Origin of the sequence: Sphingobacterium sp. UBA5670, from assembly GCF_002420705.1 — a bacterium.
Classification (GTDB): Bacteria; Bacteroidota; Bacteroidia; order Sphingobacteriales; family Sphingobacteriaceae; genus Sphingobacterium.
Map to the genome: position 1 here is coordinate 1 of NZ_DIIM01000001.1, position 115,343 is coordinate 115,343.

Annotated in this window: 87 protein-coding genes and 1 tRNA gene (1 of these 88 running past the window's edge); 40 read left to right on the plus strand and 48 right to left on the minus strand. The window is 39.2% G+C overall.

What is annotated here, in order from left to right:
• Positions 1-26 precede the first annotated feature (26 nt).
• From B3C94_RS00005 to arsB, 4 genes are all read left to right on the plus strand, one after another.
• On the plus strand, positions 27-356 hold the full coding sequence (locus B3C94_RS00005; RefSeq protein WP_293897620.1) for an ArsR/SmtB family transcription factor: 330 nt from the start codon (positions 27-29) through the stop codon (positions 354-356).
• Between the two features lie 75 nt (positions 357-431).
• A complete protein-coding gene (locus tag B3C94_RS00010; RefSeq protein WP_293897205.1) occupies positions 432-896 on the plus strand; it encodes a DUF6428 family protein in 465 nt (154 codons plus the stop codon).
• 11 nt (positions 897-907) lie between these two features.
• The gene (locus B3C94_RS00015; RefSeq protein WP_293897206.1) at positions 908-1,522 is read left to right on the plus strand and encodes a protein-tyrosine-phosphatase; all 615 of its coding nucleotides are present in this window, start codon (positions 908-910) and stop codon (positions 1,520-1,522) included.
• 3 nt (positions 1,523-1,525) lie between these two features.
• Positions 1,526-2,563 (plus strand): ACR3 family arsenite efflux transporter, encoded by a 1,038-nt coding sequence (arsB, locus tag B3C94_RS00020; protein ID WP_293897207.1) that lies wholly within the window; start codon positions 1,526-1,528, stop codon positions 2,561-2,563.
• Between the two features lie 58 nt (positions 2,564-2,621).
• Here the strand turns inward: arsB and B3C94_RS00025 are convergent, their stop codons facing one another.
• From B3C94_RS00025 to B3C94_RS00070, 10 genes are all read right to left on the minus strand, one after another.
• Complete coding sequence (locus tag B3C94_RS00025; RefSeq protein ID WP_293897209.1) at positions 2,622-3,002, minus strand: YidH family protein; 381 nt, start codon at positions 3,000-3,002, stop codon at positions 2,622-2,624.
• A 200-nt stretch (positions 3,003-3,202) separates the two neighbouring features.
• The gene (locus tag B3C94_RS00030) at positions 3,203-4,414 is read right to left on the minus strand and encodes an enolase C-terminal domain-like protein (protein WP_293897210.1); all 1,212 of its coding nucleotides are present in this window, start codon (positions 4,412-4,414) and stop codon (positions 3,203-3,205) included.
• A 471-nt stretch (positions 4,415-4,885) separates the two neighbouring features.
• Positions 4,886-6,040 carry a cytochrome-c peroxidase gene (locus tag B3C94_RS00035; protein WP_293897212.1) on the minus strand — a complete coding sequence of 385 codons (1,155 nt, stop codon included), beginning with the start codon at positions 6,038-6,040 and terminating at the stop codon, positions 4,886-4,888.
• 4 nt (positions 6,041-6,044) lie between these two features.
• The gene (locus tag B3C94_RS00040) at positions 6,045-7,658 is read right to left on the minus strand and encodes a DUF6850 family outer membrane beta-barrel protein (protein WP_293897214.1); all 1,614 of its coding nucleotides are present in this window, start codon (positions 7,656-7,658) and stop codon (positions 6,045-6,047) included.
• Between the two features lie 22 nt (positions 7,659-7,680).
• Positions 7,681-9,030, minus strand: a complete 1,350-nt coding sequence (locus tag B3C94_RS00045; protein ID WP_293897216.1) for a DUF4876 domain-containing protein — start codon at positions 9,028-9,030, stop codon at positions 7,681-7,683.
• Positions 9,031-9,034: 4 nt separating this feature from the next.
• Positions 9,035-12,058: a TonB-dependent receptor domain-containing protein gene (locus B3C94_RS00050; RefSeq protein ID WP_293897218.1), complete on the minus strand. Its 3,024-nt coding sequence runs from the start codon at positions 12,056-12,058 to the stop codon at positions 9,035-9,037.
• Between the two features lie 13 nt (positions 12,059-12,071).
• Entirely contained in the window at positions 12,072-13,064 is a 993-nt protein-coding gene (locus B3C94_RS00055) for a FecR family protein (protein WP_293897220.1), read from the minus strand.
• Positions 13,065-13,120: 56 nt separating this feature from the next.
• Positions 13,121-13,681, minus strand: a complete 561-nt coding sequence (locus B3C94_RS00060; protein ID WP_293897222.1) for an RNA polymerase sigma factor — start codon at positions 13,679-13,681, stop codon at positions 13,121-13,123.
• 180 nt (positions 13,682-13,861) lie between these two features.
• Positions 13,862-14,686: a tyrosine-protein phosphatase gene (locus B3C94_RS00065; RefSeq protein WP_293897223.1), complete on the minus strand. Its 825-nt coding sequence runs from the start codon at positions 14,684-14,686 to the stop codon at positions 13,862-13,864.
• Positions 14,687-14,704: 18 nt separating this feature from the next.
• Positions 14,705-17,590: a TonB-dependent receptor gene (locus tag B3C94_RS00070; RefSeq protein WP_293897225.1), complete on the minus strand. Its 2,886-nt coding sequence runs from the start codon at positions 17,588-17,590 to the stop codon at positions 14,705-14,707.
• 213 nt (positions 17,591-17,803) lie between these two features.
• Between B3C94_RS00070 and B3C94_RS00075 the strand changes: the two genes are divergently transcribed.
• From B3C94_RS00075 to B3C94_RS00110, 8 genes are all read left to right on the plus strand, one after another.
• Positions 17,804-18,955 carry a helix-turn-helix domain-containing protein gene (locus tag B3C94_RS00075; protein WP_293897227.1) on the plus strand — a complete coding sequence of 384 codons (1,152 nt, stop codon included), beginning with the start codon at positions 17,804-17,806 and terminating at the stop codon, positions 18,953-18,955.
• Positions 18,956-19,295: 340 nt separating this feature from the next.
• Entirely contained in the window at positions 19,296-19,859 is a 564-nt protein-coding gene (locus tag B3C94_RS00080; RefSeq protein WP_293897623.1) for an RNA polymerase sigma-70 factor, read from the plus strand.
• A gap of 21 nt (positions 19,860-19,880) precedes the next feature.
• Entirely contained in the window at positions 19,881-20,483 is a 603-nt protein-coding gene (locus B3C94_RS00085) for a hypothetical protein (RefSeq protein WP_293897229.1), read from the plus strand.
• A gap of 9 nt (positions 20,484-20,492) precedes the next feature.
• The gene (locus tag B3C94_RS00090; protein WP_293897231.1) at positions 20,493-21,692 is read left to right on the plus strand and encodes a hypothetical protein; all 1,200 of its coding nucleotides are present in this window, start codon (positions 20,493-20,495) and stop codon (positions 21,690-21,692) included.
• Between the two features lie 131 nt (positions 21,693-21,823).
• Positions 21,824-24,244: a TonB-dependent receptor gene (locus B3C94_RS00095; protein ID WP_293897233.1), complete on the plus strand. Its 2,421-nt coding sequence runs from the start codon at positions 21,824-21,826 to the stop codon at positions 24,242-24,244.
• 24 nt (positions 24,245-24,268) lie between these two features.
• Positions 24,269-25,492 carry a hypothetical protein gene (locus tag B3C94_RS00100; RefSeq protein ID WP_293897235.1) on the plus strand — a complete coding sequence of 408 codons (1,224 nt, stop codon included), beginning with the start codon at positions 24,269-24,271 and terminating at the stop codon, positions 25,490-25,492.
• Between the two features lie 230 nt (positions 25,493-25,722).
• Positions 25,723-27,063, plus strand: coding sequence for a PepSY-associated TM helix domain-containing protein (locus B3C94_RS00105; protein ID WP_293897237.1), 1,341 nt, complete (start codon positions 25,723-25,725; stop codon positions 27,061-27,063).
• Between the two features lie 70 nt (positions 27,064-27,133).
• Positions 27,134-29,491, plus strand: coding sequence for a TonB-dependent receptor domain-containing protein (locus B3C94_RS00110; protein WP_293897239.1), 2,358 nt, complete (start codon positions 27,134-27,136; stop codon positions 29,489-29,491).
• Positions 29,492-29,567: 76 nt separating this feature from the next.
• On the opposite strand, the gene B3C94_RS00115 is transcribed toward B3C94_RS00110, so the two are convergent.
• From B3C94_RS00115 to B3C94_RS00145, 7 genes are all read right to left on the minus strand, one after another.
• Positions 29,568-30,284 (minus strand): lycopene cyclase domain-containing protein, encoded by a 717-nt coding sequence (locus B3C94_RS00115; RefSeq protein WP_293897241.1) that lies wholly within the window; start codon positions 30,282-30,284, stop codon positions 29,568-29,570.
• Positions 30,284-30,742, minus strand: a complete 459-nt coding sequence (locus B3C94_RS00120) for a sterol desaturase family protein (protein WP_293897243.1) — start codon at positions 30,740-30,742, stop codon at positions 30,284-30,286. The genes B3C94_RS00115 and B3C94_RS00120 overlap by 1 nt, the downstream gene beginning before the upstream one ends.
• A gap of 18 nt (positions 30,743-30,760) precedes the next feature.
• Positions 30,761-31,597 carry a phytoene/squalene synthase family protein gene (locus B3C94_RS00125; RefSeq protein WP_293897245.1) on the minus strand — a complete coding sequence of 279 codons (837 nt, stop codon included), beginning with the start codon at positions 31,595-31,597 and terminating at the stop codon, positions 30,761-30,763.
• 4 nt (positions 31,598-31,601) lie between these two features.
• Positions 31,602-33,080, minus strand: a complete 1,479-nt coding sequence (locus B3C94_RS00130) for a phytoene desaturase family protein (RefSeq protein WP_293897247.1) — start codon at positions 33,078-33,080, stop codon at positions 31,602-31,604.
• Positions 33,081-33,140: 60 nt separating this feature from the next.
• Positions 33,141-33,788 (minus strand): MarR family winged helix-turn-helix transcriptional regulator, encoded by a 648-nt coding sequence (locus B3C94_RS00135; protein ID WP_293897249.1) that lies wholly within the window; start codon positions 33,786-33,788, stop codon positions 33,141-33,143.
• Between the two features lie 184 nt (positions 33,789-33,972).
• Entirely contained in the window at positions 33,973-34,707 is a 735-nt protein-coding gene (locus tag B3C94_RS00140) for an SDR family NAD(P)-dependent oxidoreductase (protein WP_293897250.1), read from the minus strand.
• Positions 34,708-34,829: 122 nt separating this feature from the next.
• Positions 34,830-37,673, minus strand: coding sequence for a PAS domain S-box protein (locus tag B3C94_RS00145; RefSeq protein WP_293897251.1), 2,844 nt, complete (start codon positions 37,671-37,673; stop codon positions 34,830-34,832).
• A 618-nt stretch (positions 37,674-38,291) separates the two neighbouring features.
• Between B3C94_RS00145 and B3C94_RS00150 the strand changes: the two genes are divergently transcribed.
• Together B3C94_RS00150 and B3C94_RS00155 are read left to right on the plus strand one after the other, a co-directional pair.
• Complete coding sequence (locus B3C94_RS00150) at positions 38,292-39,017, plus strand: ferritin-like domain-containing protein (RefSeq protein WP_293897252.1); 726 nt, start codon at positions 38,292-38,294, stop codon at positions 39,015-39,017.
• 20 nt (positions 39,018-39,037) lie between these two features.
• Complete coding sequence (locus B3C94_RS00155; RefSeq protein WP_293897253.1) at positions 39,038-39,871, plus strand: ferritin-like domain-containing protein; 834 nt, start codon at positions 39,038-39,040, stop codon at positions 39,869-39,871.
• A 61-nt stretch (positions 39,872-39,932) separates the two neighbouring features.
• On the opposite strand, the gene B3C94_RS00160 is transcribed toward B3C94_RS00155, so the two are convergent.
• The 3 genes from B3C94_RS00160 to B3C94_RS00170 all read right to left on the minus strand — a co-directional run bounded on the left by B3C94_RS00160 (position 39,933) and on the right by B3C94_RS00170 (position 41,703).
• On the minus strand, positions 39,933-40,769 hold the full coding sequence (locus B3C94_RS00160; RefSeq protein WP_293897255.1) for an anti-sigma factor: 837 nt from the start codon (positions 40,767-40,769) through the stop codon (positions 39,933-39,935).
• Between the two features lie 2 nt (positions 40,770-40,771).
• Complete coding sequence (locus B3C94_RS00165) at positions 40,772-41,338, minus strand: RNA polymerase sigma factor (RefSeq protein ID WP_293897257.1); 567 nt, start codon at positions 41,336-41,338, stop codon at positions 40,772-40,774.
• Positions 41,339-41,454: 116 nt separating this feature from the next.
• Positions 41,455-41,703 carry a hypothetical protein gene (locus tag B3C94_RS00170; protein ID WP_293897259.1) on the minus strand — a complete coding sequence of 83 codons (249 nt, stop codon included), beginning with the start codon at positions 41,701-41,703 and terminating at the stop codon, positions 41,455-41,457.
• Positions 41,704-42,046: 343 nt separating this feature from the next.
• Here B3C94_RS00170 and B3C94_RS00175 point away from each other — a divergent pair, with 343 nt between their 5' ends.
• The 3 genes from B3C94_RS00175 to B3C94_RS00185 all read left to right on the plus strand — a co-directional run bounded on the left by B3C94_RS00175 (position 42,047) and on the right by B3C94_RS00185 (position 43,934).
• Positions 42,047-42,493 (plus strand): hypothetical protein, encoded by a 447-nt coding sequence (locus B3C94_RS00175; protein WP_293897261.1) that lies wholly within the window; start codon positions 42,047-42,049, stop codon positions 42,491-42,493.
• Between the two features lie 107 nt (positions 42,494-42,600).
• On the plus strand, positions 42,601-43,659 hold the full coding sequence (locus B3C94_RS00180; RefSeq protein ID WP_293897263.1) for a hypothetical protein: 1,059 nt from the start codon (positions 42,601-42,603) through the stop codon (positions 43,657-43,659).
• A gap of 193 nt (positions 43,660-43,852) precedes the next feature.
• Positions 43,853-43,934, plus strand: a tRNA-Leu gene (locus B3C94_RS00185).
• A gap of 57 nt (positions 43,935-43,991) precedes the next feature.
• Here the strand turns inward: B3C94_RS00185 and B3C94_RS00190 are convergent.
• Both B3C94_RS00190 and B3C94_RS00195 read right to left on the minus strand, forming a co-directional pair.
• On the minus strand, positions 43,992-44,375 hold the full coding sequence (locus B3C94_RS00190) for a hypothetical protein (protein ID WP_293897265.1): 384 nt from the start codon (positions 44,373-44,375) through the stop codon (positions 43,992-43,994).
• Between the two features lie 249 nt (positions 44,376-44,624).
• Entirely contained in the window at positions 44,625-45,593 is a 969-nt protein-coding gene (locus B3C94_RS00195) for an ROK family protein (RefSeq protein WP_293897267.1), read from the minus strand.
• A gap of 505 nt (positions 45,594-46,098) precedes the next feature.
• Between B3C94_RS00195 and B3C94_RS00200 the strand changes: the two genes are divergently transcribed.
• The 3 genes from B3C94_RS00200 to B3C94_RS00210 all read left to right on the plus strand — a co-directional run bounded on the left by B3C94_RS00200 (position 46,099) and on the right by B3C94_RS00210 (position 50,506).
• The gene (locus B3C94_RS00200) at positions 46,099-48,138 is read left to right on the plus strand and encodes a M13 family metallopeptidase (RefSeq protein ID WP_293897268.1); all 2,040 of its coding nucleotides are present in this window, start codon (positions 46,099-46,101) and stop codon (positions 48,136-48,138) included.
• 269 nt (positions 48,139-48,407) lie between these two features.
• Positions 48,408-50,246, plus strand: coding sequence for a glycoside hydrolase family 2 protein (locus tag B3C94_RS00205; RefSeq protein WP_293897270.1), 1,839 nt, complete (start codon positions 48,408-48,410; stop codon positions 50,244-50,246).
• Positions 50,247-50,329: 83 nt separating this feature from the next.
• A complete protein-coding gene (locus B3C94_RS00210) occupies positions 50,330-50,506 on the plus strand; it encodes a DUF6496 domain-containing protein (RefSeq protein ID WP_200815687.1) in 177 nt (58 codons plus the stop codon).
• 60 nt (positions 50,507-50,566) lie between these two features.
• Here the strand turns inward: B3C94_RS00210 and B3C94_RS00215 are convergent, their stop codons facing one another.
• The 6 genes from B3C94_RS00215 to B3C94_RS00240 all read right to left on the minus strand — a co-directional run bounded on the left by B3C94_RS00215 (position 50,567) and on the right by B3C94_RS00240 (position 55,757).
• Positions 50,567-50,971: a hypothetical protein gene (locus tag B3C94_RS00215; protein ID WP_293897275.1), complete on the minus strand. Its 405-nt coding sequence runs from the start codon at positions 50,969-50,971 to the stop codon at positions 50,567-50,569.
• A 218-nt stretch (positions 50,972-51,189) separates the two neighbouring features.
• Positions 51,190-51,804: a DUF417 family protein gene (locus B3C94_RS00220; RefSeq protein ID WP_293897277.1), complete on the minus strand. Its 615-nt coding sequence runs from the start codon at positions 51,802-51,804 to the stop codon at positions 51,190-51,192.
• Between the two features lie 70 nt (positions 51,805-51,874).
• A complete protein-coding gene (locus B3C94_RS00225) occupies positions 51,875-52,714 on the minus strand; it encodes a helix-turn-helix domain-containing protein (protein WP_293897279.1) in 840 nt (279 codons plus the stop codon).
• A gap of 23 nt (positions 52,715-52,737) precedes the next feature.
• Entirely contained in the window at positions 52,738-53,472 is a 735-nt protein-coding gene (locus B3C94_RS00230; protein ID WP_293897281.1) for a YoaK family protein, read from the minus strand.
• Positions 53,473-53,570: 98 nt separating this feature from the next.
• Positions 53,571-54,416, minus strand: a complete 846-nt coding sequence (locus B3C94_RS00235) for a universal stress protein (protein ID WP_293897283.1) — start codon at positions 54,414-54,416, stop codon at positions 53,571-53,573.
• A gap of 315 nt (positions 54,417-54,731) precedes the next feature.
• Positions 54,732-55,757 carry an NAD(P)-dependent alcohol dehydrogenase gene (locus B3C94_RS00240; RefSeq protein ID WP_293897285.1) on the minus strand — a complete coding sequence of 342 codons (1,026 nt, stop codon included), beginning with the start codon at positions 55,755-55,757 and terminating at the stop codon, positions 54,732-54,734.
• Positions 55,758-56,028: 271 nt separating this feature from the next.
• On the opposite strand from B3C94_RS00240, the gene B3C94_RS00245 reads away from it, so the two are divergent.
• The 4 genes from B3C94_RS00245 (at position 56,029) to B3C94_RS00260 (ending at position 62,256) form a co-directional block, all read left to right on the plus strand.
• Positions 56,029-56,454, plus strand: a complete 426-nt coding sequence (locus tag B3C94_RS00245; protein ID WP_293897287.1) for a hypothetical protein — start codon at positions 56,029-56,031, stop codon at positions 56,452-56,454.
• A 107-nt stretch (positions 56,455-56,561) separates the two neighbouring features.
• On the plus strand, positions 56,562-57,647 hold the full coding sequence (locus tag B3C94_RS00250; RefSeq protein WP_293897289.1) for an efflux RND transporter periplasmic adaptor subunit: 1,086 nt from the start codon (positions 56,562-56,564) through the stop codon (positions 57,645-57,647).
• 15 nt (positions 57,648-57,662) lie between these two features.
• Complete coding sequence (locus B3C94_RS00255; protein ID WP_293897291.1) at positions 57,663-60,824, plus strand: efflux RND transporter permease subunit; 3,162 nt, start codon at positions 57,663-57,665, stop codon at positions 60,822-60,824.
• Positions 60,817-62,256, plus strand: coding sequence for a TolC family protein (locus B3C94_RS00260; RefSeq protein WP_293897293.1), 1,440 nt, complete (start codon positions 60,817-60,819; stop codon positions 62,254-62,256). The genes B3C94_RS00255 and B3C94_RS00260 overlap by 8 nt, the downstream gene beginning before the upstream one ends.
• 74 nt (positions 62,257-62,330) lie before the next feature.
• On the opposite strand, the gene B3C94_RS00265 is transcribed toward B3C94_RS00260, so the two are convergent.
• Complete coding sequence (locus B3C94_RS00265; RefSeq protein ID WP_293897295.1) at positions 62,331-68,351, minus strand: alpha-2-macroglobulin family protein; 6,021 nt, start codon at positions 68,349-68,351, stop codon at positions 62,331-62,333.
• A gap of 117 nt (positions 68,352-68,468) precedes the next feature.
• Positions 68,469-69,041 (minus strand): hypothetical protein, encoded by a 573-nt coding sequence (locus tag B3C94_RS00270; RefSeq protein ID WP_293897297.1) that lies wholly within the window; start codon positions 69,039-69,041, stop codon positions 68,469-68,471.
• Between the two features lie 346 nt (positions 69,042-69,387).
• Here B3C94_RS00270 and B3C94_RS00275 point away from each other — a divergent pair, with 346 nt between their 5' ends.
• A complete protein-coding gene (locus B3C94_RS00275) occupies positions 69,388-69,885 on the plus strand; it encodes a DinB family protein (RefSeq protein ID WP_293897299.1) in 498 nt (165 codons plus the stop codon).
• Between the two features lie 104 nt (positions 69,886-69,989).
• Here the strand turns inward: B3C94_RS00275 and B3C94_RS00280 are convergent, their stop codons facing one another.
• The 8 genes from B3C94_RS00280 to B3C94_RS00315 all read right to left on the minus strand — a co-directional run bounded on the left by B3C94_RS00280 (position 69,990) and on the right by B3C94_RS00315 (position 84,269).
• Positions 69,990-72,041, minus strand: coding sequence for a M48 family metallopeptidase (locus B3C94_RS00280; RefSeq protein ID WP_293897301.1), 2,052 nt, complete (start codon positions 72,039-72,041; stop codon positions 69,990-69,992).
• Positions 72,042-72,192: 151 nt separating this feature from the next.
• Entirely contained in the window at positions 72,193-73,119 is a 927-nt protein-coding gene (locus tag B3C94_RS00285; protein ID WP_293897303.1) for a 2-hydroxyacid dehydrogenase, read from the minus strand.
• A 127-nt stretch (positions 73,120-73,246) separates the two neighbouring features.
• Positions 73,247-74,959: a RagB/SusD family nutrient uptake outer membrane protein gene (locus B3C94_RS00290; protein ID WP_293897305.1), complete on the minus strand. Its 1,713-nt coding sequence runs from the start codon at positions 74,957-74,959 to the stop codon at positions 73,247-73,249.
• Between the two features lie 37 nt (positions 74,960-74,996).
• The gene (locus B3C94_RS00295; RefSeq protein WP_293897306.1) at positions 74,997-78,005 is read right to left on the minus strand and encodes a SusC/RagA family TonB-linked outer membrane protein; all 3,009 of its coding nucleotides are present in this window, start codon (positions 78,003-78,005) and stop codon (positions 74,997-74,999) included.
• A 485-nt stretch (positions 78,006-78,490) separates the two neighbouring features.
• Positions 78,491-80,500, minus strand: coding sequence for a DUF2264 domain-containing protein (locus B3C94_RS00300; protein ID WP_293897307.1), 2,010 nt, complete (start codon positions 80,498-80,500; stop codon positions 78,491-78,493).
• Positions 80,501-80,504: 4 nt separating this feature from the next.
• Positions 80,505-81,851 carry a BNR repeat-containing protein gene (locus B3C94_RS00305; protein WP_293897308.1) on the minus strand — a complete coding sequence of 449 codons (1,347 nt, stop codon included), beginning with the start codon at positions 81,849-81,851 and terminating at the stop codon, positions 80,505-80,507.
• Positions 81,852-81,897: 46 nt separating this feature from the next.
• Positions 81,898-83,145, minus strand: a complete 1,248-nt coding sequence (locus B3C94_RS00310) for a DUF2264 domain-containing protein (RefSeq protein WP_293897310.1) — start codon at positions 83,143-83,145, stop codon at positions 81,898-81,900.
• Between the two features lie 8 nt (positions 83,146-83,153).
• Complete coding sequence (locus tag B3C94_RS00315; RefSeq protein WP_293897312.1) at positions 83,154-84,269, minus strand: glycoside hydrolase family 88 protein; 1,116 nt, start codon at positions 84,267-84,269, stop codon at positions 83,154-83,156.
• Positions 84,270-84,650: 381 nt separating this feature from the next.
• On the opposite strand from B3C94_RS00315, the gene B3C94_RS00320 reads away from it, so the two are divergent.
• The 5 genes from B3C94_RS00320 (at position 84,651) to B3C94_RS00340 (ending at position 92,539) form a co-directional block, all read left to right on the plus strand.
• On the plus strand, positions 84,651-88,715 hold the full coding sequence (locus B3C94_RS00320; RefSeq protein WP_293897314.1) for a hybrid sensor histidine kinase/response regulator transcription factor: 4,065 nt from the start codon (positions 84,651-84,653) through the stop codon (positions 88,713-88,715).
• A 90-nt stretch (positions 88,716-88,805) separates the two neighbouring features.
• The gene (locus B3C94_RS00325; RefSeq protein WP_293897316.1) at positions 88,806-90,344 is read left to right on the plus strand and encodes a glycosyltransferase family 39 protein; all 1,539 of its coding nucleotides are present in this window, start codon (positions 88,806-88,808) and stop codon (positions 90,342-90,344) included.
• Between the two features lie 169 nt (positions 90,345-90,513).
• Positions 90,514-91,071 (plus strand): hypothetical protein, encoded by a 558-nt coding sequence (locus B3C94_RS00330; RefSeq protein WP_293897317.1) that lies wholly within the window; start codon positions 90,514-90,516, stop codon positions 91,069-91,071.
• An 80-nt stretch (positions 91,072-91,151) separates the two neighbouring features.
• A complete protein-coding gene (locus B3C94_RS00335; RefSeq protein ID WP_293897319.1) occupies positions 91,152-91,946 on the plus strand; it encodes an AraC family transcriptional regulator in 795 nt (264 codons plus the stop codon).
• A 191-nt stretch (positions 91,947-92,137) separates the two neighbouring features.
• Positions 92,138-92,539: a hypothetical protein gene (locus B3C94_RS00340; protein ID WP_293897321.1), complete on the plus strand. Its 402-nt coding sequence runs from the start codon at positions 92,138-92,140 to the stop codon at positions 92,537-92,539.
• Positions 92,540-92,553: 14 nt separating this feature from the next.
• Here B3C94_RS00340 and B3C94_RS00345 read toward each other — a convergent pair whose 3' ends face one another.
• The gene (locus B3C94_RS00345; protein ID WP_293897323.1) at positions 92,554-93,345 is read right to left on the minus strand and encodes an NIPSNAP family protein; all 792 of its coding nucleotides are present in this window, start codon (positions 93,343-93,345) and stop codon (positions 92,554-92,556) included.
• A gap of 208 nt (positions 93,346-93,553) precedes the next feature.
• Here B3C94_RS00345 and B3C94_RS00350 point away from each other — a divergent pair, with 208 nt between their 5' ends.
• Positions 93,554-93,913: a response regulator gene (locus tag B3C94_RS00350; protein ID WP_293897325.1), complete on the plus strand. Its 360-nt coding sequence runs from the start codon at positions 93,554-93,556 to the stop codon at positions 93,911-93,913.
• 104 nt (positions 93,914-94,017) lie between these two features.
• Here B3C94_RS00350 and B3C94_RS00355 read toward each other — a convergent pair whose 3' ends face one another.
• From B3C94_RS00355 to B3C94_RS00365, 3 genes are all read right to left on the minus strand, one after another.
• Positions 94,018-95,850, minus strand: a complete 1,833-nt coding sequence (locus B3C94_RS00355) for a cytochrome-c peroxidase (protein WP_293897326.1) — start codon at positions 95,848-95,850, stop codon at positions 94,018-94,020.
• A gap of 30 nt (positions 95,851-95,880) precedes the next feature.
• Positions 95,881-97,227: an alkaline phosphatase family protein gene (locus B3C94_RS00360; RefSeq protein WP_293897327.1), complete on the minus strand. Its 1,347-nt coding sequence runs from the start codon at positions 97,225-97,227 to the stop codon at positions 95,881-95,883.
• Positions 97,228-97,382: 155 nt separating this feature from the next.
• A complete protein-coding gene (locus B3C94_RS00365) occupies positions 97,383-97,766 on the minus strand; it encodes a winged helix-turn-helix transcriptional regulator (RefSeq protein ID WP_293897329.1) in 384 nt (127 codons plus the stop codon).
• A 287-nt stretch (positions 97,767-98,053) separates the two neighbouring features.
• On the opposite strand from B3C94_RS00365, the gene B3C94_RS00370 reads away from it, so the two are divergent.
• Positions 98,054-98,737, plus strand: a complete 684-nt coding sequence (locus B3C94_RS00370; RefSeq protein WP_293897331.1) for a YceI family protein — start codon at positions 98,054-98,056, stop codon at positions 98,735-98,737.
• Positions 98,738-98,888: 151 nt separating this feature from the next.
• Here B3C94_RS00370 and B3C94_RS00375 read toward each other — a convergent pair whose 3' ends face one another.
• Entirely contained in the window at positions 98,889-100,619 is a 1,731-nt protein-coding gene (locus B3C94_RS00375) for a helix-turn-helix transcriptional regulator (RefSeq protein ID WP_293897333.1), read from the minus strand.
• A gap of 271 nt (positions 100,620-100,890) precedes the next feature.
• Here B3C94_RS00375 and B3C94_RS00380 point away from each other — a divergent pair, with 271 nt between their 5' ends.
• A complete protein-coding gene (locus B3C94_RS00380) occupies positions 100,891-101,385 on the plus strand; it encodes a GNAT family N-acetyltransferase (protein WP_293897335.1) in 495 nt (164 codons plus the stop codon).
• Between the two features lie 17 nt (positions 101,386-101,402).
• On the opposite strand, the gene B3C94_RS00385 is transcribed toward B3C94_RS00380, so the two are convergent.
• Complete coding sequence (locus B3C94_RS00385; RefSeq protein ID WP_293897337.1) at positions 101,403-102,932, minus strand: DUF2931 family protein; 1,530 nt, start codon at positions 102,930-102,932, stop codon at positions 101,403-101,405.
• Positions 102,933-103,189: 257 nt separating this feature from the next.
• Here B3C94_RS00385 and B3C94_RS00390 point away from each other — a divergent pair, with 257 nt between their 5' ends.
• The 4 genes from B3C94_RS00390 to B3C94_RS00405 all read left to right on the plus strand — a co-directional run bounded on the left by B3C94_RS00390 (position 103,190) and on the right by B3C94_RS00405 (position 106,081).
• Complete coding sequence (locus B3C94_RS00390; RefSeq protein WP_293897339.1) at positions 103,190-103,765, plus strand: GNAT family N-acetyltransferase; 576 nt, start codon at positions 103,190-103,192, stop codon at positions 103,763-103,765.
• Positions 103,766-104,068: 303 nt separating this feature from the next.
• The gene (locus B3C94_RS00395; RefSeq protein WP_293897341.1) at positions 104,069-104,689 is read left to right on the plus strand and encodes an HPP family protein; all 621 of its coding nucleotides are present in this window, start codon (positions 104,069-104,071) and stop codon (positions 104,687-104,689) included.
• A 352-nt stretch (positions 104,690-105,041) separates the two neighbouring features.
• On the plus strand, positions 105,042-105,809 hold the full coding sequence (locus tag B3C94_RS00400; RefSeq protein WP_293897343.1) for a hypothetical protein: 768 nt from the start codon (positions 105,042-105,044) through the stop codon (positions 105,807-105,809).
• Positions 105,803-106,081 carry a hypothetical protein gene (locus B3C94_RS00405; protein ID WP_293897345.1) on the plus strand — a complete coding sequence of 93 codons (279 nt, stop codon included), beginning with the start codon at positions 105,803-105,805 and terminating at the stop codon, positions 106,079-106,081. Before B3C94_RS00400 ends, B3C94_RS00405 begins: the two co-directional genes overlap by 7 nt.
• Before the next feature lie 1,018 nt (positions 106,082-107,099).
• Here B3C94_RS00405 and B3C94_RS00410 read toward each other — a convergent pair.
• From B3C94_RS00410 to B3C94_RS00420, 3 genes are all read right to left on the minus strand, one after another.
• Complete coding sequence (locus B3C94_RS00410) at positions 107,100-107,504, minus strand: VOC family protein (protein ID WP_293897347.1); 405 nt, start codon at positions 107,502-107,504, stop codon at positions 107,100-107,102.
• 236 nt (positions 107,505-107,740) lie between these two features.
• Entirely contained in the window at positions 107,741-108,262 is a 522-nt protein-coding gene (locus B3C94_RS00415; protein WP_293897349.1) for a hypothetical protein, read from the minus strand.
• A gap of 72 nt (positions 108,263-108,334) precedes the next feature.
• Complete coding sequence (locus tag B3C94_RS00420; RefSeq protein ID WP_293897351.1) at positions 108,335-108,988, minus strand: Pr6Pr family membrane protein; 654 nt, start codon at positions 108,986-108,988, stop codon at positions 108,335-108,337.
• Between the two features lie 187 nt (positions 108,989-109,175).
• Here B3C94_RS00420 and B3C94_RS00425 point away from each other — a divergent pair, with 187 nt between their 5' ends.
• Together B3C94_RS00425 and B3C94_RS00430 are read left to right on the plus strand one after the other, a co-directional pair.
• Positions 109,176-109,919, plus strand: a complete 744-nt coding sequence (locus B3C94_RS00425; protein ID WP_293897353.1) for a LytR/AlgR family response regulator transcription factor — start codon at positions 109,176-109,178, stop codon at positions 109,917-109,919.
• Positions 109,916-111,835, plus strand: coding sequence for a sensor histidine kinase (locus B3C94_RS00430; RefSeq protein WP_293897355.1), 1,920 nt, complete (start codon positions 109,916-109,918; stop codon positions 111,833-111,835). The genes B3C94_RS00425 and B3C94_RS00430 overlap by 4 nt, the downstream gene beginning before the upstream one ends.
• A 138-nt stretch (positions 111,836-111,973) precedes the next feature.
• Here the strand turns inward: B3C94_RS00430 and B3C94_RS00435 are convergent, their stop codons facing one another.
• A complete protein-coding gene (locus B3C94_RS00435) occupies positions 111,974-114,442 on the minus strand; it encodes a glutaminase domain-containing protein (protein ID WP_414712628.1) in 2,469 nt (822 codons plus the stop codon).
• Between the two features lie 271 nt (positions 114,443-114,713).
• Here B3C94_RS00435 and B3C94_RS00440 point away from each other — a divergent pair, with 271 nt between their 5' ends.
• On the plus strand, positions 114,714-115,343 hold the start of the coding sequence (locus B3C94_RS00440) for a mechanosensitive ion channel family protein (protein WP_293897359.1). The gene runs 1,173 nt beyond the window's last position; only the first 630 of its 1,803 coding nucleotides appear in the window; the start codon lies at positions 114,714-114,716; the stop codon falls past the right edge of the window.

A 115,343-nucleotide genomic window follows, 5' to 3' on the forward strand; every position in this document is an offset into this window, starting at 1 on the left:
AATATTACGATATTAAAATCATAAACATGGGACTTACTAAAACAGAAATATTTACAGAAGAGCAAAATCGGCTTGCCATTTTGTTTAAAGTTTTGGGACACCCGGCCCGTGTAGCGATTCTCCAGTATATCATCAATCAAAAAGCCTGTATTTGCAATGATCTGGTTGAAGAGCTAGGCCTCGCTCAGGCAACCATCTCCCAGCATTTGAAGGAACTGAAAAATATCGGCATCATACAGGGAACTATCGAAGGAAAATCTGTCTGCTATTGTATCGACGATAGGATATGGGATAGTATAAAAACTGAGCTGGAGAAGTTTTTCAATCAAGAAACGAAAGTCAAAAAATGTTGCTAGCACATTTTTTTGTATTATATAATCGTAATATAGCGATATAACAATATTAAAAACAGAATATAAAAACAACATCTTATGAAATTATCAGCAATCAAAGAACTTCTAACATCCTTAGAAAACGTTGAATTTCAAATGGAAGACGGAACCTTCGTTCCCGAACACTTTCATGTAACTGAGATTGGACAGGTATCCAAGAATTTTATCGACTGTGGCGGTACAATCAGAAAAGAAACAGTAGTGAATTTCCAGCTCTGGAATGCCGATGATTACGAACATAGACTGAAACCTCAAAAATTATTAGATATCATCAAGCTATCAGAGAGCAAATTGGGGATATCGGATTCGGAAATCGAAGTTGAATATCAATCTGAAACGATTGGTAAGTATGATCTCGATTTTAACGGAAAAAATTTTGTACTGAAGAATAAAAAAACGGCTTGTTTGGCTACTGATGCTTGCGGTATTCCCGCTGAGAAACCAAAGATTAAATTAAGCACAATCCAATCCTCTTGTTGCACTCCGAATTCGGGATGCTGCTAAATTATCAGATTATGTACGCAAAACTAGAAAATACAATCTCGGAGATTTTATCTACTGCTAAAATCTCTGAAAGTAGAGTCGAGGTATTAAAACCACTTATAGACTATATTCAAGCACAAGTAGCGAGGAGTACCCCTATAGCGCTCAATTTTATATGTACACACAATTCGCGCAGGAGTCATTTATCCCAAATATGGGCACAGGTAGCCGCGGCATATTATAATGTTCCAAAGGTCTGCTGCTATTCGGGGGGAACCGAAGAAACAGCGTTATTTCCAAAAGTTGTGGAGACATTAACGGCGCAGGGGTTTTCTATTATTAACATAGCTGATTCGCAAAATCCGATATACGCAATCAAATATGATCAGAATTCACCGCCTATCATAGGATTTTCAAAGCATTTTGATTCAACTTTTAATCCAGCATCAAATTTCGTAGCAATAATGACCTGCAGCAATGCCGCTCAGGGCTGCCCGTTCGTGTCCGGTGCTGCAATCAGAATACCAATTACTTACGAGGACCCAAAGTTATCAGACGATACAGCGCGGCAAGATGAAACATACAGGCAGCGCAGTGAAGAGATTGCCCTAGAGATGCTTTACATCTTTTCAATGATTAAAAAATAGCGAATGAAACCAAGACTAAAATTTTTAGACAGCTATCTTACGCTCTGGATCTTTTTGGCTATGGCGACAGGAATCGCCTTAGGAGCAGTGTTTCCGCATATATCCTCACTGACAGACAGCTTGAGCGTCGGAACAACCAACATCCCCCTGGCGATAGGCTTAATCTTAATGATGTATCCTCCTTTAGCAAAGGTAGACTATTCACTACTGCCAGTTGCTTTTAAAGATAAAAAGATCATCACGATTTCTCTGCTTTTAAACTGGATCGTCGGGCCTATCCTGATGTTTATTTTAGCTATCGTCTTTTTAAGACATGAGCCAAATTATATGGCGGGCCTAATTCTGATCGGACTAGCTCGGTGCATAGCAATGGTGATTGTTTGGAATGATCTCGCCAAGGGCAATCGCGAATATGCAGCGTTATTGATTGCATTAAATTCAATTTTTCAAGTATTCACCTATAGTTTCTTAGTCTGGCTGTCTATTAACATCCTTCCAAGCAAATTAGGCTTAGCAAATTTCAATGTACAGGTGTCTATTGGAGACGTTACGGAAAGTGTCCTAATATATCTAGGTATTCCTTTTCTAGCAGGATATTTAAGCAGAAAATTGCTTGTACACACCAAGGGGCTGGAGTGGTATAACAGAAAGTTTGTACCTGCAATCTCACCGCTTACTTTATATGCCCTGCTGTTTACGATTATTTTGATGTTCAGCTTAAAAGGAGACAAAATAATGGAATTACCATTGGATGTACTAAAAATCGCTATTCCATTGGTTGTCTACTTTGTGATCATGTTCTTTGTTAGCTTCCTCATGAACAAGTCGTTAAAAGTTCCCTATGATAAAAATGTAGCGATAGCTTTCACGGCCACAGGGAACAATTTTGAACTCGCAATAGCGGTTTCAATTGCCCTGTTCGGCATACATTCTCCACAAGCTTTTGTTGGCGTCATCGGGCCACTGGTTGAGGTGCCGGTATTGATACTTTTGGTCAGGGCAAGTTTATGGTTAAAAGGCAAGTATAACTTGTATAGATAAGATAAAAGATTCCGTTTAATTAGTCCCGGTTTCTTTGATAGATTAGCTATTTTATTCCTTAAAGACCATCAATAAGATACCAACTCAGAATAATACCTATCACAAAAATCAATACAGCGACAATTGTTATGCTATTTGAAGTTTGGGTAAAGTTCTCTTCTTCGATTTGTTTGTTCGTTTTGCGATACTTAAAGAAAGCGACAATAACCGTTAATGCACCAATGACTACAATAGAAACACCAACAGCACCAGAATGTTCATGCTGAGTACCTGCAACTACATCTTTTTTTAAAATGAGCTCAATCTGACGAATAAATAGTGAAAACTTAACAACCACAAAGCCGAATCCCATAATCCCTAAACTTGTGCGGATCCAAGCAAGAAAAGTTCGTTCATTAGCAAGATGGTCATTTACCTTTTGTGGAGCATGATTAGACATTCGATATAAATTTTGATCAACGTTAAAAGAGTTATAAAATGCATCTCTAGTCTAAAACAAGTTTGCACAGCTGTGACTATGTTTTAGCACATTTCATTCACAGGTAAGCATATTTTTTAAGACTAAGATTTTTTTGTTTGTTCTTCAATAAACGTTGCAGAGCATTGAAAAGTTTGAATAATATTCGATGTTTCTAACTTTTAGATCTTTTTTATTAACGGCATACCAAAACCTGCGGACGAGGGGGGAATAAGTTTCCCTCCTTTGACATTATATCCTGACAAATCTACATCTTCTGAGGTACTTGTAACTCCTTCAATTGTTACTGTATTTCCGAGTCCCCCCGCTAAATGGGCCGTATAGTAACTCTTGAGAAGCGAGCCCCAGGCATGGGGAGATGCTTGAGCTCCAAGTTTTATTAATTTTGGCATCAATTTTCTCCAATTCGTAAATCCAAGACCTTCGATATCTGTGAGGTGGACGTCCAGAAGTTTCTTTTCAAATAACGTAGTCAGCAAGTTCTGATCGGGATCGGCTTCACCATCCGCCAGCAATGTAGTTATGCCTTCCGCTTTTAAAAAGCCTCGTAGTTTTTGATAATCCACTACTGTTTCATGAAAAGGTTCTTCTATCCAAAAGAGATTTACCGCTGGAATACCTTTTAAATACTGAATAAATTGGTCTGATGTAAAACCGTTATTTCCATCAACTAAGATTCTGCAGTCGGGAAATGCATCTGCCACTGCCTTTGTAACCTCAATATCCCGTTGAAGTCCTTTGGAAAAAGGCATCCATTTATGCCCTCTTCCAATCTTTAACTTGAATTGCCTATACCCCACGCCGTAATCATATTGGCATTCTTCGAGTATACGGTCGATTCCTGCAGGCCGATCTGCAGGTTCTAGGTCATCGAAATAAATCATGCCACTATAATAATCTGTGATGAAAGGATCTTTACGTCCAAGTATTTCATAAACAGGTTTATTTAAGATAACTCCGGCAAGGTCATGAAGAGCTATATCGAAGGGAATATGTGCCTCCTTCAGTGTACCCAGTTGCGAGGAAAACAAATCTGATATTTTCTGACCGATCAATTCTCTCGAAATTTGTTCGGCGTCACGCCTAGAGCCGCGAAGTGAGGCCCAGCCCATAGCTCCCTGATCTGTCCTTATAGAACATATTTCCACATCAGGCCCATAACCATGCAGGTCGAGACGCGCATTTTTCCCCACAAGCCGCGGATAATTCATCTTTACGGTAGAAAATTTGATATCTTTTATCCTATGATAGGACAATTCCTTGTCATGTGATTTAACATTAGCGGAAAATACGATTTCATTTGCGTACCCTTTGTAAAACGCCGCTGAGGCAATACTAAGATTCAATGCCTGAATAAATGTCCTTCTTTTCATGTTTGATTTATTTCGGTTATCCGATGTTGCCAGGAGAAACTTACTTCTACCTTTTTTGCTAGCATAGTCCTAAGTAATAACATCACTGGAGCATTATAATTAGTTTAAAATATCTATACGAAAGATACAACATACCCCTATTTATTTATTGGCAAGCTGTATCAATTACTTTACAATTTGTATCAATATAATATTTCAAATCATCCCGCTGAGCACATGTACCTTTGACTGTTTTAATCTACAACTCGAATGAGAAAAAGATTCTACCTATTTCGAAACGTTTATGGTTCTATTAGAGTAAATTTTACTTTATCAATATGCGCATATTGGTAACAGGATCTTAAGCCATTATCCATACTGCAGCGCTGCACGGTAGACATACGGATTTGAATTATAGCAGGCAAAGTTTTAGCTCCATATATGAAAATGCCCTTGTCAATGCCGAAAAAGCAGTATGGGTTACCGAAGAACTTATTGCGGAAGTTCAGGCATTGCAATACGGCGTTGCGTAGGTGAACTTATTGCCTGTAAAAACGCAATTACCGACTCAACTTCCCCTGGTGTTAAATTTAGTTTTTTTAATAAAGGCGAGTGGATAGGTCGTGTCTTCTCATCCACCTCTACATGTCGTTGAATCGGTGCAGGATTGCCAAGATTGTACAATTCGACGACATCACGCAATGTTGGAAAATTGCCGTGATGCATCCAGGGTCCCGTCAACGAGACATTACGAAGCGATGGGGTACGAAATGCACCAATATCTTTTTGATCTCCCGTCAATTTATAATGCCCAAAATCTTCTTGTCTAGTGCCATATAAAGTTTGTCCATCATTGTGAAAAAGATTGTCCGAAAACAAAGGTGTATTGTGGCAATTGATACAGCGTGCTTTCGTACGAAACAGATGTAAGCCCGTCAGTTCGGTATCATTTAGAGCATCGGATTGTCCACTTACAAAACGGTCAAACTTCGTTGGATAGCTGACTATACCACGTTCGAATGTAGCTAATGCCTGTTGTATACGCATTAACGTGATTTTTTTGTCCCCAAAAGTCTTTTCAAAATAGGCTGTATAACCTGCGACTTCCCTGACGTGCGCTACGAGTGTATCCAATGGTGTGTTCATTTCAACGAGATCTTGTGTAGGCAGCAGCACCTGATCTTCTAAGCTCTTCGCACGCCCATCCCACATAAAGGATTTATAGAAAGCAACATTATATAAGGTCATTGCATTTCGCTTGCCTTCGCGTCTTCCGTGACCATGCGCCAAACTTTTACCATCCCCAAATCCCAGCTGAGGATCGTGACAGTTGGCGCAGGAAATCTGCTTTGAAGCCGATAGCCGAGGATCAAAAAACAACAGCTTGCCAAGAAGTGATTTCTCCTTACTGTATGGATTTTCGGCAGGATAGTCCACCTGAGGCAATAGCCCAATATCCACAAACCCTTTGCTGACAGAAGGGTCTATATTTGGTCTTGGCCATAGTGCCGTATTTCCGCTGCTATAGCGTTTGCGCAAGTCGGACAAGTCTTCCACCTCGCTCGGTCTATTGGCAAATGCAGAAATCAAGAAAGGAACAAGAAGTATGGCTGCTCCCCATATTACGTTCTTCTTTAGCAGCTTCATCCTATTAAAAACCATAAGAAAGCATTAAATTAAATTGTTTACGATCAGTCCCCAAAGGAGCAAGATTTGTTCGCTCCAGTTCGCCAAAACCATCGGCTTTACGATAACCATAATCGGCCACGACATGAATAAAATTGCCTTTTTGCAAGCGCTGTTTGAATCCCAATTTCACATTACCGCCATACAGATTTGCACGATTGTAAAGGAGATCATGATAGAATACATATTGGTGAAACACATTTTCATTGATCGCCGGTAAAGACCAAGAGAGCCCAATAGTATTCCGAACGAAACCACCAAGACCGAATTCTATTTCTTGATTAGTCGAGGTACAGTAGGTCCATGTCGTACTGAAGCCATAGTTTAACTGATCATAGTCCAAAGTCGTTCCAGTACCCCCATCTCTTCTGACTTCGTTCAGCACCCCAATGGAAGCACTGTAATATTGTTTCCATTTTTTCTGAGCGACCAAATACGACAGCTCCAGTTTTCCATTGTCATTTTGATAGACATAATTTTGCGCATTGGCACTTTCCGTCACATGATCTTTCCCGCGCTGATCTGACCATACAAATGAAGCCATATATCGCCGGTTGCCCCGTGCCTGACTCCATAGCAATGTATAATCTAATTTGTTCAAGTTATATAAACTAAGCTCATTGATACGCGCCTCATTACGCAATACCTGCCTATATTTCTGCTGTTCATGTTGATAAGCTACTTTGCCGTAAAAGTCACCAAAGGTCGAATTCCATGAAAAGTTTAACTTACCGCCCAAACGCTGCATGTCATTCTGGTAGAACATGCTTTTCTCTGTCAGCCAATCACCCACTTTCCAGCCATATCCTCGTATGATATAATTCATGTATGGAGATTCAACAGCACTTGACGCTGAATTCGAATTCTTATAAGCAATTTCGACGTTCTCTTGTCCATAACCATATTTTCCTTCTAGACCAATACGCCATGTCGGGGCAATACGCAAGCTTCCACCCAACGAACTATTGAACTGTATGACATCGATACTGCCCCTTGGGTCATTATTACTAAAGTGGCTACCGACCTGATAGTCAAAACCTCCGAACAGGTCATATTTACCTGCGGCAAAAGAACGTTGACCACGTGCCTGAATCCGATAAGTCGTACGCTCATAATGATTATACCCATAAGAACCAAAATACCAAGGTGTAGAAGTATTATCCCGTGTTTGATGGGCAAATCGTGTACTATCTTCTACGGATCTGTTATAATTGAACCGTCCCCACAGGCGCACATCTTTGATCGTAACTGCTCCTTCTGAACTAAAATTTAAACCTTTTACAGCCTGTGCCTCCTGAGCACGACGATATTCGCCTGAAACGGAATTATAGCCCATGCGAATTAAACTATAACGTACAGGCACCAATTTCTCCAACCACATGGGATTGTCAACAGCGAATTGCCGCAACCGCAGTTGCAAGCTATCCTGATCGATATATTGGATATATTTTAATGTATCTTGGCCTGATATTACTTTGGCCTGAAGTTGAGATATCCCAACAATTAATAGACACATGACGAATTGAATACTATTTTTCATCTGAATAACTATGGGTGCAATAGCACTATTTTTATGCATTGTTCTGTCCTCTTAACGTGCCTTACTCTACAAATCCCTTTGGATTTGCTTTCATAGACACGAAATCATCACTTGAGTTGTTAGAATCCTGTAAGATCCGTCGGCCATTGACAACCTCTTTGGTTTTCCTAATCACCGAATTGGAAGAGCGTGCTCCACCAGCTACGGCAATCGCACCAGCGTCTAACTTTGCCGTAAAACGCTTTGGATATTGTGTAGAAGTGGCCGATTGCAGCTCTACTCCATCTAAAATATTTGCGACAGGAATCTGCTTATAGTCTGTTCCCAAACTCTCTCGCCCATCTGCGTAAGGTGGCATAAAACCCTTCCATTGATCTGAAGATCCCATACCCTCATCGCGAAAAATAATCCAGCTGCGTTGTCCGGCTTGATTCATGATCATATCCACACCATTAGCCCTGTTGACGACCCTTACATTGGGAACATTCGGGTTGTCGATATCCGAGGCCAAAGGCTTGGTAGTTCCCAGATAGGGTGCAAAATATGCTTCAAAATCTGCCGTGCTCAGATCGACAGTCAGACTAGGATCCTTTACTGAAATAGCCACTCCATCTGCACCAACATACGGCGATCGATGGTTTGCAGCAGTGGAAGCAACGACAATACTCTCTCCCGGAAGGATGGGGTAATCCTTACCCGTGCCCGGAAGCTGAATAATGAGAAACGCATATACATAGTCTGTATTGGCGTTTATACCTTGCGGCATTCCATAGGACTTGCTCCAATCATATTGCCCGCTGTTCGCTTGATAAACATAGGTGGCATTAGCAGTGTTAGCGCCATAAGCTTCGGCAAGGTAAAGGCTGTCCGCGTAGCGGATACTATCCGAATTGTTATAAATTTCAATAAACTGATCGCGAAAACTTGCCCCTTGGTTAGCATCAGAACCTGCATAATAGATCTGTTTGATAATTAATCCACTGGGATTACTATTGCCTGTTATAAGTGCAAGATCCCAATGTGTTTCTCCCGATCCTTTGACTACTTCGATCTGTTTGATCGCCGAACTAAATGCTACCTCGTTATCTTCCCGTAGTCCCGTCAATGCATTAAATTCGGCCGCGCTATAGTTTTTCACGACCTGAACTTTATACGTATTGGGTGCCAGATCCAAAAATTCAACGTGACCATTTTCGTCTGATTTCATCGTTGTCACCAATTTACCTTTGAGTGTATAGAGATTTAAAGTAATATCGCTTAAAGGCAACTTACCAACATAAGCTTCACTCTCGTAAGAGATATCTAAGGTGATATCGACAGATCCATTTTCGGGATAGATATCTTTCTGGCAAGCGGTTACAAAACAACCAGAAATAAGGGTTAATAGTATAATAAAATGTATTGCTTTCATAGCATTATAGTTTAAGTCTAAGTTGTGCGCCGTAAGAAGGTTTGTCATTTGGAATAACCATGGTACTATCCGAGCGCTTATATTGCGGACGATAGTTAAACACGTTATAGACATGGAAGGCTAAGCTCAGGCGTTTGCTGATTTCTTTGGATACGTTCAAATGGAAATTTGTATAGACAGCAGGCTGATTTTGATTGTTGATTTCCTCGACAGGAACCAATGTATGCTTATAGTTTATATTATTCTCATCAAAATTGTCTATGGCATGGTAGGTTCCATCTTGGGTATAATAGCCCAACGGAATACCATCACTTGCACTTGTACTGGTCTTGTTCATCAGGTTAAATTCCGTTGTAAAATTGATCAGCAATTTAGCCTTTGGAATATGCGTACTTGAGGTAATGGCGGCATTACTAACCGTTGTTGTTCTTTTGTCCGTCGGATAAACAGCCGTTTCCGCCCGATCCGGATTGTCTGTATCATTTTTAAAGGTCCGCATATTCTGTAGCGGTTTGTAGTGAGACTGGGTCAGCCCCCCCCTAAAATTGAATGAAGTGGCTATTGCGGTCCATTTCGGTGTAGAGAGCATCAATTCTATCCCTTGATTTTTAGTTTCGCTACCATTCAAAAACTCAAAGCGAGAAAGCCGATATTGCTTCTGACCATCTATTATGTAAGGGACTTCGGCGTCGGAGTCTGGATTTGCTGCATAATTATCCAGCATGATCTTTTCAAAACTTGCAGCAGATACAATATCCCGGTAATTTCGTTTATTGTACATATTCATACCCAATCTAAATCCTTTATGTTCGTAATTGGCAGAGAATTCCAGCTGTTCGGACAAAGATGGTCTGAGCCTACTATTATCTGGTGTATATTTATCCACATACATGAGATAAAGACTATTCGCCTCATCCAGACCACCATCTTTGAAAGCAGTCTTTTCAAACAGCGACAGCTCATAAAAAACAGGCCCGGGATACAGCTGTGCCAGTGCTGGAGCCTTACTCGCCCAACCATAGGCAACACCTATCGTTAACTCGGGAGTAATGGCATAATTGATATTGGTACGAGGTGAAAATGTGACGAATTTTTCAAATATATCCCCCCTAGTCCCTACACGAACATTGAGATCTCGATCGGCAATTTTCGCGGTGAATTGATCTTCGGCATAAAATCCAATCTGCTTTTGCCCATGAATACGCGAAACATCATAATAACGCTCTGTTCGGAGATCGGAATTAGCGGCAACGGTATTTGTTCGGGGCCGAGAAGGATCGACAATCTGTCCTTTACCTATATTTTTTGAATAGTTAAAAGAAGAACCAAAATTCACCTGATGGAGAAGCTCTCCGCTCTGAAATGTTCCCGTAAGATCCAAGCGGGTCGTAAAATCGATCGGCTTTCCTTCGATATTAGTTACAGCCTGATAAATACCACTGGCATACTTTCCTTGATGTACACCAGTTTCCGTTGCATCTGAATAGACAATATAGGTACCATTGACATCCTGCTCTTTATAGGTGTTTTGATAAGATTGACTATAGCGGATATTTAAACCGATATTGGAAAGAAAACCATGATCGATCCGATAATTGGCACTGCTTCCGACTGAAAAGCTATAAGACTTGAATCGCATCATCGCCCCTGTTGGATCGTCGGAATCACGGCGGACATTATCCATATGACGACCATAATCTACAGAGAAGGTATTTGTAAATGCCTTTTCTTTACCGGCAAATGTACTCCACATCAAATTCCCGCCAATACGGTCGTAGGATTTCATTTTATCTCTATTATCTTGGTAAGAACGGGTAAAGTTTCCGCCGACCGTAAAAGCTCCATATTTTTTGGTATCAAAGCCTTTACTCAATCCATATACGGTCGTATTATCGCGAAGCTGTACATTGAAATTCAACGGTGTTTTTCCGGCAATTCGATTGATGATAATTGCACCATTGGTCATATCCCCATATTTTACCGAAGGTACTCCGGCTGCAATTTCTACACTTTCTATATTGTCGGTCGCTATCTGTCTCAAATCGGTCCCACCAAAGGTGTAATCACCCGTATAGTTATCGGTACCCGCGTCGCTACCCTTCAGTCCTGAGATCTTTCCATTGACATACGAATTACCCATACCATAGATGCCCGAATTTAAGGTTTGCATATTCGCATTGTTGGAAAGCGCAATACCATCCATAATCAGCGCGACTCCGAAGGAATTATTGAGTGCAAATGGATCTTTTTTTGCAAAAGAATTTGTACTCAATGTAGCACTTCTCAGATTAGCCTGCTGCACTTGCTGTAAAGAAGGGGCAGCAATCTTTTGCCCAGGAATAAGGCTCAGTAAATCATTGAGACTTAGCGCGCCAGATTGTTCAATTACTTCTCTGTTTATATAGAGTGAACTATTACTTTCAAGCTGCCGGTTTGTACGTGGAGTAACTGAAATTTCTTCGAGTCCGACACTTAGTGTCGGTAATTTCACTTCTGGAATACTGGTATTTACTCCATTTAAAGCTGTAGTTAGAGTCGTTCCTTGCCTACCGATCATCGAAAATTTTAGTTCTGCACTTTTGAGGCGATGTGCAGGAAACTGAAATTTGAATGCTCCGTTTTGATCTGTAAAATAATATTGGTTCAATTCTTTCAAGTGTACGGTAACCGAAGGAATTCCCTTTCCATTTTCATCGACAACACGTCCCGAAAGTGTACCAACAGAGGCCTTACTCATCAGGATATTCTTCCCCGAAATTTGCAATTTGAAATAGGTAAGTTGTTCAAGTCTGTTTAGAATCTCTCTTAAAGATCCATCTGCATGCAGATTAACAGTCCGGTCAACATTGATCTTAGACTCGTCATAAAGGAAACTATAGCCCGATTTTTCTTCGATCTGTTTTAGAACAGATCTTAGTGGTTGATTTTTACTCTCAATTTTCAACTGCTGTGCATGTACCGACAACATGTTAAAAGAGAAAAGTACACCAAGGAGCAGGGCACTCCTGTTGATGGAATTAGAAGACATATGATAGATGATATTATTTTTTACGAACGATAAGTTTGTTGGATTTCACACTGAAGCGATAAGACGTTGTCAGCGTGAGTTTTTCTAGTACCTGTTCCAATGGTTCATGCACTATCGTACCTGAGTAAACCAATTGAATATCCGCTCTTTCTTGATACGCTAATCCATATTTTCGGTTCAGTTGTTTAGCGATTTCAACGTAGGAAGCTTGCTCAAAATGTAGGATACCATCCATATTGTCCTTTTCTTTGACCAGGTCAAATTCCTCGACTGTAAATGTCCCTTTGCGCCGATCATAAATAATAGCCTGACCTGGTTTGATCTGCTGGTTCATTGCACCGCTAGCTATCTCCACCTTACCGGTGAATAAAGCCACCTTCGAAACTTCATCTTCGGCAAATGCATGTACATTGAAAGATGTTCCTAACACTTTAATGCTTAAATCACCTGTTTGTATGACAAACGGTTTATTTTCATTATGTGAAACTTTGAAATATGCTTCACCATTGAGCTTAACTTTTCTTTCTTTTCCACTAAATTGCTTTGGGTATTCCAATATGGATTTAGGTCCAAGTTTTACCTGAGTATGGTCAGCCAAAAGCACATTCATATAACGTCCCATTGGCACATTTTGCTGTACAAATTCCGATTGGATAGTTATATCCGAAAACATCTGCTTTCTTTTATAAAGAAAAATACTCAGTGAGAGGATTAAGAGACAGGCTGCCGCATAACCAATCCATCGGTAGCTTAACAGATTTTTGACGGGCAATTTTCCCCCACCAATAATAGACTGAAGTCTATTGCGCTCTGCAGTGACCTCTAGTTTTGTCGGGCTACCCCGCAACAGTTCGACCATCAGTTCGGCCTCCTTTATAAGCTCCCGATGCTGTGGATTTGCGGCTATCCACTGTGGCCAATAGTCATCCTCCTCGCGGTGCGACTTTAAGCAATAATCGAGAAAAGATTCGTCACAGATCAGTTTTTCTAAAGTAGGGTTTTCCATGTGATAGCAATTGCTTTTAATCAGTAGTGCAACTACTCCAGTATTTTTACCTATTTTTATTTGGAAAAACTCAAAATAAAAACAATAAGCACTGTCAATGAGCCTTTTAATTTTTTAATCGCTTCATGTACCACATTATAAACTGTTCTTATCGCAGCATTTTCAATGGCAGCAATTTCCTCATAGGATTTATTGTGGAAGAATTTTAATTCGATATACCGGTACTGTTTTCTTGTAAGCTTGCTCATCGCTCGACCCAGCGCATCATCTCGCTCCAATGTTTCTTCGATAGCTATTTTTTGCGCTTCAATCGAATCTTCTACAGGAACATCAAAAAGATCATCCAGTGATAGATTTTGCGTTGCACGCTGCTTAAAGATGATCCGTTTGAGCCATACAAACAAATAATATCTAGGATCAGTATTTAATGCCGGAAGTTTCTCCCGCCGCTCCCATAAATCACAAAATAAAATATGAATGGATTCTTTCACGACTTCGCGGTCGGAAGTTATCTTCAGCCCATAACGGAAAAGCGCAGTATAAACTGCGTCGTACAAGGCCAGAAAGCTATCGCTATCTCCTAACTTGATTCCATTCCATATTTTATGTGTGTCCAAGTGTGCAAAATAAATAATTATTTAGAACTATTCCAAACAACTAGAAAAATGCTTTTCATATCTAAACCATCAAAACAAAAGTAGAAAGCGAATTTACTTTGCACAACAGTATGCACTTTGTACCAACAGCTCAGTCCTATTAATATTGGACTGAGCTGTTGAGGTTAATTCAAATTTTTGTTAGCGTGTATATTTTGCTTTCAGTATCTTGATCTCTTTCGGTCCGATGGCCATCTCCTCCTGTAGAAACTTCTCCACTGTGCCATACTTAGCTTTAATTCCGTCAAAAAATGCTTTTAACAATTCGGGTTTCAGTTTCATCTGATCTTCAATCTGTTCTTTGGTCATTCCAGTTGCCGCGACCATTGCATCGGTATAAGCGTTCATCTGCTTGTTGCGGCTAAGATATACGTTAGACGCTAAATAATCTGCTTCGATAGTCGGATATGGGACACCAAGCACATGTAGAATCAATGCTGTCTGCATACCAGTACGATCTCTTCCACCTGTACAATGATACAGGATAGCCTCTCCATCGGTAGCTCCCAACAGTTTGATAAATGCAGGTCGGTATCTATCCCCATAATAATTAGCGCCTTCGGCATAGAATTTCACCAAAAAGTCTTTTTGTTTTAATGCCTTAACCATATCTTGTGGATTAGGCAAGTTGTCACTACCGGCTGGACTCAACGTATAATCCGTGTTGGCTGCTAGTCTGTCGGGAGCGGATTTGGCTTCGGCGGTGCCGCGTAGATCAACGACAGTATGAATCTTCTTTTTATCCATCAGTGCGACATCGCTATCAGTAAGTTTATCGATGGCATCACTACGAAAGATTTTGCCCCAAACAACATGTTTTCCATCGTTTGTTTCGTAACCGCCAATATCTCTAAAGTTAACAGCTCCTTGAACCGGAAGCACGCGTTTTGTGCTATCCGACAGCTGCCCGAATGCGAGCGCAGGAATGGTTCCCAAAAGGACCATCATCAAATTTGAAATTTTCATATGATTGTTTTAAACTAATTATTTAATTATATCCCATCTAATCCCGGCCTGCCCCCTACTGCCGTACACCTCGCGGCTACTAATGCGACGGCTATCTCCCATGTACATACTCACGGCCGAATTTGTCAGATTGTTTAGCTCCAAAAATGCTTTTACACGTGCAGACAACGACACCGTAGCGGTGGCATCCAAAGTAAAATTATTGTCTGTCCACTTATAAAATTGTGGCCCTAATTTCTGATCGATTGTCTCAATTGACTTCCCTCTATAATTTCCGGCCAGACGTACCGTTACGCCCTTACCTTCATAAAATAGAATGGCATTGAACAGATGCTTGGATTGATTAGGTAACGCTGTTTTATCGAATGAAGCTTCGACACCGCCGACACGTGGCACTTTCGTTTCAGAGTCCACATAAGAGTAATTAAATTCGATACCGAAATTCTTCCAAAAGCCTTGAAGGAAATCAAATCTTCGATTTACGCCAAACTCCAAGCCGAACAATGTTGCTTTGTTCAAATTTTTCGCTTGGGATATGCGGTAGTCTGTCCCATCGATGTTTTGCATGCTGATATCTGTAAATATCACATCTGAAATATCTTTGTAAAACAATCCCCCAGTCAGGATCCCAACATTCTGAAAGTAGTATTCTCCCATGAGATCAAAATTGTTGCTGAAGGTGGGCTTAAGCTCGGAATTACCTTGGCTGATGGTCGCTGGTGTAGAAGAAACATCAATGGATGTTCCGGGAGTCATATCTCCAAAATTAGGGCGTACAAAAGTCCGGGTGAAAGCTCCCCTCAAATTTGCATCTTTATTCAACTTGTATTTGAGATGAAACATGGGCAGCAAAGCATTGTAATTATTTTCAATTTCAGATGCAACAAGTTGGTTTCCGGATGCCGTAGGCTCCACACGTTGTCCATGAAGTCTAGTCTTTGTATATTCATTGCGCAAACCCGCAACCAACTTTAGTTTTTCGGAGAGATCATAATCAGCCATAACATACCCCGAGGATACGATCTCCTGTCCAGTATAAATCGATGTCGCACTCATCGGATCCGTTTTATCAATAAAGCCATTCACCTTCATAAACTCCGGACTAAAGAGATCCAATAATTGATCTTTGGTCAAGGGATTTAGCTGAAAGGAGTTATAGTTACCGTTCATACTACCAAAGAAGGATGTTCCCTTGGGAAAGTTTTGTGTCTCAAATGAGGATAAACTTCGTAAGGGAGCAGCATTTTCAACACCGAGCGCAGCACCCGGCAGAAATACCAAATTGGAGCCAAAAAAATTGTCCCGGTCTTTATGCCTGTACTTACCGCCAACTTTAAACTTTAATGCCGGCGATGCTTCAAGATGAAAATTAATCTGGGCTACACGGTCTCGTTCACTATTGTCCAACTGAGTGATAACCAACTGCGTCAATTTAAGCTTATCGGGATCCAGGACTTCGCTGGCATCTTTAATTCCAGGATCAAAATCCAATGAAGAGCCACCGACAGCATTAGGTGAATCGAATCCCCAATAGCGCAGTCCATCATTGGACAAATTATTAAATCCACTCGTGATCTGCTGATGGAAAGTCGCTATTGGCAACCCTTTACGATCACTTGCTGGTGGTGTGTTAAGGTAATATTTTGATTTATGATCGCTGACACTCCAGTCCACTTTAGCGATCGCCGAAAGTTGATGTTCTCCACCTATTTCACCTCCATAAATTGCTGTCTGATAGTGCGAGTAACGGTTGTTATATTGATAGCGTTTCTTATTATAATCTACATAGGCTTCGTACACTGGACGGATATCGTCAAATTTATTGAACATAGCGCGAAAGAATACCGTATGTCCGGGTGAAATTTTGTAATCCGACCCCAGATTTATCCCCTTAGTCTGGCGTTCACCGATATAACGCTTGAGCATGACCGATCCAATAGAATTCCTTTGCTGTTCATTGGCCAGCCCCGTATTGTAGGAAACATCAAATGCATCTGATCCCCATTGCCTCGCCCATGTTGCTGCAGACAGAATCAATCCCAACCTGTTATTCAGAAAGCGATCTCCATAAACAAGTGAGCCGTTGTAGGTTCCATTTTTACTAAATGTGTTATAGCCTCCTGCCCCCGAGACACTAAGTGTACGTTTGCTAGGGGATGTTCTAGTGACAAAATTGATCGAACCACCAATTGCATCTGCTTCCATATCTGGCGTTAATGCCTTAGCAACTTGTACATATTGGATGATTTCAGATGGAATTGCATCCAGGGGCATAGACCGATTGCCCATGACATTTGGACTAGGGAGACGACTTCCGTTGAATAAAACGGAGGTCCAGGCAAATGGGGTACCCCTTACCGTTGCAATATCAGCTTCGCCGTGATTCTTCGCAACTGCAACACCTTGCATGCGTTGTACCGCTTCGGCTGCATTTCGATCCGGCAGTTTGCCAATAGCGTCTGCCGCCAATACATCCATTATTGCTACAGCCTGTTTCTTGATGCTGAAAGCTTTAGCCTGTGAAGGAGCCATCGTGCCGGATACGATCACTTCTGCCAAAGCACTACCATCACCCACGGCCAGTTCAATTGGCGAAATCTCATTGATACCTCGCTTTAAGCGAATATCGAAGGTACGTGTCTGATAGCCAATATAAGATACCTGTAACGATACCATCCCAGTATCAGGTGCTGTTAATGTAAAATTACCCTGTAAATCTGAGGATGTATTGCCTTTGAAAGAGGTCGCGACAATAGAAGCTCCGGGCAATTTCCCCGAACCGCTCTGCACAGAGGATTTGATCACTTGACCATAGGTCGGTATAAACCAGGGAAAAGTGAACAACAGTGCACTTACCCCCTTTTTTAAACTGAGCAAATTTTTGTTCCTAAATTTGGTAGACATTGGTGACATATTTTTTTTCTGCAAAGATTATATGCAGACCGATGATTTTCGCCTCCCAAAATTTTAGGGACGTCCGTCTTCTTTTTTTGCTTTAGAAGCACCACCACACCTTGTAAATCAGAAACTTACATTGATTACAATATTGTTATCAAATTATTAATATTAAAATAACACAAGGATCTTAGCTTTGAATACAATTGAACCGTTACTGCCATGCTGAACTATATCATTGTATTGGGGCTGTTTCAAGCAATATTGACAGCTCTATTTCTTTATAGCAACAAGTTGCGAAAAAGTACCGACACCTTTTTATTCGTATTGGTTCTATGCATCGTTGTCCATCTGTCCATCAAGTTTATCATTTACCATTTTGTTGATGAACCAAATGTTCGCAAAGCTATGAATACGTTTATAGGTTTCTTCTACACTCCCATAGTATATCTTTTGGCGCGCAACGAGGCTAAGAGAAAACAAAATATGATTTCCAACTGGTACCTCTTTGTTCCTATTTTAATTGTGACCATTGGTTTTTTCTCCACAGCCACGGTACTATACGCCGCCCCCGCCGAGGGTATACGTGTACTGCAGCTTTATAACTTAGCAACTACCCTTACTTTTATGCCATTTGCAATTATATTATCTGCCAAAACGCTGTACTTCACATACCGAAATCTGTCGCCTTCAGCAACGCGGATATTGATCACACGTATATCTTCAATCCTTCTTACTTTGAATTGCATCGGTTTAGTTTATTATAGTATCGGTAATCATGACCGCTATCATCAAGATCTTTTCATCAGAAGTATCGCTTATGCATCCCTTGCAATCATATGCATCTTGATAGGACAGTATAAATTTAAGAGCATGGCACATGAACATATCATTCCCAAAGTTCAAGTCGATCTGAACCCGGATAATGCGTGTCATGAAGAGAGTGAAACAGAGCATACTGTTGTTCATAAAATGAACCAAAAAGAACGTAAAGAAATCCTCACAAAAGAGCGTATGGCAGAAATCTGGAACAAACTGGAAACAGGAATGAAATCCGATCGGTATTATAAAGATAGTGAACTGACATTAGAGAAACTTTCCCAATTAGTCAAGGAAAACAAATATTATATCAGCGAAACACTGAATAACTATGCCAATAAACCTTTTTATACCTACATCAACGAATATAGAATATTGGATATAAAAGGTAAAATAGAGCGATATGCGACAAATGAACTGGATATCAATATGCTTACCATAGCCTATAGCGCTGGATTTAACTCAAAATCTTCCTTCAATAAATATTTTAAGGAAATGACTGGACTCACTCCAACGCACTATTTCAAAATGCTATCTCCTGATAAAGCAATCTAGCTCATCGGCCGTGCAGATGAGCTAAATGAAGATATCGAATCACTGCTATTAACGGCAGGAACTCTTAACCATAGACTTTCAAATAATAGGGAGTTAACAGGGACCTTATTCGTACCTAATAGGGACCTCATTCGGATGAAAACGTATAAGCTCCGATTTATGTACGTTTCATATTACTGTAAAATGAGTATCAATTAAGACGTTGTTCTCAATTTATTGTTTAAGTCTTATGAGTATTGACCCAACTTTATTTTGAGAAATCGGAATCGTGATGGGCGGATTTTTGTTCTACCTACATTTTATTTGGAACAAGTCTAAATAGAGTGTATATTTGGATGCTTTGAAAACCTCGATACGTAAAATAGAGATTAACAGAAAACAATTCGAAGAGTTCTTTCAATTGTATTGGAAGAGGATGTTTTCATTTGCGCTTAAAAGCGTGGAAGATGAAGATGATGCAAAAGAAATTGTCCAAGATGTATTTAAATCTCTCTGGGAACGAAGATATCACCTTCATTTACAAGATGCTGAACGTTATCTCATACGTTCGGTTAAATTAAAATCGCTGGAGTTCTTAAGGAATAAAGGAAATAAAGAGAGACACCATGAAGTGATCTCAAATAATACTAGCGAATCTTACGAAGATAATTATATCTATTACAAAGAACTAAAAAATCATTTGGATGATGCTGTTGAGTCTTTACCGAGGCAATGTAAAAATGTTTATAAACTGAGCCGTGATGAAGGATTAACCAACAGGGAAATCGCAACAAACCTATTAATTACAGAAAGAGCAGTTGAGTACCATATCAGCAAGGCATTATCAGTCATTAAAATAAGACTTAAAAAGTATTGTAATATCAATATTGCTAGATTCCTATTAATTACTTTTTTGTACTTTTGAATGTACACGTATTATCAAAAGATGGAAATCAACCAAGATATACTTAAAAAATATGCTTCAGGTCAATGTTCTGGGGCCGACAAGCATTTGGTAGAAAAATGGCTGAACAATGATTCTTGGGATAGTATGTTGGAAAATAAGGATATAAACGAGGAAATCGGATCTGACTTATGGAATAACCTTTCTACGACCATTTCTCAAAATAGAAAATTATATTGGGCAAGATTGACAGCTGCTGCAGCAGTAATTTTTGTCCTCGGTTTTTCAGTATTCCATTTCTCACACCCTGCTTTGGATAATCTTACATTTACCAACACATCGGTTGAAAACAGCAAACTCTTTACTGAAGATCATTATGATGTTCAATTAAGTAAAAACAGCACAGCCAATATCGATCTGGTCAATAAAAAACTTACTTTTTCAGGCGATTTTATCATTAAACCCAAAAGGGATTTCGAGCTTTTGGATAGTAACCACAATACCTTGATATTTAAAGCTGGAAGGGAATATTTTGTCTCTGACTCTCCAGATTTTGGTAAAATAGTTGCCTTTCAGAAAAGTGATTTAGCTTTTTTACCATCCACTATGCAGATTAAAATCAGGGAACAATTTCAAAGCATTTAATAGACAAACATGAAGCGATTATTGTTGTGGTCTTTCCTTGCAATTTCTATTTTTTCCTGTAGCCGAAGTCCTGAAAAAAATATAAATCCGAATTTTGTTTTTTGCCTGTTCAATAAAGAAGAGGCCCCAACCAGCTTACTGTTTTCCGAGCATTTGGACGACACGAATAGTCCGACTTTAGAAATCCCACTGTCTACTTCGCGTATACAAGAAAGAGAATATATTTATAAAAACGGTTTTTTTTATAGATTATCAAGTCAAACCAGCCTGTTTAAAAAATACCAATTGCAAGGTTCTTCTCTAGTTCTTATCGATAGCATTCAATTAAAAAACAGTGATTTTGAAACCATAACATGGAAAGACGATAAAAATCTCGTTGCGCTCTGTCGGGAAAATTTTACGGAGAATACCTCTCAAGCTAGACTCTATCAGATTAACGTTGCGGCTATGAAAATCATCAAAGAGGATACGATTGTCCTGCCGTTTGCGACAAAAGAATATAAAGCGCTACATCTTGGTCTTGTGGATATTGAAAATAACAATCTCTGGATCGCCTATTCTTTTTTTAAATCATCTGGAAAATATGGGCATACTACATCTGATACAACTTATTACGCAACTATAAAATACGATAGCTTTAAACTTTTAAATATTCAGAAAGAAACCCGTTCAACTTATCCCGGCGGTTTCAATATTATCCAATCCTACAGTTTTAAAGACGAACAGGGAGATTATTATTTTATGACTAACCCCGGCATCGCACTGGGCAACAACCTTAAATTACCAACGGCTATTTTTAGAAAAAAGAAAGGTCAGCAACTCGTCGATCAAGACTTTATGATTAATATTTCCAAGTCAATCGGAAATCATGCTTATGGGATCTGGTACGCTGGAAATGGGAAGGCCATTATACGCAATGAACAGAAAAAACTGTACACTGATTTTTCCAATTATCATTCCGTCTATCAGTTTGAATACAGGATAGTCGATTTAAAATCTGGTTATATCGAAAAAATTCAGCTTCCGCTAGATAAAGGGACGCAGAAAGAAAATGTCTGGACCGATACAAGATATGTATATATTGCTATTGATGACGTACATGATGAGCATCGCGTATGGAGGTACAATCTACAGACAAAAGAGATTTCGAAAGGTCTCAAACTCCCCAATACAGCAAATTTTACTGTTCGTATGAATTATATGAAATAGTAAACTATTACCGCAAAAAAATAACACTCATAATCAACCATTTGTATATTTTTTCGAAAAATATCTAAAATCAACATTCGGTAATAGATCAGTATAGGCAACTCTCTTGTATATACTTAATCTAAATAAAAATGTTGAAATCAACATCTACTTTTGTACTGTTATTCATTTTTACTGTATTTACACAGGCTCAAACTTCCAAAAAGAATGCTGTTTCAGGCTTTGTCAAAGATAATTTTGGGACACCTATTCCAGGGGCGACAATACGACTAAAAGATCAGAGCACAGGTACATCTTCAGATGTTGACGGCTATTACAAACTGCAGACAGCCCTATCTGGTAACGCTATCATACAGGTTACCGCAGTCGGGTATAGCTCCGAGGAGCGGGCAATAAATGATAAGTTTATTCAGGATTTCCAGCTCAAAGAAGATCGTAATTACATCGATGAAGTTGTTGTCTCTGCGCCTGGAAAAACAGAAAATGAACACAAAGTTGCTGAGATAAAGCGATCGGGCTTTAATGTCAGTGTCATTGACATGAATAAACATGCCAACGAAGCTGCCAATCTAACCCAGGTATTGAAAAGAGCTACCGGAGTGACTATACGTGAAGATGGTGGACTAGGATCCAATTTTGTATTCCGCATCAATGGGCTAAATGCTAAAATTTACATCGACGGAGTGCCCATGGAGAACTTTGGTTCTTCGATGTCATTAAATAATATTCCAGTCAATCTGATTGATCGCGTCGAAGTTTACAAAGGTGTCGTGCCTGCTTTTTTGGGTTCAGATGCGCTCGGAGGTGCTGTCAATATCATTACAAAACGCCGTGCAAGGCCTTATCTGGATCTGAGTTATTCCTATGGTTCATTTAACACCCATCAGGCGGCCATTGTGGGTACCTTTACTAATCCCAAAAACAAACTATCCTTCAGGATGAATGCATTTTACAATCATTCAGACAATGATTATAACATGTACACCAATGAAAAGTACAATGTTCTTATTGAGAAAACTGTCGAAAACAAGTATGTCACGCTTCCTAAAGCTAAGCGATTTAACGATGCCTATACTTCGGCAATGGGGCAACTGGAGGTTGGTTTTCGCGATGTACACTGGGCTGATCAATTTTATGCCGGTCTGACCTATTCGCAAAATCACAAGGAAAACCAGCTCAGAGCTTCCATTAGCAAAGTGTTTGGCGGAATGTGGTCTGAAAGCAATTATCTGATGCCAACCTTAAGCTATAAAAAAAGTAATTTTCTTGTTAATCGCTTATATGCAGATATTTTCACAAGCTATAGCTACGATACCAGATATGCGCGCGATACAGCTATGTACAATTACGACTGGTCTGGAAACTGGATCTCGAATTACAAAGGCACTGCGCCGAATGCGCAAATGGATACAAAATACAATTTGTCAAACTATCTGGCGCGGGTGAATCTAAACTATGATTTTGACGAAGCCCGTAATCAAAGCTTAAACTTCAACTACAATTTCAACAGCAACGATCAGAAACAATATGATCTAATCGGCAATTATGACCGTTCAGGTTTGCCATCCTATCTGGGCAGACATATTTTGGGTTTATCATGGCAAAACCAATGGTTTGACAAGCGCCTATCAAATGTATTAGCCGTAAAATACTACCGCATGAATGCCTCAAAAGATATTGACGAACGCATCTTTGATGCAAATAACAATTTAATCAGCGGCGGAATAATCAGTCAAAAAAAACAAGGGAATTACTATAGCATGAGCCTAGCCTCTCGGTATAGGATAACCAAGGATGGTGGATGGAAACTATCTTATGAAAGAGCATACAATTTACCGTCCATGACAGCGCTTTATGGTGACGGTATCAATACAATATCCAACTGGGATTTGAAGCCGGAACGCAGCGACAATATCAATACCGGATTTTATTACAATACGTACATCAATCAGGACCATTTTCTAAATGTTGACGTAACAGGTTTCTATCGTTTGGCAGATAACTATATAAACAGCCGTGCGGTCATGCAGAATGGAAATTCCTTTTTTCAAAGCTACAATGAGGAAGGTGTGAAGCTCTACGGCTTTGAGGCCGAAGTCAAATACGGCTTTAAAGATCTGTTGTCGGTTACCCTAAATGGCTCTTACGATAAAGCTACTTACAACAAAAAATACACAGACGATTCACGCCAGCAAATCAGTATAAATTATGGCAAGCAACTCATTAACCGACCTTGGGTTTATGGAAATGCAGACATTAGTCTGATCCAGAATAACTGGTTTCAAAAAGGAAGCAGAATACAACTTTCATACTTATATCAATATACACATTGGTTTTACCTCACCGAATCAGATCAAGGATCGCTTGAATCCAAAGATCTCATTCCATCTCAAAATGTCCACTCCGCGGTACTTAGTTACGCCTGGGACCGCAACAAATACAATGTATCCTTTGAGGCGAGAAATCTAACAGATGAAAGAGCATACGACAATTTTCGCCTACAGCGGCCTGGACGTGCATTCTACGTCAAGCTGAGATTATCCATTATGTAAAAAACAAATAAATACATATTTTTTATGAAAATCAACAAATTCGCCATTGCAATATTCGCTGCGGCTGCATTATTTACTTCGTGCAAGAAATCTCCCGACACGACTTCACCTGATGAAACTACACCGACTTCAAATAGCTTATATAGTGTATGGGTGACCACCGCGGCTGGATCTTCTTATCTGCTCACAGCTGATAATTTAATGAAAGATACGTTATTGACTCCCAATAACAATCAAGGAATTGATATTACTTCTCACCTACCAGCATCATTTTATGCCGTTTATGCCTACGCCTATGAAGGTAAATATTACCTCTCAAATGACGGCACCCGATTCAGTCAATTTGAAGTGGTCAATAGTAAGTCTTGGAAAGAAACGAACAACTATGCCTTCCCTGGAAACTTCTACTTGGGTAAAGTCTTAAAAGATATCAGCACAAAAAATGAGATGGTATTTACCAAAACTGCGGGGACAACAAATAAGGAGAAAAATGTGCTGGAACAACCCATCTATTTTATGAACATCAACAACATGACGATCAATAAAACAATGGGTATCGAAATACCAATGATCACGTTTAATCCTAAAACTCCTGAAGGGAAAGACCATAACCCTTATATCGTACCAACAAGCTTTTCGCAAATAGGCGACAAATTATTTGTCGGTCACAAATATAGAAGTAATGAAACCCGTAAGGATATTATCGATACAGCCTACATGTATGTATGTGATTACCCTAGTTTGGCAAATGGTAAAATCGTAAAAGATGCTCGCGGGGGCTTTGCTGCCGGTCACTGGGAAGTTCAGACACTTACTTTTACAGACGACAATAATGACCTATACATTGTAACCAAAAAGACAGATGCAGCGACATATGGCTTGTTACGTATTAAATCGGGACAGACTACTTTCGATCCAGATTATTTCTTCGACTTAAAAGATTACAACGTATTTAGCAACAACATATCACAGGTACAGAAACTAGGCGATGGTAAAGTATATATAAGTCCTTTTGTAATTGATCCCGCAAATAAAAAAATCGTGGCAGATCTACGGATTTTAGTCGGTGGCGGCGAATCAAAAACGACGATGAACTTTATGGAGAACGGAAAACTATACGATATCTTTAAAACAGACGAGTCTAAATGGTATGTATATGAATACGATCCAGCAAAAAATTCGGTAAAACGCGGTGCCGAGATCGATCCGGGAATTACGCAAGTTTATCACCTAAATAAGCTCAAATAAATACCCGCAAAACTCTCAGAAATACCTAGCCGGATATACAGTCAGCGCTATTTTGCCTAATGCTCAGTGTACAAATTCGGAGCTAGGTATTTCTATATTGACAACGCATACATTCAAATCAAATGAAAACACTATTAATAACCTTCCTCCTATACTTTATTATGCTATCTGCTTCAGCACGCGCTGTATTTATTGATACATCACTGAGCTTTGCCGTAAAATAACTGGAAATGGCGATAAGAAAGAAAAGAAATAATTCAACGGTTCGGCTGGTCAATAATTGGCTGCACCTCTGGCTGGGATTGATCTCTGGAATTATTGTCTTTGTCATCTGTCTGATGGCCTGCCTTTGGGTTTTTAACCATGAAATTATGGATCTTGTTATTCCGAAAAAAGAACGGCAATATATCCTTGCAGCTAGCAAATCTCTGGTTTCCCCATCCCAAATTAGCAGAATCGCAGACTCTCTTTACCCGAACAGCAGGGTACGTAGTATTACATATACAAGAGATTATCCAGTTTCATTTACCATGCTAGCAAAAGAAACTGGGCACACTGAAAACACAAAACCGGAAGTCCACCTGCTGCATCCCTATACAGGTAAGTATCTTGGCGTAAAAACTGAAGACAATTCAGAAGAAGCAAGACGAAGAGAAAAATTAAACAGCTTTTTTGCATGGACACTCAATGGACACCGTTTCTTATGGCTTCCACGGGATATTGGGCGTCCCATTGTCAACTATGCCACCTTGATATTCAGTATTACTCTAATGACTGGATTAGTGTGGTGGTACCCAAAAAAATGGACAAAATCAACACGGGAAAAAAGCTTTAAGATCAAGTGGAAAGCAGGCTGGAAACGGGTCAATCTGGACCTTCATAATGTAGTTGGTTTTTATTCTTTTCTTTTAATTCTATTATTGGCCGTGACAGGAATGTACTATGGTATCGACTGGTTTAACAGAGCACTTTATTGGTCTACAAACTGGGGAACCCCACTGGCCGAACGAACTTCCGTGCATTCAGATTCGACGAGGATCGATCAGTTAGCATATTTCCCAAAGGCTTTTGATCAAGAGATCCAAGGCATTCTTACGCAATATAAAGATCCTCATTACCTGACAATCACTTATCCGGATACTGAAAAAAAAGACGCTACCATTTCGGTATATATCCGTAATAATATGGATAGACAGTATAACAACCGCTATTATTCATTTGATCAGTATACAGGAAATTTTCTACCAAATAATATAACACTGTTTAATAAAGACTTCTACGAACTCAGTGCCGGAGAAAAATTCAGAAGACTTAATTACGATATACATGTAGGTTCTATTGGGGGATTTCCAACAAAATTACTCGCTTTTTTTCTCACATTTATCGCAGGATCACTACCTGTTACAGGTTTTATTATTTGGTATAATCGCAAATGGGGAAAGAAAAAAGGCCGTAATAATTCAATGAAAGAATCTGATGCTATTTGTGACAATATGGTTCCAAATACGCAGGGAAATGCACAGGTAAGAAAACCAAAAATCCGCTTTCGCCCAAAATCAACAAATACATAGGTTTACTAACTACTATTTAATTTATGCTAATGACGGTCCTTTCACTAGAAAGGACAAAGAGGATACTTTTATGACTAAATCGACATTATTATCTATTCTGCTTTCTAGTTCTGCCGTAGGGTTAATGGCACAGACAAAAATAGCCGGAAAAATCTTTGACAAAGATGGGCATCCGATTAAAGGCGCTACCGCCAGCCTTCTACATTTGCCGGATTCAGCATTAGTCATGCAGGCAGATGCAGCCAAAGATGGCTCATTTCTATTCCATGTTATAAAAAATGGAGACTATGTGATCCGCTATAGCTCTATTGGACACACAAGCGTGTTCAGTAGATCCTATCGGCTGACAGGAGAACATCAAACGACAGTTCCTATTTTTCTACAGCCGGTCGAACATCGGATGGAAACTGTTCATGTAACCGGAAAGCAGGCCGGCATACGCCAATACGCCGATAAAATGGTTGTTGATGTAGAGGGGAGCGTTCTGGCTGAAGGAAACAATGTCCTCGAGCTACTAGAAAAAACACCTGGTCTTGTTTCCGATGGAAAAGGCAATTTTTCAATTCAGGGTCGTGCCGGAGCCAACGTACGAATTAATGGCCGTGATATGTATGTATCGGGCGAACAACTTGCAAGCATCTTGCGTGGGCTTCAGGCATCTGAAGTGGCAAAACTAGAGCTGATCAGTAATCCCTCTGCCCGTGAAGATGCCTCCGGAACAGCAGGGATTATCAATATCGTAACAAAGAGAAATACAAAAGTAGGTTTTGGAGGCGATGCATTCCTGCGTGCCGGACATGGTCGACAATTCTATGGTGGCTTCGGTGGCGGCTTACATTATAAAGTAAACGGCCTAGATATGTACGTACAGGGTAATAAGAGCTATGACCGTGGCAACAGCCATAATCAGACCGAAAGAAGCTTTTTTAATCAGGGAAATTTGACCTCCTTTCAAAGACAGTATGAAAACAAAAAACTAGACGACGCCTCTTTTCACAGCGTTCGGGCTGGAGCAAAATATGAATTTTCTGATGGTGGAATCCTCGATGGAAGTGTACACTGGATGTATGGCAATTATAAGCCGTATGCATCAATCGAAATGGATACCTGGAACTATCCTGCAAACGTGCAAACTGAACGTGCACTGAGTAACAATCAGTTTGATGAATCTTTCAAAAACTGGACATTTAACATCAATTACGTCAATAAATACGAGGGAGAAGATCATTTTTTAAAATTTAATTTCGACTTTGCTCCCCACGGAAATGACTACAATAATCGTTTCGAAACAAATAAATTCGATTTGCAATCGGAAAAACAATCCACTACCGGAAGGACCAATGTACAAGATCTAAGCAATACGACTTATTCCGGAAGGCTTGATTATAGTAAACCGTTAACTGATTCCAGTAAAATTGAGCTGGGCTGGAAAGGCACCTATTTTTTTATCAATAATGATGTCATCAATACCGTATTGGATAATGGCTCTTGGAAAAAGGATCCAAATACTTCCAATCGTTTTCAATACACACAACATATTGAAGCACTCTATGCGATATTTTCCGGGAAATCAAAAAAAATAGAATATCAGGTCGGTTTGCGCGGTGAATATACCTTCATCAATGCCAATCAGGTTACATTGAACAAAAAAAATAATCAACGTTATTTTGATTTGTTTCCAAGCGGATCTTTTTTGTACCATTTGAACGAAAAAAACACGCTGAGGACATCTTTTAGCAGCCGTATAGAAAGACCCGGCGATCACGACATTAATGTATTTAGGGTCTATGAAGATGCTTATAGTTACAATGAAGGAAATCCAGACTTAAAACCTGAAAAGAGTTACATTTCCGAAATAGGCCATGGCTACAAAAACAAGTTATTTACTACTTTGGGTTTATCTTATGGGCGAGATATGATCAATTGGATTGTCCGTCAAGGAGATAAAGTTGGCGAAAATCTATCTAGACCAGAAAATATTGGACGCTATCTGAATTATAGCGGAAGTGTCATGTACAATCAAACTTTTCGCACCTGGTGGACAGCAAGTCACTATATCAATGCTTTTTACAACAACTATTCTGGCGAAATCGGAAATGTAAATCTAAATTCAAAAGGATCTAGCTGGACGGCTAACAGCCGGCATACACTGCAATTCAAATATGGGTTTCGCACTGAAATAGCACTTTATTATCGGTCAGGCATTACCACAGGTCCTTCAAGAACAGACAAACGGTACGGTATGGATCTGGCAGCAGAAAAGAAGATGTTCGGAGATCGAGGCATGATCAAACTGACCGCTAATGGTTTACTCAGAAATGCAAATCCGCAATTGATCAGCGAGTATGGAGACCTAAAAGTGTTTTACTCAGATTTTCCAGATAATAGAAAAGTCTTGCTGTCCCTAAGCTATCGATTCGGAAGCTAAACAGGATAAAAACTATTAAATGAAAACCAGCTAATCCAACAATTTCATTTGAAAGCTATTGATTGAATAGAAAACCCTAAACAGCTTCAAACTTAGGGGAAGAATTCGACTCGAATCTATTCTGAAATTTCTTAAAAAAATAAAGAACTAATAAAAACTGGGAATATCCGTAAACGGCGTCTTCAACGGGGATGGTGAGTATCCTAAAACCCATAAAATCTTCTGGGTTATAATTGACTATCGGAGATTCTAACCCTGTTCCGGTTAGTATGCCATTCACGGGTAAAAAACCTAGCATCAGCAAAGTAAAGACCAGGGAAGCTTGGGTAATCCATTGTACCCGGAGCACAAAATGAAAGATCAATAGTGTAAATATTGTAACAAGAGCAGTCACTAGCGTGTAGATACGGTCAGCATATCGAAGCGCAATGACTGCACATATAATCGTACTCACAAAAACCAAGATGTTATTAAAAGCACTTAGCGATTCTAATTTGAAAAATTTGTCAATACAGAAATAGGTAAAAATGCAGGAAAATGGAATAAAGATAAAAAATAACCATTCTTCTAAGGGAAGGCCTGCTATAACCAGACCTATCGTATATTTTGTATCAAACCACCAGACTCCACGGCTAGTAAACCAGATATCCCAAGCAATAAAAAACACGGCAACAAGAACTGATGCTTTAAAAAATGGAACAAACTCACGGTCAAATCGCAGTCGCTTATCGAAAGATGCGACAAAGCAGACAATTACCGTAAAAAATAAGATAAGCGCATAAGTATACTGCATCACGTTTTTTCATTATTACTATACATTTTAAAATATTTGATCGGAACATACAAAAAGCCGAAACACTCCCCATCTTCCTTCCCCAAATGCTTATGATGTTGCTTGTGGGCACGCCGGAGCGCCAAAAAGTATCTATTGTTTGTTTTGCTCAACAGTTTAAATCTTTGATGGATAAAAATATCATGTACAAAAAAATAGGCCATGCCATACAGCATAATACCTAAACCAATAAAAAATAGATAATTATAATCTCTCAGAGAACCAAAATACATCAGCGCGATGGTGGGCAGTGCAAAGATGACAAAGAAATAATCATTTTTTTCTAAAAAGCCATCGTTACTGTGATCATGATGGTCTCGATGCAATCCCCATAGAAAACCATGCATAATATACTTGTGAATCAACCAAGTGGCACCTTCCATGGCAATAAAAGTAATCAGTAAAATAATAAGATTCATAGGCTATCTGCTAATAATTTATAAATAGGCCGCTTTATAACGCAAATAGCTCTTAAAAGCTACATAAGCCTTTTCAGTATTGGGAATCCGGATCCGCTTTTCTAAAATTTCCTTTGAAGATTTCTTACGAATCTTGGCGAATAGCGAAAGATAGTATTTATAAGCTAGATAAACCCCAAATTTCGCTGATGCCGGTAATTTTTTAATTCCCAAAAGCGCTTCTTTAAATTCCTGTTGGATTTCTTCCTCGATTTGACTTTTTAGTGTATTGTCAAACACAGCCATATCTAAGTTTGGGAAGTAGGTACGGCCAAGCACCTGATAATCATCCTTGAGATCGCGCAAAAAGTTTATTTTTTGGAACGCGGATCCCAATTTCATCGCATAAGGTTTCAATTCGTCATAGCGCTGTTTATTTCCTTCTGTAAAGACCTGTAAACACATGAGTCCAACTACTTCGGCTGAACCGTAAATATACTCTTTATAAAGTTCCGAACTATAATCCACCTTTTTTAAGTCCATTTCCATGCTATGGAGAAATTGACGGATGAGATCAATGTCGATGCGATATTTCCTTACAGTTTCCTGAAAGGATTGCAAGATTGGATTCAGCGAAATCCCCTCTTCGAGGGCATGATTTGTCTCCAAGTATAATCTGGCTAGTAACCGTTGTTTATCATAACCATGAAAACTATCTACGATCTCGTCTGCGAGTCTGACATACCCATAAATTGCATATATACTAGCGCGAATGCTGGGTTTAAGGGCTAAAATACCGAGCGAAAAACTCGTACTATATTTTTCGGTCGTTTTTTTGCTCACTTCATAAGCGAGTTCATCAAATAGCTGTTTCATGGTCTTACGGATTATAATTTAATTTAATCGCTTCCTGGGCGACTAGTTTTCCAGATATAATAGATGGTGGCACACCTGGCCCGGGTACCGTCAACTGTCCAGTATAAAAAAGATTGTACACTTTTTTATTTCTAATTTTGGGTTTCCAGACAGCAGTCTGTTTTAATGTATTTGCCAAGCCGTAGGCATTCCCGCCATAAGCGTTATAATCGATGGCAAAATCACTGACACAGTAACTTCGTTTAAAAACGATCTGTTCATACAGATCTTTTGTTCCTGTTTGTTTTTCAAGACGTTTTAACATTTGCTTCAGATACTTCTCGCGCGTCTCCTCTCCATCCCCAATATTCGTCGCCAATGGCATCAATAGAAAAAGATTCTCCTGATTTTCTGGGGCAACATCTAAGTCGGTTTTTGAAGGACAGCACGCATAAAATAACGGGTTTTGAGGCCATTTTTTTTCGCCATAGATGCAATCAATATGATCATCTAGATCGTGCTCAAAGAAGAGCGTATGATGTCTCAAGTTAGGAATGGCTGATCTCATACCGAGATAATAAATCAAACTAGAAGGCGCAAAGGTCCTACTCTCCCAATAAGCATCATCATAGTTTCTCAGTTCCTTAGGCAATAGTGTTTCGACGTGATGGTAATCGGCCGAGGCGACAATAAGATCAAATGCAATACTCTTTCCGTTAACCATAATCGAAGTGATAGCGTTTTTTTCGATCAGAAATTCATCAACATTATGGTTAAAATAAAACGTTGCCCCCTGCTTTTTAGCGACTTGCTGCATCGCTAGCACCAGCTGATAAAATCCGCCTTTGGGATAATGAGTCCCTAAGGCATAGCCCCCATAGTTCATCAAGCTGTACAATGCGGGAATATCTTTGGGTGAAGCACCCAAAAAAATGACCGGAAATTCCATCAGTGTGCGGAGTCTTTTATCTTTAAAATAATGTGCCACATAGGATCTAAAATTGGAAAGCAAATCCAATTTAAAGGCACTTAGAGCTATTTTTGGTGATAGAAATTCACGCCAATTGTGACATGGTTTGTATACAAAATCACGCATCCCTACTTCATATTTAAATTTGGCTGCTTCCATAAATTTATCGAGCTGCTTTGCAGCCCCCTTTTCTATGGATTCGAATAATTGTCTCAAATCCTCATAACAGGAGGGAACGCTAATTTTCCCAGTATCAAAGATCATCTCAAATTGTGGGTTCAGCGAGACGAGCTCAAAAAAATGCGCAGCACTGTAGCCAAAATCCGAAAAGTACGATTCTATGATATCCGGCATCCAATACCAACTGGGGCCCATGTCAAACTTGAAACCCTCTGAAGTCGAAAACTGCCTCGCCCGCCCACCGGGTTGTGGATGTTTCTCAAAAACATGCACATCATAGCCCGCTTTTGCCATATAAGACGCTGCCGAAAGGCCTGAAAAACCGGCACCGATGATCGCAACTTTCTTTCTCATTTTGCATTCCATTTTAGCTTCCCGCATGGTTGACCGATACGAGTCCATTATTCACCTGATTCATTCTTTGATTTCAATTTCTTCCAACAACTTTTCAGGGCCAATATTTCTCTCATAAATGACCTGATGAAAATTGCTCATTTTATTTAACAAGCCAATAAGCGCTATCTTCTCCGCATGAGTGAGATCGGCTGAAACAATCTTGGTAGCATAGCGTATCTTTTCCATTTGTCCATCCAAAGCTGCTAGCCCCTTTTCGGTAATATTGATCAGCTTACTGCGTTTGTCAAATTCAGAATCATGCTGTGCAATCCAGTCCTGCTTGATTAGTCTATTAATGATTGCCATACCAACAGGTTTCTCATGAATATTCCGCTTGATCAGTTCCATCTTCGTCATCTCACCAAATGATCTCAATGTGATCAAATAAATAAATTCCTCTTGTGTAGAAAAATCAGATCCATTTATTGCTGCCTTCGAGTAGCTCTTCGCAAACCTATTCATATGCACAAGCAAGGTACTTATTACACTCTCCGGACTACGCCCCTTTTCTTTACCTTCCCAATCCGGCTCTATTGATTCGCCCAATAACTCATCTGCTATCCAAGTTTTAAACCCCTCCGCATCATCCGTGTACCTCTTTTCCGAATTTTCATCTTCAAATTGCTCAACTAAGTCAAGTATCTCTTTCAAAAGTCTATACTTCATAACGCTAAATTAAAACATAAATATACCATTAATAGTTTTAATTATTTTAAAAATGTCTAAAAATAGAATAAAATTATACTTTAAAAATTCAAATATTTGTTTTAACCTAGACTGAATGAAAATATCCGGCTACTATTCCAAGATTTGTATCAAGAAATAGAAGCCGGATTTATTTAATATAGACTTAATTTTCCCCGTGATAGAGATCGGAAAATATCTTTGACAATTTAGCCGGTTCCTCTCTCCATGCAGCATACATCCCTTGCCCCATTTCGTCTGGAATGACATCAAGTTTCCCTAGAGCTATACTTTCTAATATTTTTATTGCGATACTGTCTGGGTCTGGCATATCCCAATCAATCCCCTTATTCATATCGGTGTCAATAGCTCCTGGATTGACAGCATATACAGACACATCTTTTTTTGCCAATTCGATTCGCACAGACTGCGTGGCAGAATATAGGGCTGCTTTAGAAGCCGCATATCCAGCAATAGAAGGTAAAGGGGAATAAGCAGCAATCGAAACAATATTGATCAGGATAGATGGCTTATTCCTGATCAAGATCGGAGCAAACGCGCGCATCATTTTTATTGTCCCAAAATAATTTACTTTCAAGTCGCTTTCCATGTCTATTAGGCTTCCTTCAAGCACATTTCCCTGGTTTAAGGTCCCTGCATTATTAATCAGAATTTCAGTATCTGAGGCCGTGATTGCAGTTACGGCAACTTGCTTATCAACCGTGATATCTAACTGCAGCGGCACTATCCGATCATCATCGAACGCTGGCATCTTTTTTAAATCGCGGCAGGTTACATATATTTTCCTTGCCTCACTGTTGAGGAGCGCCTTTACGAAAGATTTGCCAACGCCTCTATTGGCTCCCGTAATCAAAATGACTTTGTCTTTAAAAATTTGCATAGTGTTTTATTTATCATTCAACACAAAGCTATTTTGAAAGATAGTCCAATAAAATCCGAAATATGCGATAATAAAAATGCAATCGACATGCTGGACTATAATAAGAGTATATTCATAAAAAGTTAGTTGGAATCACTTACGTTTTGATCATCATAATCGGTTGCCCCCCCTATCAAAATTGCGTAAAGGTTTTCTGGTTTAACGGGCTTGACTAGCCATCTATTTATACCCATGGATTGACAATGCTGCTCAATATTCTGTATACCTGAATCAAATATTGGAATAATATTTTGTTCAAAACTGTTGTTAAATTTTTTTTCGCGAATATTCTTTATTGTTTCTATACCGCTCATGATGGGCAATTGATTGTCGATCAGAATAGCACCAAAATGACGTCCTGCCTTCAACATCTGTAAGACTTCAAAGCCATTTTTTGCGTGTACCGTATTAACCTTCTTTAAAGATAACATTTGAGCCAATGCATTCCGCTCTGATTCTTCCTCTGCAACGACCAGTACATTCCCAACTTTTCTCAATCCTTCCCATTCATCCATTTCCCAAACAGAACGCACTTTAATAGTGAAAAAGAAACGGCTCCCTACACCAAAGTTGCTTTCCAATTTCAATTCACTTCCCATCATTTTAAGCAATTTATTTGATATTGTCAGTCCAAGACCGGTGCCGCCATACCGTTTGGTCATCGAGTTATCCGCTTGCGAAAATGCATCAAATATTTCCTCCAATTTGTCTTGTCTAATTCCTATGCCCGTGTCCTTGACGCTGAAACACAAAACTGCTTCATCGGCTTCATGTGACACGACTGTAATACTTAATTCAATCTTTCCCTTTTCGGTAAATTTTGTAGCGTTGCTCAGCAGGTTCATCAGGACCTGCTTAATGCGGAGCGCATCAATCCAGATATAGTGGGGTACATTGGCGGCGATATCCAGATAAAACTCCAAATTTTTGGCTTTGATCTGCATATTCAGAAAGTTGGTGAGCTGAACGACCAATTCATAGAGATCTGCCTGTTCAATATCCAGTTCAAGCTTGCCGGCTTCTATTTTAGAGAAGTCTAGTATGTCATTTACAATCCCAAGCAACAAATTGGCAGATTGATCAACGATAGTGAGATACTCACGTTGTGTATCTTCAAGCGCTGTCCCCAGCAATAAATCTGTAAAGCCAACAATTCCATTTAAAGGTGTACGAAGCTCATGGCTCATATTAGCCAAAAATTGAGATTTTGCCGCACTTGCCTGTTCTGCTATTTGTTTTGCCTTTTCTAGCTCCTCCCGTTGATGAACAATCCTACTAATATCTGTCGCAACGCCCAGATAACCGATGACTTCTTCGTTGATATCCCTTATAATCGTAACCGCCAAAGAAACATGTAATCTAGTTCCATCTTTCCGACAATAGGTCCACTCCCGCTGTTCGGCACCGTGTAACTCGGCAGTCTCAACAAATATCCTAAAACCATCTACCGAATGCCCCAGCTCCATTTCCAGTTCCTTAGCTCTCGATAACAGCTCCTGTTCTACATGAAAATGCTCAGGACCAAATTTGCCGATCACCTCTTCGCTACTGTAGCCCAGAAGATTTTCGGCTCCTGTATTGAACAATGTAATTACGCCAGACGTATCAGTCGCAATAATCGCGACGGCGGAAGTTGCACCAAGCACTTCCGCAAGCATTTTTTTCGAATTCGAAGATTCAGCTTCTATCCGTTTACGTTTGTCAATATCCTGGAAGGTACCATACAGCCGAACACAATGACCATTTTCAAAATCGGCATTCCCCAGTGCACGTATCCACAGTTCATGGCCTGCAAAGGTGATAATCTCAAGTTCCAGATCCCAAGACTCTCCCGTCGCAAGTGCATGCTCAATGGCTGTACGGATTTTATCCCGGCTTGGTCCCGCTTTATAGAAATTGAGTGCAGTCGTAAGGTCTGGCTCATACCCCGCAGGTACTTCATGTATCTCTCTTGTAATTTCAGACCAAACAATCTTTCCATCGAGCAGTGTATATTCCCATCCTCCTATTCGTGCCACTCGTCCAGTTCTTATCAACATAGCCTGCGCATGTTTAAGTTCTTTTTCCAGATGGTGCTGCTCGGTAATATCTACCGCATTGCCTATCACATAGGGGATCTTATTACCATGGGTTTGCAGAATATTATTAAACATCCAAATGCGCATCTCACCTGAACGAGTAAGGGTACGCATTTCACCTTTAATTATTCCGCGCTGTTTGATTGCCTCTAGGTAACCTTGTAAATTCTTGTGTCCTTCCGAAGGAACAATATCGAAAAGAGATAACATTTGGATCTCATCTCTTGTGTAGCCTAATATCTTAGCCCCAGCATCATTGACAGTTATGAAATTTCCATTCAGGTCGTGCGTACACATAAGCCCTTGAGAATTATCGAAAAAAGCTTTCAGTTTTTGCTCGCTTTCTTTATACTTTTCTTTCTCCTTCCGGTTGACAATAAGTGTGACGACTTCATCTCGTAGAAGTTCCAGTATTTCTTTTTGATGCGGATCAAGTTGCCTTGGAACACGATCGATAACACATAACGCACCTAGAGCATATCCATTGGGATCAATTAATGGCAAACCGGCATAATAACGAATATGTGGTTCTGAAGTAACAAGTTCATTGGATCTGAAGCGTTCATCTTTTTCGGCATCTTCCACCTCCATCAGTTGATCTTCTTCGAGTGCATACTGACAAAAAGATACATCACGTGAGGTTTCTTGCGTTGCCAGGCCAACTCGTGATTTAAACCATTGTTTATCTCTATCCACCAATGAAATCAGTGAAATAGGTGTACTGCATACGAGCGATGCAATTTTTGTGATACGGTCGAATTCCTCCTCTGTTGCTGTATTTAAAATTTCGTATTCATGCAACACACGTATCCGATCTGATTCATTTGTAGTCGATAATTTAGCATTCATACAAAAGTCTGTATACGTTATTACTTACTCTTTTTAATTACTTATAGGTCTTCAATTATAACTCGTGGTAAAGTCGCTGTTATATGCCGCGATTCTTTAATGATTGGCCTCAATAATCCTATTTTCTACCGAACAAGACTTATAGAAAGCTCAACAAAATCTATATTAAATGTCTAAAAGCGGAGGAATAACAGCATCTTAAAATATAAACATGAACAACACCACATTAAAAAAGTTTTAAATAAAAAAAACATTTAACTTTAAAAAAAGAATCTATCCCACTGATTACTAATCGTAAATGAAGTATTATATACCTTTATATGATAGAAATTATCCAAATCTAACTTCTTTTATTTCCTTAATATCGACCTGAGATACATGAGCACTTCGCAAATACCGTTTTAGGCAATAACATATACTGACCCCTATAAAATAAAGATTCACAAAAATCATTGTTCGAAATAGTCTATTAAATATATCGTTGCCACGAATGTTCGCATCAATTTTTCAACATCGAGAAATAATTTGTAAAAAAATTTAAATCTGATAAATCCAAGATCTTCAAAACGTCGTAAATAGGGATAAGTACAGAAAATTATAAACTAAAAGACTTTTGTTATGGAAAAGACAACAACATCCCACAATGAGTCACTATTGACCCCGGATAGTGAAATTGACAGCAGAGATCTCCGCAGAAGAGATTTTCTAAAATTTGCAGGAGCCAGCGCCGCTTCGCTCGCTATACTGGGGCTGTCCAGTTGCAAAAAAGATCGTGATGATGGAATGGACAACGGCGGTAAAGGCTTATATTTTGGCAGCGGAGATATTGCCATATTGAACTATGCTTATGCACTCGAACAGCTTGAAGCTGCATTTTACATTCAGCTTGTCAACAATCCATACGCTGGTATGACCGATATGGAAAAAGCATTTTTTACCGATATACGTGATCATGAGATCGCCCATCGTGAATTTTTTAAAGTCGCTTTAGGAGCCAAAGCGATTTCCAGTCTTGATTTAAATCTTTCAGGAATCAATTTCAGTAGCCGTGAAAACGTGCTGGCAACGGCCAAAACATTTGAAGACCTGGGTGTATCGGCCTATAACGGTGCAGGTTGGTTAATAAAGGATCCAAATTATCTGTTATTGGCTGGTAAGATTGTTTCAGTCGAAGCAAGGCATGCTGCCTGGGTTCGAGACATGATAGATAATGGCAGTTTTGCGAATCAAGAAGTTGTCGATTCCAATGGACTAGATGTTGCCAAAAGCCCAAGTGTCGTGCTGAGTGCAGCCGCTCCATTTATCAAATCGAAAATCGATGTATCGGATCTACCCACTTATTAATTCACCTAAATTTAATTATCATGAATCTTTTAAACGTTTTTGAACAAATAAATGCTGTAGATCCTGAGTTCAGCGATCGCATCAGCCCACGTCGTGAGGCTATTAAAGATCTAGCTTCCATGAGCAAAAAAGTCACATTAGCTGCTCTCCCATTTTTTGTAGCGGAGCTCTTTAAAAAAGCCTACGGAGCCACGGCACCAACGGACGTTACTGGCGTTCTTAATTATGCATTGACCCTGGAATATCTTGAAGCGGAATATTATACGATGGGCGTTGCCAAATCTGGACTGATCCCCTCGGGCAAACCACTAGGAGCAATCACAACCATCCGTGACCATGAAGTGGCACATGTCAATTTTTTGAAACAGGTACTGGGAAATAAGGCGGTCTCCAAGCCAACTTTCGATTTTACGGCAGGGGGAACATTTGGAAATGTCTTTAGTGATTACGATACCTTTTTAGCCGTAGCACAGGCATTTGAAGATACTGGTGTAAGAGCATATAAAGGTCAGGCAGGTATCTTACTCGGCAATCGCGTTGTGCTCACAGCGGCATTGCAAATCCACTCGGTCGAAGCAAGACATGCCTCACACATCCGTCAGATGCGTCGCGCACGCGGAGGTGCTGCAGCAAACCAAAAACCTTGGATTACAGGAGCCAATGATACCGGAATCGGTGCGGTAGTCAATCCTATATACACTGGCGAGGATAACGTAAAGCAAGCAAATGTTGATATTACCGCTCTCAGTGGTCCAATGGGGAAAATTTCAGCAAGTGCAGCTACACAATCTTTTGATGAACCACTTTCTGCTGAGGCTGTACTTAATATTGCAGGTTTATTTATAAAATCCTAACAAAAGACGTAGTTTACCTGTTTTAGAATGTCCTGATCAGTTAATCCTGTCAGGGCATTTTTTAAATACTTCCCATCACACAAAGCGCGCTAAGCGTCGGCGCATCTTTTCCACCAGCATCTTCTAAGGTGATTGCAAAAGCTTGGGCTGCAGGAATGTCCAGCATTTTACTTGCAATATCTCCATTCGCATCCAACGGAAAAATACCCGCATTAACGGGTTTGCCATCCACCATTGCCCACAGCTGATATTGCTTTCCTTTAGGTGCAACAGGCATGTGCTCAAGACTAAGATAAACTGACTTTGACACTTGATCCCAAAATACCAGTGCACGGTAATCTGGTTTATTCTCGACTCCTTTGAGCGGAATTGTTTTGATCGCTGGATTCTGAACAAGATTCCATTTATCCTGTAAAACAGCTAATTTCGATTGCTGTTTATGCAGCAGACTAGTCTTCTGATCCAACTGATTCTCATGATCACCATTACGCTGATACAAAAATATATTGGCCCCAATACTAATTGCTAACAACAGGCTGGCAGCGATGGCCCAACGATAAGATTTGAGCGGAACAATTTCCTTATTGCGTTCAATAGAAATCTGCTCATTAACTTCTTCTGACGGCAAATCACTATGTTCGGTAATTTCTATATCTTGGTTAGGAATTAGATTTTCGGCATTCAGTTTATTCCAGATAACTTCTTTTAATTGCATAGGCATCTCCATCGCCTGGCTATCTGCCAACTCTTCAAGCGCAATTTCCGCTTCAGCGATGGCATTTTCCACTTCGACATTATTTTTTCGAATACAATTTAAGATACTCACTTCCTCCTCAGAAGCAAGGCCTAAAACGTACGATTCAATAATCCCCGACGATATGTATGCTTTTATATCCAAAATTAACGATACTCCTTTAATAATTGTTGTAACTGTATAAATGCTGCTCTAGTCCGTGTCTTTACCGTTCCTAGAGGGACTTCAAGTTGCTCGGCAATTTCTTGCTGTGTATATCCCTCATAATAGGCCATTTCAATCAAGATACGCCATTCAGGCTTTAAGTTATCCAAAATATTCTTGAATCCAATAAAATCTGCTTTTGTATGTTGCTCGTTTTGACTTTGATCTTGCTCTTCATCCCTATTTACGATATTTGAAAGCGGCTGGTTTTTCTTTTCGTTGATTATCGCTTTTGATTTCCGATGATCCAGGGCGGTATTGCGGGCAATATTAATCATCCAGGTATATAGACGGCCTTTTTCTGTATCGAAAAGATCGATATGCCGCCAGATTTTGACGAATACATCCTGAATCACTTCTTCAGCATGTTCACTTGAATCCACGATACGGCAAATCACCCCAAAGAGCGCACTGGCATAGTGATCATAGAGATAACTAAATGCTTGTTGATTCTTTTTTTTCAATAAAAGAATTAATGTCTCCTCAGAAAGATTATGTAATGGACTCAAATCTTATGTTTATAATAACCTAAAGATGAATATTAAAAATTAGAAAAAAAAGCTGCTGAAAGTAAAACAAGTTAAAGTACCTACGAAACAAGTTAAAATACTTATTACATAATCTTTTAAATTGACGGATGAATTTCCGAACGAATCGGATTTATCAACAACATATCACATGTCGCTAGATAAAATTCATCAATTAGCTGAATAATTAAATCGTTCTTTTCACTATCGACAGTTAATCCAACCCAATTCCTGGAAGGAAGATATTTACTTCGTGTCCATTGAAGAGGCTGTTCTTGTTGTCTTTCTGAACGCAGCCATTCTAAGCCACTATCATTGAAATAGATCTTTTCATTCGACAAATCCATCACAATAAAAGGTCTTTTCTAAAAATAGAAAATACTCATATTAAGATCAGCAATTACATTCAGTCGGATATGTTTTTTGAGATGCATGTGTGCATTTAGGTGGTTCAGTATTGACATCGATTTAGTATTGGTTATAAAACATGTTTCAATCTGCCAAAACAATCAAGCCGAGCTAAATTGTCCGTCAGAGGTGAAATCAAATCTAATCCAATGGACGAAGTAACCAGGGGTAGATTTTGGTCTAATAGGTGGAAAAAAAATATCCATAGGTCCTTTACTTATTTTATTTAACATGCTGAGTTTTCTTCAATATGGCTTAGTTTTGGTTAATAAGAATATTCATATGATACGATACAAAACTCTTATTTTTAGCTTAGTGATCTTTACACTAGCAAGTTGCCTTTCTAAAAAGGAAGTGAAGTCAGATACTGCAGGCCCTGCCCTCATATACCTAACCGAAGGGCAGGAGAAATCCCTAAAAGAATTTCCGATAGCTGTTAAATTTAACGGTATTTCAGAAGATAGCCGTTGTCCGGAAGGAGTCAACTGTATTTGGGCGGGAGTTGCTGTTGCAGAAATTGAAATCATGGAAAAATCAACCAAACCGGTTCAATTGAATCTTGCCACAATGGACATGAAGGAAAGAGATTATCAGAAATCAGCTAATTTCAACGGATATACGATCACCCTCCAAAATGTCTTACCCTATCCAAACGCAGAACAGGGAACTCAAGGATTAAAAGGCAGCTATAAAATAGCTATTTTAGTCCAAAAACTAGGGCGTAATTGATTGCATAATCCAAATCTTCAAAGCTACAGAAAGCAGCCTATAATTATATACATAGATAATTATTGACTCATTCCTTGAAAAATAATATCTTTGCCAAAACCCTATTTATGAAAAAGCTTTTTAAATTTATCAAGATCACATTTTTTTCTATTCTGGCTATCATTATCCTGTTATTCCTTTATTTTATTATTTCCAATAAGTTATTTATCGGAAGTACCAGCAAGGAAAACACAGATTACCTCAGCCAGCATAGGGCCGATATTAAAGACAGTATTGTGGCTACATTATTCGACAATAACTTTTACAAGTCGGATGTATTTTTACTTGGAGAAATCCATGGTTATGCTGATAATCAAAAAATAGACAAAGAGCTTTTGTTCTTTCTGAATAAAAAACTTCAAGTGAAATACTATATCGCAGAAATGGATAGCAACAATGCAAATAAACTAAATACTTTTCTCTCCAACCCAGCGAAAGATAACGCATTATTAAAAGATGTGGTCAGTTCTATACGAAAGCGAATTCCGCAGCAATCGAGCTTGGAACTATATCAAAAATGGGTTGATATTTATGACTATAACCAAAAATTAGCCGACACCGCAAAAATTACAGTAATTGGTATTGACAAAAGCTTTTCAGACGATAAATCCACAATATCCAGAGACTCAGCTATGCTGTTAAACCTGGAAAATTATATCAAAACGCACCATATCGAGGGTGAAAAACTATATGGACTATTTGGTTTTTTCCATGTTTTACAGAAAGGAAAAGATGCAGCCAAAGAGCCTCTTGCCACACGCTTAAAAAACAAAGGGTATAAAGTATCAAGCTTTATAAGTTATACTATCGATAGTGACATGTACCTTCCAAAAAACCCTCAATTTCCTACTCCTTCAAACGAAAAAGTAAATTGGGTAAATGCAGATGGCCCCCTTATGCTCGTTAAGGGTATAGGAGATCTAAAGGAGTTAAGTCAGCCAAATAGTATTTCTTTGTTTAAACTCGATGCGCCGCATTCCCCTTACCTTAGATCCCAAAATTTAATAACAGTGAAATCTAGGCTATTTGGCGAAAATATTGTACCAGTACAAACAACTTATACGACAGATTATTTTCAATATGTCTTTTTATTAAGAAATTCAAAGGCATTAACAAAACTTAATTAGGATAGCAAATATCCAGTCGTAAAAAATTGGCCAAACAACCCGCTAGTAGATCATATGGTAAAAGACAAGGATCGATAAAAAAATATTCTGTTCATAAACAGGATGATCCATATTTAAAACAGGGAATATAGCCTATTCACTTGCAAGATATCACTTTGGTTCATATATTTGCGACATCATAAGAAATCCTAATGCGGAAGTGGCGTAATTGGTAGCCGCACCAGACTTAGGATCTGGCGCCGCGAGGCGTGGGGGTTCGAGTCCCTTCTTCCGCACTTAAAACTCCCGAGCTTAAAATCTCGGGAGTTTTTTTTAGCCCCATCTATTTCTAGCTAAACCGACCAATCGAACGGTTTTGTACAGGGATCACATTCAAATTTCAATACCTTACCCAAGCTTTTTGCCTTTTTTCCTTTTTTTACAAACACATAAGCTAAGTCCACATATTCTTCTACTTCAGTTCCACTTTCATCTCTACCTTTTACAATAACGGAATAATATTTTCCGTCCGGGTATTTCTTGAAATAAACCTCGTTAACAGTAATCTTTTTAGCTGGTTGATTATCACAGCAGCTACACCACAAAATAACAACGGGCTCTTTCTTAAGATATGCGACAGCAGTTTCTGCCTGCTTTTGCGTTAGCGCCTGAAGCTGGTCTGCCTTTGAAAATAAAGCGGTACATAGCAACAAAAGAAGAAAAATAGTCTTTTTCATATAAATAGTTTTAAGTTTGAAAGAACTTATAAGCAAAGACTATGCCTTTTGGCCGCAAAAATTAATAACTAGTTATCTTAAGAATGAAATGGTCGGTTATTTATTTCATAATGCTGGAGAATCGATTAAATTTGCTGAGCAATGATCTTAGGGATACGGTGATTTCTTAGCAGCACGAACATATTTACGCTCCGGTTACAAGAGCTTCTGCGCTGGAAAGCCCTTATAACCGGAGAACAAACGAATACTTTATTTTTCCCAAACTAATGCACTTGCGCCAAGAATAGCAGCATCAGCCTCTTCCAATTCACTAAAGACAAGTTTCACTTTGTTTCTAAACAAAGGAAAAAGGTTTCTTTCCATATGTAACTTTGCGGGTTTTAAAATAAAATCTCCAGCCTTAATTACTCCGCCAAAAAGCAGTATGGCTTCCGGAGAGGAAAACATCACAAAATTTGCCAATGCTTCACCTAGTTTCTGACCTGTATACCGAAATACTTCAATCGCTATTGCGTCACCTTGAAGTGCGCATTCATGAACTGTCTTCGAATTGATAGCATCTTCAGGATACTGGTTCAACATCGATTCTGGAAATTCAGCCCTCATTTTCTTGGCCGTAATTGTAATCCCTGTCGCAGACGCATAAGCTTCTAGGCTTCCTTCAGAGCCCGTGCTCCAATGTTTTCTTCCGCCAGGTTTAACAATAGTGTGTCCTAATTCTCCGGCGAATCCATCGTGCCCATAGATAAGCTTTCCTCCAGCGACAATTCCGCTTCCCACACCGGTTCCCAAGGTGATCATAATAAAGTCTTTCATTCCTCGCGCCGCCCCAAAGAGCATTTCACCATACGCTGCAGCATTAGCATCGTTGGTAATGGTGCAGGGAATATTAAACTTGGCAGTCATTAACTCACTAAATCGAATCACACCTTTCCAGGGAAGATTCGGCGCATGATCTATTGTTCCGGTATAATAATTCGCGTCAGGGGCACCAACGCCAATTCCATCAAAACTTTTTTCGCCACCAAACGTTTGAATTAACGGATAAGCTTTTTCATACAAAGCATCGATAAACTCTTCTACAGTCTCATAATCATCCGTTCTTATACTTCCTTTTTCAAGCACTTCTCCCCGATGGTTGACCACGCCGAATTTAGTATTGGTTCCACCGATATCTATGCCTAACGCGACGCGTTTTGATAAATCTATTAATGACATCTCTATTCCTTGTTTCTAAGTTCTAAAATTACTAAAAGATAATATTTTATGGGGAATAGACAAAATATTCTTGACGATTAATTACCCGGTTGCGTCTTTTAAGACCGTAGCTATTTTATAGTCCAGACACCACAGATCAGGAAAAGCTATGTAACTTTAAGGGGGTAATACATATTGTTTGCTCTATTAAAAAGGATAAAGGTAAGTTTATGACAGTGCCAAGCCATTAATTTTAGGAAAAAATATTTGTAGGAAATTCTATACATGTTGTGTCTCATAAATTTTATAGATAATCATGAAATTTACTTGTTGCTGAAACAGAATTTTCCGTCATTTGTGTAAATGATTTTTTTTGCGGCAGTAAAAAAATCGTCGCTAATTATTATTAACATGGTTAACACTAATTGAATTATTCAGAACAAATGACGCAGCGTTTCATATTTATAACATGCGCATATTCCATTAGTGTATTATAGAAGAAAATTCACACAACATTAAAACAACGATGAAAAAATTAACACTTGCCCTGGTTTTATTGGCTGGAGTCTGTACACAGCAAGCTACAGCACAAACAGCAGGCCCTGGGTCCGATAACGGGATCGACTTAAGCTTAATGGACAAATCAGTACGTCCACAAGATGACTTTTACAACTATGTCAGTGGAACATGGATGAAAACGGCTAAAATCCCTTCCGATAAACCGACTTGGGGAAGCTTCAATAAATTAGCAGAAGACACGGACAACAATTCCATGAAAATCCTGAACTCCCTGTTAAAGGAAAAATTTGCGGAAGGAAGTGAAGGCAAGAAAATACAGGATTTATATGCCTCTTATATGAACCTGCAAAAAAGAAATGCTGATGGAATCAAACCTATACAGAAAAATATCAGTAAAATCGACGCCATTAAAAACTTAAAAGACCTTCAGAATTATTTAACCTCAGTAACAAAAGAGGGCGAAAATAACTTCTATGGCTGGGGCGTATATGCAGATTTGAAAGACTCCAAAATGAATGCTGTCTATTTAGGCGATGCTTCTTTGGGCTTGGGAAGGGATTATTACCAAAAAGAAAATGAAAAGAATACCGAGGCTATAGCGGAATACCAAAAATATGTAGCTTCTATGTTAAAGGAGCTAGGTTACAAAAATGCTGATGCGGCTGCAAAGGGAATCGTAGACTATGAAAAAAGCATTGCAAAGACTTACCTAACCAATGAACAAAGCCGGGACAATACATTACAATACAACCCGCAGACTATGGCTGAACTATCTGCTCTAGTCAAAAATGTAAATCTACCGGAGTATCTAAACAAAGTTGGTGTCAATGCAGAAAAAGTGATTATTGGGGAGTTAGGCTATTACAAAAACTTTGACAAGTTAGTCAATGCAGCCCATCTTCCTGTTATCAAGGATTACTTAAAATTCCACTTGATCAACGGTAGTGCGTCTTATTTAAGTGAGAAATTAGGCGACATGAGATTTGCATTTTATGGCAAATATTTAAGAGGTCAACAAGAGCAGAGAGCATTAAATAAAAGAGGATTTGAACTTATTAACTCCACTTTAGGGGAAGCTTTTGGAAAATTATATGTTGAAAAGTATTTCCCTGCTGAAGCCAAGGCACAGATGGTAGAGTTGATTGACTATCTAAAGAAAAGTTTTGCCGTACATATTAACGACCTGACTTGGATGTCTGCTGTTACAAAAGGTAAAGCACTTGAAAAATTAAATAAATTTACTGTAAAAGTTGCCTATCCTGACAAATGGAAGGATTATTCTAAATTGAATATTCTATCGGAAAGCAAAGGTGGAAATCTGTATGCTAACCTTCAAAATATTACGACATGGCGATATGATAAGGATCTCGCTAAAATTGGGAAACCGGTTGATAAATCGGAATGGGGAATGACTCCGCAGACTGTTAATGCATATTACAATCCTGTAAACAACGAGATCGTATTCCCAGCAGCTATTCTTCAACCTCCATTTTTTAATCCAAAGGCCGATGCAGCAGTCAACTTCGGCGGCATAGGAGCTGTTATTGGCCATGAAATGAGCCATGGATTTGATGATTCTGGCGCTCAATTTGACGCTGATGGCAACTTGGTAGACTGGTGGACACCAGAAGACAAAGCTAATTTTGAAAAAGCAACGAAAACTCTTGCTGCTCAATATGATAAATATGAACCTGTAAAAGGAACTTTCGTCAACGGAACATTTACCAATGGTGAAAATATCGCCGATCTTGGCGGTGTAAACATTGCATATGATGCTCTTCAACTATATTTGAAAGACAAAGGAAACCCCGGTGAAATAAGTGGATACACACAAGATCAACGCTTTTTCCTTAGCTGGGCGACCGTCTGGAGAACTTTATCCAGTGAAAAATATATGGTCAATCAAGTTAAAACCGACCCGCATTCTCCCGGATATTTCAGAAGTTTCGGTCCATTGATCAACGTCGACGCTTTTTACAAAGCTTTTGATGTAAAACAGGGTGACAAACTGTACAAAACTCCAGAAGAAAGAATCAAAATCTGGTAACAAACTATATTGAAGGAGCTATCTCAATGTGCAGTACCCCTAAAAGTTAGACACTTTCTGGGTACATCCCACAAAAGGTTAGCTCCTTTTTTATTGCCTTGATTTTAATTCCTTCCTATGTGCTGGAGAGACCTCAAAAATAGCCTACTCCCCTATCGGATATGAGTTCCGGCATCCTACTTAAAATTTACTGAGAGCTTTTCATCTATGCTTAACTAAATCAATTTAGTATATTTATATTCATCTAAGAATAAACCAAGAAATATACGATGATAAGAACCAAAACCTTAATTTTTGCACTACTTCTGCTCTCTTTGAGCTGGCTTAGTGCAATTGCACAACATGCACAGCTTCCGACACCCTGGACGGAAATAGCCAAGCAGACAGAAGTACCACTCGCAGAATATCCCCGTCCTCAACTGGAAAGAAAAGAATGGCAATGTCTTAATGGTACATGGGATTATATTGGCGGAAAAGATGCTCCGGATGCCTTAAATCCATCGACATCAATTTCTTTTGATCACGCTAAAGAAAACATTCTCGTCCCCTACTGCCCCGAGTCTTACTTGTCCGGCGTACAACGCAAACAAGAAATTAATATGTGGTACAGTAAGAAATTTGACCTGCCCAAACAATGGAGAAATAAAGAAATTATACTTCATTTTGGCGCTGTCGATCACAACGCCACCGTATTTATAAATGACAAGAAAGTAGGGGTTCATGCAGGTGGTTATCATTCCTTTTGGTTCAACATCACGCCGTTTTTAAAAACAGGCCAGAATACACTTGTTGTTGCCGCACATGACAGCAATGATGGAAAATATCCTTCAGGTAAAAACGGTCCTCGAGGAGATTACACCTTTTCTTCTGGTATCTGGCAGACTGTATGGATCGAGCCCGTAAATAAAAATCATATCCAAAGCATAAAATTACTGCCTCAGCTTGTCGAGAAACAGCTAAAAGTGCAGGTCAACAGCATCAGTAAAGCTAAGGTTACAGCGATCGTTTCTGCTGAAGGAAAACAGCTTGCAAAGATGGTCTCACAATCTGGCACCGACTTTACCATTCCAATAGAAAATCCAAAACTTTGGTCTCCCGATTCCCCTTTTTTATACGATTTACAATTAAGCATTCATGACGGAAATGGCGTAGTCATCGACGAGGTCAAGAGCTATTTTGGAATGCGTGATGTGAGGTTGGGCAATGTAAACGGGATCATGAGACCACTATTGAATGGGCAATTTGTGATGCAGCTGGGTTTGTTAGATCAGGGCTACTGGCCTGACGGCATTTTAACAGCACCTACAGAAGAAGCCCTCAAACATGATATCGAATTCACCAAGAACGCCGGATACAATCTTATTCGTAAACACATGAAGACCGAACCACAACGGTTTTATTATTGGGCAGACAAAATGGGGCTGTTGGTCTGGCAGGATATGCCCTGTCTCTGGTATCCGGATGAAGATACAACAGTTTATCGAAAAGCCTTTCGCGATGAATATAAGGCTATCATAGATGAACATTATAATTCGCCCTCCATTGTTGCCTGGGTCCCTTTTAATGAAAACTGGGGTGCTTTCGATGTGAAAAATATAACCAACTGGACCAAACAGTATGATCCATCAAGGTTAGTAAACGGAAATTCCGGATTCAACAACAACCCGTCCTACCAAAAAGCCTATGGTGATCCGGGAAATGGCGACTTTGTTGATACACATATTTATGTTGGACCAAATGGAGCATCAGTACCAGATCAAAATCGGGCCGCCTCACTCGGTGAGTTTGGTGGTGTCGGCCTATTTGTCCGGGACCATATGTGGCCTGTCGAAAACAATGCTTATGCTTACGAGCCAACAATAGAAGCGCTCACTGATCGTTATATATTTCTAATGGACAATGTCGAGCAACTGGTGCGATACAAAGGACTGAGTGTAGCAATTTACACACAAACAACAGATGTGGAGCATGAAGTCAATGGTCTTTTAACCTACGACCGCAAAATGCAGAAAATGGTACTGAATAAGATTAGAGCAGTCAATCAGGCCGTTATTAAAGCGGGGAGCTCATTAAATGTACAAAACAAGGGAAATGACCCTTTGAAATAAATAATTTTCAAACGATTCTGCTTTTATTGCTGTTCTTCTTTCATTAAGGATCTAATGAAAGCGTATTAAAATCCCAGATTATTATGGCAAAATATTCAGAAAAAGCATCAGAGAAAGTCGAAAAAACGATGCATGAAATGAAAGAGGGAAAGTTAAAATCCGGTAGCGGAAAAAAGGTCACTTCAAAAAAACAGGCTATAGCCATTGGTTTATCCGAGGCCAGAAAAGAAGGCGCTAAAGTTCCTAAAAAGAAATCCTAGCAAGTAAATACTTGCTAGGATTTCTTTTTTTTCTGAAAAAGTTTATAAAGTATCTTCTAATTACAACAAAGACTCTTTCTTGTTCTTTTGATCGTAGGGATCTGACAATACCTTTTGGTCCTCTCCATCAATAAAATTTTGATTGATTTCCAATGGGGTATAAATATTAACGCTGCTGCCATTTCTCTTTTTAAGATAATACTGAATCTTGGTCGTGTCGATATTGCTCACATCCGAAGCAGTCCAAATCATTTGATGCCCCACAGCATCAATAGTTATTACGGTGTCGTTACCATGTGCTATAATTTTTTGCAGCCCTAATTCACTTTTTCGATCACCTTCTCTGGTTAATAAATGTATATTTCCTTCTTTATCAACCATCCGAATCTGTTGATTATTATTACATCCAACTAAGAGGATGAAACTAAACAGTGCAATTGGAAGGGCCGTCAGTATTATTTTCATATCGTTTGTTTTTCTAACATCATTGTATGTGTACTGACGAGACACAAAGATACTGCCAAAATATCTTCCATCATTTTGATAATCTACATTATTTTAGATTAGACTTATACAATACATAGTAGTGTTCCGAATATAAATTCCCTTTTATTTGGTAAATAATGATTTTTTCTGAACAAACCTCCGAATAAGCTGTGTGAAATAAACATTAAATTTATATCTTATTTTATTTTCGATTTTATTGCTAAACGACCAGCACTCTCTGCGGCGATCATCAATGCTGCCGCCAACATAATGATATCTTTCACCACCAACCTACCGGCGGCGGATAAATAAGGAAAACCGTAATTTGGCGAAGGGAAATCACCATCCAATTTGGGCACAAATGCTTCTGGTGTTGTAATTAGAAAAGAAAGTGTGACGAATGACATGATTACCGTCAATAAAGCTCCTAAAATCCCGATTTTAGGAAACCAGATACCAAGCAATGTCATCAAACCGATCACAATAATCACAAGGCCCAGCAGATACGAAAAGAAATATGTTCCGTTTTTTTGGTGCCAGGCAATATTTTTACGAACAACCTTGCCTTCTGGATTTTTGAAGATCTGATATTCTGGCACTAGCTTTCCATTATTATCCAAGGCTTGCTTTCCGGCATTGTGATAAAAGAAATTCATTACTGGACTATTGATCACAAAAGGAACGATGCCATCGGCTTCATATTGAAACGCCTTCAATCCTCCAATCCATGCCATCACAATAAAGATTGAAATTCTCATAAGGTTAGTCAAGGTATACTGTGACTGGGCTAATGTGCTTATTATTTTTTCCATAATATATCGCTTTGTTTAATACAAAACAAAACTAACCAATGAGATAAACGGGCAACATGGACAAATACCTCTATAACATAGACTTTTTGGCTACAATAGATAAACCGACTTGTTTTCGAAATTCCTTAGGAGATACACCGACCATCTTCTTGAAAAACCGGCTGAAATAAAATTCATCTTTATACTGCAACGCAGCAGCTATTTCTTTAATACTTCTGGAGCTCAGATGGAGCAGTCTTTTGCTTTCCAGAACAAGACGTTCCTGAATCAGTTTTGACGGCGATTTACCCCATTTCAATCTTACCTTTTTAGCAAATACCGCTGGACTTAAGCTGTAATTTTCAGCATAAAATGTAACCTCTTTATGTGCTATATAATTTTTTTCCAGAAGCTGCTCAAAATCATCAATAACATCCCTATAAGCCAACGTAGACTGTTGCAGATCATTTACAACCATCTTTTGCTTGCTTGCCAAGGCTAAAATAAGCTGCAGGTAGGTTTTTAAGAGTGACTGATCATAGGATGCTGGAGACATTTTTAGCCGATCTATTTTCTCCATAATAGCCATTATCTCCTCATAGAGTTCTGCTGTAAGCGCTACATTGGGTACCTGATATATATTGTTGAATAAAATACCATTGCAGGCCACTTCGTTTTTATGATATTCTATACAATAAAAATCTCCATGGAATTTTAGTATGTTGATGGTACGAGGTGAAGTCATCTCCAAACTAAACAATTGATAAGGAGACAAAAACAAAATATCTTTCGGATTAGCGCGGTAGGGAATTAGATCTACCGAAAAATGAGCTTCCTCTTCAAACAAAAGAATACAATACAACGGCTCACTGATCTCGAACTTCTCGACAAATAATACTAGTTTTTCAAGTAGGATAAAGGAAGGGTTCATATTATTAATTGAAGATATAAATTTTATTCATCGTGTCTCAAACTTCGTTTCAGATGATAAAACCTGAGTAGAATACTATCATACCATAAAGCGAACAGCAGCATGATCGCCGGTAATAACAATGTTTTCAATTCAAAATATTGAAATACAAAGCCGCCAATAATTCCACCGATAAAAAAACCACTAATAATCATTAACTTAAGAAAAATACTTTTGTGCAATTTCATTTTCTCAGCAATTTCCCGATAAGAAAACAACTGTGAAAACTCTATACCAAGGTCAGTAAACAATCCCGTCAAATGTGTTGTTCTAACAACTGATTGGGAAACCTTCGTGACTAAGGCATTTTGAAGTCCCATAGCAAAAAGAAGGGCGAATGAAATTAATGTTGAAAATGACCGCCCTATTTCGACAAAAGTAGGTAGCAGTCCCACGATAATTAAGATCATGGACTCTATACAAATTGGAACAACATAGGCGTTATGCGATTTCTTCTTTGAAGCCAATTCGACGATAAAACCTGAAAGGAATGCTCCCATTAAAAAGAAAGCTATATACAAGAGATAAATCAACGCCATTTTATAATTTAATAAAATCAATTGCTCTGAAAAAAAAGCGAAATGGCCTGTAACATTAGTCGTTAAGGTATTAACGGCAAGAACGCTTGTGATATTAACCAGCCCCGCAACACAGGATAAAATAGAAGCTAACTTTAAGTTATGCGCATAATTCCTTCCTCTCCCTTGGTGCCTAAACATTTGAATCGATCTTTATAAATTAGAGAAAATATTTATAAAAATATGAAAAATCACCCAACAGGGCTAGCTACTAGCCTAAAAAAAATAGCCAATTCCGGTCAGAAACTTTTAAAAAAAGTGGGGACCGCAAGATTTTGATAAATTGCTTTTGTAAGGTTCCGTGAAAAAAAACTTTTTAAAAAACTTTTCGGGCTATAAGAGACCAACAAAAGATCAATCTCCCCTTTTTCAACCATATAATCTATACAACGTGGTATAGGCATGTTGTAACCTAATCTATTGACTGCATTTTTTTCTAAATAATCGATCTGATCAAACGAAAATTTACTTGACAGTTTTTTTTGCCATTCCTCGATATCCTCCTGTTTTGGTGAAACATATTTTTGGGTGACATGCAACAGACTCAATTTGAAATTAGTCGACAATCGGGTTGTAAAACTACCCAATAAATCATATTCAGATTCCTTAAAATTGGTCAACAGGCCTACATTTAATAACTGAAACTTTGTGAAAGTAATGGGTATTGCCAATACACCAATTGGACTCTTCTTTATCAAGGCGAAGGTATTACTTCCTAAAAACGCTTTTTTTATCATTCCTTTGCCTTTGGCCCCCATCACGATAAAGGTATATTCCTGTTGAGGCAATAAATCCAATACGGTTTTTATCAGGTCTCCAGGTAAACATAGCATTTCACAGCTGAGGTTTGGAAATGCATTGTCTAAACGTGTACGCCATTCCTCAAGCAGACTTTCGGCCCGCTCCTTCTGGGAAATAAACGCTGGATGTTCAAGCTGGATGTTGATATTGTCTTTAATTGTACTTGAATAGATATGCAGAAGCTGGACTCTCCAATTAAATTCTTGTGCCAAATATGAGGCATAGGTAATAGCAGTCCATGAATTTTCAGAAAAATCGGTTAGTACGAGAATTGTCTTGTTCATAAATGTTTTGCAGATAAATCAGCGAGATTGTTTATTTAAAAACAACGATAAGAATCAGAAGTTTTTTAAAAGACAATTTTAGCAGGATGAAAGTATAGTTTCGTTAAGTTGACGGCAAGTAGATTGAAAACAGCACTATAGGCTTAAAACCCCTTGGTAGACGCAGTTTTTCAACAATCATAAAATAAAAAAGGTTTTCAAACGGGGAGAATGAAAACCTTAAATAACCAATTATAAACCTAAATTATGATACTACGAATATAGGCATCAAAAATTAAAAAACAAAATAAACTACTAAAAAAGTAGACTTTTTTTTCAGGGAATGAGGACAGCCCTTCCTTTGATCTTGCTATTTCGCATTCGATCATAAACCTCATTAGCCTGATCAAGTTTAAATTGTTCGATTTCGATGTGAATTTTCTTCTGTCTAGCCAATCCAACGACTTCCATAAGTTCCACACGAGACCCCCAATACGGGTTTGTCATACTCACACCGAATGGAAGTCCAGCCATATTATATTGGTAATGGCCCCCACCTAATCCGACTATTGTTAAATCACCATCCAAACCCACCACCTTTGTTCCCAGTTCAATGGTTGATGTTGCTCCCACAAAATCAAGAACAACTTTTGCCTTTTTTATACCAGTTATCGTGTTAATCTGAGCGGCTGCGTTGTCATCCTTAGAGTTGATCACGTGAGCAGCCCCCAGTTCCTTCGCGAAAGCTAATTTATCATCAGTGACATCACATGCGATAATTGTACTCGCACTTACCTCATTTAATATTTGAAGAGCGACGTGCCCCAATCCGCCCACACCAATCACAACGACATACTCATCTGCGGTTAATTTTCCGATCGACCTTTTAATAGCGGAATAAGGAGTCAGTGCTGCGTCGGTCAATGGAGCGGCAACAACTGGATCAAGATCGTAAATCGGTACCAATAAACGCGAGGATGGAACCAGCATATATTCAGCCATGCCCCCATCTAGGCCCAGCCCTCCTCCATAAGCCATTTCAGACTGATGATCACAATAATTTTCCTTCGATTGCTGACAAGGTTTACAATGACCGCATCCCCAAGGACCATAAACTAACACTGCATCTCCTTTCTTATACCCTTTTACATCCGAGCCCACTTCTTCTATCCAACCTGCATTTTCATGTCCTAGCGTAAATACCGTACCAACAACAGTCCCCTCATCTATAATGTGAAGATCGGAATGGCAAACACCAGCCCCACCAATTTTTAGTAATACTTCATCGCCTTTAGGAATTGGCTTCTCTAGATCATTGACAACACGGACGTCCTTATGTCCGAAAAATCGTACTGCTTTCATAATAAAAAAAATTAGTTGACTAATAGAAATACAAACAACACCGATATATGTTTGAACCACCAAGTATTCAACCAGGTTCAACTTTCCAACCTAGTTAATGGTCAAGAAGGTTCCGAGCAAAAGATATTGATGTATTTTTATATGGAAACATTACTGTAAATGATATAGACAGTCATTTTTCAATAATTGTAACAATATTAGATAAACTTTAAAAATTCCACACCTAAATTGTTTGTATCATTTTTAAAGTTTAATTACATTTGCTTCAAGGATGCAAGGAAAATTCCATCAATATTTGTTCGGCTTACTGTGCGCAATACTTGTCAGTTTTGGCTGGTACTGCGCTTCAACACCAAATAATTATAATCCGTCCTACAGTCTTCATGCTGTTAAGCACTTCGATAGAGAGGTCAAAAGTGGGTATGATGAAATCGAAGTCATTCGTAAAACTAAACCTCATCCACATGAAAAACTAAGGGCTTATTTTTCAGAAAATGATAATGAAAATGATGAGGCTGGAAGCGATTCCAATAGCCCGAATTTATTAGCACTATCTGAAAATGATTTTGGAAATTTAAATTCCTTTATCCATCCCCAATTTCATAATACGCGCACAGCTATTTCGCTTGCGAATTCCAACCAGCTTACTTCACGAAAAAACGCGCTCTATATCCATTACAGTGTCTTCAGGCTGTGATTTTTAACTAGTTTTTTAAAAAAACATCAAAAATAGCTTTCAAAGCTTTTGAAAGCTAGTCACACTATTGTTCAATTTTTCGAAAAAATTATTAAAAAACGATTATCATGGTCATGAAAAGCTTCATGTATATAAGCCTGTGCCTTATTATTCTATCTACGAGCTGCCAGTCAGAGAAAAATGACAAAAAGGAAGCTGCAGTTTTTAACGTTACTTCTCCCTTAGTCAAAGATACATTGGTCAACAAAGACTATGTTGCGCAGATCCGTTCAATCAACCATATTGAATTACGAGCACAAGAAAAAGGGTACATTCAATCTATATTTGTCGATGAAGGGCAATTGGTTCAAAAAGGACAACCTTTATTTAAAATAATGCCAAACCTTTATGAATCTGATGTTAACCGTGCAAAAGCCGAGGTCAAATATGCAGAGATCGAATACCAAAACAGCAAAAATCTTTCAGAAAAGGATATTGTAGCTCCTCAGGAAACTGAAATGGCGAAAGCAAAATATGAAAAAGCCAAAGCAGAACTTGCATCCATGAATACGCACCTCAGATTTACCGATATCGTGGCACCATTTTCAGGTATCGTCGGTAAACTGCATGTCCGCAAAGGTAGTCTTGTTGATGAAGGTGAGTTGATTACTGAACTTTCCGATAATAGCAAAATGTGGGTTTACTTCAATGTACCAGAGGCAGAATATCTCAACCAGATGGAAGCCAAAAAGGACAACAGTCCAATGCATGTTCGATTAAATTTGGCTAATGGGAAGCAATTCAATCAAGACGGTATCGTTGAAACAATTGAATCAGACTTCAATAATGAAACTGGGAATATTGCCTATAGAGCGACATTTCCGAATCCAAAAGGATTGCTTCGCTATGGAGAAACAGGAAATATTGTTATCACATCGCCCTATACTAATGCCCTTATGATACCACAGAAGGCCACATTTGAGGAGCTGGAAAAGAAATATGTATATGTCATCACAAAAGATAATAAAGTAAAAGCAAGAGAAATAAAAGTTGCTGCCGAGCTGCCACACATCTATGTTGTTTCTTCGGGGTTGAATAAAGACGAAAAAATTCTGCTGAATGGACTTCGTATGGTACAAGAAAACCAGACAATCGAATCAAAGTACCAAACTCCCGAAAAAGTAATGTCAAATCTAGATCTGTATGCAGAGTAATTAAAAAGCAACGTTATGTTTAAAAAAGTAATACATCGACCGGTATTTGCTATTGTCATATCGGTTGTCATCCTATTTATCGGCGGCCTAGCGATAAAACAGCTTCCGACCGAACAATTTCCAAAAATTGCACCAACGACTGTTGCAGTTTCCATTGCCTATCCGGGAGCAAGTGCTGACGTGCTCGTCAAATCCTCCCTAATTACGTTAGAAAATGCGATCAATGGCGTCCAGGGCATGCGCTATATAGCGACAGATGCAACCAGTGCCGGTGAGGCAACCGTCAACGTTATCTTTGATCCCGGAACTGACCCCAACGATGCCGTCGTACTGGTGAAGACCAGAGTAGATCAGGTTATGCCCCTCTTACCCGAGCTCGTACAAAAAGAAGGGGTCGTTGTAAATCCCATTCAGCCCAGTATGCTGATGTATGTCAACCTTTACAGCACCAATAAAAGCATGGATGAGAAGTTTCTGTACAATTATGCTACAGTAAACATCATTCCCGAAATCAATCGTATCCATGGAATCGCCAAATCGCAAATCTTAGGTAGCCGGAGATATGCCATGCGCGTCTGGCTGAATCCTGACCGCATGCGTGCATACAGCCTATCTGTTGATGAAGTGATGAAAGCGATAAGCGAGCAGAGCATTATCGGCCGGCCTGGACGTTTGGGACAGAGTTCAGGTATCGCCGCACAATCACTTGAATATGTGCTAACCTATAAAGGGCAATATAACAAACCGGAGGAGTACGAAAACATAATCATCCGCGCAAATGCTGATGGAGAAAACATTAAGCTGAAAGACGTTGCCAAAATCGAACTGGGCAGTGAGTTTTTTGATATATACTCCAACTTGGACGGACACCCTTCGGCATCTATTGTCTTAAAACAAAACTACGGCAGTAATGCAAATGACGTCATCAAAGATGTAAAAGCAAAACTAGCTGAAATGAAAGGCAACTTCCCTCCCGGCATAGACTACAAAATCAGCTATGACGTATCCCAATTCTTGGATGCATCAATCGAACAGGTGATGCACACCTTACGGGATGCCTTTATCCTGGTTGCCATTGTCGTTTTTATTTTCCTTGGCGACTGGCGTTCAACATTAATCCCCATCATTGCCGTTCCCGTATCCCTAATCGGTACATTCTTTGTCATCCAATGGTTCGGTATGTCGATCAACCTGGTCACACTCTTTGCATTGGTCCTCGCTATCGGGATTGTGGTAGACAATGCCATTGTCGTGATTGAAGCCGTACATGCTAAGATGGAAGAAAGTGCAATATCCCCCTATAACGCAGTGAAGGAAGTAATGGCCGAAATTGCAGGTGCTATTATCGCTATTACCGCGGTTATGGTAGCTGTATTTATCCCTATTTCCTTTATGACGGGACCCGTTGGAACATTTTATCGTCAATTTTCGATTACCATGGCGAGTTCCATTGTAATTTCTGCTATAGTAGCGCTTACGCTCACGCCCGTGCTTGCAGCAATGTTACTTAAGAACAACCATGGAAAACCCAAAAAATCAAATATATTCACCAGATCACTCGATCTTTTCAACAATACTTTCGATAAGATAACAGGTAAATATGCCAGCTTCCTTCGAAAAATCGCGAGCCGCAGAGTGATCACATGGAGCATCTTAATAGCTTTCTGTGCGGGGATTTTTGTGATCAATAAAACACTTCCCGGAGGTTTCATTCCAAGTGAAGACCAGGGAACAATATATGCCATCATCCAGACTCCTCCGGGATCCACCTTGGAACAGACCAATAAACTCTCTCGGGAACTTCAGAAGATCTGTCAGGGCGTAGATGGTGTAGAATCTGTCTCTTCGTTGGCTGGCTATGAAATCATGACTGAAGGCCGAGGTTCAAATGCAGGGACATGCCTTATCAACCTAAAGACCTGGGGTGAGCGAGAGCACTCTGTTAAAGAAATCATGGAAGAACTTGAAGAAAAATCAAAAAACCTAGGTGCTACGGTTGAGTTCTTTGAACCACCTGCTGTTCCCGGATTTGGATCCTCTGGTGGTTTCTCCATGCGCTTGTTGGACCTCAATAGAACGACGGACTACCAGGACTTTGATAAGGTCAATAAAGCTTTTATTGCTAATCTCAAGAAACGCAAGGAACTAACCGGAGTCTTCACCTTCTTCGCGGCCAATTACCCGCAATATGAGTTGGTATTTGACAATAATGCTGCCATGCAAAAAGGAGTTTCCATTGGCAAAGCGATGGACAACCTCAACATCCTCATCGGCAGTACTTACGAACAAGGCTTCATCCGCTTTGGGCAGTTCTTTAAGGTATATGTACAATCATCGCCTGAATTTAGAAGATTGCCTTCCGATATCATGAATCTCTATGTCAAAAACGACCACGATCAGATGGTTCCTTATTCAGCCTTTATGAGTTTGAAAAAAACACAGGGACCAAATGAGATTACACGCTACAACATGTATAACTCGGCTGCCATCCGTGGTCTTCCGGCAAATGGCTATACAACAGCAGATGCCATCCAAGCGATCAATGAAACAGCGCTCAAAACCTTACCGCATGGCTATAAAGTCGCATGGGAAGGCCTTTCTTATGATGAGGCTCAACGCGGGAATGAAGCCATTTACGTTTTCTTAGTCGTATTGGTATTCGTATATCTCGTGCTCGCTGCACAATACGAAAGTTTTATCATTCCATTTGCAGTACTCCTCTCGCTACCTGTCGGTGTATTCGGATCATTTTTCTTATTAAAAGCAATGGGCCTTGAAAATGACATCTATGCACAAGTAGGTTTGATTATGATTATTGGCTTACTTGGTAAAAATGCGGTGCTTATTGTAGAATTTGCGGTTAAGCGGCGCCAGGCTGGAGATAGCATATTAGAGGCCGCAATCGAGGGCTCAAGGGCTCGTTTCAGACCGATTTTGATGACTTCCTTTGCCTTTATAGCGGGACTTGTACCCCTCGTTTTTGCTAGCGGTGCAGGTGCGATCGGAAACCATACCATAGGTGCCTCTGCTTTGGGCGGTATGCTGGTCGGAACAATTTTTGGCGTTATCGTCATTCCGGGACTCTATTACATTTTTGCAAAATTGGCCGATGGAAGAAAAATGATCCAGGCCGAAGACGACTCACCTTTAAGCGAAGACATGATACATTATGAATAAGAATAGATTATATCACTATACAGGTTTCGCACTTTTCTTACTTAGTTTGGCATCCTGCAAACCCTTAGAAATAAAACAGCGTACTGAAAATAGAGCCGTACCCGAAAAATATGGCTATGCTGACAGCGACACAGCAAATACAGGAAAAATAAAATGGAACAACTATTTCAATGATCCTAACTTACAGACATTGATAGGCCAGGCCTTGGCCAATAATCAGGAGCTTCATATTATCCTTCAAGAAATTGAAATTGCCAAAAATGAGGTCAATGCCAAGAAAGGTGAATATTTACCTTCCGTAGGTGTAAAGGTTGGTGCTGGTGTCGATAAAGTGAGCCGATACACCAATATTGGAGCAATGGAAAAGAATACCGAGATCGAACCTGGACGGGAAATGCCTGAACCCTTATTTGATTTTGGCGTTGGTCTACAAGCACAATGGGAAACAGATATCTGGGGTAAACTGCACAACGCCACTAAGGCTCAACTGCAGCGATATTTAGCCAGCGTGGAAGGTAAAAATTTCATGGTAACACACCTGATCTCCGAAATAGCGGATTCTTATTATGAACTGCTGGCACTAGACAATGAACTGCTGGTCATCAATGAAAATGTAAAGATTCAAAATGATGCCTTGGTTGTTGTGAATGACCTGAAAAAAAATGCGCGTTCCAATAAGCTAGCAGTCAAAAGATTCGAAGCGCAGATTTTGAAAACACAAGGTATGCAATATGATATTAAGCAGAAAATCACGGAGACAGAAAATAAAATCAATTACCTCGTAGGTAGGTTCCCGCAGCCGGTTCAAAGAGACCAAGCCTCCTTTGACAAGCTTGTTCCTCAAACCGTCTACACAGGTATTCCCTCGGAGCTATTAGAAAACAGACCCGATATTAAACAGGCGGAGTATGAACTCGCAGCTTCCAAGCTGGACATAAAATCGGCTAAGGCCCGCTTTTACCCCTCACTAGATATTGCTGCTGGTGTAGGGTTTCAAGCCTTTGATCCAACTTACCTCATTAAGCCGGAATCATTTCTGTCTTCGCTCGTTGGAGAACTCACTGCACCCCTGATCAATAAACGAGCAATCAAAGCGGCTTATTATAACGCCAACGCACGACAAGTACAAGCTGTCTACCATTATGAGCAAACGATACTGGGGGCATATATAGAAGTGGCAAACCAGCTCTCCAAAATTAAAAATCTGGAAAATGGTCTGGATATTAAGACCAAAGAAGTGGATGCATTAAATGAATCTATTGGTATTTCTAATGATCTATTTAAATATGCACGTGCCGATTATATGGAAGTTCTGTTAACGCAACGTGATGCATTGGAGTCCAAATTTGAGCTTGTTGAAAAGAAAGTCAACCAACTCAAAGCAAGTGTAGCGATATACCGATCGCTAGGCGGTGGATGGGACCATCAGTAGTACGCTTTTAATTTTAGTTTTTATATGTTGGGGACTTATCATGTGATAAGTCCCTTTTTATTTTAACAATATACCTATTCCACAACAATCTCTTTAATTTTCTCATTTCCATAGAATATTGGAAAATACATCAATTCAGCTTTTGCTGGATTGACCGTATAGGTCCCTGTAAATCGAGGTAAGAGTTCTATTTCAAAGGTATGCGTACCTTTTCCTAATTTATTGCAGAAAATGACAACACGATCTTTGAAATGTTCACGGTGTGCCTCCATCCTAAAGTATCCATTTGATTTGCTCTCATAAGAACAGCCTGCCGGGATAGGGACTTCTATCTGTACGTACTCAGCTTCACCAGTCAATGTTACCGCTGCTTCAAGTTTTACTGGTTTTCCTTCTTTCAGTGTTGCTGCTGTAGCTCCATTCTCTTTGAATCGAGTTTCAACGACAAGTCCCTTTTCTTTTTCTACAGCTGGATTGGGATTCCAAAAATTTTGATAAGCCGTCACAAAAGCTGGCCCCGTCCCTTCTTTCCTTACCTTAATTTGTTCATCGGACGTAAAAGTCTGTGTGTATGGAAATTTAGTAATCCGTTTGCCATTGATGACCATCACAGGTTGCTGGAAAGATTCTCCAGCTTTCAACAAATCGGGTAAAATACGCCGTATAATACGGGAAGATTCATAAATGTTGCTCCAACGATTGTTTTGACGCTGCGCAAAGAAGTAATTGCGAATGTTCTCCAGATCCGCTTCATGTCCTCCGATTGATTTTAGAACACTATAAGCCAGTAATGTATTTTCTGTATTCGTTTCTGTAGGACGTGGAAATAACACTTCTTTTTCTGCGATGACACCCGAGGTCCAATACAATCCGCCTAAAATTGTTTTTGAAGCGTATTTCAGCACACTGTCAGCAGCATGTACATCAGCAATTCCAAGTTTAGAAATCAAAAGATACCGCAGCAATTTATCCTTAGTAGATTTGCTCTTCAGCTTGGCATCAATTTCATTGAAATAATGTCTATAATCGGCCTTCGGATCCAAACGGTTTAAGAAAACAAGGGAGCCAAACAGATTCTCTTTAGCCGTTTGAAGTTTATCTTTATCCAACAGAAGATCTAAAGAAGCAAGGCTATTTTTTAGTAGTGCCTGTTCACGTTCGGTATAGTATGCTTTATCGAGCACCACCTGGTAACCTGCCTCCTCGGCATCAAGCAGTACGCTTATAACATAGTTACTAATCCACGACACCGTTTCACTCTTATCCCACCATCCCCAGCCTTGGGCAGTATTTTTGTTCTTTTGAAGTTCTTTTAAAAGACTGATGATCTTTTTATCTTCTTCAAAAGGTTTCCCAACTAATTTGGCCAGCTCTTTCTTTGAAAGGAGGGCACTCAATTTAGAAGCCATCTGTTCATTACAGAGATATTTATAACGATCGATGGATTCTATTTCACGTTGTAAAAATTCGAGTGAACTTGCCTCGGCATGCACCGTAATTTCGCCTAATGCCGGTGAAGTTTTTAACAGGTATTCGGCTGTACTATTGAGTACTTTAAAATCACCTTCATGTTGTTCAAGTCCTTTTTCAAAGATCGGAATACTCCGTTTTTCACCATCAAAATACCCATTGGAAAGACCTATCGAATAGGAAAGCTGAAGGCTGTCCCCCTGATTGGCTAGCACCGCTATCGGGTCCCGATATGATTTAGCGATTCTCAAAGACGCTTCTTGCGACGCCAATCCATTGTTTATGGTTCGTGCGACTTGCAAACTATCGCCTAGGTAGTTGACAATGCGTCCCATAGCCGTAAATTGATCGCCACGGACAGCAAAGCGTGGCGTTGCCAGATGTGCCGAAACAGCCTTAAAAGATTTAATGCTTAATTCCTTGGTGTCTGCAAAATTTTTCGCTCCCTTGGCTATAAAAAACGTCCGCCAATTGGTAATATCATCCGGATAGGTCGCTTCAAAACTAGCTTTCCCCTCAGCATCAGTCGTCAGTTTAGGTTGCCAAAAAGCATCGTCGTGAAAGTTTACACGCATGGTATTTCCAGCTTCTAAATAGGGCATCTCAACTGCACCTTTTGCCCCAACAGAAGTTCCTGATTTGGTCTGTATCATAATCACTCCATTGGCAGCCCGCGATCCGTACAAGGAGAGCATGGATTGATCTTTTATTGTATTTATTGATGCAATGGAAGATGGATCTAAGCTCGTGATATCCCCTTCAAAGGGAACTCCATCCACTAAAATCAGAGGTTTTGCATTCGCGGTTGTGCTAACAGCTCCCCGGATAGTAACTCCTGGAACTGCTCCCTGCAACAGGGATACTGTTCCCATGTCCATATTAGCACTGATAGATTTCGTTGAGAGAGTCAACGATTTCTTTCGCTGTACCCCATAACCTACGACAACAACCTCATCCAATTGGTTTTCGGAAGGCTTTAATTCCACGAAATAATCATTTCCTCTTGAAACCTCGATCGTTGCTGTATTATATCCCAAAGCAGCTATTTCCAACCTTGTGTTTCTATCGCCAGATAGCTCAAATTCTACACTGCCGTCAAAACTAGCGAAATACTGTTTTTTCGAACTCAGATCAACAATTTTAGCTCCGATTAATGGTGTATCACCATCATAAATCAAAAGTCTGGTGTGCCCATCATCCCTTCTTTTCGTCCTAAAATCGACTTTGTCTATTTTTTTGACACGCAGAGCCAGCTCCTGCTCATGCTGAACAGAATCCCGCAATGGATTATCAACCGTACGTACAATAATTTCATCCCGCACTAGTTTGTAAGCTAATCTCGCTGCATTCGATGTTATGTTCCACTGGATGGAGTCCAGTCTAAGGTAATTCATCCCATTTGCTTTTAGCTTCATAGGTAAACTAAAGGCAGTCGAATCATTTTCTACAATATGTAAAATAACATCGTCGACAGGAAGATCGCCGAAATTACGTTGCCCACCATAAAACAAACGGAAATACATTCTATCTTCCGCTTTGGTCGGTTCAATAAAGATCAATGTGGGAAGAATGGCTTGACCAGCGATATCTTTGCCTAAGTTTACGCTTAGTTTAAATACCGGAGCTTTTAACTCTTTTTTGACTGTGGCAAATTGGGCCGTCCCGCTGCTATTTTGCATTGCTTCCCTAAATTTACTCTCCACATTTTCTTTGATATCCGTCAATGACAACACTTTCGCATTAAAATCTAAATTCGGTATAAAATCATACAGATCCTGCCGAATAAAATTAGCGTCCCAACTTTTCTGCTTTTGATAATTTTTATAAAGCGTGTACTGATAACCGCCTTCAATCTCAAATCGTCCAATTTTTGTAGTATCAACCGTTAAAGTCGCTATTTTAGATACTCCATTATACATTTCTGTCCGAGGAAATGGTCCCACCAATACGGGGACAGGAACCTGTGTCCGTAATCGACTATCGTAAGTTGATCTTTTCACCGGATTTAAGTAATAAAGATCTCCGGCTGTCTGTATATAGGCCGGCAATTCAACCAGTGCACCGTTATTTGGCAGCTGCCATGCACCAAAATTATTCGTTACCGAAATTAACTGACGATTCAACTCAGCCACTTCTGTATCGTAGAGCTTTCCAACCTCTTTTTTAGGCAACACACGAGTCAAAATCTGTCCCTTCCTGAGGGTTTTATCTGCATAAATAAAACTTATGGTATCCTGTGATGCATTAAAAGAAACAATTATTTTTTTTCCTTTCTCCACAAAATACCCACGCACATGAATATCTCTGTCCTTTGTCCTAAATCGAAAATCGTGCTGTCCGGGATAAACCTCAAAAATATTATTTTCATTTTGCTGGCCTTGCTTTGCGTAAGTCAACACACCATCTACCCATACTAAATGTACCCCTTGAACCGCACCATTGACAACAATATAGGGTGATATCTGGCTTCTGACATCATTAAGAGGCAAAGACTCCTGATAATAATCTTTCGGAAACAAAAACCGATAAAAAGCCATCGTGTCCAATTGCATTACTTTCGACCATTTCGCCCAATTTTGAAAAGCGCTCTGATGAGATTTACTATCGTCGTCCAGCTCAAAATTGAGATTTTGTACCACCTTTGCACTCCGCATTAGCCCACCAATAGGAATATTGGGTGCATTAGCCGATTTAAACTTGGATGTAAAACCATATGCTGTGATATCGACATCTTTCAATGGTTTACCGTTTTTATCGGTAACGGAAAGCTCCACAGGAGTCTTTTGTCCAGGATATACGGTCGTTGCTGTATTGACGGCTAAGTTTAAATTTTTCTCTATGAAAGGTAGTTCTTCACGAATAACTTTCGAACGCCCTCCAAAAAGATAGCTGAGCTCCAGACTGTATCCTTCTTTTCCTCGCGCTAAAAATTCATGGCTCAATTTGGTATCATACCCCGAAGCGACCATACGATTAGCCCTATAGACCCGATACCAAAATGGAATCGCAGCAGGATTATTGACATGTAATATGACAGAATCTACTGTTCGATAAAATCGATAATTCAATTGTGCTTGCTGCTCCTCTTTTAAATAAGTCACTTTAGTCAAGCCATTCGACTTAACGACGATTTCTGACGCTTGCCAAGAGACTGGCATCACCTGCGGCAAACTCAAATGTTCAGTTTTCAGTACCTCATCATTTTCACCCAATAGCTGAATTTGCGCATCACTGGCTTTCTCGATCCCCCTTTCAAAATACTTCAACTCAGCCTGACCATCCCGAACTGCAATACGAATTTCCTTTTCGCTATTTAAGACATTAAGATTAAGCCGCCGCTCATGTCTTTCATTATCCGAACTTAGATAAGTACCAATCACTTGAAAAGATAATCCAATATCTGCCGGAAAAATTGAATCCGGCAACACAATCTCTTTTTCGGCCACATCGGCAAGGGATACCGTAGTTTGCCACAGTGTATCGGGGATAAAATTTACCCGATTGGCTTTCATGCTAGGGTCAAAAAGCGGACTTGTCACAACACGCAAATCTACTTTACCGTCATAAATCGGCATTTCATTTTCGTTGACAGCTTTTAGCTTTAGCCTTATGCTGTCCCCCTTTGCATAATCCGTATTCCGCGACGTCATGCTAAAAGTAAGACTTTTGAGTTCATAGTCTTCATAACGAAAATACTGTTGATAAAGAATCTCTTTACTTTTTGTGGACGCTAATGAGATACCATAATGTCTATCCAGAATAAGTCCAAGGCCTTTCAGATCAAAAGCAAAATTGTACATCCCGGGACGATAAGGAGCCAGTTTCGCCAATACGGTGTCTTTCGCATAGCCATAACCACCTGTTAAACGTACCGCTACTGAATCCCGATACGGTTTTCCTTGATCTTTCTCAAGGTAAGCTTTAAATTTTACGTTCTCATTTGGTTTATACATAGGCTTGCTAAAAACCATAAAGCTCTCCGTATTCCGACGCTCTTTTTTATGGAAGATTCTTTTGATCCTAAATTTAGTTCGGAGCCAGTGATTTTTTAGTCCTTTCCAGAACGAAGTCTTCTCGCTGTATGGCCATCCTCTCTCCACGCTCAGGTAGTGATATACTCCCCTATGCTCAATGCTGACAATATCTTCATCACGCGCATTCGATGCCTTATAATAACGCAGTTTCTTATCGTATGACATTTTATGACCGTTCACTGTTAGCCGTGCATCATTTATAATCGTTCCCAATGAATCGTATAAACAAATGGCAAACATTTCTGTCGGGATACTTTTGACATAAAGATCGTCACTAACCAATTCCTGGTAGATGAGTTCACTCCCCCTAGCTACGACCCGGACGTAATTACCTCGTGGCAAGGTGGGCTGCGGATCGCCCACTTTATAATTAAGAAAAAGTTCGTTAAGCATGGTTTCATCGAATTTTTCCTCTTCCAGGTGAATTTTTCTTAAAATTTCGGGACTCAACTTATAAATGTAATATTCAGAAGATCCACGCTGGCTATTGAGCAACGTTGATTGTCCAAAAAGAGTTACTGAATAAATAACAGCTAAAACACTAACAATAATTGACTTCCATTTCATAACTAAGATACTGGCTAAATTCATTTAAAAATAGATAAATTAACTTAAAGCCAAGCACTAGATTTCTTTCACCCAGCACCTCAACTTTCATGCAGGGATGCAAAGAATATCAAAATTCCATAATCGAAAAAAGAAAAAAAATCACAATTTCAAACGGCCTTTGATCGAATTGATTACAGCTGTATCAGATGGAAAATCGCCGGCGCCAGAACCAGTTGAACGATTGATCAAAGGTGGTTCTTCCCCATATAACGTATCACGGGCAACAATGACTTTCTTATCAAGATCGACATAGCTAACAATATAGTTTCGTTGATAAGCTTTATCTTTCTGTCCGATCTTGTTGACATATTCCCCTTTTTCCTTCATATCCATAGCGATCATAACAATACCTTTTACACCCTCGCCAGGATAATTATCAGCTGTGCCCAATGCTTCATTCCATTTACTTTTATAAGTTACCCCTAAATTGTCTGTACCGCCATTTTCCAACACTAAACAATTCGTTCCCCAATTTAATGCAGCTAATTGAACTGGATATTTATTGATAGCGGTATGATCGCCAAAATCAGCTAAAATTCTGGAAGATAATTGTTCTGTTTTTGTTTGATCCTCTTCCATATCACCCAATACGCTGTTCGCCCAAATACCGATAGCAATTGCTGCAACCAATACAAGTCCAACGACGATGAATATTGCCTTTTTATGTTTCATATCTCAATATTATTTAGTTAACTATCAACCAAATATACACAGGCTATCGGCTCAGTTCTCTACTATTTACAATTCGCTCGACCTGCTTTATTATTTGCTGCAACTGTCTCAATAAGCGCAATCTGGTCTAGTGCAAGGCAGTTGATGGAAACTGAATCCATCTTGCATCCATTTTTTTGATCATAAACGAATAAACCTTCCATAACTACTGACAAATAGCTGTCACTAACCGGTATTATCTTTGTTAAACCTGAGCAGGAAAAGAAATACCAAACAAAAAACAATTCCAGAGCAAAGGCTATTAGTAGGATAACAAATCGAATTTTAAACCATTACAGTAGAAAACATGGACACGTTACAACAATTAAAATCAGAGTTAGCGAGTGAGTATCAAATCACAAAAAACTTTATCGCACTTTTTCCTGAAGGCAAGAATGAATATGCCCCACATGAAAAAAGCATGAAGATGATGCGTCTAGCAACTCACTTAGTCGAAGTTTTCGAATGGCCAAGTACCATTTTAAAAACTTCCGAACTTGATTTTGCAAAAGGAGGTTATGTACCGACAAGTCTATCAACAAGAGAGGACCTGTTAAAAAAGCTCGATGAAGATTATGAAGCTGGAAAAACAGCTTTGGAAGGAGCTACAGAAGAGGACTTGATCCCAAGCTGGACCATCAAAAATGATGGCCATGATTTGGCGAGCTGGAGCAAATATGAAGCTATTCGCCATTCGTTAAATCAGATTACACACCATAGGGCACAGTTGGGTGTTTATTATAGACTCAATGACATTCCTCTACCTGCAAGTTATGGACCTTCTGCAGATTCACAGAATTTCTAAAAGACGAGCTGCCCGAATGAAAATACGACATCTATATGTCGTGTTTTCATTTTATTCTGGACAATATGTATGCGCGATAACACCGCCCGGAAAAACCTGCGTATTCACTCTTTGTTTTCTTCAAGCGAAAGCATAAATTCTAAATAGCACTTTTTCTTCGTGAAATGATTTTCATCCAATAATTTTTTATAGCTTGAAATAGCATTAAATAAAATCTGAAGATTCTCCTCATCGTAATGGTCTACATGGAAATATACCAGTTCATTGTTGACATACTTCTCTAACGATCGAATTAAATTCTCATCCAATCCTTGATGACTTTCCGGAAGTGCTAGTAGCGATGCAAGCTCTTTTTTAAATTCGTCCTCCCTTCGTTTCAGATCGCTCAGCCTCGCTTCAATAGCAGCAAACGGCACCGTTTGAAAAATAAACTCAGTATTCTCCACCATCTCATTATACCGTGCCTGTCCCTCCCCATAATTTTTATCGAATGTGGCAAAGTCATTATATTTTTGCTCAAACTCTTTACCCTTTCCCTGTAAATCGGCCTGCAGTAAAAAGTAAGCATGGATCTGTTGATTATAATCGGTAATTTTCTGCTCTGTAGCAGCTATAGTATGTTCAATCCGCTGAAGTAACTCAACCGCATCTGCGGGTTGATATTTCGTACCATCATAGTCAAATGTTTTTAATTTCAGCTCACCCTTGCTAATTGATTCAACGACATATTGATCATTTTTCAAACTATTAAGTTCATATAAAGTATCCACTTTACTATCGTCAAATAATTCTTCAAAAGATTGCTTGATTGGTTTTTCAAAAGGTGGAGTGCCTTCTTTCAGAACAGGATGGTTGTAATCGTAGAAATCATTGAACTTTTGATCGAAAGCATATTTATTCATTTTACTTTCAAAATCGGCTCTAAAAGCTGCTATTTCTAACATGGAGGGATTCTGTTCATATTGTACACCTGAGAGTAACTTATCAGAAATTGTGTGCGCTACCGCAGCAGCATTGGAAAGCAATTCAATGGCCGGTTCATTTCGGATTTCCTGCTTCACAATATTAAGTTTTTGCAATGCCTTTACCCGATCTTCATCGGATGGATGCGATGACCATTGATTTTCAAGATTTAGCTTCGATTTATCATATTTTTTTAACGTTGACAGTTCAATCTGTGGAAAGCCATCCCGCATTTGGTATTTATTTCGCTCGGCAAACATCAGCATAACATACCTGTGCTCAGGATAAATATTACTGCTCCGGATATTTTCCGAAAATTTGCCATCATAGAAAGTAAGTACATTATTGAGCGCGTGATTTGCAAAGCTTAGCCGCAGCAGTGAGTCTGCCAAGGCCTGAGAGCCAGCAACGTTTGCAGCAATTTCATCCGCATGAAACTCCATCTCACGAGACAAGGCGAGATAATTGAGATTAACATACGTATAGAGATGCTTTAGAATATTTTGAATCTGTTGAATAATAAAAACCGACAGGCTAATAAAGATCGCCGAATAACCACTGATATTTCCCCATTTCTCAAACATATTGTCAAGCGATTCGTTCTTATACAGCATGTTGTAGATAATTTGATTGACGTGGTAAACATAGCTCCCCACTTTCATGCTCTTCTGCGAGAAATGCCCAAATTCATGGGCAAGAATAGCCTTTAATTCTTGCTGCGTGACCGAATTTACTAAACCAACGCCAATCTGTAAATTCTTTCGAATGGGAAGGAACATACTCCAGAAATTCGAATCATAAAACACAGATGCATTGACATCATGTGACAGAAAAACTTTCTTTGGAAAACTTGTATGAACCTCATTCACCACTTCATGGATCAAGGCAAATAATTGAGGCTCGTCGCGTTCAGATATTTGCGTAAGATGACCCGTCTCCACTTTTGTTGACGCAAAAACAAATTTCAATAAAAAGAATAATATGGTAAGTCCCGAACCGAATAAACCCAAACATAACACGGCTGTTAAAAACATAGGTTTAGATGCAAATATCAATACACCTAATAAGGTAAAACCAACAGTAATACCTATTGCGAGAATAAGTAGAATAATATAAGTGATTGCGAAGACAATAATGGATATTATTGTTTTACGCGCATGTTTCTTAAAGTTTGCAGAGACTTGTACTTTCATAAACCTGTTAATAAAGAAAGGGTTAATAGATAACATAAATCTATTAAATAAAATTCATTTACCTAAAGGTTTATAAAAGATAAAAAACAAAAAAGATCAACTGTTAACCACAAGGATCAACAACAGCGAAGTTCGGCGATGAGTCGGCTATTTAATATCCCTTTTCTAAAGAAACTTCATTAAGTAAAGAACGCCCTTCGCTCATCCTTATATAATTATCCACAACCTGTTCAACCGAGGATCTTATGTTGGTTCTGCTAGCCACATGAGGCGTTATAAAAATAGATGGACAGTCCCAAAATGGATGATCTTGCGGTAACGGCTCTTTATGAAATACATCAAGATAAGCCGCCGCAATTTTTTTCTCGGCAATTGCATCCAGTAAATCATTTTCTATGAGATGTTCACCTCGACCAACGTTAACTAATACAGCTTCTTTTCGACACAAATTGAATAGGCTATGATTTAAAATTCCTTTTGTTGCATCTGTCAAAGGTAGGACATTAACAACAAAATCTGCGTCTTCTACGGCGGCGCTAAGTCCATCCATTCCGGTAAACGAGCTGACACTCTGTAGATTTTTAGGCGAACTAGACCATCCGTTTACGTTAAATCCCAACTGAGCTAACCGTTCTGCCACATAACCGCCAATTTCCCCTAAACCTAAAATAGTAACCTTAGTTTCTCCAATTGATTTGTATAACAAGGGACGCCAATGTTTCTTTTCTTGTCCCTTTATATACGCCGAAAAATTCTTCATCGCATGCATCACACAAGTTAAGACGTGCTCAAACATATCGCTTTTCAACATGGGATCTATGATCCTGCAAATATGGAGATGTGCGGGTATATCGCTGGGGAACAAATGATCGATGCCTGCGCCTCCAGACTGGATAACTTTTAAATTCGGGAAATAGGTATAATAGTTAGCTTCAGGTTTCCAACAAAGCGCAAATTCGACTTCCTCATAATTTTCTATCTCAGGATAGACCTCTATCTTTATTTCAGGTAAATGTTTGGCGATCTCAGCCTTCCACTCTTCGGCTCTACCGCTATTCAGTATCAATGCTATACTCATATTTCGTTCGTTTACACGAAAATAACATTTATCCTAAAAAAGACAATGGACTTATCCTAGAATAAGTCCATTGTCTTTTTGGGTTGATTCAGCTACCGGATAGCATCCTTATTCAAGAAGAAAGATGCTATTTATAGCCTGGATTTTGTTTCAGGTTATCTCCGTCTTTATTATTCAGCTGAATTTCAGTTAGTGGAATAGGCAATAAGACATTATAATCCTGAAAACCAGTCGTTATCTTATTTGCTGGACCGGAATCACCGTTAAGTAAAATACGTTCCTTCAATTTATTCATTCTGACTAAGGTCATTCGCCGATTTTCCTCTGAAATCAGTTCACGAGCTCTTTCGTCTAGAATAAAATCAATCGTTAATTGACTGGCAGCGACTTTTCCCAATTGATTATTACTGGACTCCACACGTGCTGCTTTGAATGAGCGGTCTCTCAGTTTATTGATATCCTCTGCGGCACCTGCGGTATTTCCCTGACGCAAACGAGCTTCAGCCCGCAGCAAGTAGGTTTCTCCAAATCTCATGACAGGCCAATCTTTTACCAGTGCATAGCCAAAATCGTCTAATGGATCATAACCGCCCCATTTCGTTGGAAAAGGATACCACACTTCCAAACTATCGGTTCGGAAAGGGACAACTTTATCCCCTGTTTTGATGACAGCATTTTTAATTCCGGCACCTTTTGCTACCCGAAATCCATCCACGTCAACACCAATTTCTGCACTAAAGTTTGGACGATTGTAATTCGTTGTACGTCGAATATTGAAATTACTATTTCTGATATCTCCCTTTAGACCTTGCCAGACCTTATACTTCATAAAATTGCTAAGTCTTAACCGGCCATTTCCTCTTCCACCCAATGAATCGGCATTAACCATCCCATCCCATTTGTGATAAGCCGGCTGCCATACCCGACGTTGTTGAGGGTTATCAATAGTACCACCATTTACTTCTCGATTCAGCTCTACTTCAAAAGTCCAGATCGCCTCGGTGTTTCCCTGTCCACGACGCATATTACCCTGCCGAAACATATCTCTAAAATAATCACCGCCTTCGGACAGATATTTTCCGTAACGTGCTTCGATCAGTTTATAATTACCGCCATCGATTATAGCCGTTGCCATTGCTTCTGCCTGTGCCAAATAGCTCGCATCCCGCATACCTATTCGTAAAAAAGCTTCTGTAGCAAGCTGTCTTGCCATATCTTTGTTAATGCGGCTAGGCGCACTGGCTTTTCCAAGATCAGGAAGTTCTTTAATAGCATAATCCAAATCCTCGGTTATAACTTTGTCAATTTCTGCGACCGAGGTCCGTGTATAATTAAATGAAGGTACTTTAATCGAACTTGTCAACAGAGGCACATCACCCCAAAGGGTAACAAGCATATTATAGGCATAAGCGCGAAAAAATCTTGCCTCGGCAGAAGCTTTCGCATTACTATCCCCCACGCCATCTATCACAAGGTTTGCATTATTAATAAATGCATAACATTTTTCCCATAAAAAGCTTACGCCTCCATTTTCGGAGTTCAGATCGGCATACTGATAAAAAGGATTTTCGACTCCCTCAGTTGATCCAGCGCTGGTAATATCTGTCCCAATCTGCCAACAGGAAAGAAATCCTTGTCTGCCACTATATCCCCAGAGCTGCGCAAAATTGTAGTGTAAGCCTAACAATCTGTTCTCAACCGTAGTCGGATCAACATTGGTAGCGTCGTAACTTGAATAAGGTTTTTCGTCCAAATAACCTTTACCACAAGAACTTGCTCCTACGGACAACAAAGCCAGCATGGAAAATAAAGTTTTATAATTGTTTATCGTCTTTTTCATGTGTATATAATTGATTTTGAAAAATGATGCGGGATCGTTAAAAACTAAGGTTAATCCCTAAAACATAAGTCCTGACCATCGGATAGTTAATAGCATCGTTCGTGGATCCACGTGTAATATCGCGCGCCTCAGGATCCCAGCCCAACCAGTTGGTCCATGTATACAAATTGCGACCACTAGCATAGACTGTCAGCCCCTGTACACCAATTTTTTCGACAAGCTGTTGCGGCATTGTATAACTTAAGGTCACATCTTTCAAACGGGTGAAGCTCGCATTTGAAGGGAAACCATAACCATGGATATTGGAGTGATTACCCAAAGAACGCCATTCATTACTTTTGTTTTCCGGCGTCCAATAGCCCAGTGCTGCTGGTGTACTACGACGTCCCATCTCATCCGACGCTCCGCCAATCTGCGGATTATTACGTAATGCCCCTTGCACAGTATTGATAAAAACATTGAGCGTAAACGCCTTATAAGTAAGCGTATTTGTCAAACCGGCAGTCCACTTCGGTGCAGTCTGTCCCAAAACAGATCGATCGCCGTCATCAATTTTTCCGTCAGCATTTAGATCGGCCAATTTAAGATCTCCCGCTTGCGCAGCATCATCCCAACCTTTATTCGCACCAGACGCAATCTCATCCTCCTGCCAGATGCCAACTTTCGTATAATCATAAATGACACCTACGGGCTGACCAATAAACCATCTATTGCCCAAATCCTCCTTACCATTGCCATATACTTCGGTAATCTTATTTTTATTACGGGAGAATACCAATGTACTTGACCAGTTAAAATTATCCTTCACAATATTTTTTGTATTCAAGGTCAGGTCTATACCAGTATTCTGCAGTTTACCCATATTGGAATATACATTCACAAAACCAGTTAATTTTGGCAAAAGTTGTTGCAGTAACATATCATAAGTACTGGATTTATAGACATCAATACTACCGGAGATCCGATTATTAAATAGTCCAAAGTCGACACCAGTATTTAAACCTTTCGTTTTTTCCCACTGCAGATTATCATTGCCCATCAACGTACGAATATTTAAGGCAGTCGTCGATAGACCATTCATTGCCATAGGATTCGAATTCATTAAGAATTGGGTCTGATAAATACCAATTGCCTCATTTCCAGAAAGACCATAAGAAATACGCCATTTTAAATTACTGACAATATGTTTGGTGTTTTGCATAAAGGATTCATTGTGAATATTCCATGCCGCGGCTGCGGATGGAAAAGCACCATATTTATTGTTTCTTCCGAAAACAGATGCACCATCCCGCCGAACGGTCAAGGTCAACATATAGCGACTATCATAAGCATAATTTAAGCGACCCATTTGTGAAATAGAACGGTATAAATCTGCAGTAGATGAAACTTTTTGCGTTGAAGCAGCCCCCAAATTTCCCCATCCTAATGCATCGTTAGGAAATACCTCCCCTGTTGCAATCGCCTGTTGCCAATACTTACTCTTTGCGGCATATAGCCCCGTGAAGTCAATATGGTGCTTACCAAAGTCTCTGGTATAAGTCAATATATTCTCCACGGTATAGGATTGTGTTTCACTATTGGTAATACGTCCGAGCCCAGCAAAATTATACACCGATTCCCCTTCGTATTCATTGTTCCTGACAGGTACATAAGAATAACCTGCATTCAATTTATACTTTAATCCAGCCAGTGGCTTATATAATTCACCAAAATTTAATTCTGCATAGCCATTCAATGAGATATTAAATTGTCGGCGTTGTGGATCCAGGGTAGTTGGCAACAATGGATTGGACCATAATTGCTCCGAATACATAGGGTACTGAGTCAACGAACCATCTTCGTTATACATTCTAGCATAAGGACTCATTGCCGCTGCCTGCAAAAGATTCGCCCGGCCGCCATCTCTATTGTGTGCAACGATAAATGAAGATGTACCTACAGATAGATATTTGGTGGCCTTAAAATCGGTATTTGTCCGAAAAGAGTAACGTTTGTAATTGTATCCCAATAGTACCCCTTTTTCGTTTAGATAGTCTCCCGAAACAAAATACTTTGCATTTTCGCTTCCGCCCGACAAACTTACATTATGATTTTGCACAACTCCAGTCTGCATCACTGCATCCAACCAGTCTGTTGTCACACCATTTGAATAATTGTCATATTCATATTGGTTCCTTACCGGGCCACCGTTGTATAAACTTGTATTCGTAATCCGTGCATACTCCGCATAACGCTTCAAAAGCTCTTCACCAGAAACCGGTTCGAGGATATGCGCAACATTCTCCACACCGCCGTAACCACTATATCGTATCGAGGGCTTTCCTGAAACCCCTCTTTTTGTGGTAATCAGAATGACACCATTAGAGCCATTGACGCCGTAAATCGCTACCGCAGATGGATCTTTAAGTACTTCGACTGATTCTATATCATTGGGATTGATATCGTTAATTGACCCATCTGTACGCGACAATGGAATTCCATCTACTACGATGTAAGGTTCAGAATTTGCATTGATCGAGTTTCTACCACGTACCTGTGCAGAAGGAGCATCTCCCGGGATCGATGAGGCCTGGGAGACAGTCACATTGGACACAGCCCCCTGAATCGCCTGCATCACATTGTTCACAGGAATTTTTGAAAGACGGTCTTTGGGAACTGAGGCTACTGATCCTGTTATATCCGATCTTTTCTGGCTACCATAACCCACCACAACAAGCTCTTCCAAAACATTTTCTGAAGGCAAAAGTGCAATGTCTAAATTGGCCTGCTGCCCAACCGTAATCTGCTTTTCCTGAAACCCAACCGATGTGATGATTAAAGTACTTCCAGCGGATGCTTGAATCACAAAATTCCCTTGAGCATTTGTCTGTACCGTTTCAGTCCCACCTTTGACACGAATTGTAACGCCTGCAATCCCCTTTCCTGAAGTATCTTTAATTATCCCCTTCACATTTGTGCTTTGCCCATAACTGGACATAGCTATCAAAAAAAGGCTATTCAATAAAAGTCCCCTTTTTGTGTATCTGTTATAGTAATGATTTAACATAGTTTATTTAATAATTGATTTGGTTAGAATATTATTTTCTAAATAATTCTGGAATCAACCTAGCAATGCCAGAATGTCCATTGGATATTTTTCTCAATTTGGATTCATAGCTTGTTGTTTATAATTGGTGTTCTTGTTTTACTGGAAAATAGCGCGCACATTTTCCGTGTAAACAAGCAAATAATTTCGTCAGACAATACCGTTAGACTTAGGACAAAAGTAGCTCTGAAGTGAAATCAGTGTGTTTAATTTTAGTTCAATTGAGTTGAAATTTACTTCAAAACACCGAAAAAAGCCGCTATCGAACCTTTTTGCGATTCTATTGAGGCTGCACTACTGCTCACGATTGAACCACTCGAAAAAGAAGATTCAAGCCTTGTGAGCCACAGCTAATTGAAATAAAACCGTAGAAGAATACCTTTAAAATTAAATAACAAAGGGGCAGTCCAATTCTGGACTGCCCCTCCCTGACATCAAAGCAGTACTTATTTTATCAAGGTATCAAACACTTGTCTTTCTCCATTTTGCCAGCGGATCTCCACTTTCTTATCCGTCGCTTTCAATTGTGGAAACAGCTCTTCATTTGCCCATTTTTCCCCTGACTTCTTCCACAGCTGCAAAGTGACATACCATTGTTCCCGTGGTCTCCCCTCCCTTACAAAACAGTTCAAAACGGCACTCTCTTCGGCTACAGGATGAAGCCCATGACAACTTATGCTTTCCATTCCCTGCCAACCCATTAATCGCACCATAGCCAATTGGTACTCACCGTTATCTAAAATCATCGCCTCCTGTCCTTTATACTGAAGTTTATACGTTTGAATGGGCTTATCTTTCCATTTTGGAAGGGCGTAGTGTCCTAAACGGAAGACCAACGGTTTGTCGGAAAGGACTTGATCACATCTCAAAAATCCATTTGCCAATGTCATCTCCGATAAGGCCAAATGTACCGTCGTGTCCGAGGCTAAGGTAGCCAAACGACGATATATTCTCCCCTCATAACCTTTAAATTGATAGATACGAAGTGGTTCCCATTTCTTCAAACCGTTTTGAAAGGTGTAATTCATTGAAATTTCTCCGTTTTTTCCATCGGCCTGCCAAGGAAATGCACTGTTATAGGACAACTTATTATAATTTTCTGTTCCTTGGTAATAGCCCATTTTCTCGCTTGAGTTCGAAGAACGAATTTCAGAAGCACCGATTTTATCATAATCAGTTATGAGGATTTCAGCACCTTTAACATAGGTATTTAATGTCTTGGCTTCAGGAATTTGATTATCCCACGCACCTAAATTTTCCGGTGCCGTCCAAAACCTACTACTTTTAGGAACTAAAAGACCTAGAAAAAACTTTCCTAACCAGTATGCGCTTCCCCGGCAGCTATACTCCTGTACTGCAGGATCAAAAGCACCATAAAAACCAAGATTTGGAACACCATCTGAAAGAAAATCGGGGTTTTCTAAAAACTGTAACAGCGTGCCGGATGCAATTCTTCGCATCCAACCATAATTAATGGACGGATCATCCAATAACCCCAATAACGGAAAGGGTACAGCGGCCCCCATACGATAAGAAATACTACGTCCCCACATAATCATTTCACCATTGCGGCTGAATAAATAAGGATAGCTTTTAACAACGTCTTGTAGGTTCGCCTTAAATCTAGCTGCAAGTTCAGGATACATTGTCGCGCCATAGCTATTTGCCCAAAGTGTCCCGTAGAGCTGAAAGGCCCACATGCTGTAGTAATCATAATATGGACTGTCATTATACCAACCATCGCCATGATAGTCCTTTAAGCATTTTTCTAACAGATCCCTGAGATAATCTTCTCGAACAGCATAGCCTCTACTTTTAAAAAAACTTAGAATCATAACATTGAAAAAGCGCCAATTCATCTCAATTGTTGGTCCATTGCCATAACTTAGCATGGTCTGTGCAAGTGCATTTTTGGTATGTTCCGGCAAAGGATCCCACAGCACTTCCGGAGCGGCCATTAGTGCGACAGCTAAACCACCAAACTCCACCAGCTTTTGACTTGGTCCTCCATCTGCGGGAAGTGGGGCAATATAACTTTCAGAACTCTCATTCAATAGACATTCCAGTTGATGCCGATAATAATCCGCCACACGAATATCTCGAATCTTATAGTCAGCATTTTCCTTTAAAAGGGGGACAGCTATGAAAAGCGTGCGGCACAGCCCCTCTAACCGTTCCGTTTCGTTGTGCACCCCATCTCTGGGATAGCTGCGTCCAGGCTGCTTGGCAAATAACATGGGATCATTAAGATCCTGAACCTTCGAAAAAGCACCCTCTAACAAATAGGATGCCGCATCCAACCAATGCTGGCGTGTCAGGCCAGTATACTGACTTCTTTTAAAATCTGGATTTTTCAGCTCAAAAACCGCTTTTTTCTGCGCCCGTACAACAGTTCCGAACATAACAAAAAGCCAAACTAACATCAAAATTCGAGGCATTCGCTGTCTTATTTTCATATTTTTAGTTTCTCCATTTTTTTCTAGCTTTATCGTGCCATTCAAGCACTTTAACGGTTGTCGGAGCGGCTTCCGATAACCCCTCACCATCTTTTTGGACCGTAGCCTGTACGAATAGTGCTATCTTGCGCTTTTTTTTCCAAAGCTCGGTATCGTAAGTAGGTTCCCAAGATCCCACAGATTCATCACAAAGATCAACAAGATCAGTTGCTTCTTGCTGCATCCCCTCTAAGGTCAGAATAGATGGCCGATATCCCCGTTCCTGGTCTCGAAAGATCAGCGTTAAGGCAGTTCTATTGTCTTTGCCCCGGACCAATATTTGCGGTCTAGCGATAGGAATCTCTTTCGTTCCACCACCACTTAAGCTAAATGGGGTCTTTCTAAAATCAAAAGATCGGACTTTCCATTCCCCATCCTGCAAATAAATAACTTTATACTGCGGAATCTGAGATCCTGGATCACGCCAATAGCTTGCTATAAAAGGATTTCCCTTGTCGTCAGCAGCAATTGATGTCTGATTAATCAGTTCGTGCTGCTGTGGGATACGAGCTGCATATTCTACGGTAGAGGCATTTATAGGTAGATTATATCTCGTTCCATTACTGCGCTCCCAGGTTAATCCGCCATCTTTTGAGCAGGCATAAGCCATATCATGATTGCTTGCCACATCCGGGCTTTCACGCCAGACCCAGGATAGATGTATCGTTCCCTGATGATCGACATAACTTTGCCAATACGCATTTCTCTTTCCTTCACCATCAATCAAGTTGCTATGAATACGTTTCCATTGCTGCTGTTTCACATCATAGCTATTCACCACGAGATTGCCGTTGCCCGATCCCCCGTCTCGATATAGAAATAACAACTGGCCATTGGGGAGTTTTAAAAATTCGGGGTAAGTCACTAGTGTCTCATCTCGACCTACCATAACCTGCTCGTAACCAAGGACGAGGCTATTTGGATGAAGAGAACGTGCATACCTCAATCGACTGTTATGCTGATCCCAGCATACGTGAAGATATCCAGCCTTATCCACCATGATGCTGATAACATTGTGCGCATCTTTGGCATGGCCGGTATAAGCGGTACGGCGTAGCTGCCAAGCTTTCCCCGATAGCAGACGTCGACCTAAGACGACATATCCCTCGTCGTCATAATAAGCTATATACTGATATTTACGGTCGCTTGTTAAGGAATTCTTGCGAAATACAGCCGTATTAACCGTATTCTTTGCCCATCCGCTCCCAGCTATTGTTTCCTTAATTTTTTGTCCCTGCACCTGACAGAGAAATAATAGGGATGTACAATAGAGCGTCCCTATTCTTAAAATTTGACTAAGATATCTTTTCATTCATTTTTTAAATTGAGCCCACGCCCCTCGTTTCATCGATGCTGTATTAGCGAATGCCCTTGCTATGGTCGGAGTTCCAATCCTGTCCTGACCAGATACGTTTGGCACTCCAGTCGGTAACTTCACTTGTCCAGAAAGGATCATCATCTGGCAGCCCTAAAGGCAAAAAAATCACCGAACAGAGGTAAGGACTTCCTTGATTGTTATAAGAGTCGGCGAGACCAGGTTGACTGCCGTACATGCCCAATGTCAACCAGCCATTTTCATATGTACTTGGATTCTCTGTCGTCTTTTTTAATACAGCAGACAGAGCACCACGCACCTGCCCGTTTGTCAGTTCTCTTGGAAGCCGCTTCTTAAATGCCATGTCTGCCAAATGATGAAAGGCTGCTGCCCGATAAATTACGGATCTTCCTGTTGGAGGAAAACTACCGTCGGCATTGATCAGCCGCTCTTGAATAATAGCATAACGTTCGTTTCGAAGCTTGATTTTCGCAAACATGTTATCGTAGTTCTGGGTTTTCAATTGGATCAAATCCATGATACCCGCCAAAAAAGGATGAATAACATAACTATTATAATAATCGAAAGCATACTGTGGACCATCCATATACATACCATCACCAACATACCATTGCTCCAATTGCTGCAAGGCGTAGTCGACACGCATTACATCCCAATCCTCCGAATATTTGGCTAAGAACACCTCATTCATCGCCGAGAAAAGCAACCAATTTGAATATGCTGGACGAAATTGCCGCGTAATCTTTATCGATGCAATCAAATTCTTTCTGGTTTGCTGATCAAGGTGATCCCACAGCCATGGACTTCGTATAAAGCCTAAAGCAATAAAGGAGGCATCCACAAGCTGTTGCCCCCCGAGATCAAAACGCATAAAATCCCGTGCATTACTATCCAATGCATTTTTAAGTGCTTGAATCGTCCAAGTTCTATATTGATCACGTAGTTTTCTTTCAGCCACAGAACCACCATTCAGTGAAAGCCAAGGGGCTATACCTGACAATGCTCGTCCCAATACCTCAACATATTGTACCTTTATACGATGCTCCCTGTTATCCACACGATTTGATGTCATCTGAGGCATGTTTAATCGCAGGCTATCATGCGCCAAACTCCGCAAAACCGGACGCAACATACGGTCCATTTCCTGAAGCCAAAAAGTCCTTCCTGTCTCCTTATTATCCGTAGATTTCTGCTTTACAATTTGCCCGCGGACAAATTGAACCGCCAACAGCAACAGGAAAAAAAGTATAATTCGCATCTTAATTTTCATAGTCTATTTTATTTTTTATCCAGATAACGATACATTTCTGTACCCGCCAATAAGAATGCGCCTACACCAAATGGAGCGGTAGAATTGGCATCAACTACCTGTCCGGGGATAGCTTTCTCACCGATAGGTTGTACATATCCGATTCTTCCGTCATCTTGTAGCGAAACTTCACTCAAGTAATGCCAGCCTTTAAGCGCTGCCTGGGAAAACTTCGGATCAATGAGTATATTTTCGTTGATTCCCCAAAGTAAACCATAAGTAAAGAATGCGGTCCCGCTAGTTTCCCTTCCGGGTGCATGATCCGGATCCAACATGCTCCGTGTCCAGAACCCTTCGTCCTGCTGGCAGCTTATGATCGCAACCGCCATTTCTTTGAATCTTTGATGATAATAATCGTAATGTTTATCCTGCTTGGGCAGATCTTGAAGAACTTTCGCCAAGGCTGCGAACACCCAGCCATCACCTCGCGCCCAAAAATCCTTTTTGCCATGAAGGCTTTTGTGTTTCGGATAAACATATTTTGCATCACGATAGTATAATTTATCCGTCTTATCGAACATAATACTATCCGCGTAAGATAAATAGGTATACATCCTATCTAGATAAAGAGAATCTTGGGTCAATTTGTACATTTTGGTCATGACAGGCATGACCATATAAAGGCCATCAGCCCACCACCAATAATCAGTATGGGGTGAATGGATCTGATAGTCCATAACTTCTTTGGCACGGGCTATCTTTTCTGGACTTGGCGATAGATTATAAAGATCAATATAGGTCTGGAAACAAATCTGCCAATCACCAAAAAGAACATAATCATCCGTTTCACCATAGCTATACTTCCAATTTTGTCTGTCAGTTGATTTAGCGCCCTTCCAGCCGTTGAACCTTGCCCAATCTTCAGAATATTTCAGGTCGCTTTTTGACCCGGAGATCTTATAGAATTCCATATTTCCAGTATGGTAGGCCGCCTGATCCCAAAATGCCCAAACCTCTGGCTTGTGATTCGATTGCCAATACCGGTTTGCACTTTTAAGCTGAGAAAGGACAACTTCTTTTTTCGGTATCTGACCAAAAGAGAAATGTCCGATAAACAATAGGCATAAAATAAAATTGATACGCATGTCTTAAGATTTATAATTTTTGATTCCCAAACCGGGATAAACAAAACTACTTCAAATCGATGTAGAAGATGTTTGAATAAAGACTAATCATGACCCAAAATGGGATCAATTTAGGTCTAAAAGGCCCATTTATCGTGTTTAAGAACCCTATTTTAAATAAGCGTACAATATACACTTATTTAAAAAAACATTTGTATCTTTAATCGATATAAACCTAAAAATATTCAGTTGGTCTCTTTTTTTTCGCGATACGATACGGATATTATTGAAGCACAATTACACCGCAGCAGGGTCACCTCCTGAGATGGAGCACAGAACCTGTTACTGGGATAAGAAATTTACCTAAACTGGATTGGACAGGTGGAATTAAAAATTATTAAGATGAATGCAAGTATTAAGCAGATTATTACATTTTTATATCTATCTCTATCCCTAGTAACTTTTGTCTTTAGCCAACAAATGGGACTCAACCCTGTGACAAAAAATTATGAGCTTCCATCTCTAACGATCAATCAGACTATTCAGGATCAAGAAGGCTATATCTGGTTTGCATCCACACAGGGATTAAGCCGCTATGATGCCTATAATATCCTGAATTTTAAACTAAAGGATGCTACCGGAAAAGTGACCTCCCAGCAAGCGATCAGGACGCTTATAGAACTAGAAAATAAACTGATTTTGGGCGGTGAGAAAGGTGTCTACGTATTAGATAAACGTAACTATAAAGTATTCCCCCTCAACGATCCACGTGTAACAACCGTCCGCGTCAATGCATTGATGGTTGACCATTCAAAACGGCTTTGGATCGGCACAGATAATGGTATTTTTATTTACAACAGTGATTTACAACCTCTGACAGAAGCCCAAAGTTCATCTATCCTGAACAGTACCATGCGAGGCAAAACGATTAATACAATATTTCAAGATAGACAAGCGCAGATTTGGATCGGTGTCTGGGGGGCCGGCTTATTCAAACTCAGTCCTGAGAACAAAACACTACACGCTTACCCTAGACTGGGCCAGCGCAACAGTCCCTTCAAACTTATGGAAGATGATCACGGACAATTGTGGATATGTACTTGGGGTGATGGAATATATTTGTTCAATCCAAAAGAACCAAACAATCCATATACGGAAATTGAGATCAAAAACAAACGCCGTCATGTAGGTAAAGAAGATCTTTTTTACAATATCATTCAGGATCAGAGCCGTCATTATATTTGGATTCTCTCTTTCTCAGGCATATCAACACTTCAGTACAAAAATGGTCAATTGCAAGAAATCGACCTTTCTAACCACTTCAATAATACGACGAATATCTTCAACGATATTTATCAAGATAAAAACGGCACCTTATGGCTAGCCGTCGGAGGGAAAGGAGTATCCATGTTTACTTTTGATAAACCAATTGTTAAAAACTATAGTTTCAAAAAAATCAAAACATTGTACAGTATCGCTCCAAACCTAAATATGCTTTATCGAGATCCTAATGGCATCTTATGGTTTAATCTCGAAAGGTTTGGATTTGGTAGTCTCTCCACAAAAACAAATCAGTTAAATACATATAGTAATTCCAATTTTAGGGACTTGATTTCTATACGTGCGGTTACTTGCGCCACAGATTTTAGACAAGAACTTTGGGTAGGTTCAGCGTATGAACCGTCAATTAATGTCTTTCAAAAGACAAACAATAATATCAAATTCTTACGGAAGATAGATTTAACCCAACATACCGACCATCGGGGAATACCCTCTTTTTTCTTTACAGATAAAGAAAAAAGACTTTGGATCGCAACAACACAGGGTCTGCTCCTGAAAAAGTCGGAATCGGAAAACATCACAATTATTCCCCAAATAAAGGATCAACCAGTAGCTATTGCACAGGGCAATCAAAACCATATTTGGATTGCAACCAAAGAAAATGGAATCTATTGTATCGATACCCATAATTTCCAGTCCATACTCGCTCATATTGGTAAAGAGACTCCGGGCTTAAAAAGTGACCAGATTGAAACAATGGACGTTGATCATAATGGCAATTTATGGATTGGCACGAAAGATAATAGACTGTTGAACTATCAGCTCGCTAACCAAAAAGTATCAGAAATCGCAAATAATACATTATTTGAGAAAAACCAGCTTCTCGATGTTATCTGTCTTGATCGTTATACTTGGTTATCTACTACGCGTAATTTATACAAGATTAGCAACTCCAACAAAAACATCAGTGAATTTTCTGCTTCCGACAGCCTTCAGGTTAACATGTTTTCAAAGCGGGCCTTTGCCGTGGATAAAACCTCCAATACCATTTATTTTGGTGGTTACAACGGCATAGTACAGCTCAATGACCATAGCATTTTACCTAATTTCAAAGAAAAAGTTCTTATTTCGGACATAAAAATTAATAATAAGTCCATTATCCTAGAATCAAAACAGGGAATATTCAGTGATGTCCCCCCTAAATTGACGCTGAATCCCCAAGATCAAAATATTGAAATATCCTTCTCAACCCTGCCTTTTACGCAGGAAGGAAAAATCCGTTATGCTTATAAATTAGAAGGTGTTGACAAAGAATGGATCTACGCCCCTCGAGATCGTATCTTTGCGACATATAACAATTTAAGCAAAGGGAGTTATAGATTTTTAGTCAAATCGACGGACTCGTACAATAAGTGGAGTACAACTTTTACTCAAATTGAAATAATAAAGAAACCTTCATTCTACGAAAGCAATTTAGCTTACTTTTTATACGCATGTATTTTCGGTGGGATTGTCTTCTTTTTTATAAATTATTCTTTTAAGCGTTTAAAATTGAGCGGTGATCTAAAAATTGCCCAAATTGAAAAAGAAAAGACTAAGGAGCTAACGCAGTCCAAACTCAGTTATTTTACCAATATTTCACACGATTTGCTCACGCCGCTAACTATTATATCCTGTTTAGTGGATGATGTTCAGATGACTACGAAAAATAATTTGGAGCAATTTAATAAAATGCGCCTTAATCTAAGCCGTCTAAAACGGTTGCTCCAACAAATCTTGGATTTCAGAAGAATGGAAAACAACGGCATGAAGCTACAAATCAGTGCATCCAATTTCCCCTCTTTTGTTACTCAATTGGGAGCCATGCATTTTAGTCCAATTGCCAAAAAGAAAAACATCGATTTTGAAATTCAACATGGAGAATGTCCCGAAATCCTCTTCTATGACATCGACAAAATCGACAAAATTCTTTTCAATCTCCTATCAAATGCATTTAAATATACCGAGCAAGGTGGAAAGGTTACACTTTCTTATCATGTAGAAGAAGGAATAAATTCCAATAGGCTCTTCATTTATGTCCGTGATAATGGCGTAGGAATATACCCCGAAGACGTCGATAAAATTTTTACCGCCTTCTATACCAATAATTCTACAAACAATCTTGAAAGTAATGGTATTGGACTTTCGGTAACGAAACAACTGATAGAGGCTCATTATGGTGTAATCCATGTGGAGAGTCAAAGAAGTATCGGAAGTATGTTTCAGATCACCATTCCAGTAGATAAACAATACTACTGTAAGAAAGGAATAGACGTGATGGAACAACCTTTTGCCGAAGAAATTAAAGCGACCATTATTGAGTCTAATACCGTCGATGAGCCTCTATCAAAAAATATATTACAGCCCAGACTTAACCTACTTTTAGTGGAAGATAATGAAGAGCTTCGTGCAACCATGGCTAGAATTTTAGCCCACAATTATCAGGTCCATATCGCAAACAACGGTCTTCAGGGATTGGAAGTGCTCGAAAATACAGAAATTGATATTATTGTAAGTGATATTATGATGCCCGAACTCGATGGTCTCAATTTTTGTAGAACCATAAAATCAAACGCAGAGCTCAACCATATTCCCATTTTGCTCTTAACGGCCAAAAATAGCATTGAAGATCGTATTGAATGCTATCAAGCAGGGGCCGATGGTTATATTAGCAAGCCCTTTGAGATTAAAGTCCTAGAAGCCAAAATCCAAAGCTTCATCATCAACAAACGCTGCCGTCAACTCGTTTTCCAAAATAATACACAGATTAATATAGCAACACTTGATCACACGCCATTGGATGAAAAGTTTGTGCACAAGATGATTCAGGTTATCCAGCAACATCTTTCGGACGATCAATTTGATGTAGTCAAACTTGGAGATATACTAGGCTTGTCCAAGTCAACACTGTATCGAAAGACAAAAGTTTTATTGAATGTATCTCCCAGCGAATTTATTAAAAACATACGCCTAAAACATGCTTGTCAAATTATGGAAAAAGATCGGTCCATCTCAGTGAGTGAAGTGGCTTTTGAGACTGGTTTTTCAGATCCACGTTATTTCGCTACCTGCTTTAAAGCAGCGTTTGGTGTAACTCCAAGTGAGTTTCAAAAAAATAAAGAGGCAAACACCTTTATTACCTTATAGTTTTGAATAGGAAATAAAACAAAAAAATAACCCGATTTTCATTGTATTTTTATCGTAAATTGTAGATGACTTCCCTAAACAAAGATCAAGATGGCACTTAGAAACCGAATTATTCTCATCAGTTTAATCCTTTTCAAATTCATCATTCAATACCAGTTGATCAGTCCGACCTATGAATTGCAGCGCGATGAATTTTTACATTTAGATCAAGCGAACCATCTTGCCTGGGGATTCCTTTCTGTTCCGCCACTAACATCTTGGATCTCGTATCTGATCAAATTATTGGGTAATTCTGTTTTTTGGATCAAGTTTTTTCCGGCACTTTTTGGAGCCCTCACGATTCTTGTTGTCTGGAAAACAATAGAAGCTCTAAAAGGTAATCTTTTTGCCCGAGTGTTGGGGTGCTGTTGCATCATGTTTTCTGTCTTATTTCGTTTGAATGGTCTATATCAGCCCAATTCCTTTGATGTCCTCTGCTGGACTTCCCTATATTATCTTATTATCGAATATTTAATCAGCAGACAATCTAAATGGCTATTCTACATCGCCATTGTATTTGCATTTGGATTTTTGAATAAATATAACATTGCATTTCTGGTTTTAGGCCTGATTCCGGCAGTCGTCTTGGTTCCGGAACGAAAAATCTTTGCCGAAAAAAAACTATATTATGGAATACTTATCGCCATACTGATTATCCTTCCAAATTTAATATGGCAGTACCGCAATAACTTCCCTGTATTTGTTCATTTCAAAGAACTTCAAGATACGCAGCTTGTACATGTCAATAGGTGGAGCTTTATGAGATCTCAGTTTCTATTTTTCTTCGGGACCTTTCCTGTAGTCATTTTAGGTCTGTATGCACTCCTGAAATACCCTGCATTTAAAACATACCGCCTATTCTTCTATTCTTTCTTTATCACCCTTGGAATTTTCCTACTACTGAGAGCAAAAGACTACTATGCAATAGGTCTCTACCCGATATATTTTGCTTTTGGCGCAGTCTATATTTCATCACTTTTGGACAATAAAACCGGTCAAATTTTAAAACCTATTTTGATCGCTTTAACGGCTATCCTATTTCTTCCGATCTACAATATTGCATTCCCCAATAGAAATCCCGCCTATTTTGTGAACCATCCTGATAAATATAGGAAATATGGAATGTTAACATGGGAAGATGGCAAAGAGCATCCACTTCCACAGGATTTTGCAGATATGCTGGGATGGAAAGAACTTGCCCAAAAAGTCGATAGTGTGTATGACCAAATGCCCAAATCGGAAAATACCCTTGTACTTTGCGACAATTATGGTCAGGCCGGCGCGATCAACTATTATTCTAAACGTGGAATAAGGGCTGTTTCATTCAACGCAGACTACATCAATTGGTTTGATTTGGATAAAGCATACAGCAATGTGATTCGAATTAAAGACCGCTGGGAACGAGAAAGAGAACTTGCAGTAACAAGCCCCTTCTTCCGCAAATCAATGCTGGCCGACTCCATCACAAATCATTATGCAAGAGAATATGGTACAGTCATCTTCACCTTTATTCATGCAAAAATCAATATCAATGAGCGTATCTCCAAAGAGATTTTATCCGAAAAAAAGGCGAAGAAACTTCCTTTGTAAATAATTCTTTTATTACGCAATTCAGCCTACCAAAGTCTATTTTTTTAAAATAAAAAATTAGTATATTTAGTTTAATAGCCAAAAGCTTCCAGCGTAAATGATACTTGTCGCATATCTTCTGGTATCATCACTATGCCATGGAACTTAACACCAAATTAACAGGATGATTATGCGCTTTTTGAATTTCTTGAAAGGACAAAGCAATTTGAGACAGATTGACGTTAGTGAGGACGACGATTTTGTAGATTTACAACTGACAGTCACCAAATATTGGAAAGATGATGACGAACATCATATTGTCCAAGCTAAAGGGCTTTGGGGTAGAGAGACGGTCGGATTGGCAATCGCCTTTCGTCCCGACATGAAATTGGGTATTGTCAATACTGAGGTCGATAAACAAAGATTTTATCGCGAAGGAATTAACTTCTATTCGATTGGAAAGTTAAGTGACAATTTTACTAAAGCCTTAAATAGTCTCTTTAAAATCGAAGGTGCATCCTCTAAAATGCATGATACTATTGGTTCGACGGCATTTATTGTCAGTGGACAACCCGAATATTTTGATGAGGAATATATTAAAGCTAAAGTTTTCTTTGACGATGCAAATGAAAAACATCATTATGCAGAATGGTATGTCAATATAGATTTAAAACACAATATCCTCGAACTTCGAGAAAAAGACCCCGAGTATAGAAAAAACATCATTAGTATCTTGACAAATGTTTAAATTTGAGGGTGCATTCATCAGCCTTAAAAAAAAATAACACGATCCCTTTAAATTCATTTCCCAATGAGTTTAACCTTGGAATGGCTATAAAAAGGAACGCTGTTAGAAATTTAGAATTAGCCAAGATAAGTCAGGCACATCGTGATGATTTCTATTTGTTTTTCATTCTTGAAGAGGGAAATGGAATATTTGAGATAGATTTTCAACGGTATCAATTGGGTTCATCCTCAGTAATGGTCATACAGCCTTATCAAGTGCATCGGGGAATAGTTATGGATTACAGCGCCTTTAGTGTCTTAATGATCAGTGTAGAAAATCTCAACTCGGACTATATAAATGCACTAAAGGACATTACCACGATTGCTCCCATCGAAATTGATCAGGATACATTGGCCGTCCTATCCCAAACAGTAGACACCTGTCTGATAATCAATGAAAGAAGACACGAAAAACTTTATGCGGCATTAATGAAAGATAGCTGCAATACCATTGCGGCTCTTATTATCTCGCAGTATTTAATACAATCAACTAAAAGTGATGCTCAGTCTAGATTTGAACTTATCAGCAAACAGTTCAGATCTCTTTTAGATAAAGATTTTATCGATATTAAACAACCAAAGATATATGCAGAGAAGATGAAAATATCACCGGCTTATCTCAATGAATGTCTCAAAAAAACAACCGGAAAGCCCGTTACTTACCACATTCAGCAACGTGTCGTACTAGAAGCAAAACGTCTGCTCTATCATTCTACCAAATCTGTAAAAGAAATTGCAGTGGAACTAGGTTACGATGATTATCCTTATTTTTCACGTTTATTTTCAAAGGCAACCGGTATGACAGCGCTTACCTTTCGAAACAAAAACCTTGAATAATCCAATACTTACCACTTTTTATCTCTTTTAAACTACAGCAAATTCATCTTTCTTTGTGTTAGAAATATTGGTCCTGCATATTGTTGATGACCAGTTGATCACCATCTTTAATTGATTACCGAAATCCGAAAGGCGGGACCTTGTAATCCATTAAATATCGATCAGAAAACCACAAGTAAAAGAGAACACAAATGAGATATTTTATCGCTGAGCCCGTAGGGCATATCAAAAACGATTTATTTTTTGAAGTTGCAAATTTTCTTTGGGACAGTGGAAATGAAGTCGCTTTAGGTAAAAATATGATATGCGACTGTGAAAAAATGCAACATGATGACTACGATTATACCATATCGTTTGTCTCTAACAGTGAAACTGTCGAATCACTATTTAACACTCATTATACGATCCTAAGCAAATATTTCGACAAAATTGACAATACCAATCCAATGCTAATATTAGCAGATACTGGTATTTATACTAATGCCCTCCCCTATCCCCATAAGATTTACAATTTTGAAAAATTGGACAGAAAAACCCTAGCTAGCTTCTTTGACTGGTGCAAAAAATTTAATTTGTTTGTTAGAAGAAGATAAACCCAACTAGACCATTAAATATCAGAATATGCTGTAGGGTGTAATAACAGCGTAACATTCTTTGATACATTATTTTGATATTGCGGTAAGTCTTGCATTGGTTTGTATAAAGGTCCAAAATCTTTCCAATGTATATTCCGATCTTCCATACTTTCGAAGGTCGTTAGATACATCAAGTTAGGCATTGTGCTACCGGCAATCACCTGTCCATAAAAAACAGCATTAAAATTCAGTTTTTTGAAAATATCAATCTCTCCATTGTTAAACATCGCTATCTTATTTGCGGACAGTTGCTCCGTTGCGGCCTCATAACTTCGTAATTCATAAATGCGTTTACTTTTTTCAGCGGATAATTTAGGAAGCGCTGATTTGGGCATTCCTTCAAATGCTTTCATCCATATTGTCTCCAATCTCTTGAAAGGAGGCTTACTATAACTTGCCTCCATATAGACCTTACCAGCCAATAGGTATTCTTGATCGTTGGCCAGCCGCTGATCCAAATTAACAAGTAAATTGAGATCAGAAGCACTGATGAACACATAAACCAATCGATCTTGGCCAGCTGCATTTTCTAAGGGTTTAAATACCCCGACATCTTTAAATCCCAATTTATGCAATGCAGGTAGGTAAGCCAGCTCAAGATACTGATCGATGATTTTCTCCTGCTCATCGCTTTCATAATGGTATACTTTCAATTGAAAATACGCTTGCTTCGATTTCCCAAAAGCAAACAGGCAATTTCCTGCCATGATTAATGATAGAAGCAATAGGAGATACCAGTTGGGAATAAAGTTGTATTTTTTCATTATAATTCAGGACAAAATTGGGTATTGATTAAAAAATAAAGATAATACTAATTTTGAAAGTTCAAATTAGAATACTTCACACATTTGCTATCATTTTCAGTTTTCTACATCCAAAATAGGGGTTTATACTTGTTAGAATCGGTATTTTAACCATATTGTCTCGATGGCTTTTTATTTAATTTAGCTCCACCTTTTTTAAAGCTGCAACATGTCAAATAAAACAATACTTATGTTGGACGATGATAAACATGTCCTTGAAATATGTACAATAATCCTCGAAACAAATGGCTATAACATGGCCGTCTCTGAAACTTCACATGATATTATTGAAAAAGTAGAAGAGGTACGTCCTGATTTAATTTTGATGGACAATTGGATACCCAAAATAGGCGGTGTAGAAGCCACACGCCTGCTCAAAAATCATCCCTTATATCGTAATATTCCTGTCATCTATCTATCCGCTAATACCGATATCGAAACGCTAGCCCAGCAAGCTGGAGCAGACAGCTATCTTGCCAAACCTTTTGATCTAGAAGATTTAGAAAATAGAATAGCTGAACTACTGTAGTTCTATTCTTATATTTCAGTACCATCGACGGAGAGCTACCAGTGAAATTTCTGTTTTGATACTTTACTGGCGCATCCGGCCAAATTACAGCGAATATAACCACTTTATTGGCTTTCGAGACTTTCCATAAATGCAATAATGTCTTTCTTCTCCTTTTCGGTCAGATGCAACTTTTCATCTGACAATGTCTGATTGGGTAATTTGATACCCAATCCCGCCCCGCCGCCATTATTGTAAAATTCCATGACTTCATCCAAGCTCTGATAAATCCCATTATGCATATAAGGTGCTGTGTTTTTCACATTTCGGACGGAAGGAATCTTAAAAGCATATTTATATGAATCAACACCAATAATAGCATAATATCCTAAATCAGCATCAAGAACGGAATCTTTTTGAGAACTAGGCACGCCCAAAACCTCCACCTCACTCTGCATAAATTTGGGTGGCGTAACACCATTGAATAAGGGAAGAAAATGACAGGTTGCACACCTTCCCTTACCCATAAATAAATTAAAGCCATCCACCTCAGAAGTAGATAATGCAGTTCGATCTCCACGCATATATACATCAAATCGACTATTGATTTTAGTTAGACTACGGATATAAGAAGCTAGTGCATTGGCTATTTGATCAGCAGAGGCCGGTTTTCTTTCTGTATCAAAAGCCTTATTAAACAACGATTGATAAATTTTATCTGATGAAACATATTGCACAATATTTGTCATTGAGCCATCCATCTCCTGCTTATTTCCAATAACATCTTGTATCTGGTCTTCCAGTGTCAATGACCGCATATCATAGAAATAATTGGATTGTAAAGCCGCGTTCAATAAAGTAGGAGTATTCCGTTTCAATAACCGTCCTGAGGCATGAATATCTTCTTGCAGCATCATTCCATCAGTAAAAGCAAGGTTGGGATTGTGGCAGGAAGCGCAACTTCGGGTATGGGTACCCGACAAAGCCACATCATAAAATAATTTTTCGCCTAATACAATCTTTTCATCTGATAAATGAAATTTCGGCCCGGGAGAAAACGCATCCGCATTAAATGCATCCAGATCGAACATCGTATTTACCCCCTGCTTAAGCATTCTATTATACTTAATTTTAGGCCCAGTTTGATTTCGTTCTAAAGCCGCTATTTCTGTACTGATTTCATTCGCAAATCGTGTAATAAATAATGCTCTGTCAAAAGAATTAAAATCAGTATTCCCGTGAAGATAATTAATCGCCTTGGTCAGTGTTAAAAATAGACTTTCTTTACGTGTACCATAATGAAGAAGTATACTTTGCAAGCTTTCTAGGGCAACCGACGCCTCCATCATGCTATTTTGAAAGAGCGGATTATCAAATCCAGTAATTCCCAAAGATATAATCCGAAATACTTCAAGTTTAGAAGCATCCAGAATGCGCCAATCCTCCAATTGATGATCTTTAAAATAGGAAATCAAATAATCCGTATTTGTGGTTAAATGCTCAATTTCACGAATTAGCTTTTGTCTATTGCTGGCATCGAATGTGGGATAAATCAACTCTTCGATCACCTGCAATCCTACCGGATCCACCCCTCTGGCTAAAGACGGATCCAATAAATCCGCATTTTCCACTTCCTCTACAGGTGGCCCGTTCAACCTTTTGGATAGATCAGCAGTAAAATATTCCGAAGCCCATTCAAATCTTTTAAAAAGCATTCTGGTTTTCAAAAATGCCTTTCGCAACTCCAAAGCATCTATTTCTTCTTTGTGAACCTCAACAGCAAGCGTATCTTTAATATAGGCCTTAAAAGACAGCATCTGATCCAGAACTTCTTTCTGAATCAGATGCTCACGAGCAGAGGCGCCTCTTTCTTTTGTATAAGCTGATTGTCCTGTCGTAAATCCTACGATAAGTACAATCGTCAACATAAGGACTATAACGACAATCTTCTTACACATATCCCGGTTTCCTATCAATCAAAAGATAGCCTACTTGAAAACGAGCGCATTTCTAAAAGGATTTGCTTTTCTATCTCTATCAGCCAGGGGTTCTATTCCCCAACGTTGCTCTATCAATGAAAGTATACTGACGGTCTCATATTGGGTATGGTCGACCACGCCACGCTTGGCAAATGGTCCAATAACAATTGCCGGAATTCGGCTTCCAGGTCCCCAGCGATCTATGATCGGCGGGTTAACATGATCAAAAAAACCTCCAAATTCATCGTACGTTAAAATCACTAAGGCATCTTTTGCATTAGGTCCTTCCAACACAGCGTTGATCAGATTAACGGCAAGTTGCTCTGAGGAATAAACAGCCGAACTTCCGGGATGCTCATCATTGCCCCCTCCTGGTTTAACAAAAGATACACTAGGAAGCGTTCCCTCTTTGGCAGCTTTAACAAAATCATTTTGGTCCTTCATGTGTTTTCGGCCTTCTTTGCCTTCTTCATAATTGGCAAAATATAAAAAAGGCTCATGATTGTATGCAAAGTTATTTTTACGTTCGGCAACAGCATCATCCCATCCTTCTGAATACCAGGCCCAGCTAACATTCTTCTCAGTCAGGCGATCGCCAATTGTAGGCATCGTCTGAGATGGCAATAATTTTGATGTGTCAGATTTGACAGGGTAAGGTTTATTTCGGGAAAGCACATGATTGATGGCATAACCATCAGGAGTAACGACACCATCTTTTATCATCTTACCATTTGCATCGAGCTTAGCTACCATCGAACTGGGCGCATTGGGCCAAACCGGAACCGCAGCTGAAATCATATAAATGTGATTTAAATAGGACCCGCCAAATACACTCTGAAAGAAGTTATCACATAGTGTATAATCTTTGGCAAATGGATAGAGTGGCAATTTCTCCGTATTGTAATATCCCATCGCCAATCCTTTGGAATCATTATATAGGGCAAATTTATCCATTTTCCCACCGTTAATCTGCAATTGGTTATGGTAGAAGCGGTGCGTAACATCCGGCGTTGCCTTGTCGGAAGGAACATATTGATCTATATTAAAAAACTGATTGGGGAGATTGGTTGGAAAAGAGTTATTGCGAGGGATTTCAGGTAGATATTGATAAGCTTTCCCACTCTCATCCACCTGCAAAAAATCACCTTTTTTGACATTTGCTATGCCATTAGCCCCCTTAAATTCGCCATAAAGATTATCAAAACTATGATTTTCCATATAGATAACAACCACATGGTTAATCTTTTTGATACCCTCATCAAAGGAGATCTCTTGGCGCTGGGCTTTTTTGGTAACTGCGCAGCTGCTTATACTCAAAATTCCAAGAGATAAATAAAATAATTGTTGTAACCGCATCCTGTCTTCTTTTTAGTAGATTAGACTGTAAATTCTATAACAAACTTACAATTATTATAGTTTTTCAATCTATAATCAACCGAATTTGCGTCCAACGTATCAGGTTCTTTACAGGTAATTCTACAAATCGTACAGGAAACAGGAAACTAATCTCACTAATTCATAGCAACTTCAGTCTCATTTTTGGTATAGAGTTTACTTCTGTAGGTAATTCCCCACTTGGCAATTTCATCGATGATGGGGCCTAGGGTCTTACCACATGCTGTCAGTTCGTATTCCACCGTTAAAGGTTTAGTGTTCAACACTGTCCTTTTGATCAACTGATTCATTTCTAAATCCTGAAGTTCTTTAGACAGCATTTTTGCACCGATACCGTCTACCTCACGTAAAAGTTCCATAAAACGTAATTTTTCAACAAGCATCAATGTGCCAATAATATGAAATTTCCATTTTCCTGCCAAAATCTCCATGGTATCATTAATGGCCAGTATACGTGTTTTGCAGGCGCCCGAAGATGTTAAAGTTGCTTCTTTTTTCATTTTATTATTCTTTATCGATCTCGCACCGTCTTCATTGATTATCCTAATATCTGTAAAATTGAAAACTGCGATTTTACGATGATGATTTTTATACCTACAAAAATACAGATTTATAAAGTCACAGTCCACTATCTTTTTGGAAAGTAGTTTCTTTAAGGAAACTGATACCAAAAATAAACTATCTATCATCTACCTTTGTATCGGCAACATAATAAGGTGCAAATTGGCACAGTTGATGCTGTCAAAATTTAAGGTGTAAATAACATATAAAAATAAAACGATTAAAAATGAAAAAGCAATTGATCTCGGGTTTAGCCCTTATCCTGTTATTGGCTTCTTGTCAAAATACAAATGGTGACAAAGCAACAACAACAACCGCACAAGAAGTCACTGAACAAAAAGGACAGACTTACACAGTTGAAGCAGATAAAAGCTCATTAAAATGGACTGGTTACCATAAAGGTGGTTTAAACCCTAGATATGGTGTTTTGAAAAGTGAAGGTACACTTTCCGCTGAAAACAATGCTGTTACTGGTGGTACTTTCACTATTGATGTCAACTCCATTCTTACAGATACAGCCTCAGTAGACCCTACAACATCAGGTGGCAAAAAATCTTCAGACCTAGATGCACATTTAAAAAGCGCTGATTTCTTTGACACTGCAAAATACCCAACTGCAAAATTTGAAATCACCAAAGTTGGACCATTCGATGCAACGCAAGGAAAAAGTGTTGTTGCCGACGCGACAAATACTGTTAGTGGAAACTTAACAATCAAAGATAAAACGGTGAATGTAACGTTCCCTGCAAAAATAACTTTCAATGGTGACGAAGTAACATTCTATTCTAAATTTACGATCCAAAGACAAGATTGGGGGCTTACTTATGGTACAGAAGGTAATCCTCAAGACTGGATGATCGCACAAAATGTAGATATTGAACTTAACGTCACTGCAAAAAACGCAAAATAGATTTTCAATAGCGTTCAATCAGCTACAAAATCAAAAATATTAATCAAGTGGGCCCTTGTACCCACTTGATTAATCCATAAGATTTAAATACCCTCCAAATATCTCATTCAGAACCTGAATCAAACGTGAGACCCTACGAATTTAAATTGATTTATTCTTGAGTTTGTTCCAATTTTTTCTTTAGCCGCTGTTTTGCTTTACGCACTGCTTCGACCGATACACAAAGAAGGTCACTCATACTGGCATTACTTAGGTCCAATTTGAGCAATGCCAATATCTTGAGGTCGTTTTCTGTGACTTTTGGGTAAGTTTCCCTCATTTGTGTCAGATAAGCTGGATAAACTTTATTAAAAACCTGTTTGAACTTTTGCCAGCGCTCATCAGTCATAATGTGATACTGCAAAAGTGCATTCAAATTATCTGTAACCTGGGTCATATAGGCGGGGTCAGCTTCGGAGATTTTCACAAGTTCTTCCCTAAGCTGCTGAATAGTAACATCGTTCTGACGGATCGTATCAGTAGATTCATTAAGTGAGTTTCTTAGCATCAACATTTCCTGGTCCAGCAATTGCTTTTCGTAAGCAAGTGCAAGTTGATCTCTCTCTAATAATGTATTGCGCATCTTGATTTTAATTTTTGATTTGTTGACTAATAATACGACTATAGCAAAAATCAAGATTAGAACAATACCGATGAACTGATACATTCGTTTTGTCCGAATGCGCCTTTCCTCGGTAGCTTGGATAGTTCTATTGTATTTTTCAGATTCCCTTTGCCAAAGCATTCGCTGAATCTCCTTATCATTTACTCTCTTTTCCAAAGAATCTTTCAACGTCAGATACAAATGCAATTGCTTTAACTCCTCCCCGCTACGTCCCAATCCCCGCATGATTCCTGACTTGGATTTTGCTAACTCCACTTTATATTTTAAAAAATAAGGTTTGTCTTCCATCAGACTTTCACAAGCTATCACGTATTGCTCGGCCAGTTTCCACTCTTTCAGCTCAATATACCAATTTGCTAAATTGAGGTTTGCACGCATGGCATCTTTACGTTCGTTATATCGCATTGAGAGGTCAATATTTTTCTTCACCAAAGCGATAGCGTGTTCATGATTACCGTTCCGCCAGGCATGATCCGCCAGATTGCCCGAAATGATACTAATCCAAACTGAATCCTTCGCTAATTCAGCCTCTTTCATTGCTCGGTTTAAATATGTAAAAGCTTGGTGATTGAGTGAGTCCTTGTCGAGATATACAGCAATAGAATTGATCAGATCAACACGTTCCCTTGAAGCGGATTTTGAAAACGGTAAAGCTTCTTCTAAATAGACAACAGCATTTGCCTGATCTCCTATATAACTATAGAAGCTCGCCATAAATTGGTAATGCTTCACCACCAAAGGAATTTTTTTGATATTAACTTTAAATTTTAAATCATTCGCCCGTAAAAAGAATGGAAACGCTTCTTTTACCCGTCTATAGATAAAATTATAGTATCCTTCACGCGCACAGCCCAGCATTTCTAATTCAGTGTCTGGATGTACACGAAGCAACTGTTCAGCCAATCGGTAATACCGCTCAGATGCAGCGTTTTTGCGATCATAGGCTATAGATAAACCATCGGCCATACGCATATAATAAGCCCACTTTAGCGCAACACTTCTTTTTTTGTCTGCCATTTCCAAAAGTGGTGCCAAAGCATTTTTCAATTTAAGGGTATCTCCTTCAAATTTAACTGGCAATTGAAGGGCTGCTTCAAGTTGGGCAAGGGGATTCTTAATAGTGGATATCTTCTCAACAGATTGTCCGTACGCGCGACTGATATGGAACGGCAATAGCATTGTAACGAATACAAACAGGCAAAATAAAATGGTTTTCATGCTCAAAAAGGTCAATTTCAGTAATTCACACAGCTATTGGAATCCCTGTCACATTAATTTCACGATCTCTTGAAACCAAATAACCCAACGTTTCCATTAAACTGATTAATACTGATTTGTTGATAGCAAATAGACGCTTCAACTTGTGGTTATAAATATAATATTTATAACTTTAACAGAATTATATGTTTTTATTAAAATTCCATACTCTTCTTGAGAAATCATATCTATAAATCGTTATTGCTCAACTATTTGAAACTTTTCGAAAAACATGAATAAAACACAAGCAGATCCAGTAAAATTAATCGTCCGGAAAGGAGTTTTGCAGGAGATTGAAGAAATATCAGTATTATTTTCTGAAACAATCGACACAATTTGTAGCTATGATTATAACAGCGAACAAATTGCTGCCTGGAAATCGTCTTCCGGTGATCAGCAACGTTGGCACCGCTTAATCGAAAACCAATATTTTATAATAGCTATCCTAAATGGTAAAATTGTGGGTTTTGCTTCCCTAGATCAAGGGAACTATGTCGATGTCATGTATGTCCACCGCGATTTTCAACGACAAGGGATTGCACAAAAGCTTTATAACACATTAGAAAATGAAGCAAAAAGACAAAAAAGTACTTTTATAACAGCTGATGTTAGTAAAACCGCGAAACCTTTTTTTGAGACCAATGGATTTAAAGTGACCACCGAACAAATACAAATACGGAATGAAGTCGAAATTCCAAATTATAATATGCAAAAGCAACTATCATAGTGTTTGCGCCTCCGTGTTTAGAAATGCTCGCCATACGCAATCACTTGAGTCTCCATAAGAATCTTGTGTTCCCTGGCATTTTTTAAAGTTGCTTTCGCTATTTTAGTCTTTGTATCAATACTAATTTCCAACTCAGCCCCCACGTCTTTTTTATCGCCATAAAATGAGGCAAAGTTTTGAAAAGTTTCATCTTCATCAAAAATAAACCGGGCTGCACATCGGTTATTATGCTGATCATACCATTTGACATAAATATCTTTAGGAATCCCTCGAGACTCCATATCCATATACCGAAGACTTTCATCAAAAACAACACGCTCAGCATTATAAAATTCGAAGTCTGCATCGAATGTTTTTATGTCAGATGACAATACAAACTTAGGCTGGACAGGATAACGTACCCGTAATTTATCCCAGTAACCGTATGGAATCGGTTTATCTGCGATAGCTCGCTGAATATGTGAGGGAATAATCGATGTATCGGACAGTACATGTTCACGCCATTCTTGGTTAAAGATATTACCGTATTCTTCATGAGGTTTAGATTGATCCCCCTCATTGATCGTGACTTTTTCCGCTTGATAACGACCTATTTCAATTTGACGACGCCCTGTTCCGGCAGCCCATATAACAAGTACACCACCGGGAGCAAACCCCAAAATAATCTTATTATAATGTTCATCAATAGTGTTAGTCGCCCCTTTTTCGGCATATGATATCCCGAACAACGACCGAAGTTTGTTGTAATCTACTGGACCGTTCATGCGGTAAAAAGTGTCTTCTACAAATGAATACCAAGTAATATCCAATGCTTTAGGCAAAGACATCACCTGCTCATACGACCCACCACCAGCTTGTCCCCACACCGCATGATAGTTCACTAGGTTGCCCTCACTGAACGTAAATTCATAATCATTATCTTTTGGAAAGACAAAACGGCCTTTGTACAGCTGAACGGGATAAGCCGAAGGATTGCTCATCGCGCAATACCACTTGTAACGTCCTTCTTTTATATTATCGGCTTGCGTTAGACGTTCTTCCCTTAGGTCGCTCATCTCACGTATCGTGGTTGAAAATGCAAATATAATAGGGATTAAAACAAGAAATCCCAACAATGTGGGAACTAGATATTTCCAGGATTTTAACGCCCAGGTTATAATCACGCTGCTAAAGAATGTCAGGAAAATACTAAGTGTCACAATCAGGGGGAACATTTCCCTAATCACACCGCCAAGGTCGGCATAAAGTTGATGTTCATGTTCGTCATCCAACGTAGATAAAAAAAGCAATACGGGGAGCAATAAAGAAAATAAGCAATAAAAAAGAAAACCGTAGCCAAGTTCAAAAACAAATTTTGGTTCCTCTAAAACATTAAATTTCTTGCGTAACTTATTAAAGTGAAAATAAACCAATGTAATGACAATAAAATAGGGGGAACAGCAAAATGCAGCATAAACCATATTTAAATCTGCATTATGCACGATTAAGGTTGTAACGAGGCTGAAGACAGCAACGAGAAAAGCAGAAACTGTAGCTCTTAAAATCATTATAATTTGTTTTTAATCCGAAAAAGAGCTGTCGACAGTTCTTCAACCGATAACAGCACAGTTCAAAAATAATAAGAAATGTATTACAAATATAAGCAGATCCATATTCGAGCGCACTAAGCAAATATCCGTCCTATATACTCTATACTGGCTAGGTACTATTCGCTAGCGCATGATTGCAACGAAAAAAATCCAATCAAAAGTGCTTAAATGAAAATCGATCAAGTTTCTTAACTTCGTTTTTTATTCTTCAAATCATGGCTATACACACTAAAATTAGAAAAGCACAAGCAAGTGATTCACAAATCGTACCTGAAATTATGCTCCAGGCTATGGGCGATATTATCTTCCGCTTTATCCAAAAAGAAGATAGAAAAGAGGCAATACATTTTCTAACACAGCTCTTCAAGCAAAAAGGTAATCTCTATAGTTATGAAAACACTTTTGTCGCAATTGACGACAATGGACATATTACAGGTTCATTGACAGGCTACGATGGTGATCGCTTTGTTGAATTGAGACAACCTATTTTGAATCATATAATGGAGCAATACAATAATACGATGATTCCAGAAGCCGAAACTGCTGGAAACGAATTTTATATAGACTCTATTGCTGTTGCTCCCATTGCTCGGGGCAAAGGTATCGGAACAGAACTTTTGCACTACGCGATCGCACATGCCAAGCAAAGTGGTTTTAAAAAAGTCGGACTACTTGTTGATTTAAAGAATCCCAATGCACAAAAACTCTACGAAAGAATTGGCTTCAAACTTGGTCAAAAAACACCTTTTGTAGGTGGCGAATATTATCATATGTATATCCAGCTTGATTAAAAATCAATAAATAACAAAAAACAGGGTTCAATAGAAATTAAATTTATGACTATATCTATTCGCAAGGAGAATTCGACAAATGCAATCAATTAGAAAACATTACAGCAATTCTGCAACGCCTCGAAAACATTGGCTTTATTTAGTGGGAGATGGAAACTTTCCATCCTTTTCAAGCTCTTGGAGCAAGATACAAGTTATTCGGAATTCAAAATTCTATCGGAAATAAGTGTTATAGATTCTTCAAAAGTTAACATAGAAAACGCAAAACTTAAAGCTATTGGTCCACGTATATTTGCAAATAAAATGAAACAGCATCTTCATAGACAATTACGGATCTACAGATATGTGATCTATCGAGAGACATTAATCGATCCTTGGGAACATTTCTGGTCATTTATTGGTGCCTTTGTGGGAATATTTATTATTGCCTACATCCAATCCCTTCAGTTACCTTCGATGGAAAATATCTTTTTGATAGGCTCTTTCGGGGCTTCTTCGGTTTTGGTTTATGGAGCAATACAAAGTCCACTTGCACAACCCCGCAACTTGATCGGAGGCCATGTCGTATCTGCAATCGCTGGGGTTACCGTCGCACAGCTCCTTCCCGATATTATCTGGCTAACTGCTCCCTTTGCTGTTGCATTATCGATCGTTTGTATGCAGCATACACGCACCTTGCACCCTCCTGGCGGAGCAACCGCACTTATTGCTGTCAGCAGTGGGACAAAAATCTCTTCAATGGGGTACTGGTATGTATTAAGTCCAGTACTATCGGGCTGCTTAATTTTATTCCTTGTGGCACTAATCTTTAACAATATCACTAAAAATAGACATTATCCTGTAAAGAAATCACGTTTGCGCCGTTCAAGAAGGCAGCATTTAAAAACTCGTTTTGAGAGAACCAAGAGTCCATCAAACCTATAAGGCTCTGGAATTCCCCATTCTATCCAAATCTATCGGATAGAATGGGCACTTGATTCATATCTAAGTAAAATCTCCCGAAGAATCAGCTAGCATTGCCTAGTTTCAGACCATCAAGCTCCTATAATCAATAAAATTACTTTCTCTTTAAATTGAGCAATTTGAAAAAAATAACTTATATAAATTTTAACAATTACCTAATTTAACAAACAAAACACAAATTAATACACAAAAGTATTTCTATAAGAATAATTATTTAATATAAAATTAGTTTTCAACAAAACAATTGTTCCGAAATAACGTTAACTCGTTTATTCATTGCATTTAATTCTATACTAAACAACGTAAACCAATCATGACCAGATTTACACAAACACTGCTGTTGATCTTATTAATCTTCACAAGCCAACTTGTTGTTAATTGTTCCTCAGATGATGATCCAATCAATGAAATTGAAAATTCGACCAGTTGGATGGATGACCTTGAAAAATCTTTAGGGACAGGAACCAAAGCCAAATTAAATAACTGGATAGCAAAAGGCTTAGATCAAACCAAACTCAAAGAGGCATTTTCCAAATCGAAGGATAAGGCTGCTTTGATGAATAACCTAGAAACTGCACAGAGCATCTACCACCAAAGGGTATACATTGAAGATTGGAACAATATCCCTGGTATTGAGAAATCTGATTATGCACCGAATGGCTTATCCAGTGGAAAAATGAGCCCCTGGAACAACCCGGATTTAGATTTACCTGCCGTTGAGGCAGCTAACTTTGTTGATGCGACAGCAATAGAACTACCAGCGGGGACAAAAATATATCGTATCACCGGAGGAAATCCTGCTGGTGGTTACTGGACAAAAGATATACCGAAGTCCGTTGGCGATGTGATCGGCGGTACCGCAGTTCAACCAGCATGGAACAACTTCAGTAAATTTTACCGCTATGAAGTGCCGCAAGCACAAACCTTAAAAGTATGGAAAGGTACCACAGCAAGGCAGCCGATCGCCGCAGGTGTCGTTAATCCACACCTTCCGGGTAAAGCAATTCAATTATTCATACCTGCAGCGGTCAGAGATGACGCTTTTAAGAAATTAGTACAAGAAATTCCTTTACCATGGTAAATATCGAACACATAAAAGATTATTATCTGCAACTCTTGACTGTATTGGAGCAGGAAGCAGTCCTCAACCCACCGGTTCGGGCGTTTTTAAACTATGTTCTTCCTTTTAAAAGTAAATTTTCAACCGCCGCTACGAACAATGAACAAGAATTACGAGAATTCCTAAGAGGAGCAAACCGCTTTACTGATGAGTTTTCATTTTCGGATCACAACAGCAGCCAAATACGGTTTCTGATCAAAAGTCTTTATGACATATTAAATCATAACAGCTAAGAATCAATAAGCAATGGGGACAGTACAAACCGCCCCATTGTTTTATGACCTCTTCTTATTTTTCCAAAGAAAGTGCCACCCCTTCCTTAATTTCATCATTTGCATGCAGCAGAATCCGGTCGTTTATATTCAATTGACCAAAAATCTCCGTTGCATCATGCGTAGCCCCCCTTTGACATCCACAAAATGAGCTTTTCCATTGACGAATTGAATAATATATTGCCTTTCCGTCGATAAGCGCCTTTTTTAGACAAATCAACTTTATCCACATAGGTCTCCGGAATCTGTACCTCCAAGCGTAATCGATTAAGATCCTACAATTAAATAAAGGCTGATCGTTGCCTTTTAGCGTTCCTACCAATCCCCTTCTGAAACACTATGTTGCACCATATCTCAAACTTTACTCACATTCTTCTCCTCTTCTAAAACTGTTGTTATACCACGATAGATTCCATACAATAGGAATAATAAACTAGTAATTGTAAGCCCAAGATACTCCACGACCCAAGCAATAAGTATGGCCACCAAATGAATTTTACCGTTCTCGGGTTTAAAAGCCGCACCGGAATAAATGTAGTATGCGATAGAACCAAATAAAATAATCCAAATAATTGCGTAAATGTAATGGAGCGGATTCTTACTAAGTTTTTTATTTTTAAACATGACCAAGTTTTATGATGTATACGATAGCTAATTGGTTATCTAAATCTAATTAGCATTTCGTCAAATGTAAGGTGTAGCCAAGCATTAGGCAAGCCATAGTTATTATTCGCATCTTAAGGTTTAATATTCGCATGATCGGTAGTTAAATTCGTCATCAGCTTTGGGGAGCATGTATTAATTTCCGGTTCGGAGGGTCAGCAATTAAACAAAACTTTCATGATTTCGCAGACACCAGCAGCATTGATAGCACACCGAAAGTTTTTTCTGACCATAACATCAGAGAATTTCAAAAAAAAAGAGTCACTTGGTTTTTCTACAAGCAACCCTTTTACACTAGATTATTTAGATGTGCGTCTTACGCGTTTGGTAATTTGCTCATATCCATATAAAATATTTCCCAGGTATGTCCATCATGATCTTCAATATTCCTTTGCTGCATAAAACCATAGTCCTTCATAGGCGATGGCTCTATGCCTCCTGCTTTAAGTCCCTTCTCAACAATTTCATTTACACGGTCAAGACTGGAAACTGAAAGCGAAAATAGTCCTGCGATCTGCTTTTTTGTATCTGCAAGAGGTTTTTCTATAAACGTTTTAAATTTATCATGGGACAAAAGCATAACAAAGATATGCTCGCTCCATACCATACATTTACCCTGTTCATCCGAAAACTGAGGATTATTCTTAAAACCCAATTGTGTGTAAAAATCCATTGACTTATTCACGTCTGCTACTGCAAGATTGATAAATATCTGTTCCATCATTTTAAAGTTTAATTGCTATCCATAGTACAAAGTTGAAATTTTTCAACCAGAAAAATCTTGGCATATGCGAAGATTTTCTCCTTCCCCAGTTCGAATATTCAAATACGTCCAGTCAGCAACAATGATATACTTCCAAAACTTTATTTCACTTTCCTAATTTTGATCTATCCATACTAGCCTTTGCTTTTGAGGACCTAAATAGCAATAAATGACAAATGTCAAAAAAAACAGTATTATTTAGAAAGTTGGTTCAGTTCCGCTTGCGAAAATACGTGATCACCTTTGAGATAACTATTTGCTTCTTTCAAATAAGTGTAGATTACTTCTCGGCCCTTGGGATTCGGCAGTTTATATAAATTGTGAACCAAATACTCTTTATCCCGCAATCTATCTTTACTATAGCTTAAAAATGAAGGTGCATGTGTTTGCACGCTCCAACGAATAAACCGTAAATCTATATTGTCCGGATATTTCATAATCATTTCTTCCAGAAGCTTTTTGCCCTTTTTGAATTGACCTAATTTTGTAAACGGATTACCCATATGTTTTGCCCATAATATTTCATAAGCAGCGAGATATCCCTTCTCTGTTGCCGAATTGGCAGATTTTTCTAATAGTTTCAGATTAGTTTCACAAAGCTTTTTGTTCTGAACAGCAGTGGCGTATTCGGCCCTCATTTTATCAACATCAACTTGACCAAAACAACATATCGTACACAATACCAAAGAGACACAGATAAAAAATCGTACAACCATTTTCAATTCAGTTAAAGTAAAAAAATAGAACCTATTCTGTCATATAACAATATCAGGAAGCTTTGAGTTTTCTTATTTTTTAATCCGCTGAGAATGCCGTTTGTTTTGCCATTTTCCCAATACGATCAATAATGCACCAATTGCGACGAAAACCAAGGTTACACCAAAGCTGTTCAAAATAACCCTATCCATTCCCAGTTCGGAGACATCAACAAAAGGATAAGGATAAAACCCAGAGAACGAACCATGCCATAGCGTATAAAAAAGATAAATTAACGGGAAGATTAACCAATAAAAAATATGGTTCCAGCGAATTTCTGTTTTATCCAAAAACAGCCACCAAAAGAGAAAGAAACTCAGGGGTGTAACAACATGCAACAATTCATCGACCAGACTTAACAGTCCTCGCGGATGCGACAGGAAGCGGAGTATACCATTGTAGATTATACCGACAATAAGAATATATAGTGTTACAGCCGTAATGGTTTCGGGTTTGGTAAAAAATAGCCCGATTCGACTTTTCGACCAGCAAACAGTAAAAAAACAGCATAACAGAACCATTACATTACTCAGAATCGTAAAATAACTAAAAAACTGAACAATATAGTCCATGCGGCCAAGCTCAGAGACAAGAGCGCTTAATACAAATTGCCCAACGACTGCAAATAAGGTAATCAAACCAATGCTACCAGCAAAAACCGATTTTAATGACTTTTGAGTTTCCATATTACGAGTCGTCTATACAATACTAAATATAAAAAATTCAGCTGCCTTTTGGAATTTTAAATGACCAATTTCCTCACTACCCTGTTGAGAATCTGAAACCAGATTGTAAATAATGGCGACGAATTGTAAATGAATTCAGTTTCCTTAGTTACAATTATTATTTTTACTAAAAATAAAGTATGGATACATGATAACAATAGCTATTATCGAAGATGAACCTGCAGTGCGCAAAGAGATCAGCTATTTGGTCCAGCAGGAAACCGATGTTGAACTTGTTGGCTGGAGCGATACGGTGACAAATGCGGTAAAATTGATTGAAGAAAAACAGCCCGATGTCATACTTATGGATATTCAGCTCCGTGATGGTACAGCATTCGATATTTTAAAAAAGCTAACTGTAATTCCACAGAACATTATTTTCATTACTGCCTACAATCATTTCGCAATCAAAGCCATCAAATATGGCGCTTTAGATTATCTCTTAAAACCCGTTGATCAAACCGAGTTGAACGAAGCACTGGAACGCTATCGGCGCAAAAGAGAAAACAATCCGCAATGGATGCAACGTTTATCAATGGCGCATGAGGCACTGCATGCCAATGAGCTACCCGAAAGCATTGCTTTGGCATCAATTCACCAAGTACGCATCGTCCCTGTTCATCATATCATTTACTGTAAGGGCGATGGCCCTTATACTTTTTTCTTTTTGAGTGATGGCACTAAAGAGTTAATCTCCAAGCCTCTCAAATATTATGAAGAATTATTGCCCCAACCCTACTTCTTGCGCACGCATCAATCTTATCTTGTTAACAGATCGCATATCTCTGGCGTCAATCGTTCCGAATATATTATCTTAAAGAACAAAGAGGAAATTCCAATTTCATCACGCCGGAAAAACTCGATCTTAAATCAGCTCTTTCCAGAAAAATGAGATCACTGAACCGTATTTTCCTTGGGCTCTTGTTGCCCTTATTTTTTATCGCCTGCAGCAGAAAACAAAACTCCCCTTCGCCAGATCGCGAAACTATTGCTGCACAGATCAAAGCGCTCGAAGACCTAAAATTGAATCCAACAAATGGAGATTCAATCAGAAAGATTTGGCTACAATTAGACCGCAATTCTACTGTAAAAAAAGACACTGTACTCGCCGCCCGTGTAAAATATTACCTGGCACGGCTATACGCCATGAGCGGTCAAGATTCAGCTCGTTTTTTTGTCGAACAGGCGCTTGAACTCATCGAACCCACAACTGGAAATGTAAAATACAAAGCACTTATCTACAATGGCATAGGAAACATCCGCAGTATCGAAGCCAAACAACGTGAAGCAGGTTATTATTATAACAAAGCCGCCACCATTGTTTTGTCGGACACCGCGGCAGGACTGTCAACCGAAGCAAAATCAGCGATATTGCTATCCGCAGCACAAAACAATCTGAGCGCCTTCCAGTATAACCTCGCCGAAAAAATGAATCGATCAGTGTTACCACTAATTGATTCGCTGCCAGAAGGACATATTAATCGGCAACGTGTTCTGGTACAAATGATACAGACGCTCAACACCCTACAAAGACCTGCGGCAGATATTGCCCCCTATCTTCATAGACTCGAAGAATTGCACGCTAAAAATCCAGATAAATACAACATTAGTTTTCTGTACGATTCCAAAATCCAATACTATGAAACTGCAAAAAAACCGGATTCCATTTTACATTATGAATTGCTTAAAATAGCAATCGATGAACGTTTGCATCAGCAAACAGCATCCTCCATATTGATGAACAATTTATTCGTCGACTACAGTAATGTTGCCGCTATCTATGTTTCACTAAAGAACGCGGCGTCGGGTGAGAAGTTCATCCAAAAAGCGAGCAAACTGAAAAAGCAATTTCCCAAATTAATATTTCCCAACAACGAAATTACATTTCAACACAGTCTTGCAGCCGTATACCGCTTGCAAGGAAAAGATAAAGCAGCCTTAGACGTATTGAATCACCTTGTTCAATTACAAAGGGGGATTTATCAATCGGAGAATACACAAGCGATCGCCGAAATGAATGCCCTATATCAACTCCAGGCCAAAGATCAGTCTATTCGTATACTGAACGAAAATATCAAGATCAATAAACTTCAGTTACAACAAAATCGTTTGTGGCTGATCATCTCTTCCTTGGCGGTTATTTTATTGATGATCGTACTTTTCTTCCTGTATTATAGTTTTCGCCAACGACGTTCCAGACAGGAGAAAGAAAAAGTCTTATTGCAGCAACAATTACTTCGCACGCAAATGGAACCGCATTTCATTTTCAACACCCTTTCGGCTGTACAAAGCTTCATGCGCCTGGATAAAAAAGAAAATGCCATTAAATATTTAAACCGTTTTAGTCGACTATTACGTAGCAATCTCGAGTTAAGTCGTGAAAACCTTGTTCCGCTAAATGAGGAATTGGAGACCTTAGAAAACTATCTGATTCTGCAGCAAATGCGTTTTGAGGATGCTTTCCATTACCATATCACACAACCTGAAGACCAAGATCTGAGTGCGGTCATGCTGCCCCCAATGTTAATACAGCCCTATGTTGAAAATTCAATTCTGCATGGTATAGACTTTGAGACGGGTAATGGAAATATTAACATCCAATTTGAGTTGTCGGCAGATATCCTACAGGTGCGAATTGAAGATAGCGGAAAAGACAGCCCCAACCTTCCTGAAGTTTCACATCGTTCGCTTTCAGGAACGATCAGCCGAGAACGCATGCAATTATTAGGAAAAAAAGCAAGTGTACAGATCACCAAATCCCCAACTGCCGGCACTACCGTTATACTCCACATCCCTGTGACCTATTAACGATTGACATTATAGCTAATTCGAAACATATCTTCGAACAAACAGACGGCGAGCATCCCTAAATTTGCTCGCCGTCTAAATTAACTAACACAAACTAAATGTCTTATTACGGGTTTCCCCTTAAACATTGACCTACTGTTATTTTTGTCTCAGCTTGTCCGCAAGAATTTTCATATAAAAACCTCCAACAACACTACGCGCCTTAAAGTTCTCACGGATACCAGTAGTTGAATCATAGAAATCGTTTAAAGGAACACGAGATCCTGTTTGAATCGAATGATTATATACCGGTTTCACCAATGCTTCAAATGCCTCTCTCGATGGAGCAAATGACGCTGTCCAAAGGATCCAGTCATTTTTCGTATAGGCTTTACGGCTATCCAATGGTATCCCGAATCTATTTTGCTTCGTCAGGTAATATTTGATTTCAGTATCATACACTTTTTGAGGAAACAAATTCAGCCCCAAGACTTTGTCCCAGATCAAATTATATTTTTGACTCCAGGTATTTTTATCATCAAATGTCAGGGCATAGTGATCGCCAGCATCTGCCATTTCCATCCATTTTGGAACCATTTCTTCGGCAATAGCACGATATTTTTTTGCTGTGGCTGTTTCACCGATTGTCTCAGCGAGCTGCGCATAACAAGCAATACCTACGATCGCTTTAACAGATAAATTTGCATTTCGCGCAAGGTGACCAGCAAAATCATCCGTACATAGCTGTGTTTTAGGGTCGAAACCGTCTTTAACAAGATAATCTACCCAGGTGGTCAGCGTTTTCCAATGTTTTTTCGCATAATCTCCGTTCCCCTGCACTTTCGTGATTGCAGCGGTTAAAATAATCATATTGCCCGACTCTTCCACTGGCATAGGTTCGCCATACGTCTGGCCATTGGCCAATGGATAAGTACCCAGATCGTGCGCCGCCCAAGGATAAGGATATTGCCCGCTTTCGCTAAAATAAAAGATTCCGCTCAACATTCCCTTTAACAGCTCAGGATTATAAATCAAATATAATGGCGCTGATGGATAGGTAACATCGACCGTATTGATAAAGCCGCCACTGTTATTTTCTTTGGAAAGCCATAGCAGTTCATTTTGTGGACTTTTTACCAAAGTATGTGCTGCAATACTTTGGCGATAAGCAAGAACGTTCAGGTGTGCATATTCTTTTCCGCCCGATTTTAGTGCATCAGCATAGACAGCTTTATCGAATACCACACATTTATCGAGCACACTGCGATACTCGTCTGCCGCCAGCGTCAACTGATTTTCAATCGTTTCCTGGCCGGAATTGTTCCACCAGGGTCTTAGATTATTTTTAAAATACTGAATCGCATAAATTTCATCATAACCTAATTCAACAAAGCGCTCCTCCGCCTTCGATCCTACATTGCCAAATGGAATGATCGTGTTCAGCGCAAGTGAAGTACCTTTTAAACTTTTTGCGGTTGTCACTGTTCCCTTTCTAAAGGCATCTACGGCACCTGCCATCGGACTTAAAAACTGCTGTGCCTTATCTTTCTTTGGCGAAGCGACATAAAAATAGCCCCAGTCAATCCGCATATCGTCGGCACCTTTCTGCAAGATGGGCTGTTCGACCGTTCCGGCTTTCAGTACCGCCAATTTTTCGGTCTCATATTTCTCTACGGTCACTTCCTGCGAAGGTTTATATACCGCGATATTTGATGCCGCACTTAGAAACACTTTGACAGCATGCTGCTTGCCATCGTTTGCTTTTACATTGTACGTGATATAGCTTACAGGTCTAGCCAATAAATTTAGATCGTCCATAAGCAAAGGCGACGTAAAAGTCAATTTTAGATCCACTTTACCCGCCTGAAAATTATAGATCGTACGCGTGGCAGTTATTTCCACATCTTTCTGTATTGCCGTCTGCACCTTCGGACCACGCTCTTTAAGTCTGTCAACCAGACCAAAATCCAGGTAACGGCCGCCTGCAGTATTCTTCAAATGGATGGCAATCGTATTTTGCCCGACTTTCAAATTAGCCTTATCGATCGGTAAATACTGAAAGCTATTTGTCCAGCCTGTTTTTTCATAGACTTTCTTTCCGTTCAAAAATACTTCCACATTATCATCATGATTCAGTTTCAGAAACAGCTCATTAATGTCCTGCGGATTCGCTACAGTAAACTCACGCCGTACCCAGATATCGTCCGATTTCCAGAGCGTTTTCACCTGCTTTTCATCGTCACCAATAGGGGCAACACCCGATTTCCAGCCCTCCGCTTTATAAGCGGCAAACTGCCAGTCCCCTTGTGGCTTGGATTCTGAATAATGTATTGTATAAGATTTATCTTCGGCAGTTGGCAGAATAACCGCATAATTAGGTTCTTCTTTACCAAGAAAACGATAGATATTACCATCAACATTAATTAAGCCTAACAACGAATGATCAGCTTCAGTCCAGTGTTTCGTTGTCGATGCATTGAGCTGATCCGTCATCGACCATATACTAAAATTAGGATTATGCGTAATCAATGGATAAGCCGGAGCTTTCCTTTCTTGGGCTTGCACATGTAAAAAGGTAGAAACACAGGCGACGAGATAACAAAGGCCTATTTTCCCAACTTTGTTCATGGCATAAATAGATTTTTGAAAAGGTTTAATCATATTTTTTGGATAAAATTAGCTATACAGTTTTTTGGCATTGAGCTTATGCCCAATCGTTTTAACAAAGAAAGTGGGAATAAATTAAATTCAGCTGTCGCATCGTATCATTTTATATTCAATTTATATCATATTTAACACTTGGTTAGGTAATAGAGATAATTATTATCTTTGGAAACCTGTCCGATTGTTCTTCGCATCATGACCTGCAAACATCGGCTTCAATTTTATCCGCAAAACGATGAGAAGTATTTACATTTTTTCCCTGATTACCCTATCTTGTCTTTTCTCAACAAGCACTCAGCTTTATGCGCAGGAGACAGATTCAGTCAATAAAAAAGAGTTGGGGTTAAGTTCCCTGCTGAACGAAATTAGACAGCAGCAAATTAATGATTCTCTCGAACGCGTAAAACTCCAGAACGAAATTGCCGATCTCAAAAGTCAAAATAGTCCTAAAAAGGAGAACTTAAAACAACAGCTCAATGAGTTTGATGAAGAAAATAACATTCGGCAGCAGCAATTGAAAATAAGAGTAGACTCTATCAAAAAAAACACAAAAAGATATGCTGTTGCCCCATTTAATGATACGCTATTCTATATCTATAATAAACTGGGATCATCATTAGCCAAAGACCGGGCTTACAATGTAGTCAGCCGGATCCATAATCTATATGAAGATGATTTTGTGAAAGTAGATTCATTTAAAATCGAAAATAACGAAATCAGTACAGACATTGTTTACAAAGATCTCGTGATCACTTCCGTCACAGAACTCGATGCACTTCTGGAAGGAAAAAGCAAAGAAGAGATTGCGACAAACTACCTAAAAAGAATTCAGGATTCAATCACAACGGAACGTGCAGATAACAGC

Coding starts and splice junctions, on each gene's coding strand:
- B3C94_RS00005 (WP_293897620.1), top strand. CDS start 27: ATGGGACTTACTAAAACAGAAATATTTACAGAAGAGCAAAATCGGCTT.
- B3C94_RS00010 (WP_293897205.1), top strand. CDS start 432: ATGAAATTATCAGCAATCAAAGAACTTCTAACATCCTTAGAAAACGTT.
- B3C94_RS00015 (WP_293897206.1), top strand. CDS start 908: ATGTACGCAAAACTAGAAAATACAATCTCGGAGATTTTATCTACTGCT.
- arsB (WP_293897207.1), top strand. CDS start 1,526: ATGAAACCAAGACTAAAATTTTTAGACAGCTATCTTACGCTCTGGATC.
- B3C94_RS00025 (WP_293897209.1), bottom strand. CDS start 3,002: ATGTCTAATCATGCTCCACAAAAGGTAAATGACCATCTTGCTAATGAA.
- B3C94_RS00030 (WP_293897210.1), bottom strand. CDS start 4,414: ATGAAAAGAAGGACATTTATTCAGGCATTGAATCTTAGTATTGCCTCA.
- B3C94_RS00035 (WP_293897212.1), bottom strand. CDS start 6,040: ATGAAGCTGCTAAAGAAGAACGTAATATGGGGAGCAGCCATACTTCTT.
- B3C94_RS00040 (WP_293897214.1), bottom strand. CDS start 7,658: ATGCATAAAAATAGTGCTATTGCACCCATAGTTATTCAGATGAAAAAT.
- B3C94_RS00045 (WP_293897216.1), bottom strand. CDS start 9,030: ATGAAAGCAATACATTTTATTATACTATTAACCCTTATTTCTGGTTGT.
- B3C94_RS00050 (WP_293897218.1), bottom strand. CDS start 12,058: ATGTCTTCTAATTCCATCAACAGGAGTGCCCTGCTCCTTGGTGTACTT.
- B3C94_RS00055 (WP_293897220.1), bottom strand. CDS start 13,064: ATGGAAAACCCTACTTTAGAAAAACTGATCTGTGACGAATCTTTTCTC.
- B3C94_RS00065 (WP_293897223.1), bottom strand. CDS start 14,686: ATGAAAATTTCAAATTTGATGATGGTCCTTTTGGGAACCATTCCTGCG.
- B3C94_RS00070 (WP_293897225.1), bottom strand. CDS start 17,590: ATGTCTACCAAATTTAGGAACAAAAATTTGCTCAGTTTAAAAAAGGGG.
- B3C94_RS00075 (WP_293897227.1), top strand. CDS start 17,804: ATGCTGAACTATATCATTGTATTGGGGCTGTTTCAAGCAATATTGACA.
- B3C94_RS00085 (WP_293897229.1), top strand. CDS start 19,881: ATGGAAATCAACCAAGATATACTTAAAAAATATGCTTCAGGTCAATGT.
- B3C94_RS00090 (WP_293897231.1), top strand. CDS start 20,493: ATGAAGCGATTATTGTTGTGGTCTTTCCTTGCAATTTCTATTTTTTCC.
- B3C94_RS00095 (WP_293897233.1), top strand. CDS start 21,824: ATGTTGAAATCAACATCTACTTTTGTACTGTTATTCATTTTTACTGTA.
- B3C94_RS00100 (WP_293897235.1), top strand. CDS start 24,269: ATGAAAATCAACAAATTCGCCATTGCAATATTCGCTGCGGCTGCATTA.
- B3C94_RS00105 (WP_293897237.1), top strand. CDS start 25,723: ATGGCGATAAGAAAGAAAAGAAATAATTCAACGGTTCGGCTGGTCAAT.
- B3C94_RS00110 (WP_293897239.1), top strand. CDS start 27,134: ATGACTAAATCGACATTATTATCTATTCTGCTTTCTAGTTCTGCCGTA.
- B3C94_RS00115 (WP_293897241.1), bottom strand. CDS start 30,284: ATGCAGTATACTTATGCGCTTATCTTATTTTTTACGGTAATTGTCTGC.
- B3C94_RS00120 (WP_293897243.1), bottom strand. CDS start 30,742: ATGAATCTTATTATTTTACTGATTACTTTTATTGCCATGGAAGGTGCC.
- B3C94_RS00125 (WP_293897245.1), bottom strand. CDS start 31,597: ATGAAACAGCTATTTGATGAACTCGCTTATGAAGTGAGCAAAAAAACG.
- B3C94_RS00130 (WP_293897247.1), bottom strand. CDS start 33,080: ATGAGAAAGAAAGTTGCGATCATCGGTGCCGGTTTTTCAGGCCTTTCG.
- B3C94_RS00135 (WP_293897249.1), bottom strand. CDS start 33,788: ATGAAGTATAGACTTTTGAAAGAGATACTTGACTTAGTTGAGCAATTT.
- B3C94_RS00140 (WP_293897250.1), bottom strand. CDS start 34,707: ATGCAAATTTTTAAAGACAAAGTCATTTTGATTACGGGAGCCAATAGA.
- B3C94_RS00145 (WP_293897251.1), bottom strand. CDS start 37,673: ATGAATGCTAAATTATCGACTACAAATGAATCAGATCGGATACGTGTG.
- B3C94_RS00150 (WP_293897252.1), top strand. CDS start 38,292: ATGGAAAAGACAACAACATCCCACAATGAGTCACTATTGACCCCGGAT.
- B3C94_RS00155 (WP_293897253.1), top strand. CDS start 39,038: ATGAATCTTTTAAACGTTTTTGAACAAATAAATGCTGTAGATCCTGAG.
- B3C94_RS00170 (WP_293897259.1), bottom strand. CDS start 41,703: ATGGATTTGTCGAATGAAAAGATCTATTTCAATGATAGTGGCTTAGAA.
- B3C94_RS00175 (WP_293897261.1), top strand. CDS start 42,047: ATGATACGATACAAAACTCTTATTTTTAGCTTAGTGATCTTTACACTA.
- B3C94_RS00180 (WP_293897263.1), top strand. CDS start 42,601: ATGAAAAAGCTTTTTAAATTTATCAAGATCACATTTTTTTCTATTCTG.
- B3C94_RS00190 (WP_293897265.1), bottom strand. CDS start 44,375: ATGAAAAAGACTATTTTTCTTCTTTTGTTGCTATGTACCGCTTTATTT.
- B3C94_RS00195 (WP_293897267.1), bottom strand. CDS start 45,593: ATGTCATTAATAGATTTATCAAAACGCGTCGCGTTAGGCATAGATATC.
- B3C94_RS00200 (WP_293897268.1), top strand. CDS start 46,099: ATGAAAAAATTAACACTTGCCCTGGTTTTATTGGCTGGAGTCTGTACA.
- B3C94_RS00205 (WP_293897270.1), top strand. CDS start 48,408: ATGATAAGAACCAAAACCTTAATTTTTGCACTACTTCTGCTCTCTTTG.
- B3C94_RS00210 (WP_200815687.1), top strand. CDS start 50,330: ATGGCAAAATATTCAGAAAAAGCATCAGAGAAAGTCGAAAAAACGATG.
- B3C94_RS00215 (WP_293897275.1), bottom strand. CDS start 50,971: ATGAAAATAATACTGACGGCCCTTCCAATTGCACTGTTTAGTTTCATC.
- B3C94_RS00220 (WP_293897277.1), bottom strand. CDS start 51,804: ATGGAAAAAATAATAAGCACATTAGCCCAGTCACAGTATACCTTGACT.
- B3C94_RS00225 (WP_293897279.1), bottom strand. CDS start 52,714: ATGAACCCTTCCTTTATCCTACTTGAAAAACTAGTATTATTTGTCGAG.
- B3C94_RS00230 (WP_293897281.1), bottom strand. CDS start 53,472: ATGTTTAGGCACCAAGGGAGAGGAAGGAATTATGCGCATAACTTAAAG.
- B3C94_RS00235 (WP_293897283.1), bottom strand. CDS start 54,416: ATGAACAAGACAATTCTCGTACTAACCGATTTTTCTGAAAATTCATGG.
- B3C94_RS00240 (WP_293897285.1), bottom strand. CDS start 55,757: ATGAAAGCAGTACGATTTTTCGGACATAAGGACGTCCGTGTTGTCAAT.
- B3C94_RS00245 (WP_293897287.1), top strand. CDS start 56,029: ATGCAAGGAAAATTCCATCAATATTTGTTCGGCTTACTGTGCGCAATA.
- B3C94_RS00250 (WP_293897289.1), top strand. CDS start 56,562: ATGGTCATGAAAAGCTTCATGTATATAAGCCTGTGCCTTATTATTCTA.
- B3C94_RS00255 (WP_293897291.1), top strand. CDS start 57,663: ATGTTTAAAAAAGTAATACATCGACCGGTATTTGCTATTGTCATATCG.
- B3C94_RS00260 (WP_293897293.1), top strand. CDS start 60,817: ATGAATAAGAATAGATTATATCACTATACAGGTTTCGCACTTTTCTTA.
- B3C94_RS00265 (WP_293897295.1), bottom strand. CDS start 68,351: ATGAATTTAGCCAGTATCTTAGTTATGAAATGGAAGTCAATTATTGTT.
- B3C94_RS00270 (WP_293897297.1), bottom strand. CDS start 69,041: ATGAAACATAAAAAGGCAATATTCATCGTCGTTGGACTTGTATTGGTT.
- B3C94_RS00275 (WP_293897299.1), top strand. CDS start 69,388: ATGGACACGTTACAACAATTAAAATCAGAGTTAGCGAGTGAGTATCAA.
- B3C94_RS00280 (WP_293897301.1), bottom strand. CDS start 72,041: ATGAAAGTACAAGTCTCTGCAAACTTTAAGAAACATGCGCGTAAAACA.
- B3C94_RS00285 (WP_293897303.1), bottom strand. CDS start 73,119: ATGAGTATAGCATTGATACTGAATAGCGGTAGAGCCGAAGAGTGGAAG.
- B3C94_RS00290 (WP_293897305.1), bottom strand. CDS start 74,959: ATGAAAAAGACGATAAACAATTATAAAACTTTATTTTCCATGCTGGCT.
- B3C94_RS00295 (WP_293897306.1), bottom strand. CDS start 78,005: ATGTTAAATCATTACTATAACAGATACACAAAAAGGGGACTTTTATTG.
- B3C94_RS00300 (WP_293897307.1), bottom strand. CDS start 80,500: ATGAAAATAAGACAGCGAATGCCTCGAATTTTGATGTTAGTTTGGCTT.
- B3C94_RS00305 (WP_293897308.1), bottom strand. CDS start 81,851: ATGAAAAGATATCTTAGTCAAATTTTAAGAATAGGGACGCTCTATTGT.
- B3C94_RS00310 (WP_293897310.1), bottom strand. CDS start 83,145: ATGAAAATTAAGATGCGAATTATACTTTTTTTCCTGTTGCTGTTGGCG.
- B3C94_RS00315 (WP_293897312.1), bottom strand. CDS start 84,269: ATGCGTATCAATTTTATTTTATGCCTATTGTTTATCGGACATTTCTCT.
- B3C94_RS00320 (WP_293897314.1), top strand. CDS start 84,651: ATGAATGCAAGTATTAAGCAGATTATTACATTTTTATATCTATCTCTA.
- B3C94_RS00325 (WP_293897316.1), top strand. CDS start 88,806: ATGGCACTTAGAAACCGAATTATTCTCATCAGTTTAATCCTTTTCAAA.
- B3C94_RS00330 (WP_293897317.1), top strand. CDS start 90,514: ATGCGCTTTTTGAATTTCTTGAAAGGACAAAGCAATTTGAGACAGATT.
- B3C94_RS00335 (WP_293897319.1), top strand. CDS start 91,152: ATGGCTATAAAAAGGAACGCTGTTAGAAATTTAGAATTAGCCAAGATA.
- B3C94_RS00340 (WP_293897321.1), top strand. CDS start 92,138: ATGAGATATTTTATCGCTGAGCCCGTAGGGCATATCAAAAACGATTTA.
- B3C94_RS00345 (WP_293897323.1), bottom strand. CDS start 93,345: ATGAAAAAATACAACTTTATTCCCAACTGGTATCTCCTATTGCTTCTA.
- B3C94_RS00350 (WP_293897325.1), top strand. CDS start 93,554: ATGTCAAATAAAACAATACTTATGTTGGACGATGATAAACATGTCCTT.
- B3C94_RS00355 (WP_293897326.1), bottom strand. CDS start 95,850: ATGTGTAAGAAGATTGTCGTTATAGTCCTTATGTTGACGATTGTACTT.
- B3C94_RS00360 (WP_293897327.1), bottom strand. CDS start 97,227: ATGCGGTTACAACAATTATTTTATTTATCTCTTGGAATTTTGAGTATA.
- B3C94_RS00365 (WP_293897329.1), bottom strand. CDS start 97,766: ATGAAAAAAGAAGCAACTTTAACATCTTCGGGCGCCTGCAAAACACGT.
- B3C94_RS00370 (WP_293897331.1), top strand. CDS start 98,054: ATGAAAAAGCAATTGATCTCGGGTTTAGCCCTTATCCTGTTATTGGCT.
- B3C94_RS00375 (WP_293897333.1), bottom strand. CDS start 100,619: ATGAAAACCATTTTATTTTGCCTGTTTGTATTCGTTACAATGCTATTG.
- B3C94_RS00380 (WP_293897335.1), top strand. CDS start 100,891: ATGAATAAAACACAAGCAGATCCAGTAAAATTAATCGTCCGGAAAGGA.
- B3C94_RS00385 (WP_293897337.1), bottom strand. CDS start 102,932: ATGATTTTAAGAGCTACAGTTTCTGCTTTTCTCGTTGCTGTCTTCAGC.
- B3C94_RS00390 (WP_293897339.1), top strand. CDS start 103,190: ATGGCTATACACACTAAAATTAGAAAAGCACAAGCAAGTGATTCACAA.
- B3C94_RS00395 (WP_293897341.1), top strand. CDS start 104,069: ATGAAACAGCATCTTCATAGACAATTACGGATCTACAGATATGTGATC.
- B3C94_RS00400 (WP_293897343.1), top strand. CDS start 105,042: ATGACCAGATTTACACAAACACTGCTGTTGATCTTATTAATCTTCACA.
- B3C94_RS00405 (WP_293897345.1), top strand. CDS start 105,803: ATGGTAAATATCGAACACATAAAAGATTATTATCTGCAACTCTTGACT.
- B3C94_RS00410 (WP_293897347.1), bottom strand. CDS start 107,504: ATGGAACAGATATTTATCAATCTTGCAGTAGCAGACGTGAATAAGTCA.
- B3C94_RS00415 (WP_293897349.1), bottom strand. CDS start 108,262: ATGGTTGTACGATTTTTTATCTGTGTCTCTTTGGTATTGTGTACGATA.
- B3C94_RS00420 (WP_293897351.1), bottom strand. CDS start 108,988: ATGGAAACTCAAAAGTCATTAAAATCGGTTTTTGCTGGTAGCATTGGT.
- B3C94_RS00425 (WP_293897353.1), top strand. CDS start 109,176: ATGATAACAATAGCTATTATCGAAGATGAACCTGCAGTGCGCAAAGAG.
- B3C94_RS00430 (WP_293897355.1), top strand. CDS start 109,916: ATGAGATCACTGAACCGTATTTTCCTTGGGCTCTTGTTGCCCTTATTT.
- B3C94_RS00435 (WP_414712628.1), bottom strand. CDS start 114,442: ATGAACAAAGTTGGGAAAATAGGCCTTTGTTATCTCGTCGCCTGTGTT.